Genomic DNA, 82,020 nt, shown 5'->3' on the forward strand with positions numbered 1-82,020 from the left:
CTGTCGCAGGACACGATGGCGCAACTGCGCGAGCACGTCGCGCGGCGCGTCGCGGCGGCCGAGCTGCAGGACGTCGAACGGATCGGCGCGGCGCCCGTCCAGTCGGTGCTGACCGACGACGCGACCAACGTGTCGATGCTGTTCTTCGCGCTGCCGAACCTCGTGATGCACGGCTCGATCGTGTTCGGCTGCCTGGGCTATCTCGCGTGGCTGTCATGGCCCGTGTGCCTGCTCGCGGTCGCGGCGATCCTCGTCGGCTCGCTCGGCTACCACGCGGGCGACAAGCGCGCGATCGCCTGGCTCGAGGACGCCGGTCGCTCGCAGGACAAGCTGTTCGGCTACCTCGGCGCGCTTTTTTCGGGCGCGAAGGAGCTGAAGCTGCATCAGGCGCGCTCGCGCCAGTTCGTCGACGGCCAGTTGGGCGCCGCGATCGCCGAAGTGCGCGACCATCGCCGCCGCGCGTTCAGCGCGTACGCGATCGGCGTCGGCTGGATCGTGTTCCTGTTCTACGTGTTCCTCGGCGTCGCGGCGTTCTGGCCCGCGCTCGGCGTGCGCGGCGACGGCCCCGCCGCATCCGGCTACGTGGTCGTGTTCCTGTTCATGCTGCTGCCGCTCGACGGCCTCCTGAACAACGTGCCGACGCTGAACGCGGCGCGCGTGTCGCTCGAGCGGATCGAGAAGCTGATGGCGCAGTTCGGCGCGCTGCGCACGGCGCCGCCGCCCGACGAGCGCGCATCGCACGTGCCGTTCGACACGCTCGCGCTGCGCGGCGTCACGCATTCGTACTTCCACGAGCGCGACGAGCGGATGTTTCGCGTCGGCCCGATCGACCTGACGCTGAAGCCGGGCGAGCTCGTGTTCATCGTCGGCGGCAACGGCAGCGGCAAGACGACGCTCGCGAAGGTGCTGACGGGCCTCTACGAGCCCGAGAGCGGCGCGATCGAGCTCGACGGCAAGCCGATCGGCCTCGCCGAGCGCGCCGCGTACCGCGAGCGCTTTTCGGCGGTGTTCAACGACTTCCACCTGTTCGACGCGCTGCTCGGCATCGTCGATCCGAGCGACGCGGCGCGCGCGCAGGCCGACGCGCGCGCGAACGCGCTCGTCGCGAAGCTCTCGCTCGATCACAAGGTGCAGGTCGTCGACGGCGCGTTCTCGACGCGCGCGCTGTCGACGGGGCAGCGCAAGCGGCTTGCGCTCGTCGTCGCGTATCTCGAGGATCGGCCGCTGTATCTGTTCGACGAGTGGGCGGCGGATCAGGACCCGGCGTTCAAGGCGGTGTTCTACGAGCAACTGCTGCCGGAGCTGCGCGCGCGCGGCAAGACGGCGATCGTGATCAGCCACGACGACCGGTACTTCCCGATCGCGGATCGGGTGCTCAAGCTCGATAACGGGAAGATCGTCAGCGAGACCTGCGGGGCCGAGCGGGCTGTGTTGGCGAATGGGACGGCGGGCTGATTCGGAACGGAATCGTCGTGCGCGGGGCGGTCATGGACGGCCCCGCGGTCGCGTCCGCGCGGACGTGTCGCTCGTTCGAGCGGGAGCGCGCGCACGCATTGCCGCTCGAGGGCTTTCTCTTCGCGATCTCGCGGGCATGCGTCTTCCCGACAATCAAGGCGAGACGCGGAATTGCGCCCGACCGACGTCAGCCCGCAGCGCTCTCGCAATCTGCCGCCTGGCGCCGAGATAGCGACGCATGCTGTTTGGGTCCGGCGTCGCCTGGGTAGTCGCGGAGCGGATTCAAATACCATCGTTCTGCTGACGCCGCAGCCGCTTGACCACCGAAAACGGCACGACGCCCATGACGTTAACGGGGCGTTCTGCGGACCACCCATCGGCGGTAACGCCGTGTCTGGCATGCGGCGGCGAGTTGCTGAAACACCAGGGCCTTGAGCGGCGAGACGTCCGGATCGACCGCACGTCCCTCGCTGAGCCGCTTGAGCTGAAACTTGAGGACCGCCATATTGGCCAGCGAGCCCAGCGCCTTGTTCTTCCAGGCAATCGGACGCAGCGTCGGCGCGTTGTCCTTGCCGTCCTGCCAGTCGCGCGGCAGGTTCGGATCGATCGATAGCGCCATTGCGATGCCAACCATCGCGATGCCGCTGTCGATCACCGCCTCGGCCACCGCGCGGCGGCGAATGCCGCCCGTGACCATCAAGGGCATGCGCGCAACCGCCACGATATCGCGCGCGCATTCAAGGAAGTACGCTTCGCGCGCAAGCGTGCGGCCGTCGCGGGCTTGTCCCTGCATGGCCGGAACCTCATAGCTTCCCCTGGAACGCTCCGTCGGATGACGGCACGGTCAACTGCGTGGCCCATGTCACCGCGCAAACAGTCAGGATGACTGCGCGAATCCGAGTGGCTGAAACGGGGCGGCCGCGGAGTGATCGCGTCGTGCGGATGTCGGCCGAAGTCCGGAACCCAGAACCCAGAACCCAGAACCCAGAACCCGGAACCCGGAACCCGGAACCCGGAACCCGGGGCCGGATCGTGGACATTCGAGCGTCGATCGTGCCCCGGCTGCGGACCGTCAAGCGCCGATCGTCCACGCGATCGCCCCACAACCTGACTACACCACGTCGGATCCTCAATTCGCCGCCGGGCGCGAGAACCGTTCTCGACGACCGAAGTTTGTCAGAGGGATATGCGCGACTATACTTTTATCGTCTGACGAGATTGGCCCGATCTATGGTCGCAACCTGACCACGACGCATGCGCAACTCGACGCATGAGGCGACCCGGCAAGCCGACGTCGACACCTTGAACCCCAAGTCGCCGCCAGCGCGGAGCAACCTGAAAACGTCCAACCCGTACAGAGCAATCGAATGTCTGCGGCCTGATCCGTCGCCGCGAAGTCTGCGAGCGACCTCGTGCAGCCGGTTGGTTCGGTACGGCTGCGATCACGATGGGCGAGATCGATGCGCCCCCTTCATGTGTTCGGCGCCCGTTTTTTTCCGGCGACGCGCCCAAGGGTCGGTTCGTAGCAGCGCCAACCGATAGCGGGATCAGGCTTGCGGGGAGAACCTGGCATGCGCTTTCAATCGAGGCTTCATCACGAACAGGGCGGATCCGGGCCTTCCGCCGAACCGCACTGGCCGCCGAGGGGGACACGGCCCGCCAGACGCGCGGCGACTGCCTCGGCCGGCGCGTGGCATTTGTCCAGGAACCACCACGGGGCCGCTGAAAGGCATCGCGCGAACGAACAGATCGCGACGGTCAATCGCCGCGTGCTGGTGATCGACGGCGATGATGCGACTCACCAGGATTTCCGCAAGATTCTCGTGGGCAAAGCAACCGTGCGGGCCACCACCCAGCCGCCCTTTTCCGGCGAGGCTCCAGCCGCTCGCGAAGCGTTTCAGGTCGATTCCGCGTATCAGGGCCAGGAAGCGCTCGAACGGGTCGTGCGCGCGCTGGCGAAAAACAAACCCTATGCGATGGCCTTTATCGACATGCATATGCGGCCCGGCCGGGACAGCCTTCGGACCATCGAACGACTCTGGCAAGTGGACCCGCAGTTGCAATTCGCGCTGTGCAGCTCGCAGTCCGATTACCCGCGAGGGACGTTGACGAGGCGCCTCGGCGCAGACCACCGCGTGCTCATCCTCAAGAAGCCGTTGGACAACATCGAGATCCGCCAGGCGGCGTGCGTGCTGACCACGAAGTGGCAGACGACCCAGGAAGCGGCCTTCAAGACGAGCGGCCTGGAAGAGGCTGTCGAGGAAAGAGCCAAAGCGCTTGCCGAAGCCGACATCTTCGTCCGGAACAGTCCGGTCATCCTTTACCGTCTGCGTGGCGAGCCTTCGTTTCCGCTCGTCTACATATCGCATGACATCACCCGATTCGGCCACGACCGCGCTGCGTTGCTGGCCTCGCCGGCGTGGGCCCACGAGCTCGTCGATCCGGACGATCAGGCCAAGATCGACGCGGCGCTCGCGCGCATCATGGAAAAGGACGTCGATGGCGTTTCGATCGAGATCCGCCTGCGCACCGGCGACGGCGCTTGCCGTTGTGTCGAGAATCGCTACGTGCCGGTCCGCGACGAGAGTGGACGGCTGATCGAGGTCGAAGGGATCATCATCGACATCACCGAGCGCAAGGCAGCGGAGGAAAAGATCGCGCAGCTCGCTCGCACCGACGCGCTCACGGGTTTGGCGAATCGGGCCAGCTTCGTCGCGCGGCTGTGGCAGGCTTTTGCCGCAGCCCAGCATGGCGGCACGGCGTTTGCGATCTTCCTCGTCGATCTCGACCGCTTCCAGCAGGTCAACGACAGACTGGGCTACCCGATCGGCGACCTGCTGCTCCGAGAGGCGGCAGAGCGTCTCGGGAACTGCATGCGCGCGAGCGACCTGGTTGCCCGGCTGGGCGGCGACACGTTTGCCGTGCTGCAAGGCGAGATGGACGAGCCGGCGAACGCCGGGGTGCTGGCGGCGAAACTTCAGACGGCGCTGGCATCTCCCTACCGGCTCGACGGCAACGATGTGCGTATCACGGCGAGCATTGGCGTTCGTCCATACGTCCAGGGCGACGAGGGGGCGGAGGCCATGCTGGCGCAGGCCGAATTAGCGCTCCTCCGCGCGCGGCACATGGGCGGCGGCCGGCATCGCTTTCATTCCGACGGGCTCGATCGGGCGGTGCTCGAACGTGTCGCACTCGCCGAAGACTTGAGGGGAGCGCTTGATCGCGGCGAGTTGGAGCTTCAGTACCAGCCCGAGATCGAGTTGTCCTCCGGAAATATTTTGGGAATGGAAGGCTTGGTTCGCTGGCATCATCCGGCGCGGGGCCTCGTTTCCCCCGGTGTTTTCATTCCGATCGCCGAGCGGAACGGCACCATGGCGGCGCTCGGACACTGGGTGCTGGACCAGGCGTGCCGCCAAATGAGCGCATGGCGCGACGAGGGGGTGGCCCCGCTGATGATCGCGATCAATCTGTCCCTGTTCGAGCTCAAGAGCGCTCGTGCGTTCGTGCGCGATGTCGCTGAAACCGCCGCGAAGTGGCGTCTCGCGCCCTCCGATCTGGAGTTCGACGTGACCGAGACGACGCTCGCCAGGCTCGCGTGGGCGCAGTCCGACGTGCTCGCGCGGCTACATGAACTCGGCGCGAAGATCGCCATCGACGATTTTGGCAGCGAGTTCGCGTCATTCGACTACGTCAACGCATATCGCGTGAACCATCTCAAGATCGCGCAATCCCTGGTCCGGCGGTCCACCATCGATCCCGAAAGTGCGGCGACGATCCGCGCCATCGTCACCTTGGCGCGCGATATCGGGATCGGGGTCATCGCCCAGGGTGTGGAAACCGAGCAGCAGCGCGCATTGCTGGCTGCAACGAATCGGGCGACGAACGCGCAAGGCTTCCGTTTCAGCGAGGCGGTGGGGGCCGCTCGAGCCAGCGAGCTGCTGCGCCAAGGGCACATCGCGCCATGCGCGGGGGCCTGTTCGGAGGAGTAGGCGTTCAATCTCGATCGTCGCGGCGGCCAGTTCCGCCCGGCCTATCGCGCTGCCGACTCGTTTCGGTATGCGGTGGATGTCGAACCCGATGAGCTCGGCCGGGACGAAGGGATGATTGGCCGCGACCGCCGGCGCTTCCGAGGCTATCGGCGCAAGCCCGGCTCCGGCAGCGCCAGCAACCGCTCGGTCATCTCGTCAGCCAGCCTCAGCGCGGACATCGGCCCGCCGAATCCCCAGATATTCCGCTCGACGAGCGCGACCCGCCCGGCTCGCCGCGCCGGCACGAACCGCCAGATCTTCGAATCGAGCTTCGCGTCGAGCGGCACGCCCGGCTCCGTCGCGCTGACGAACAGCACCGCCACGTCAGGCTGCTTCAGCAGATCCTCCGACGTCACATACGCCGTGCCTTCGCGCGTCGGCTCGCCCGGCCACGGTTCGAGGCCGAGCGCGCGCGCGATGCCCGCCGACGCGCTGTTGCCCGTAAACGCCCAGTAGCGATCCGGCAACCCCAGCTCCTGCAGCCACGCGACGCGCTCGCCCGAGCGCCCCGCCGCCGCGATCCGCCGCGCGTCGCGCGCGAGTCCCGCGTCGACCCGCGCTTCAACCGCACGCGCCTGTTGCTCGCGCCCCGTCAGACAGCCGATCGTGCGCAGGATCGCCCGCGCCCAGTCGAACTGCGTGACCTGCCGCCCGTCCTGCACGTAGTTCGGGCTGTACTTGAACAGCACCGTCGGCGCGATCCGCGACAGCGCATCGAAGATCGGCGCATGTCGCAGCCCGACACCCAGAATCAGATCCGGTTTCGCGGCCGCGATCGCCTCGAGGCTCGGCTCCTGCCGCGTGCCGACGTCCGGCACGCCCGCGAGCCGCGCGTCGTCATAGCCGATCCAGACCGGGTAGTACGCGGGATCGGCCATGCCGGCCGGCGTGATGCCGAGCGCGGCGAGATCTTCGGCGAACATGAATTCGAGCACGACGATCCGCACCGGTCGCGCGGGCAGCGTGCGGCTGAATTGGGACACGGTCGGATCGTCGGCGAGCGCACGGCAGGCGGCGGGCGGCTCGCTTGCGCGCGCCGGTTGCGCCGTGCACGCGATGCCGGCGACGAACGCGGCTATGGCGGCCGACGACCGTGCGCGCCACGCGAGGCCCCGCGCGTGCGCCGGCCGCGTCGCGCATGCGCCGACCGACAGCCGCAGCCATCGCGCAAAGTGCGCCGTTCGCGTCGGCAGCATCCCGACCGTCTCGATCGGCAGCCGCAGGAACCTCGCGAACCACAAGCGAGAGATTGCTCTCGCCATCGCCGCGACGCTGGCATCGACCGGCATCGACATGAATCGCGGACGGCGCGACACGCGCGCCATCAATGCGCGGCGTCCTGCTTCGCGAGCTCGTCGTCGCACATCGTCAACAACAGCGGACAGCTTCCACACAGTTGGTCTTCCCCAGGAATTTCATTGCGCAGGCAGCACACGCGGCGCGCGCGGAACGGATCAGGCAGCCGTGCCGAGCACGGCTTCACGCGGCGCACCGGCAGCCGCAGCGGATTCGCGTCGCCGTGCGCGTCGACGGGACCGAACAGCCATGCGGCGTCGGCCGCCGCGCGCGGCATGTGCGCGCATTGCTCGAACAGATAGTCGAGCAGATTGCCCGCGTTGGCCCACAGCACGCGCGGCGACAGCTTCGCGAGCGCGGCGAGCGAATCGATCGTCGCGCGCAGATGATCGACGAGCGCCGCGTAACGCGGTGCGGGCTCGGATTGCGCGGGCCGCAGCGCATCGGGCTCGAAGATCAGCGCGATCGGCATCCCGGCGCGCAGCGCGACGCGCATCCGCGACGGCGTCATGTCGAGCGGCCGGCCGAGCAGCAGCGCGGCGGCGAAGCCCGCCGACGCGGCCAGGTTGAAGTAATACTTGCTCCATTGCGACAGCAGCGCGCGCGTGTGCGCTCCGGCATCGCCGCCGTACAGCGCGACCATCGCGCCGACGAGCGCATCGCGCCGGCTCGCGAGCGCCGCGGCCGGGATCACGTCCGGCGGCTCGCCGCCATCGACGGCGAACGCAGGCTCGTCGTGCGCATCGGGCGCGCCGAGCCACACGTGCTCGAGGTAATGCGCGATCGATGCCGGCGCGAGCGTCGAAAAGCGCGTCGCGCGAACGCACGCCGTCACCGCCCGCCCCGCCGCTCGCGTCGCGCTTCGGCAATCAAGAGCGCGAGCAGGTACGGCGCGCCGATCAGCGCGGTCAGCACGCCCGCCGGAATCTCGCGCGGCGCGAGCAGCGTACGCGCGGCGACGTCGGCGGCGGCGAGCACGAGCGCGCCGCACGCGGCGGCGACCCAGAGGCGCGTCGCATGCGTGCGCGCGCCGAGCATCGCCGCGAGATGCGGCGCCATCAGCCCGATGAAGCCGACCGGACCGACCGCCGCGACCGCCGCGCACGCGGCGAGCGTCGCGATCGTCAGCACGAGCGGGCGCAGCGCCGCGATCGGCAGGCCGAGCGCGGCCGCCTGATCGTCGCCGAGCGCGAGCAGATCGAGCGGCTTCGCGAGCAGCGCGAGCGTCGGCAGCGCGAGCGCGCACCACGGAAGCAGCGCGACGAGCTCGCCCCAGCTGCGCCCATACGTGCCGCCGACGAGCCAGACGACGAAGCGCGCGGGCTGCACGCTCTCCTGTGTGATCAGCCATTGCGCGAGCGTCGTCCACAGCGTGCCGATCACAATGCCCGTCAGCGCGACGGCGAGCGGCGCGTAGCGATGCCGGCGATTGAGCAGGAGCGTCAGCGCGAGCGTCGCGCCGCCGCCCGCGAGCGATGCGGCGACGAGCGTCCCGTGCGCGGCGAGCGGCCATGCGACGAGCGTCGCAAGCGTCGCGAATCCCGCGCCTTGCGTGACGCCGAGCACTTCAGGCCCGGCGAGCGGATTGCGTACGATGCTCTGCATCAGCACGCCGGCGGCGCCGAGCAGCGCGCCCGCCAGCAGCGCGCACAGCAGCCGCGGCACGCGCAGGTCGAGCACCATCCGCGCGAGGTCGTCGCGCTGCGCGAGCGCGGCGAGCCAGCGTCCGGGGCCGAGCCACGCCGGGCCGAACGATGCGCCGATCACGAGCACCGCGCCCCCCATCAAGAACAGCAGCGACGCGACTGCCGGCCACGGCAGCACGGCGAGCGCCCGGACGACGCGAGCGCCGACGCGCGTGCTCGCCTGCGCATGCGTCGCCTGCTGCGCCGCGCCGGACCACGCGGCGCCCCGACGGATCATCGCGAGCATCAGCGGCGTGCCGACGAACGCGATCGCGACGCCCGTCGACAGCGTCGCATCGAGTCCGAGCGCGAGCACCGCGCTGTCGGTGACGAGCACGAGCGCGCCGCCCGCCAGCGCGGCGAGCGGCACGAGCGCGCCGAGCTTCGACGCTTTCGCGCCGCGCACCTGCCGCATCAGGTTCGGCGCGATCAGTCCGACGTACGACAGCGGCCCCGCGATGCTGACCGCGACGCTCGCGAAGCCCACCGCGACGAGCGTCGCGGCAAGCCGCGCCGCGTCGACGCGCACGCCGGCCGCCGCCGCCGCATCGTCGCCGAGCGCGAGCGGATCGAGCGGCCGGATCACGAGCGGCAGCGCGACGACCGGCGCGACGAGCCAAAGGAGCGCGTCGCGCAGCCCGGCCGCGCCCGGTTGATAGAGGCTGCCGCTCGCCCACAACGACGCGCCGACGACCGTCTCTTCGAAGAACGCGAGCAAGAGCGTCGTGATCGCCGAGAACAGCAGCATGCAGACGCTGCCCGCGAGAATCAGCCGCAACGGCGTCGCGCGCCAGCCGCCCGCTGCAGCCGACACGCAGCCGGCGGCGACGAGCCCGCAGACGAACAGGAGCGGCACCGACGCATGGCCGGCGAACGCCGGCACGAGCATCGCGGCGATCAGGCCGAGTTGCGCGCCGCCCGTGATGCCGAGCAGATCGGGCGCGGCGAGCGGATTGCGCGTGAGCGCCTGAAACAGCGCGCCCGCGACCGCAAGGCAGCCGCCCGCGACGAGCGCCGCGGCGACGCGCGGCGCGGCGAGATCGAACAGCATGATGTGCGCGAGCTGGGCGGCGTCGCTGCCCGCCGGCGCGGCGAGCCACGTGCGCAATTCGGGCGCGAGCCGCATCGCGGCGACGACGACGATCAGCGCGACGAGCGCACCGGCGATCGTGCCGACGCGGCTCGTCGCAACCGCGCGCGACACTCCCGATACGAGTGCGCCGCGACGCAGGCGCTTGCGGACGGCGAGCGTCGTCATGCGGCGAGATTCCGCTGCGCGCCAGCGCCCGCGCGACGCACGGCGGACTCGTCGGCTTCGCCGCTCACGTCGCCTTCGGCGCCGCCCGCCGTCGATTCGGCATCGAGCACGCCCTCATACGCGGGCACGCACATCGGCGCGCCGGTGAGCGGATGCGCGGTCTTCAGCATCGCGACGCCGAACGTCGCCAGCAGAGGGTGCGGTTCGAGCATTGCGTCGGGTGTGCCCTGCGCGACGATCCGGCCCGCGCGCATCAGTACGATTTCGTCGCTGTACGCGGCCGCCTGGTTGAGGTCGTGCAGCACCCAGACGATCGTCAGGCCGCGCTCGCGGTTGAGCCGCCGCAGTTCGCGCAGGATGTCGAGCTGGTGATGGATGTCGAGATACGTGGTCGGCTCGTCGAGCAGCACGATGGGCGCCTGCTGCGCGAGCGCCATCGCGATCCACGCGCGCTGCCGCTCGCCGCCCGACAGCGCCGCGACGTCGCGCGCCGCGTCGTCGGCGAGGCCCGTCGTCGCAAGCGCTTCGTCGATCGCGTCGCGATCGGCGCGCGACAGCCCGCGCAGCCAGCCGCCGTGCGCGTAGCGGCCGTATGCGACGAGCTCGCGCACCGTGAGCCCCGAGGGAATCTGGTTGAACTGCGCGAGCATCGTCAGCGTGCGCGCGAGCGCGCGCCGCCGGTACGAACCGAGCGGCACGCCGTCGATTTCGACGGCGCCCGACAGCGCGGGCTGCAGCCCGGCGAGCGTGCGCAACAGCGTGCTCTTGCCGCAGCCGTTCGGACCGCACAGCGCGGTCACCCGCCCCGCCGCGATCGTCAGATCGAGGCCGTCGAGCACCCGATGATCCCGGTAGCCGACGCTCAACGCGCGCGCCGCGAGCGCCGCCACCGTTTCGTTCTTCATCGTTTCTTCATCCGCTAACTGCCCTTCCTTCTTCTTTTTCACGGTGGCTCTGCGCCATCGCGACCACCACCTTGCGCGCCCCTTCGAACGGATCGCGCGCGTGCGCGGTCAGCATGTTGTCGAGCATCAGCACGTCGCCCGTTCGCCACGGGAACACGATTCGCTGCCGGTCGAGCACGCCGCGGATCTCCGCGAGCGCGTCGGCTTCGAGCGGCGCGCCGTCGCCGTAATAGACGTTGCGCGGCACGTTCTCGATGCCGACCGCGTCGACGAGCGCTTCCTGCATGTCCTCGTCGAGCGCCGACAGGTGAAAGAGATGCGCCTGGTTGAACCACACGGGTTCGCCCGTGCGCGGATGGCGTGCGACCGCCTGGCAGCGTTCGCGCGTGCGCAGCAGCGGTTCGTCGTCGCTTTCGCGCCATTCGCAGTCGATCCCGCGCGTCGCGCAGATCCGCTCGACTTCGCGCGGATCGTCGGTGCCGAACGCCTGCCGCCACGGCAAATCGAGTCCCTGCCCGAAGTTGCGCACATACAGCAGCTCGCGCTCGGCGAAGCGCGCGACGAGCGCCGGATCGAGCGCGCGATGGATCGCGCGGCTGTCGGCGATCGGCGTCGCGCCGCCCGTGCGCGCGGCGAGCGCGCAGTGGAACCAGATCCGCAGCGGCCACTCGCGCGTGTACGACTGCTCGTTGTGCAGCGGGATCGAGCGATGCGGCGGGTATTCGGTCGACGTGTAGACCGCGCCCTCGACCTGGCTGCGCGGCGTCGATGCGAACTCGTAGCCGATCAGCGGATCGCCGAAATCAGCCGCGAAGCGCTGGAACGTCTCGATCGACGCGACGTGAAAGCCGGTGAAAAGCACGCCGCCCGCGCGCTCGACGACGTCGTCGGCGATCTCGCGCAACAGCGGCGTGGCCGCGTCGAGCGCGATGTCCGCGCCCTCGCGCGGCGACACGACGGTCGGCAAACCAGGCTCGACGCGCAGGTCGTCGAGCGTCGGGCGGGCCGCAACGGCCGGCATCGAGAGCTGAGTCATCCGGGAATCCTCTTGCGATACGGACGCGATACGCGCCGGATTACGACGCGTTCGCCGCGTCCAGATGACGGCGCAGGCTCGCGGGACGCATGTCGGTCCATACGGTTTCGATGTGCGCGAGGCAGTCGGCCTTCGCGCCGCGCACGCCGGTTTCGCGCCAGCCGGCCGGCACCGCGCGGAACGTCGGCCAGATCGAGTACTGCGCTTCGTCGTTGACGACGACCGTGTAGACGACGTCGTCGGCGGCGGCGGCGGCCGGCGGGTTCGAGGGTTGCTGGGCTTGCGTCATGATCGAAGAAGCTCGCTAGAAAAGTTGGGAAGGCGGCGCACGGCGCACGCCGCGTCTACTCGATAGACGAATCGCGCGCGCATTTTTTTACCGGTTGCGCGCGCGGCCGCCGCAGAACACCGGGCACGCGAGCCCGCGCGCGGCTGCGTCGACGCACGCGACGCAGTGCCGCTCGGCGTCGCGGACCATGAAATGCACGAGCGTCTGCGACACGTTCAGCGCGCGCGCCGCGCTCTGCAGCGTCTCCTCGCGCAGCCGCACCATCTCGAACGCGGCGCGGCTGCGCGCCGGCAGCTGCGCGAGCGCGTCGTAGACGTGGCGCAGCGTGTCGCGCACGACGAGCGCCGCCTCGGGCGACAGTTCCGGCGACGGCACGTCGAGGCCGTCGTCCTCGTCCGCGTGATAGGTGTTCTCGAGCGTCTGGCGGCGGCATGCGTCGATCGACGCGTTGCGCACCATCCGCGTCACGTACGCGACGGGCTGCCGGATTGCATCCTGGTTCGGGAAATCGACGAGCTTGACGAGCACGTCGTGCACGACGTCCTCGGCCCGGCTCACGCAGCCAACGAAGCCGCGCGCGAGCTTCACGAGCATCGGCCGGTTCGCGACGAGCACCTCGACGAGCGCGCCGTGCGCGGGATCGGACGCCGCTCGCAGGTCCGGCGAGCGCGCGGCGTTCGAATCGAGGATCGGTAACGGTTTTGCCGGCGCCGGCCGAGCGAGCATTTCCGCCATGGATTCTCCAGATGTTTTCCCAATGACGGCAATCTAACGCAAACGCGAATCGTTCTCAATATTATTTATTTATAACCTGATAATCTCGCGGGGTTTGTCGTTTTTCGGAATGTCGCCGGTCAATCGTTGCAGAAAATGAAACGATGACGCTACGATGGAGCCTCCGCCCCATCCGCGGCGCTCGTCGCGCCTCTTTTCGATGCCGCTCATCGCCTGCCTGCATACCGCCGACAGCAACGTGCCGCGCTTCGAGTGCGCGGCCGCCGCGCTCGGTCTCGCGCCCGGATCGCTCACGCATCGCGTGCGGCCCGGGCTGTTCGCCGCCGCGGAGCGCGCGGCCGCGACCGGTTCCGGCCTGCCCGCTCCGATTGCCGAGCAAACCCGGGCGGCGCTCGTCGCGCTCGCGCGCGATGCCGATGCGGCGCTGCTCAATTGCTCGACGCTCGGACCGAGCGTCGACGCGCTCGCCGCGCATGCGAAGCCGATCGTGCGCGCGGACGCGGCGCTCGCCCGCGCGTGCGCGCAGGTCGGACGGCGCGTCGCCGTGCTGTGCGCGGCGCCGAGCACCGAGCGACCGACTCGCCAGTTATTCGAAGAGGAAGCGCGCGCCGTGGGCGCGCGGGTGGAGGTGCGGATCGTCCCGGGTGCGTGGGCGCGCTTTCACGCGGGCGATGCGGCCGGCTACCGCGCGTTGCTCGCGCAGGCGGCCGACGGCGCGTATGCGCTGGGCTTCGACATCGTTGCGTTCGCGCAGACGTCGATGGCGATCGCCGCGCCGGACGTGACGCTCGGACCGCCGCCTTTGACGGTGCCGGAGGCCGCGCTCGCGAGCGTCGTCGCGCGGTTGCGTTGACCGGCGCGAAGCGCATTCGGCGCGGCGGCGGCGGGCGATGCGCGAAGCACAAACGGCGATATGCGCCGATTCCGCGTCTCCGACGGCACGGGAGCCCCGCCGTTCGAATTTGGACACGCGCCGCCGTCGCGTCGAAACCGGCCTTTCCCGCGTGTGCGGACCGGTCGATACCGACGACCTGAGCATGTCTGCCGGCCGCGAAAGAACGGACACGACGGCCAGCCTGACGACGCACGCCGCCGCCCCGGCAAGTCCGCCTGCTCTCGCCAGGCTTCGCCTGCCGCGCGGTGCGCGCACCGCACGCGGCGCATGACTCACCGCTCGATACGCGCCCGCATGTTGCGCAATGCCCGCCGTACAGCACGCCGTCCGCGCGCCGCGCTAACGCGCCGTATACCCCCCGTCGACGGGCAACGCCACCCCGCTCACCATCGCCGCCGCATCGCTCAGCAGGAACAGGATCGGCGCGACGACGTCCGCGACGCTCGCGAAGCGTCCGAGCGGAATCGCCGCGAGCATCGGCCGGCTCAGCTCGGGATCGCGCCACGCGTGCTCGGCCATCGGCGTCAGCGTGACGGTCGGATTGACACTGTTCACGCGAATCCCGTGCGGTCCGAGCTCGACGCACAGCACGCGCGTCATCGCATCGAGCGCCGCCTTCGACGCGCAATAGCTCAGATGCGATGGCAGCGCGACGAGCGCCGCCTGACTCGACACGTTGACGATGCTGCCGCCGCGCCCCGCGTCGATCATCGCGCGTGCGACGTGCCGCGCGACCAGCATCGCGCCGCGCGCGTTGACGGCCATCACGCGATCGAAGTCGTCGCCCTTCGTGTCGATCGCTGCGGCGAGGCGCGTCACGCCCGCGCAGTTGACGAGCCCGTCGAACGCGTCGCGCATCCGCTCGCCGCCGAGCGCCGCGCTCACCGACGCTTCGTCGCCGACGTCGAGCGCGAGCGGCTCGCAGCCCGTCTCGTGCGAAAGCCGCTCGAGCTCGCACACGTTGCGCGCGGCGGCGACGACGCGCGCGCCGCAGCCGCGCAGCGCGACGGCCGCCGCGCGGCCGATCCCGCTCGATGCGCCCGTCACGAGAATCGATCGGCCGTTGAAATCGAATGCGACGCTCATGATGTCTGCAGTCCGTGCATGAAGGGTTGGAGCGCCGGATAAAGCCCGGCGTAGAGCGAAAAGCGCGCGTCGTGGAGCGCCGCGCGCCGCGCATCGGGACGCGCGCGCTCGGCGAGCGTGACCCAGCCTCGCCGCGCGGCGTCGCGCGACACGAGCCCCGCGCCGACCGCCGCGAGGAGCGCCGCGCCCATCGCGGCTTCGACGTCCTCGGCGATCGTCCATACGGGGTAGCCGGTGATGTCGGCGACGCTCTGCATCCACAGGTCCGAATGCGCGGCGCCGCCGACCACGACGAGCCGGTCGTCGAGCGCGAGCGCGCCCGTGCCCGCCGCGCTCGCCGCGATGTTGTGCCGCAGTGCGTAAGTGACGCCTTCGAGCACCGCGCGATACAGATGCGCGCGCGTGTGATAGAGCGACAGGCCGACGAACGCGCCGCTCGCCTTCGCGTCCCACACCGGGCTGCGCTCGCCCATCAGATACGGCAGGAACATCACGCCGTCGCTGCCCGCCGGCACTTGCGCGGCGGCCGCCTCCAGCAGGCGATGCGCGTCGCCGTTGGGCGTCGCGCGCGCGGCTTCGACCTCCGCATGGCAGAACTGCTCGCGAAACCACGACACCGACGCGCCCGCCGTGATCGCGCCGCCGAACACGTACAGATCGCGCCGGCCGTCGAACACGTGCGGCATGCTGACGAGCCCGTGCCGCGCATCGGTCGTCTCCGCGATGTAGCCCCAGCACATGCTCGTGCCGATCATCGCGACATGCTGGCCGCGCCGCGTCGCGCCCGCCGCGAACGTCGCGACCGCCGCATCGACGCCGCCCGCGATGACGGGCGTGCCGGCCGGCAGGCCAAGCGCGTCCGCCCATTGCGCGAGGAGCCCGCCCACTGCCGCGTCGGAATCGACGAGCCGCTCCGGCATCATCGTCGCCGGGATGCCGAGCATGTCGAGCGCTTCGTCGGACCAGTCGCGTCGATCCAGGTCGTACACGCCGCCGATGTTGCCCGCGGCGCTGTGGTCGACCGCGAGCTCGCCCGTCAGCAGATACGCGACGTATGCGTTCGGCGGCACGAAATAGCGGATGTTCGCCCACACGTCGGGCCGCTTGCCGCGCAGCCACAGTATCTTCGTATAGCCGTAGTAGCTGTCGACGCCATTGCCCGTGATCGCGGACAGTCGCTCGACGTCGACGTTCGCGCGCACCCAGTCGACTTCGTCGGTCGCGCGCCGGTCCATCCAGATGAGGCACGGATGGAGCGGCCGCATCTCGCGATCGACGGGAATGCCCGAGCCGCCGTACAGGCTGCTCACGCAAAGCGCCTCGATCGACGCGGCGTCGACGCCCGCCGCGCGCGCATCGGCGACGCAACGCGCGATGCACTCGCACACTGCGTTGAACCACACGGCCGGCCACTGCTCGGCCCATAACGGCTTCGGCGTATCCGGCCGGTATGCCGCCGCGTGCTGCGCGATGATCGCGCCGTTCACGCCGACGACGATCGCCTTCGTGCTCTGGGTGCCGATGTCGACACCAATCACGCATTCCATGTCGCCTCCGCGATTCGGTTAGCGGCGCGCGCGGTCAGCGGCGCGGCTTCATCAGCACCTTGATCGAGTCGAGCGAATTCGCGACCCGGATCGCGTCGTCCCATTCGTCGAGCGAGAAGCCGTGCGTGACGATTCCCTTCGACGTGACGCGCCCGCGCGCGAGCAGATCGATCGCGACAGGATAGCAATACGGGCCGAGATGCGCGCCGCGCACGTCGAGCTCCTTGCGATCGCCGATGATCGACCAGTCGACCGTCGTGTCCTTGCCGAACACCGAGAACTCGACGAAGCGGCCGAGCTTGCGGATCAGGTCCATCCCTTGCGTGACGCCCGCCGGCACGCCGGTCGTCTCGATGTAGACGTCGCAGCCGTAGCCGCTCGTCAGATCGCGGACGATCGCGAGCGCATCGTCGCGCGTCGGATCGATCGTCACGTCCGCGCCGTATTCGCGCGCGAGCGCGAGCCGCGCTTCGACGAGATCGATCACGACGAGCCGCTTCGGCGTCTTCAGCTTCGCGACCTGCGTCATCATGAGGCCGAGCGGCCCCGCGCCCGCGATCACGACGACGTCGTCGAGCTGGATGTCGCCGCGGTTGACCGTATGGATCGCGCAGGCGAGCGGCTCGATGATCGCCGCGTCCTCGAGCGAGATGCCGAGCGGGATCTTGTGGACGATCGCGGTCGGCGGAATCCGCATGTATTCGGCCATCCCGCCGTCGGCGACCTCGCGCTGGAAGCCGAAGATGTTGTGGACCTCGCACATCCAGTACTGGCCCGACTTGCAGTAGCGGCACTTGCCGCACGGCACGATCTGCTCGGCGATCACGCGGTCGCCGGGCGCGACGCCGAAGTGCTCGGCCGCGCCTTCGCCCAATTCCTCGACGTAGCCGAAGAACTCGTGGCCGGGAATCACGGGCGCCTTGACCCACGGGCTCGGGCCGCCCCAGAACATCTTTGCGCCGGAATGGCACTTGCAGTCGCTCGCGCAGATCCCGCACGCGCCGATGCGGATCACGAGCTCGCGCGCGGCCGCGCGCGGCTTCGTCACGCGCTCGACGCGATAGTCCTCGGGGGCATGGCAGACGATCGCCGTCATCTGCTGCGTATCGTTGTTTCGATTCGTCATGGTTTCGGTTTGCCTGACTGGGTTCGATGAAATGGGATGCCGGATGAAGCGGCCGGCGAACAGGCGGCGCTCGCGCGCGACGCGTGTGCGCCGCGTCCGCCGCGTCCGCCGCTTACGCTGCGTAAGCAGCAACTGCCGCCGCTCGCCGCGCCGCGACGCGGCGCATGACATGCGTGACATGCGTGACATGCGTGACGTGCATCACGTGCATCACGTGCATCACGTGCGTTGCGCGCGTCGCCGCCGCGTGCGTCACTTGCGACGCTCGCGGCCGATGTAGATCGCGAGCAGGATGATTCCGCCCTTGATCACGTTCTGCACGTATGGATTCACGCCGATCATGTTGAGGCCGTTATTCAGCACGCCGAGCAAGAGCGCGCCGATCAGCGTGCCGACGATCGCGCCGCGGCCGCCCGCGATCGACGTGCCGCCCATCACGACGGCCGCGATCGCGTCGAGCTCGAAGCCGACGCCCGCGTTCGGCTGCCCGCTCATCAGGCGCCCGGTCAGCACGACCGCGGCGAGCGCGGACGTGAGCCCGGCGAACGTGTAGACGACGAGCTTCACGCGCGCGACGCGCACGCCGGACAGCCGCGTCGCGTGCTCGTTGCCGCCGATCGCGTACACATAGCGGCCGAACGGCATGCGTTCGAGCATCAGCCACGCGAGCGCGTAGACGACGAGCATCGTCAGCACGGGCATCTGCACGCCGAGCACCTTGCCGCTGCCGAAGAAGCGGATCCAGTCGGGCAGCCCGTCGATCGGATAGCCGCCCGTGTAGATGAGCGCGACGCCGCGCGCGATGCCCATCGTCGCGAGCGTGACGATGATGGGCGGCATCCCGGCGAACGCGACGAAAAAGCCGTTCGCCGCACCGAGCGCGACCCCGACGCCGACGCCCGCGGCGAGCGCCGCCGCGCCGTTGATGCCGGCGACGAGCAGCCCCGCCGTCAGCGTGCCGGACAGCGCCATCACCGAGCCGACCGACAGGTCGATGCCGCCCGTCAGGATCACGCAGGTCATCCCGACGCCGATGATCGCGTTGATCGACACCTGCCGCAGCACGTTCTCGAGGTTCGCGGCGCTCAGGAAGCTGTCGCTCGCGAACACCATCGCGATGCACACGACGACGAGCCCGATCAGCGGATAGAACGTCGTCGAGCGCCTGAGCGCGCCGAATGCCTGCCGCACGCGCGCGCCGGCGGGCGGCGGCGCGTCCGGGCTCGCAAACTGCGCGGCGGGCGCGGGGGGAGGAGACGACGGCGTCGTCTGGTTACGCATGTTCATGGTTCGCTCCGCGTGCGTCTGAAGTCGCATAGGTCATCACCGTGTTCGGCTCGATCGCGTCGCCGTCCAGCACCGCTTCGATGCGGCCCTGGCGGAACACCGCGACGCGGTCGCACATCCCGACGATCTCCGGCAGCTCGCTCGAGATCAGCACGATCGCGTAGCCGCGCGCGGTCAGCTCGCGCATCAGCTGGTAGATCTCCGCCTTCGCGCCGATGTCGATGCCGCGCGTCGGCTCGTCGAAGATCAGGATGCGCGCGTGGTGGTTGATCCAGCGCGCGATCACGACCTTCTGCTGGTTGCCGCCCGACAGCGTGTCGACGCGCGTCTCCGGCGTCGGCGCCTTCACGCCGAGCCGCTTCATCAGATCGAACGTCGTGCGCGTCTCGGCCGCCGCGTCGACGAACCAGCGCAGGCTGCGGTGCTGGCCGAGGTTGTTGATCGCCACGTTGTAGCGAATCGAGAACTCGGTGACGAGCCCTTCCGTCTTGCGGCTCTCGGGCAGGAGGCCGATGCCCGCGCGCAGTGCGTCGGCGGGGTCCGCGAGGCGCACCGCGCGGCCGCGCACGCGCATCCGCCGCACGCGCGCGCGTTTCGCGCCGATCAGCGCGAGCGCAGTCGACGTGCGTCCCGAACCGACGAGGCCCGCGAAGCCGAGGATCTCGCCTTCGCGCAGCGTGAAGCGGTTGACGGGGCCGTTCTCGCGCACCTGCAGCGCGTCGACTTCGAGCACGGGCGCGGCATCGCGCGCCGCGGGCGGCTTCGGCGGAAAGCTGTTTTCGATCCGCCGGCCGACCATCATCTCGACGAGCGCGCCGACATCGGTGTGCGCGACGTCCGTCGTGCCGACGTACTGCCCGTCGCGCAGCACGGTGATCCGGTCGCACACCTCGAAGATCTCGTCGAGATGATGCGAGATGAAGATCATCGCGACGCCCTGCCGCTTCAGCTCGCGCATCACGCCGAACAGGTGCGCGGCTTCGGCGGGCGTGAGCGTCGCGGTCGGCTCGTCGAGGATCAGGATCCGCGCGTCGAGCGACAGCGCCTTGCCGATCTCGACGAACTGCTGCTGCGCGACCGACAGCGCGCGCACCGGCGTCGACAGATCGATCGCGATGCGAAGCCGCGCGAAGATGTCCGCCGCCGCGCCGCGCATCCGCGCTCGGTCGCGCAGCCCGAACCGGTCGCGCCACTCGCGGCCGAGGAACAGGTTGTCGACCGCGTTCAGGTCCGGAATCAGGCTGAACTCCTGGAACACGATGCCGACGCCGGCCGCGATCGCATCGTGATAGTTCGCGAAATGCCGCGCCTCGCCGTCGATCGCGATCGCGCCTTCGTCCGGCCGGTAGATGCCGCAGAGAATCTTCATCAGCGTCGACTTGCCCGCGCCGTTCTCGCCGAGCAGCGCGTGAATCTCGCCGCGCGCGACGCGCAGATCGATCCCCTGCAGCGCGACGACGCCGGGAAACCGCTTCGTGATGCCGGCCAGTTCCAATATCGTGTCCATCGCTTCCTCGCTCGCGCTCATGCGCGCCGCCCGCCGCCGCGTGCTCCCCGGCGCGGTGCGGCGCACGCGCCTCGCGCATGTCGTCCGCTCACCAGCTGAAGGTCTTCGCGTTGTCCTTGTCGATCAGCTTCACGTCGACCGGAATCGCCTTCGGCACATTGGCGCCCCACTTCTTCGCGAGCCCGATGCCGATCGCGAGGCGGATCTGGTCGCGCGGGAACTGCGCGGACGTTTCGACGAACTTCGAGTTCGGCTTCTGGATCGCGGCGATCGCCTCGGGCGCGCCGTCGACGCTCGTCAGCTTGATGTCCTTGCCCGACGCCTCGATCGCGGACAGCGCGCCCATCGAGCCGCCGTCGTTGACGCTGAAGACGCCCTTCAGCTTCGGATGCGCCTGAATCATGTTCTCGGTCACGGCGAGCGCGCTCGCGCGTTCCTGCTTGCCGTTCTGCACGTCGACGATCTTCACGTTCGGGAATTTCGCGAGCGCCGCGCGGCAGCCGCGCACGCGCTCGAGGATCGGCACGACCGGAATGCCGTCGAGGATCGCGACTTCGCCGCCGCCTCCGATCGCCTTCGCGAGGTACTCGCACGACATCGCGCCCGCATCGAAATTCTTCGAGCCGACGAACGAATCGACCGGGCCGTTCGCGTTCGCGTCGACCGCGACGACGACGGCGCCCGCCTTCTTCGCCGACACGACGGCCGACTGGATGCCCGTCGAATCGGTCGGGTTCACGAGCAGGATGTCGATCTTCTTCTGCAGCATGTCCTCGACGTCGCTCACCTGCTTGCTGACGTCGTGATGCGCGTCGGTCACGATCACCTGCGCGCCGATCGACGCGGCCGCTTCGTTGAGCGCCTTTTGCATCGTCACGAAGTACGGGTTGTTGAGCTCCTGGAACGTCATGCCGATCTTGAGCGGCGCCGCGTGCGCGACGCATGCGCCGCCGAGCGCGAGCGCGAACGCCGCGGCACGCAGCGCGCGCGCGGCCGGGTTGCCGGAAACCGGCGTCGAGGAAGCGGTAAGCATCATGGTTGTCTCCGTTTTCTAGGTATGCGCGCGCCCCGCGCGCCGCGGAAGCGGCGCGCCGGAATACGCGTGACTGCTGGGTTGCTCGGGAACGCGGTCCGGCTCAGCCGGACAGCAGGACTTCGGGGATCGGACGGGTAGCGCCGCGCGCCTGCGCGGCGGGCACGATCGCCGGCGCGCCGGCGATGCCCGCGCCGCGCTTCGCGGCCGCCTCCGACGCGTCGCGGCTCGCGTCGTTCAGCGCCTGATAGCGGCGAAAGCGCGACGGCGACATTCCTTTCACCGCGAGGAACTGGCGATTGAAGTTCGACAGGTTGTTGAAGCCGCTCTTGAAGCAGATGTCGGTGACGCTCGCGTCGCCGTCCATCAGCAACTGGCAGGCCAGATTGATGCGCATCCGGTTCACGTACTGGACGAACGGCAAGCCCGTGTGCCGCCGGAAGTAATGCGAGAACGCGCTCACGCTCTGTCCGGCGAGCCGCGCGAGATCCGTCTCGCGCAATTCGTTCGCGAGGTTCTTGCCGATGTACGCGAGCACGTGATTGATGCGGGTCGACGCGAAGCTCGACGGATCGGCCTGATACGCGGGACTCGCGAGCAGTTCGCGGTCGGTCGCGTCGACGAGGATCTGCAGCATCGACAGGAACAGCACGATGCGCCGCAGCCCGCGCGCGTGGATCAGCTCGGCGAAGAGCGGCTTGACCGCATCGCTCGTGCGCGCGCCGAACTGCACGCCGCGCCGCGCGTCGGCGAGGAGTCCTTCGACGTGCCGCCACTCGATGAAGCTGTCCGCGCAGCGCGCGACGAACGCCTGGTCGAACTGCACGACGAGATTGCGCTCGGCGATCGTCCTGCCTTCCGGCACGTCGCTGACCCAGTTGTGCGGCAGGTTCGGCCCCATCAGCACGAGATTGCCGGGCCCGAATCCGCCGACGTAGTCGCCGACGAACATCTGGCCCGTCGTCTCGACGATCAGATGCACTTCGAATTCCGGATGAAAGTGCCACCGCACGGTGCGGTACGGGTAGCCATGCGACCACGCCTTGAACGACTCGCCGCGGCGTACGTCGACGACTTCGAGATCGGGCTGCACTCGCTCCTCCTATTCTCCAGACCACGGCGCGCGCGCCGCTCGTCCGATGCGGCGGACGCATCGGTCGACGCTGTCCGCCGTTCGTCTCGTGTAGTGCGAACGATAGTCGCCGGACATGCGGCCGGCCACTAAAAATCAGACACCAGACTGGTATTTTTTTGAATTCGGATGAATGCGGAGGCCGTAGGCGTCAAATTTGGTGCGAAGCAGCAGGTCTTGCGCGCATCCTGCGGCGCGGCAACGCATCGCCGGCTCGGCCGTTCGGCGGGATGACCTGACGATGCCGGGCGCTCCGATCTCCGTCATCGCGAGAGCACGATCGCCGATAAGCAATGCGAGTTTTATTTTGTTTCCAAATTCCGGAATTAAGCCGACAAATCCGGATTTCCATTTTTCAACAAAGATAAATCGTCCATTCGAGATAAATTATCGAATTCGAAGATATAAAACTGCTTCCATGGAGAAAAGAATATTCCGATTGAATTTCTTGCGAAGTGATGCTATAAACCTAACGCCGGGCGCCTTACTATCATGAAAGGCGGTCGGCTAAATCGATATTTTTTAGGAGATTAAAATGGTTCGACTTTTGGCGAAGCTTCTCCACATCACGATCCAAGGCTCCAACGGCGTCAGCCTGGATGCGGTTTCCTCGACGCACGGCACGCCGGGCTTCCAAACCCCGGACGCCCGCGTCATTTCGCGCTTCGGATTCAATTAATTAGCGTCTCGTAAAGCCGATGGGGCATTTCGCCCCATCGGAAAACCGACCATGATGCTAGCCCGCCATTGCCATATCGCGGTATTCGACCAGGCGATCGTCGCGCTCGATATGCGGCGGTCACGATATTTTCTTTATGACGAAGCATGCGCGAGTGCTTTTGCCGACCATTATCTGGATTTCAAGTCTGTCGATACATCGCGCGCATTGAAGCCGTTGATTGACGACCGGATCATCGTCGCCGAATCGCCGGAGCCCGCCCGAAGCCGCATCGCCGATTACCGCGCGTGGCGCTTCGACGCATTCGAGTCGGGCATATGGGCAAGCCGGGTGCTCGGCGAGCGGAGCACTTCCCGTTTCGAATGGCTGCCGTTCTGGCGCATCGTGCGCAGCGCGGCGTCGCTCAAGATGCGCGGTTTTCACGCACTTTCCGCGCTCGATCGGCTCGACGCCCGTCCCGCGAACGCCGCGTCCACGGACGGCGACGGCACGTCGCAAACGGTCGAGCGCTATCTGCGCGCGTCGATCTGGTCGCCCTTTCGCATCACATGCCTGCAAATGTCGCTCGCGCTCGCCACGCATCTGAGGCGGGAGAGCGTGCCCGCTCAACTCGTGATCGGCGTGAGGCCGATGCCGTTCATCGCCCATGCTTGGGTCGAAGTCGACGGGCGCGTGTGCGGCGACGAACCGGACCTGAAAAAGAGCTATGGCGAAATCTATCGAACGCCTCGACCTGACGAACGCGCCGCCCCGGTCGGGCTGGCGGCTTGAACGGCGCGCGTGGACGGACGCGGCCGGATATCGCGGTCTGCTGTCCTGCAACGGCGGGCCCGATCGGCCGATCGGCGCAACGTTGCTCGAAGTCGGCGGCCGCGCGTACCTCCGCGACGCGCACTCGAGCCTCGATCGCGCGCTCGCGCGCGCCCGCACGCTGACCGACGCGCGCGACGTCGTCACGCGCGGCGTCTGGGGCGCCTACATCCTCGTGCTCGACGAAGCGGCGACCGGTCGCCGGCTGTTCCTGCCCGACCCGCTGCATTCGGTCCGGCTCTATTACCGGGCGGCCGGGAACGGTCGCGTCGACGTCGATCCGCAGGCGGCGAACCTGCTCGACGGCGCGCCGATCGACTGGAACTTGGACTACCTGATCGAATTCGCGTGCACGCAGTTCGGCCCGCTTGACGAAACGCCTTTCGCGTCGGTCCGCGCCGTGCCGCCCGGATGCGCGCTCATCGTCGACACCGACGGGCGATGCACGATCGAGCGCGCGTGGCTTCCGCGCACGGGCGCCGTTGGCGACGTCCGTGCGTCGTGCGCGGCGGCGCTCGACGACGTCTATTCGAGCATTGCGCGCAGCCATCCGAACGTATGCGCCGCGCTGTCGGGCGGCGTCGACTCGTCCGCGGGCGCGATCTTCCTGCGCAAGGCGCTCGGCGCAGATGCGCCGCTCGCCGCCGTCCACCTGTTCTCCACGTCGTCGCCCGACTTCTACGAGCGCGACATGGCGGCGCGCGTGGCCGATTCGATCGGCGCGGAACTCATCTGCATCGACATCGATCGTCATTTGCCGTTCTCCGAACGGATCGTGCGGACGCCGCCCGCCAGCCTGAGCCAGGACATGCTGTTTCTCGGCATCGACAAGGCGGTATCGGGCGCGATCGGCCCGTCGTCGGTGCTGCTCGAAGGCCAGGGCGGCGATCTGCTGTTCAAGGCGGTGCCGGACGCGAACGCGGTGCTCGACGCGCTTCACGGCAAAGGATGGTCGTTCGCCCTTCGCACGGCGGAGAAGCTCGCGATGCTTCACAACGACTCGATCCCGCGCATTCTGCTGATGGCGGCGAAGATCGCGCTGAGAAGACGGCTGTTCGGGCAGGACGCTTCGGTGTCGCAGCAGACGATGTCGAAGCTGTTCGCGTCGCGCGCGCCGCGCGGGGCGGCCGGGCAGGCGCGCACCCGCACGCCGCGGGATCTCCGCGCGGACACCCCGTCCGACGAGTCGATCTCGGTGCTCGACCGGTTCGTGTCGATCATGACGCCCGTCACCGACGCCGCGTATACGAGCCGGCTCAATCCCTATCTCGCGCAACCGGTCGTCGAGGCGACCTTCGGCCTTCGGAGCTACGACAGCTTCGATCACCGGAACGACCGGATCGTGCTGCGCGAGATCGCATCGGCGCACACTCCCGTCGACGTGCTGTGGCGAAGGACCAAGGGATCGTTCGGCATCGGCTTCGTGAAAGGGATCGTGTCGCATTACGACGCATTTCGCGAACTGCTCCGCGACGGCGTGCTGATGCGAAGCGGCAAGATCGACGAAACCGAACTCGAGCACGCGCTGAAGGCAGTGCGCGTCGGTCAGAACGCGGCCGCGATCAGCCTCGCGCTCGTCGGGTGCGTGGAGGTTTTTTGCGCATCCTGGCAGAATTTCGTCGCGAACCGGCGCGTTGTGGCATGCTGACGAAGCGTTTCGCCGCGCCCCGCGTGACGCTCCCGCCATTGCATCCGTTCCGGCGGCGGATCGCGCCGCCGCGCGCCGAAACGCCGTTTCTCCCGTCCCGAACGCCGGTTTTCCGGCACGATTGCGAATCGACATGAAGCTTGCCGCGCTACGCTCGTTGGCGGACGTCGTCCGCCTGATGTTCGACAAGGAAACGAATGCGAGAAAGCTGATCGCCGCCGGCGTGCTGATCGAGGCGCTGACATCGACTTTCATGCTGCTCGGCCCGGTCACGTTGAAGCTCGCGGTCGACGAGATGTCGCACGCGCATTTCGACGCCGTGAAGGCGTCCGTCGACATCGTGCTGTTCGCCGCGCTGTGGTCCGCGTCCGCGATCTCGTCGATCGTCCTGCTCGCGTATACCGGCCGGATCGTCAACGCCGTGTCGAACGCGCTGCTGCGCCGCGCGCTGCACGCGCAGCTCCCGGCGCTCGCCGGCCGCGCATCGTCCGACAGCGGCTATGTGCAGGGTCTCCTCGAACGCTTGCCGTACAGTCTTCAGGTGATCATCGAAGGCGTGCTGTGGAAGATCACGCCCGTCGTGATCCAGCTCGCCGTCGCGCTCGTGCTGATTTCGCTGCTGGTGCCGCTACGCTACGCCGCGATCCTGTTCGCGGTGCTGGCCGCCTATTTCCTGTTCTCCCACTTGTCGGCCGAGCAATACGAGAAGAGCGCGGCCGCGACGAGCGAGGCCGCGGGCGCGCTGTCGACCGCGCTCGGCGACGTGCTCGCGAATGCGCCGCGCGTCGTCTACAACGGCGCGGTGCAGCGGGAGATCGACTACGTCGCGGCGAGAGCCGGCGCGCGGCTCGATGTCGGCTGGCGGCGGTCGTGGCTGCTCACGCGCGCGGCCGTCTATCAGTACGGCATCATCGCGTTCGGCATGGCGGCGATGTTCGTGCTGTGCGTGCGCGACATCGCGGCCGGCCGGATCACGCTCGGCGATTTCATGCTGCTGCAGACCTACGTGCTGCAGTTCGCGCTGCCGCTCGGCGCGTACGGATTCGTGCTCCGCCAGGCTGGCGCGGCGCTCGCGAACGTGCGCGAAGCGCTCGAGATCGCCCCCCGGGCGGCCACAGCCGACGCTGTCCGCCCGCAGCCGGGCGGCTCGGCCGCGCACGTCGCGGTCCGCCGGCTAGCGTTTCGCCGGGCGGATCGCTTCGCGATCGAACCGATGTCGTTCGACCTGCCGGCGGGCAGCTACACGGCGATCGTCGGACACAACGGCTCGGGCAAATCCACACTCGCGAAGATCGTCGCCGGGCTGCTGCCGCCCGACGACGGCGTCGTCGCATACGACGACGTCAACCTGTACGGCATCGACGACACTGCGCGCAGCGGCTTCGCGCTCTACGTTCCGCAGGACGTCGCGCTCTTCAACCGACCGCTGCGGGAAAACGTCCGCTATTACCCGTCGACGCTCACCGACGACGACGCGACGCGACTGCTCGAACGCCTCGCGTTCCACAAGGACGGGCGGCGCATCGACCTCGACGGCGATGTCGGCGAAGGCGGCGCTCGCCTATCGGGCGGCCAGGTGCAGAAGGTCGAGCTCGTCAGGTTGATGGGCGTCGACGTCCCCGCAATCGTCCTCGACGAAACGACGTCGGGCCTCGATCCGCAAAGCGACGCGCTCGGCATCGCGATGCTTCGCGAGCGTCTTTGCAGGCGCACGACGCTCGTGCTGATCACCCATCGGATCGCGAACGTCGAGGCGGCCGACCAGGTGCTGTTCCTGTCCGCCGGGCGGCTCGTCGCGGCAGGTCCGCATCGGCGCCTCATCGATACCTGCGACGAATACAGGACCTTCTGGCGCCGCCAGCCCGAGCCTGCGGTGTCGAACGCATGACGCCCGGGCATCCGTGCGCGGCGGCCGCCGCCGAATCGCCAAGCGCAAGCCGGTCGAGCGCGATCAGTAGATGAACAGCCGAATCGTCGCCGTCCCGGTAAACGGCCCGATCTTCGGTGCGCCGAACGACTTCAGCACCGCATCGAGCACGACGTTCTGATACGACACGTTCCCCGGCATCTGCGTGAGCACGAACTGCTGGTTGAACGGAATCGCATTGCCGTTCTTGTCCTCGATGCCGATCCCGAAATTGCTGTCGCTCTGCGGCACGAGCAGGCCGTTGCGCACGATCTGCGAGGTCTCGAAGTAGCCATCGACGCGCACCGGTATGCTGCATTTCTTCGTCAGCGCGAGGCTGAACTGCTTGCGCGGCGCAGCAGGAGAAAAGCCGTTGCCGGACGCCTGGATCTGCCCGAACTTCACGATCCCCGGCTCGGGCGTCACCGTCACGTCGACCATGCACGGCGTCGGCTTCAGGTTCTGCAGGCCGCTCAGCCGGTACTGGAAGCTCGGGTTCGTGTTGTTCAGGCCTTTCTCGCCGTCGAACTGGAACACCGTGTACACGTCGCTCGGCGGCTGCACCCACGCGCCCTTCTTGCGCACGACCACCTGGTACGTGATGCTGATCGGAATCTTCGGGCACCGCTTCGCGTTGAAGTCCGCCTGCGAGCACGGCGGCACGGCGAAGCCCGTCGGCACGCCGGTGCCGGGACGGCTGCCCGCGCCGAAGTGGTCGACGCCCTGATAGCGGATGCCGATCTCGAGCCCCCACGCGGCCGGATTCTTGCCGTCCGGATTCGCGTAGAAGTAGATGTTGTCGACGATGCTCAGATTGCCCGCGCCGCCGAGATCCTTGTAGCAATAGCCGTCCGTCGTGCGCGGCGACGAAATCCAGATCACGTAGCCGTCGGGCGCGTCGGTCGGATACGACGCGACGTTGCCGATCGGCTCGGTGAGCGACGTCTGGCCGCTGTTCGTCAGGCAGCGCACCGCCCACGCGGGCTGAGCGAATGCGACGAGGAGCGCCGCGCAGGCCCACGCGAGCCAGCCGGGCATGCGTCGCGGCAAGAAGCGAGTGAACGCGCTCATCGCTTCACGCTCCGGCACGCATTGCCGTCGCACGCGTACTCGACCGTCACCTGGCCGCCGTAGTCGTCGACGTGCGTGACGTGGAGACCGCCGCCCGCCGACGCCGAGAACGGCACGCTCGCCGCGCCCTTCGGATTCACCATCACCGGATCGAGCGGCTGCGGCGTCTTGTTCGCGCCCGCCGCGAGCGCAACGACCGTGATGTGATACGGCGTCGGGTTGTCGAATACGAGCTGGTGCGCGGCCGGATCGACGCGCAACGTCATCGGCAGCGTCGGGTCCTCATCGCGCGCGGGCTGGACGCCCGCCGGCCGGTAGAACAGTTTCATCTGCGTGTGCAGCGCGATCTGCAGCGCGTTCGGCGTGCCGGTCTTCGGCGGCACCTCGCGGATGTTCAGATAGAACACCGATTCGCGATCGGCCGGCAGCGCGGCGCCCGGCATCCGCGCGATCCGCAGCACGTTGCGCTCGCTCGGCTCGACGCGCTGCAGCGGCGGCACGACCATCAGCGGCGTCGTGATCTTGTTGCCGTGCTCGTCTTCGAGCCACGACTGCACGAGATACGGATACGCATCGCTCTTGTTCGAGATCGTCACGATCGCGGCCTGCTCGCCTTCGTTGAGGATCACGCGGGTGCGGTCCGGCACGATCGCCGCGTGCGCGGCGCCCGCGAGCGCGGCGAGGAGCGCGGCGGCCATGCGCTGTGCGTTCGAAGCGGAAAGGCATCGTGTGGTCATGTTCATCATCGTGTCGAGTCGGTCAGGTCGGTCAGCGCGACGCGTGCTGCGTCGCGGATTCGCAGCCGACGGGCGCGGGCGTGCCGTCGAGCTGCAACGTGTCGGGAAGCGCGGCGGGCGTGCAGATCGTCTTCGCGCCGGCGCGCACGACGAGCTTCGCGCGCGGCTGCACCTGCGTCAGGTACGCGGCCCCTGCCTCGCCGACGATGCCGAGCTCCTTGCCGGTCTCGGCGTCCTGCACCGACGCGCCGAACGGCACCGGCGCGCCGTCGTCGCCCGTCAGCGTGACGAACACGTTGCGCCCGCGCGCCGCGTTGAACTTGATGTAGCCAATCGCGCCGTCCGTCAGCACGGTGCGCTGGATCGGGTTCGTCACTTCGGTGTCGAGGCCGAGCTTGTCGACGCTCACGGTCGCGTCGTACACGTTGTACGGCGATACGCCGTCGATCACCGCGTAGCCGCGCGAATCGGTGCGTGCATACGAGCCGGCGAGCGGCACGCCGGGCACGCCGTCGGTCGATACGAGCAGACGCGTGTCGCCCGCGTTGCCGTTCGCGTGCGCGGTCACGCCGTAGCGCGTCGCGACGAACGAGCCGTCGACTTCGAGCGACGCCGACGCGTACGCGTTCGCGACCGTCGATGCCTGCGCGGTCAACTGGTAAGACGGCGTGCGCTGGCGGAAGCTCGCGTTCGCGGACGCACGGCCGTCGGTCGCGCCGCCGTACACCTGATAGGTGCGGCCGTTCATGCCGTCGTAGATGTAGCCCGCGTTCACGCTCGTGCCGCCCTGGCCCGTCGACACGCTCGACGTGAGCGTCTGGCGCTCGCCGAGCGGCAGCGTCGCCGTTAGCGACACCTGGTTGCCGCCGCCGCCCGCGCCTTGCGTGCGGAACGCGGAGAAGCTCATGTTCACGCTCTTCAGCCCGCCGAGCGAGAACGCGCGCGTGAGCGTCACGCCGATCCGCTGATCGGACGGACGCGACCAGTAGGTCGTCTGGTCGTACGAGAAATAGGTCGACGTATCGCCGAAGCGCTTGGACAGCATCGCCGAATAACGCTGCTTGCCGTTCGCGAGGCCGGACGCGGTCGGGTCGCCCGAGAACTGCTGGAAATTCGTGTAGTCGCGCTCCGAGAAGCGATAGCCGAAGAAGCGCACGTCGGCGTCGAGCGCGTCGAAGTGCTTCGAATAGTTGATGCGATACGAGTTGCCCTGCTTCGTCTGGCCGTTCCACCAGAGCGTCGCGCGCGCGTGCGTGATGTCCGCCGACAGCGCGCCGAAGCGGCCGAAGTCGCGGCCGATGCCGAACGCGACCGACGTATAGCCGGACGCCGCGATGAGACCGCCGTACACGGTCACGTCGAACGGCAGCCCGTACGCAGCCTCGGCAAAGCCGAACCACGGCGTGATGCCCGCGCCGCCGAACGTGCGCGGCTTGCCGATCGCGGTCTTGTAGCGCAACTGGCCTTCGCGCGCGAGAAACGGCACCGATGCGGTCGCGACCTGGAAGCGCTGGACGGAGCCGTCCTCTTCCTCGACGACGACGTCGAGCGTGCCCTGCACGCTCGTATTGAGATTCGACAGCGCGAACGCGCCGGGCGACACCTTCGTCATGTACAGCACGCGGCCGGCCTGCATCACCTTGACGACCGCGTTCGTGCGCGCGACGCCCGCGACGAGCGGCGCGTAGCCGCGCATCGACGGCGGCAGCATCCGGTCGTCGCTCTTCATCGCGACGCCCGACATCGAGAACGTGCTGAAGATGTCCGAATCGACGTAGATCTCGCCGAACGACAGCGTCGACTGCAGCGACGGCAGCGCGCGGTACGCATAGAGCTGATTGAAGCGGAACGTGCGATCCGCGTAGACGGAGCCGCCCGCGTTCGTCTGCGCCTGATAGTCGCCGCGAAAGCGCCACGCGCCCCAGTTCGCGCCGATTGTGCCGTACGCCTGCACCGAGTTGTTCTGCTGCGCGCCGCCGCCGAACGCGTGATTCGCGTTCGCGAGCACGCGATAGTCGAGCATTGCGCCGTCGACGCCTTCGCTCCAGCGCTCGGGCGGCAGGTACGACGCGTCGGTGAATTCGAGCGCGGCTTGCGGAATCGTGATCTTCAGGCGCCCTTCGCCCTTCTGATAGCGGATCGTCACGCCTTCGATCGCGGCGAGATCCGCGCAGCGGCCGCCCATGAAGCGCGGCATGTCATTGACGAGCGACTTCTTCAGGCCGAACTGCGCAACGAGTTCGGGCGTGATGCATGCGCGCGCGCCGTCCCCTTCGTGCTGCGCGACGAATTCGACCTGCTGGAGGCCGTAGAACACGTCATTGACCTGCACGTCGAGCAGATACGTGCCCGGCAGCGTGAAGTCCGCCTGCGAGAACTGCGACAGGTCGACGTCGTTCGCGCCGTCGATGCTCAGGAACGACGAATTGAACTCCGTCGCCTGGGCATGGCTGCCGGCGACCAGCATGGACACGCAGAAGAAGGAAGGTCTGATTCGCACGCCGACTGACTGAAACGGGATAGGGATCGCGGAAAAAACGGGACAGCGAAAGGCATCGCGCGAAGAAAGGGCGCGCGCCCTTCCCTCGCGATGCGGCTCGGCGAGCCGCGCCGGCTTACTGGTAGCGGACCGTGAAGTTCGCGACGCCGTCGGCCGTGCCCGGCGTGACGCCTGCGGCGGTCGATTCGTACATCGCGGCGAAGCGCGCGACGCTCGTGCCGTTGCTCAGCACGACCGGGCCCTTCTGCTCCGCGCCGTTGTCGAGGTATTCGCCCGACGCCGATTGCAGGCGGATGCCGACGTTCTTCGCCGAGCCGACCGTCGCGATCAGCTTCGGCTGCGTTGCGTTCGACGTGCCCGTGAACGTGAAGTACGCGTTCTGCGCGACGCTCGTGTCGCAATCGACCAGCTTGATGTCGAAGTTCTGCGGGGTCGACTTGTCGCCGGCTGCCTTGAACGTGTTCGCAGGGACGAAGCCGAGACGCACGGTCTGATCCACCGAACCCGCGTCGATGCCGCATGCGCCCGCGACGATCTCGCCCGTGAAGTTGATGGTGCCGGTGCCGGCGGCGAACGCCGACGTGGACAGCGCGGCGCAGGCGGCGGCGGACAGGAGTGCTTTTTTCATGGCTAATTCCGTAACGTGACAATGAGGGTTTGACGATTTGTCGGACGTATTCGCAATGCGTGGAAATGCATCGCAATGCGCTGGCCTTGGCTCGTCGCGACGAATCGCATTATCAAGATGAATCAGAAAGCATTTTGTAAAACAATGTCAAACAATTGCATTACATTAAATTTTCCAACTGCTTGCTAAACGTTTGCCTGCCGAACGATTTTTCGCCCTTTTGCGGCGCTGGGCACATGTGCCGGATTGAATTCAATTCATTGTTTTTATTGATATAAATTCGTCATGTCGATCTACTTCACTTGTTGCCGCAAGCGGCCTGCGACATCGCCGCGAGGCATCGAAAAATCAACGTTTTCCCGACATTTCCATAACGGTTGTTAAATTGCAACATTGAATATCTCTTTCGGTTGATTTTGAGATATCGATTGCATCGGGAATTTATGGCGCAATCGTTTGCGTTCCCGCGTAATCGCTCATTTCATATATTTCCATTTATCGCAATCACGCGAATACACATGAATTTGAATTTATTTTGCAATTGAAATGCAAATTCATATTTATGAGATAAGTAAGTTTCCGATTTCATGCGCGCGCAATCGTTTGCCAATTGAAAACGAGCATGGGGAAACGTTTGCAAATGGACATCGGGCAATAAGGCCGGCGGATTCGGTCGGGTACCGCCCTCGCCCCCCGCTCGAACCGAGCAGCCTCGATGGTCGGCGAATGTGATTGGTCGGCGCGGCGGCGGTCGTCGAATCGATTCGATCGCCGCGCTTGTCGGCGAGATGGCGGCCTGCCGGCACGATCGCGCTCGACGGCGCCGAGCGGCAGGCTTGCGAGCATTCGAGCGCCGTCGCCGAGTTCGGCATGGCAGCGATGTGGCCGGATCGATCGCCACGAAAACGCGCCGGGCGCTTTACGTCGATGCCGGGCGGCGGAGATGGAACGGGTGAACGCGAACGTGTGCGTGTCGCGAGGTCGAGCGATTTATTGATTTGCGCAGCGGAACCCGCGGCGGCTCGCGAGCGCGGGTCCTGCGGGCAATATGGAAAGATCGAGGCCGCTGGACGACGGGTGTCGTCCCTCGGGAATCGTCATCGGCTCAACGGAAACCGACGCAACGGAACCGTGGTGCGGACGAGCGATGCGCTCCTCGTTGGGGCAACGCTTCACGGCCGGTTCGGTGAACGCGACGCGCTCGCGTCCATTGCGCATCGGCGCATCACACATCGAATCGGCGAATCGGCGAATCGCCAAATCGAATCCGCTCTTCCGGCCGATCCTGCATTGCGCGTGGACGACGACGCGCGCGCCGCCCTGCCGGCCCCGGCAAAATGCGTATCGAAGCGAGCAGGCGTGCGCGGCCCGCTCGCGCTCACGCGCAGGCGTCGCCGCCGCCGCACGCGGCGCGCGACCATCCTCCGCCGAGCGCGCGATACAGTGTGATCGCGTTCGTGAGCCGCAACTGCTTCAAGCGAATCAGTTCCTGCCCGGACTCGAACGTGCTGCGCTGCGCATCGAGCAGTTCCAGATAGCTCGCGACGCCGCTGCCGTAGCGCCGCTCCGCGAGCCTCAGCCGCTCGGCGTCCGCGCCGTACACCGCCTGCTGCGCATCGAGTTGCGCGTCGATCTGATCGCGGGCCGCGAGCGCGTCGGCGACTTCGCGGAACGCGATCTGGATCGTTTTCTCGTATTCGGCGACCGCGATGTGCCTGCGCGCGTCGGCGACGTCGAGGTTCGCGCGATTGCGCCCGCCCGCGAAGATCGGCAGCGTGAGCCGCGGCGCGAACGTCCACACGCTCGCGCCGCCCGAGAAGAGTCCCGCGAACGCGTCGCTGACCGAACCGATCTCCGTCGTGAGCGCGATGCGCGGAAAGAACGCGGCGCGCGCGGCGCCGATGTTCGCATTCGCCGCGACGAGCCGCTGCTCGGCCTGCCGGATGTCCGGCCGCTGCTCGAGCAGATCCGACGACAGCCCCGGCGACACCGCCGCGACCGCGAGCTCGTCGAGCGCGGGCGCATCGGCGCGCAGTGTCGTCCCGAAGTCGCCCGCGAGCAGTTTCAGCGCACTCGTCGCCTGCGTGTGCTCGCGCTCGAGCGCCGCCTTCGACGCGCGCGCCGACGCGACGAGCATCTCGGCCGTGCGCAGCTCGATCGCCGTGCCGGTGCCGGCCGCATAGCGGCGCTGCGTCAGCGCATACGTCGCGTCGCGTGCGGCGAGCGTGCGCCCGGCGAGCTTCAGCTGATCGACGAGCGCGCGTTCGGTCACGTACGCGGACGCGACTTCGGCAATCAGGCTGATGCGCGCCGCGCGCTGCCCTTCGGCCGTCGCGAAGTACTCGGCGAGCGCCGCGTCGGACAGGCTCTTCACGCGGCCGAACAGATCGATCTCGAACGCGCTCACGCCGACGCCTGCGCGATACAGCGTGCTCGTCGCGCTCTCGCGCAGCACCGGGTCGTACTGGCGCGTGCGCTCGTAGCCGAGATTGCCGTCGATCGACGGCAGCCGGTCCGCGCGCGCGACGCCATAGAGGCCGCGTGCTTCCTGAATGCGCAGCGTCGCGATCCGCAGATCGCGGTTGTTCACGAGCGCCGCGTCGATCAGCGCGCGCAGCGACGGATCGGTGAAGTACGCGCGCCAGTCGTCGAGGCGCATGTCGTGCGTGTCGTGCATGTCGGCCGCTTCGTGCGCGTCGCCGGCCTCGCGCGTATCACGCATATCGCGCTCGCCACGGTCGGCCGCTGCGGCATCCGATGCCGCGGCGGCCGTTGCCGTCGCGTGTACGCCCCGCGACGCGCCCGCCGCCGAGGGCGCGTAGCGCGCGGGCACGGGCGCCGCCGGCCGTTCGTAGCGCGGCGCGAGCGTGCAGCCCGCGACGAGCGCCGCCGCGAGCGCGATCGGCCACGCCCGCCGCGCATCCGGCTGTCGCAGGCGGCATCGCTCGCCCTGCAAGGGCAGACATTTCATCATCACTTGGTCTCCAGTGCCGCGTGCGCGCTGCCGCGCCGGCGCGAGCCGACGTCGAACACGCGGCCGACGCACACGAAAAAGAGCGGGACGAGGAAGATCGCGAACAGCGTCGCGCTGATCACGCCGCCGAGCACGCCCGTGCCGATCGCGACCTGCGCGCCGGACGCGGCGCCCGTCGCGAACGCGAGCGGCAGCACGCCGACGCCGAACGCGAGCGACGTCATCACGATCGGCCGCAGCCGCAGCCGTGCGGCTTCGAGCGCCGCGTCGGCAAGCGACATCCGTTGCGCAACCAGATCCTTCGCGACCTCGACGATCAGGATCGCGTTCTTCGCCGACAACCCGATCGTCGCGATCAGTCCCACCTTGAAGTAAATATCGTTGGGCATCCCGCGCAGCGTGACGCCCGCCACCGCGCCGATCACGCCGAGCGGCACGACGAGCATCACCGCGAACGGAATCGACCAGCTCTCGTACAGCGCCGCGAGCGCGAGAAACACGACGAGCACCGACAGCGCAAACAGCATCGGCGCCTGCGCGCCCGACAGCCGTTCTTCGTACGACTGCCCGGACCACGCATAGCCGACGCCCGCCGGCAGCGTCGACGCGATCCGCTCGATCGCCGCCATCGCCTCGCCGCTGCTGTGTCCCGCCGCGGCCGAGCCGTTGATCGTGAACGACGGGAAGCCGTTGTAGCGCGTCAACTGCGGCGGGCCCATCGTCCAGCGCAGCGTCGCGAACGCGGACAGCGGCACCATCTCGCCCTTCGAATTGCGCACGCGCAGCTTCGTCACGTCGTCGGGATCGAGCCGGTGCCGCCCGTCCGCCTGCACGATCACGCGGCGCACCTGCGCGCCGTGCATGAAGTCGCCGATGTATTCGGAGCCGAACATCACCGCGAGCGTCGCGTTGATCTCGTCCATCGACACGCCGAGCGCCGACGCCTTCGCGCGATCGATGTCGAGCTTGAGCTGCGGCGCGTCCTGCGTGCCGGCGAACATCAGATCGGTCAGCACGGCGTTCGCGTGCCCTTCGGCGAGCAGCCTCTCGCGCGCGGCGACGAGCGCCGCGTAGCCGAGCCCGCCGCGATCCTGCAGACGGAAATCGAAGCCGCCCGTCGAGCCGAGATCGGGCAAGGCGGGCGAATTCATCGCGAACACCGTCGTGTTCGGCGTACCCGCGAAGCGTTCGTTGATCCGTGCGACGATCGCCTGCACCTGGTCGTGCGCGCGCTTGCGCTCCTTCCAGTCCTTCAGCGTGACGAAGATCATCCCGCCGTTCGGCCCTTCGCCGTACAGGTTGAAGCCGCCGAGCGCGAACGTGTACGCGCTCGGCTCCTTGTTGCGCACGTATTCCTCGACGCGCCGCACGCTCTGCATCGTCTCCGCGAGCGGCGTGCCCTGCGGGCGGATCACCATCACCATGAAGTTGCCCTGGTCCTCGTCCGGCAGGAACGCGGTCGGCAGCTTCATGAGCAGCAGCACGGCGCCCGCCGTCAGCGCGCCGTACACGACGAGCCAGCGCAGCGGACGCTTCAGCACCTGGCCAACGCGCGCTGCGTAGCGGTTCGTCGCGCGCGCGACGAACCGGTTGAACCAGCCGAAGAAGCCGCCCTTCTCGTGATGGTCGTCGGCGACGGGTTTCAGCAGCGTCGCGCACAGCGCGGGCGTGAGCGACAGTGCGAGGAACGCCGAGAAGCCGATCGACACCGCGAGCGCGAGCGCGAACTGCCGGTAGATGTTGCCGACCGCGCCGCCGAAGAACGCCATCGGCACGAACACCGACGTCAGCACGACGGTGATCCCGACGATCGCGCCGCTGATCTGCTTCATCGCCTTCACGGTCGCCTCGTACGGCGGCAGTTTCTCCTCGACCATCAGCCGCTCGACGTTCTCGACGACGACGATCGCATCGTCGACGAGGATGCCGATCGCGAGCACCATCCCGAACATCGTCAGCACGTTGATCGAGAAGCCCGCGGCGAGCATCGCGCCGAACGTGCCGAGCAGCGCGACGGGCACGACGAGCGTCGGGATCAGCGTCGCGCGGAAGTTCTGCATGAAGAGGAACATCACCGCGAACACGAGCACGCCCGCCTCGACGAGCGTCGTCACGACCTTGCTCATCGACACGCGCACGAACGACGACGTCTCGTACGGAATCTGGTACGTGACGCCCGCCGGGAAGAACTTCGACAGCGCGTCCATCGTCGCGCGCACGCGCTTTTCGGTCGCGACCGCGTTCGATCCCGCCGCGAGCTTGATGCCCATGCCGGTCGCCGTCTTGCCGTTCACGAACGACGGATAGTTGTAGTCGTTGCCGCCGAACTCGATTTTCGCGACGTCGCGCAGATAGAGCGTCGAGCCGTCGGCGCGCGCGCGCAGCGCGATCGCGCCGAACGCGTCGGGCGTCGACAGCGGCGCGTCGGCGAGCACGGTCGCCGCGATCGGCGCGCTGTCCGGCACCGCGCTGCGGCCGATGTCGCCGATCGTCACGCGCGCGTTGTGCGCGCGCACGGCCGTCGCGATGTCGGATGCCGTCAGATTGAGCGCCGCCATCTTGACCGGGTCCGGCCAGATCCGCATCGCGTATTCGGCGCCCCAGAACTGCACCTTGCCGACGCCTTCGACGCGCCGCAGCGCCTGCACGACGTTCGCCGACGCGTATTCGCCGAGCTGCACGGCCGACATCCGTCCGTCTTCCGACGTGAGCGACACGACGAGCTGGATGTTGTCGGCCGCCTTTTCGACCGAAATGCCGTCGCGCCGCACGGGTTCGGGCAGCCTCGCCTCGACGGTCTTCAGCCGGTTCTGCACGTCGACCGCCGCGAGATCGGCGCTCACGCCCTGCTTGAACGTCAGGTACAGCGACGCCTGGCCGGCGCTGCTCGTCGCCGACGTATACAGGAGGCCGGGCACGCCGTTCATCTCGCGCTCGATCACGGCCGTGACCGATTCCTCGACGACCTGCGCGGACGCGCCCGGATACGTCGCGTAGATGCTGACGACGGGCGGCGCGATGTCCGGATACTGCGCGACGGGCAGCGCGCGAATCGCGAAGATGCCGCCCAGCATGATGAATAGCGAGATCACCCAGGCGAACACCGGGCGATCGATGAAGAAACGAGCCATGATCGAGTTGTGCTTGTCAGGTTTGGCGCTTCGCGGGCGCGGCGGCCGCGCCCGGCCCGGAGGCCGGTTGCGCGGGCGCGTCGCGCTCGACCGCCTTCACGGTCGCGCCTGCTTCGAATTGCGCGGCGTCGTCGACGACGATGCGCTCGCCGCCGTGAAGCCCGCGCGTGACGATCCAGTCGCGGCCTTTCATCTGCGAGGCCTCGACCGTCACGTCGCGAATCTTTCCGTCCTTGTCGACGACCTTGACGGTCGTGCTGTCGGCGGTGCGCAGGAGCGCGTCGCGCGGCACGAGGAACGCGTCGCGCGCGATCGCGCGCTCGAGCGTGATCCGCACGTACGCGCCCGGCAGCAGCTCGCGCTCCGGATTCGGAAAGAGCGCGCGCATCGCGACCGTGTCGGTCGACGGATCGACCGCGAGATCCGCGAACAGCAGCTTGCCCTTGCGCGCATACGTGCTGCCGTCCGGGCGCACGAGCGCCACCTCGACGTCCCGCTGCGCGATGCCCGCCGCGCGGCCGCTCTTCACCGCGCGCCGCAGCGACTCGACGTCGGCAGCCGGCTGCGAGAAGTTCACGTAGATCGGATCGAGCTGCTCGACGGTCGTGAGCGGCGTCGCCTGGTCCTGGCCGACGAGCGCGCCTTCGGTGACGAGCGCGCGGCGCGCGCGGCCGTCGATCGGCGCGGTGACGGTCGCGTAGTCGAGCTGCAGTTGCGCACGCGCGAGCTCCGCGCGCGCCGATGCGACGGCCGCCCGCGCCTGCCGCTCGTCGGCGAGCGCCTCGGTGTGATCGCGCTCGCTGACCGCCCGGTCGCGCACGAGCTCGTCGTAGCGGCGCCGCTTGTCGAGCGCCGCGAGATGCGCGGCCTGCGCCTTCTCGAGCGCGCCCGCGGCCGCATCGCGCGCCGCCTTGAACGGCGCGGGATCGATCTTGAACAGCACCGCGCCGCGCTTCACTTCCTGTCCTTCTTCGTACGTGCGCGCGGTCACGATGCCCGCGACCCGCGCGCGCACCTCGGCTTGCCGGTAGGCGTCGAGCCGGCCCGGCAATTCGACCGAGAGCGGCACCGACGCTTTCTTCGCCGTGACGACGGTCGCCTGGCGCGGCGAGGCCGCCTCGCCGCCGCCGTCGCGCTTGCCGCAGCCAACGGCGACGAACGCCGCGACGGCGAGCGCCGCCCACAAGCGGCGCATGCGCGCCCATTCGTATTTCATTGTTTTCCTCGCGATTCGTTCGGCCCGGGACGAACTTGGGGGCCGGTCAGGGCGATCGATTATAATCAGTCGCGACTGATTAAATAGTGTCGCTTGATAGAATGTCGCAAGAAAACGACAAGCAATCGAAAGGGAGAGTCGACCTACATGGCCCGCAAGACACGCGAAGAATCGTTGAACACGAAGAACCGGATCCTCGACGCCGCCGAGCTCGTGCTGCTCGAAAAAGGCGTCGGACAGACCGCGATGGCCGATATCGCGGAAGCGGCCGGCATGTCGCGCGGCGCGGTCTACGGACATTTCAAGGGCAAGCTCGAAGTGTGTGTCGCGATGTGCGACCGCGCGTTCTCGCGCGCGGTCGAGGGATTCGAGCTGTCCGACGAGCGCCCCGCGCTCGCAACGCTGCGCCTAGCCGCGTCGCACTACCTGCATCAATGCGGCGAGCCCGGCTCGATGCAGCGCGTGCTCGAGATCCTCTACATGAAATGTGAGCAGAGCGAAGAAAACGCGCCGCTGCTGCGCCGCCGCGCGCTCTACGAATTGCAGGCGCTGCGGATCACGAAGGCGCTGCTGCGCCGCGCGGTCCTCACAGGCGAACTCGACGCGTCGCTCGACGTGCATCTCGCGGGCGTCCATTTCCTGTCCCTGCTCGAAGGCATCTTCGGCTCGATGATCTGGACGACGCGGCTGCGCGGCGACCGCTGGGGCGATGCCGAGGCGATGCTCGACGCGGGCGTCGATGCGCTGCGCGCGTCGCCCGCGCTGCGGCGCGCCCAAGATTGCACGTCACGCGCGCCGGTGCGCGCAATTGCGCACTGAGTGCGCCGACTATCCGCCCCTACATAAAATCGTCAACCGTGCGGAACAATTGCGCGCGCCGCGCGGTCATTCAAGTTGACGTCGATTCATCATATGGGTTTGAACCCTCGAGAGCCGAATCGCCGTTCGGAGCGGACATCGTCCGCGTCGTTGGGCCGAACGGTGCGCAGCGGGGCGCGGTCCGGTCGTGATCGCGCCCCGCTGCGTTGAACGTCCAGGCGCTGCCGCCCGCTTCGGCGCGAGCCTTTCCGCAGCCGCCCGCCCACCCTCTTTCGTTTCGAACCGCCTTTTTCAAGGATGTGGACACCGTTGGCCAAGCCATTCGCGCATACCGTTTCCGTTTCTTCCGGCGATCCCGCGTCCGCCGCCGGATCGCCGGCCCAGGCCGCCGCCCCCCGCTCGTTCAAACGCAAGCTGCCCGCGGCGAGCACGCTCGCCGCGCTGATCGCATTCGGTCTCGCGGCGCTGCCTGCCGTGTCGAAGTCGCCTGATGCGTCGACCGCGAACGCCGCACGCACACCGCAGCGCGTGCTCGCCGACGCGCCGTTTCCGAGCGCGCAGCGCTTCGTCACAAACGAACTCGAGCGCATGATCGCCGAGCAGGCGCCGCACGCCGATCCGCTGCAGGCACACGCCGATCGAACCGATCCGGCGGGCGCCGACTCGACGCCGGGCCTAACGCGGCCCGGCCTCTTCGCGTCGCTCGCCGAGCATCGCAACGAACTGCTCGGTTACGACGGCCGCGCGTTCTCGCTCGCGGATTCGGTGCTCGCGCCGACCGACGGCGGCGTGCGCTCGGGAGCGATCGAGCAGACGCTTGCCGACACGCTCAATCAGATCGACATCCCGCCCGAAGTGCGGATCCAGATCGGCGACCTGATCTCCGACCGCGTTCATTCGCACGCGAACGCGCAGCCGGGCGATCGCTACCGGATCGCATTCGACGCCGCATCGGGCAAGCCGCGCGTGACCGCGCTCGAGCTGCGCGTCGCGGGCCGCAAGTTCGGCGCGATCTGGTTCAAGCCGCCGGGCGCGGCGGGCGGCGCGTATTACGCATTCGACGGCCAGCCGCTCGACGCGCCCGCGCTCACGATGCCCGTCGTCAGCACGCGAATCAGTTCGTATTTCGGCGAACGCATCCATCCGCTGTCGCACATCCTGCAAATGCACACGGGCGTCGACCTCGCCGCGCCGACCGGCACGCGCGTCGGCGCGGCGGCGGCAGGCGTCGTGTCGTTCGTCGGCTACGATCCCGGCGGCTACGGCAAGTACGTCGTGATCGATCATCCGGACCGCACGTCGACCTACTACGCGCACCTGTCGGCGTTCGCGCCGGGGCTCGAAGCCGGGATGACGGTCGCGCAGGGGCAGCGGATCGGCGCGGTCGGCTCGACCGGCGCGGCGACGGGCCCGCATCTGCATTTCGAGGTCCGCGTCGACGATCAGCCGGTCGATCCGCTCGTCGCGCTTGCCAACGCGCAGAACACGCTGTCGGCGATGCAGCTCGACGCGTTCCGTCGCGTCGAGAGCGAAGCGCGCTTCCGGCTCGCGTCGAGCGGCGCGCGGCCGCTCGGCTTCGCGCAAGTCGACGCGCCGCTGTGGGCCGAGTTCGCGACCGATACGTCGACGCTGCGCGCGATCTTCAACACGCACTACGCGTCGTCGTGACGATGCGGTAGCGCAGGAGCCGCGCGCGTCGGCGCGCGAGGCTTCGATTCCGCCCGAGATTCGAGCGGCCGCGTCGTCTTCGGCAAATGCTTGCGCCGTCGTGCGATCCGCCGCGCGCATCGCTCTCGATACGGCGATGCGCCGAAACGCCCGTGCAGACGCTGCCCGCGGCGCGAACACGTCCCGCGCCCGCACGCCTTCCGCCGGGCGACGCTATCGCGCTATCGCGGCCCGCTCGACGCCGGCTGCGCGGCCGCCGCGCTCGGCGTCTCGCCGCCTTGCGGCGATCCGCGCCGATCGCGCGCGAGCAGCCACGTCGCCGCGACGTCGAGCGCGGTGCAGAGAATCAGATAGATGACGCCGACGAACAGAAAGACCTGCGCGGGATACACCATCAGCCGATTGTTGACCTGCGTCGCGACGAACGACAGCTCCGGCACGCCGACGATATACGCGAGCGACGTGTCCTTCACGAGCGACACCCACTGGTTGACGAACGACGGCGTCATGATCTTCACCGCCTGCGGCAGCAGCGCGTAGCGCACCGTCTGCCAGCGCGTGAGCCCGAGCGACAGGCCCGCCTGCCACTGCCCCGCGCCCGCCGCGCGAATCCCCGCATGCACCGAATGCGCGAGATACGCGCCGCCGATGAGCGACAGCGCGCACACGACGGCCGCGAGCCCCGGCACGTCGGCGTGCAATAGCACGGGCAGCAGGAAGTACGTCCAGAAGATCAGCATCAGCACCGGAATCGCACGGAAAAAACCGATCACGACGACGAGCACGCTGCGCAGCGCGCCCGTGGCGAGCGCGAGCGCGACGCCGCCCGCGACGCCCAGCGCGGCCGACGCGAGCGCCGATGTGATCGCGAGCGCGAGCGACAGCGCGGCGCCGCCGAGCGGGCCGTCCGGGAACGCGCCGACGAGCAGGTACGGCAGGTTGTTCGCGAGTATCGACAGATCCATCGTCAACGCCCCGCGAACGTGCGATCGCGACGCCGGACCGTCCACTGCGCGAGCGCCTCGACGACCGCGACCGCCGCGATGTACAGCACGGTCGACACGCCGAACGCGGCGAAGGTCCTGAAGGTCTCGGTCTCGACCTGGCGCGACGCGTACGACAGCTCGGCGACGCCGATCGCCATCGTCAGCGACGAGTTCTTGATCAGGTTCATGTATTGGCCGAACAGCGGCGGCAACGCGATCCGCACCGCCTGCGGCAGCACGACGAAGCGGAACGTCTGCAGCGGCGCGAGGCCGAGCGCGCTCGCCGCGTGATACTGGCCGGCCGGCACGCCGCGCAGCCCTGCGTGGAACTCCTCGGCGACGAACGCGCTCGTGTAGCAGCTCAAGCCGACCCAGCCGGCAACGAATTCGAACGACGGCCAATGCAGCTCGACGCCGCCCACCGCGATCGCGTGGCGCGCGTTGAGCCAGGCCATCACGGGCTCCGGCAGCAGCGACGCGACGCCGAAATACCAGAACAGGAGCTGCACGACGAGCGGCGTGTTGCGAAACGCGACGACGTAGGCGGCGGCCGCGCGCCTCGGCCACGCGCGCTTCGCATGACGCGCGATCGCCAGCGCGAAGCCCGCGAACGTCGCCGCGACGGCCGCCGCGACCGACAGGCCGAGCGTCAGCAGGAAGCCCTGCCATAACCACATCAGATACTTGGGAGCGAGCCAGGCGTCCATCTTGTCTGCTTGGGGCCGCCCGTGCGGCGGCCGCGTTTGCGTCTCGGGATTGCGCCGGCCTGCGCGCCCGCATGCGGCGCACGTCCGGTGCGAGTGCGGGCCACACGCGGTCTGCATGCGGCCCGTGCCGACCTCTGCGCGATATCGAATGCGCGCGTCGTACGCACGCCCGACCTCGCACGCGTGGCCGCCGAGCGCGGATCGCGCCCGACGCCCGCGCATCGCCGCGCGTCTTCAGCGCTTGTTCAATGCTCGTTCAGCACTCGTTCAACGCTTGTCGCCGATCTTGAAGATCCGCGTGAGCGGCGTCTTCGTGCTCGGCCCGAACCACGCGTCGTAGATCCTGCCCGCGCGGCCGCCCGCTTCGAGGCCCTTCAGCGTGTCGTCGACGAACGCGACGAGCCGCGCCTCGCCCTTCGGCACGCCGACGCCCATGTAGTCGTTCGAGATCGTGAACGCCGGGATCTCGTAGTTCTGCTTGTCCGGCACGTTCGCGAGCAGGCCGATCAGCTTCGGGCCGTCCTGCGTGATCGCCTGCACGTTGCCCGCGCGCAGCGCGGCGAACGCGAACGGCGTGTCGTCGTATGCGACGATCGTCGCCTTCGGATACTTGTCGCGCAGCGTGACCTCGTTCGTCGTGCCCTTGTCCGCGCCGATGCGCAGGCCGTTCAACTGGTCGGCCGATTTCAGAACGCCCTTCTTCGCGAGGAACTGCTGGCCCGACGCGAAGTACGGAATGCTGAAGTCGACTTGCTTCGCACGCTCGTCGGTGATCGTGAAGTTCGCGAGCACGAGGTCGACCTTGCCCGACGTCAGGAACGGAATGCGGTTCGCGGGATTGGTCGGCTGCAGCTTCAGCTTGACGCCGAGCTTGTCGGCGAGCGCCTGCGCGTAGTCGACGTCGAGGCCGACGATGCGGTTCGTCTTCGGATCGACGAAGCCGAACGGCGGATTGCTGTCGAACGTCGCGACGCGCAGCACGCCCGCTTTCTTGATGTCGTCGAGGCGGTCAGCGTGCGCGGCCGCATGCGCGGCGATGAGCGAAAAACCGATGAGCCAGGTAGCGAGAGGCTTGAGTTTCATTGGCGATCTCTTGATCTCTTGTTTTGTCGTGAAGCCGGCGCGCGACGCGTCCGGCCGGATGAGCGACGCAGCGTGAAGCGCCGCGAGTCCGTCACCGTATCAGTGCATGCACCGCTTTCGAACCAAGAAATGCTGCTGACCTCAGCAGTTTTCTTGCTATTGCGCGCGGATGCGCGAAGCAAATGCGCGCGGCGCGCTATGTTGCGCGCCCCAGCGCTTGACGCTCACGCGTTCGAGCGCGTCGAACACGCCGTGCTCGACGATCCGTCCGATCACGATCACCGCGGCGAGCCCCGCGAACACGCGGTCCGTATCGAGCGCGTTGCGATTCTGGAAGATGTACCAGCCGAGCCCGCCGCCGCCCGCGCTCGCGCCGAACACGAGCTCGGCCGCGATCAGCGTGCGCCACGCGAACGCCCCCCGCGAGAATCGACGGCAGCGCGGCCGGAATCAGGATCGAGACGACGTGACGCGAGCCCGTCAGCCCGCAATTGCGGCCGACCATCCTGAGCGTCGCGGGCACCGCCTGAAAGCCCGCGAACGTGTTTAGCGGAAGCGGCCAGGGCACCGCGTGCACGAGCACGAACAGCAGGCTGCCCGTGTCGAGGCCGAACCACAGCAACGCGAGCGGCAGCAGCGCGATCGACGGCAGCGGATTGAACATCGCGGCCAGCATCGTCATGCAGATCGCGGCCGATGCGTGTCGTCACCGCCAGCGTGGTCAGCGCGAACGCACAAGCAACGCCGAGCGCATAGCCGCGCAGCAGCACCGACAGCGACACCGCGATCTTCGCCGGCAGCTCGCCGTTCGCGATGCCCTGCGCGAAGGCAAGCGCGGTCGCGCTGAAGGTCGGCAGCAGCAGATCGTTGTCGATCGCGCGCGCGGCGAATTCCCATCCGGCGATCAGCACGAACGCGATCAGCATCTTGCGCAGCCATCCCGCGTCGCGCAGACGAGCGAACGCCGACGGCCGCGCGAGCGGTGCGGAGCCGATGTCGCGCTCGCCGACGGCGGACGGATCGCCCGTCGGAACGGCGCCAGCCGGCGCAGTCGGCGCAAGCGCGATCTCATACTCGTCGCGCACGGGCGGCGCGATCCGCGCGCTCGTATTCGTGCTCATGCGTGCGCTCCATGCTCGTCGAACAACAGCCGATGGATTCGGTCCGCCGTCCGCTGAAAATCCGCGCGCCCGACGCTGCCTTCGGCGAAATGATGGCTGTTGAGCTCCGCGCGCACGCGTCCAGGATGAGGAGACAGCAGCAGAATCGGGTTGCCGATCACGAGCGCCTCTTCGATCGAATGCGTGACGAACAGCAGCGTGAAGCGCGCGTCGTCCCACAGCCACAGCAGCTCGTGCTGCATCCGCCGGCGCGTGAGCGCGTCGAGCGCGGCGAACGGCTCGTCCATCAGCAGCACGCGCGGCTCCATCGCGAGCGCGCGTCCGATCGCGACGCGCTGCTTCATCCCGCCCGACAGCGTGTGCGGATACGCATCGGCGAACGCGCTCAGGCCCACCTTGTCGAGCGCCGAACCTGCGCGCGCCGCAGCCTCGGCGCGCGGCAGCTTCTTCGCCGCCCGCAGCGGAAACGCGACGTTCTCGAGCACCGTCTTCCACGGCGGCAATTGATCGAACTCCTGGAACACGACGATGCGGTCGGCGCCCGGGCCGCGCACCGGTTCGCCCGCGAGCGTGATCGCGCCCTCGACGGGCGCGACGAAGCCCGCGATCGCCTTCAGCAACGTCGACTTGCCGCAGCCGGACGGCCCCAGCAGCACGAAGCGATCCGCGCCGTAGACGTCGAAGCTCACCTGCTGCATCGCGCGCACGACGCGCTCGCGGCTGCGGTATTCGAGCGTCACGCGATCGACGGCGAGCAGCTTGCCGCCCGCCGCATCGGCCGGATTCGCAAACAGGGTTGATGGTTCTGCCGCCATGCGCCGCACTCCATCGAGTCCCGCCGGGACGATCAAAAAAAATGCCCGCTGCGAAAGCGGGCGAGAATCCCAGTCAAGGAGGTGTCACACGAACTACGGGTTCAGATTAAGGCTCGTGGGCGCTGCGCACAACGAAGCATTTTCGATATCGATATCGCGACCGCCGCATTGACGTCACGTCGATGTCACGCCGATGTCGCATTGACATTGCTTCGATGCCGGATGCCGGATGCCGGCCGCATAAATCGCATCGCCGCGCGGCGCACGTCTCGTGCCGAAACGCGCCGAGTGCGACCGGCCGCGCGAAACGCGACGATACACGCATCAACTGCCCTGCGCGGTCGCGGGATCGTCGAAGAAATAATCGCGCCAGGTCTTCGGCTCGTTGCGGATCGCGCCGACGCGATGCATGAACTGCGCGAGCGCGAACGTGTTCTGCGGCGCGATCTTGAACTGCACCTGCGGATCCTTGACGATATTCAGCAGCAGCGCGCGACCCGCCTTCGAGCGGTTCACGCGCAGATACGCGTCGACCGCACCGTCCGGATTCTGCTCGATCAGGTGCTGGTCACGCGCGACGTTCAACAGCAGATAGACTGCCGAATTGCTCGGCGATCCGGATGCGCCCTTCGGCGCGGGCCGCGGGCGTGGCAAAAACCGAGGCGGCGGCGAGCGCGGCGGCCAGCAAGGCCGCGAGCGAACGTCGGCCGAAAAACGATGCGCGTGTCATGACGACCCCATGAATTCCGTCGAGACAGCGAATCTAGGGGCGCTCGCGCGCACGGGTCAACGAAGCAAATCCGCTACGCTGATCGGCTGCGGCAATAACGACGCGCACATGTAAAAACGGCGCTTCGCGATGATGCGAAACGCCGTTTGCACGCGCGCGGCACGGGCTCCCCGACGCGCCGCCGCTCGCGCTCGAATCGAATCGCGCGGCGAGCGCCGAACCGGACGGCCCCGCCGCGCGGCCGAGCCGCGATCAGGGCTCGTGGCGCAGATACCCTTCCTTGCTCGGATCGCGCATCCGCCACGACACGATGAGCGAGATCGCGCACAGCACGGTCACGTACCAGTAGAAGCTCGACTCGCTGCCGACCGACTTGAACCACAGCGCGACGTACTCGGCCGAGCCGCCGAAGATCGCGTTCGCGACCGCGTATGACAGGCCGACGCCCATCGCGCGCACTTCGGGCGGGAACATCTCGGCCTTGATGAGACCGCTGATCGACGTATAGAAGCTGACGATCGCGAGCGCGACGACGATGAGGACGAACGCCGCATACGGGCTCGTCACGCCGCCCAGCGCGTGCATCAGCGGCACCGTGCCGATCACGGCGCCCGTGCCGAACAGGATCATCGACATCCGGCGGCCGATCTTGTCCGACAGCGCGCCGAACACCGGCTGCATCAGCATGTAGACGAAGAGCGCGGCCGTCATCACGTTGCTCGCCGTCTTCGCGTGCATCCCCGCCGTGTTGACCAGGTACTTCTGCATGTACGTCGTGAACGTATAGAAGATCAGCGAGCCGCCGGCGGTAAAGCCGACCACCGTCAGGAACGCGCCCTTGTGCTGCCACACGCCGCGGATCGTACCGGCATCCTTCGCCTTGCGCGATTCGCTCGTCGACGTCTCGTCGAGCGACTTGCGCAGATACAGCGAGATCAGCGCGGCCGCCGCGCCGACGACGAACGGAATCCGCCAGCCCCACGCCTTCAGTTCGGCGGTCGACAGCGTCTGCTGCAAGATCACGAGCACGAGGAGCGCGCAGAGCTGGCCGCCGATCAGCGTCACGTACTGGAACGACGCGAAGAACCCGCGGCGGCCCTTGAGCGCGACCTCGCTCATGTAGGTCGCGCTCGTGCCGTATTCGCCGCCGACGGACAGCCCCTGAAACAGCCGCGCGACGAGCAGCAGGAACGGCGCGAGCGCGCCGATCTGCGCATAGGTCGGCAGCACCGCGATCACGAGCGAGCCGCCGCACATCATCAGCACCGAGATCATCATCGCGGCGCGGCGGCCGTGCTTGTCGGCGATCCGGCCGAACAGCCAGCCGCCGATCGGGCGCATCAGGAAGCCCGCCGCGAACACGCCAGCCGTGTTGAGCAGTTGCGTCGTCGTGTTGCCGCTCGGGAAGAACGCCGGCGCGAAGTACAGCGCGCAGAACGAGTAGATGTAGAAGTCGAACCACTCGACGAGGTTGCCCGACGATGCGCCCACGATCGCGAGTACGCGGCGCCGGACGTCTTGCCGCGTGACGGCGGCGACGGCGGTCTGATCATTCATGGATGGTCTTTTCCTTGAGGTTCTCTTGGATGGCCTGGCGGTGGTGAGCTGCCGCCTTCTTGTTCGACGCGCGCGGTGATACCGGTTCCACCTCGGCGTGGCCGCGATTCTAGCGAAATGTAATGTAACTGGCTGCCCGGGATCGCCCGGATGTCGAAAAAATAATTTCCGGTCGCCCGCGCATTCAGCGAAAACGCGAGCCGGATGGCTCGCGTTTCGTGCAAGACTGGGGGCCGCGCGCCGCGGCGACAGAAACGGCAACGGCGGGCGGATCGTGAACGGCGCCAATGGCGGTCGGTCAACGGCGGCGGCGGCGGCGTGCGCGCCGCGCCGTCAGAGCCGGATTTCCGGCGCCGCGTAGCGGCACTCGTAGCGCTTGCGGACCGTTCCCGTCTCGTCGACGCTTTCGATAAACACGTCGAACTGCCAGAGCCGCGCCATGTGCTTGAGCACCTCGTCGCTGTCGTTCGACAGATGGCGGTTGTCGGTCATGAAGTGGCGCAGCGTGAGACTGCGGTCGCCGCGCGTATTGACGGACCACACCTGGATGTTCGGCTCGCGGTGATGGATGTCGTACTGCCGCGACAACGCCTGCCGCACGTACTGGTAGCCGCTGTCGTCGTGGATCGCCGACACTTCGAGCGCGTCGCGCATGTCGTCGTCGAGCACCGAGAACAAGCGCATCTCGCGGATCAGGTGCGGCGACAGATACTGCGCGATGAAGCTCTCGTCCTTGAAGTTGCGCATCGCGTAGTGCATCGCCGGCAGCCACGGGCTGCCGGCGAGTTCCGGAAACCACTTGCTGTCTTCTTCGGTCGGCGACTCGCAGATCCGGCGGATGTCGCTCATCATCGAAAAACCGAGCGCGTATGGATTGATCCCGCTGTAGTACGGCTTCGTCACGGGCGGCTGGTAGATCACGTTGCTGTGCGAATGGAGGAACTCCATCATGAAGCCGTCCGCGAGCTTGCCCTGGTTGTACATCGTGTTGAGCAGCGTGTAATGCCAGAACGTCGCCCAGCCTTCGTTCATTACCTGCGTCTGCCGCTGCGGATAGAAGTACTGGCCGATCTTGCGGACGATCCGGATCACCTCGCGTTCCCACGGCTCGAGGAACGGCGCGTTCTTCTCCGCGAAGTACAGCAGGTTCTCCTGCGGCTCCGGCGGATAGCGCTCCTCCTGCTCCTCGGCGAGCTCGGGCTTCTTGCCGGGCAACGTGCGCCACAGTTCGTTGACCTGCGACTGCAGATATGCCTCACGCTCGCGCCGCAGCTCCGATTCCTTCGCGAGCGACGGCTTCTGCGGCCGCTTGTAGCGGTCGACGCCATAGTTCATCAGCGCATGGCACGAGTCGAGCAGTTCCTCGACGCGGTCGAGCCCGTAGCGCTCTTCGCATTCGGCGACGTAGTTCTTCGCGTAGACGAGGTAGTCGATGATCGCATGCGCGTCGGTCCACAAGCGGAACAGGTAGTTGCCCTTGAAGAACGAGTTGTGCCCGTACGCCGCGTGCGCGATGACGAGCGCCTGCATCGTCATCGTGTTCTCTTCCATCAGATACGCGATGCAGGGGTTCGAATTGATGACGATCTCGTACGCGAGCCCCATCTGCCCGCGACGGTAGCTCTTCTCGGTCGACAGGAAGTGCTTGCCGAACGACCAGTGACGGTAGTTGACGGGCATGCCGACCGACGCGTACGCGTCCATCATCTGCTCGGCGCTGATCAGCTCGAGCTGGATCGGATAGATGTCGAGCTCGTACTGCTCCGCGACCTGCGAGATATGGGTGTCGTACTCCTCGATCAGCTCGAAGGTCCAATCGGACGGACACGGCAGCGGTTTGCGGTCGGCAACGTTCATACGCGCTTCCTTGAGCCCGCTCGCGGGCGCTCCTGCTCCTGGGTGCTGCTCCGCCGCGTCGGGCGACGCGCCGCACTCGTTTGCGGCAGGTTCCGATGCGTCGTCGCTCTTGCGGCGCGGCTCATAGCCGCGCGCTTCGTTATGCGGATGGCGTGTCGTCATCAGGTTTCCACGTGCTTTTCAAAGAGTTCGCGAAACACTGGATAAATGTCAGCCGCCGACTCCACTTTTTTCATCGCGAGATGCGGTTGCGACAACGCCAGTTGCGCGTACTCGAGCCACAGGTTCTGCTCTTCGGGCGTCACCTGGATGTATGCGAAGTAACGCACCTTCGAGAGGATGTCCTCGTCGAGGATCTTGCGGCACTTCGGCGAATCGTCCGTCCAGTTGTCGCCGTCCGACGCCTGCGCGCCGTAGATGTTCCACTCGGTCGGCGAATAGCGCTCGTCCATCACCTTGCGCATCAGCTCGAGCGCGCTCGACACGACCGTGCCGCCGCTTTCGGTCGAATGGAAGAACGTGTCCTCGTCGACCTCCTCCGCGCGCGTGTGATGGCGGATGAACACGACTTCGATCCGCTCGTAGTTGCGCTTCAGGAACAGGTACAGCAGGATGAAGAAGCGTTTCGCAAGATCCTTGCGCTGCTCGTCCATCGAGCCCGACACGTCCATCAGGCAGAACATCACCGCCTGGCTCGACGGCTGGGGCATCTTCACGCGGTTCACGTAGCGCAGGTCGAACGGATCGATGAACGGAATGCGCCAGATGCGCCCCTTCAGGTGATGGATCGCATCCTCGAGCTGCGCGATCTCGACGCGATGATCGCCCGGCTCCTCCTTCAGCGCGGCAAGCTTTTCCTCGAGCTCGTGCAGTTCGTTGACGAGCGGCGAGCCGAGCGCGATGCGCCGGCCGAGCGCGCTTCGCAGCGAACGCACGACGTCGATGTTGTTCGGCGTGCCCTCGGCCGCCCAGCCCGCGCGAACGTTCTTCCAGCTCGGCACGGTCAGCAGATGGGTCTTGACGAGGCGCGGCAGTTCGAGATCGTCGAAGAAGTACTGCATGAATTCCTCGCGCGACAGCTCGAACACGAAGTCGTCCTGACCTTCGCCTTCGTTGCTCGCCTGGCTGCCGCCGCCTCCGGCGCCGCCCGGCGGACGCGGGATCTTGTCGCCGCGCACGTAGTCGGCGTTGCCCGGATGCACGATCTCGCGCCGCCCGCCCGGCCCGTGCCGGAACGTCGGCTCCGCGATGTCCTTGCGAGGAATCGTGATGCTCTGCGTGCTCTGGATGTCCTTGATGCTGCGATCGCGCACCGCGTCGGACACCGCGCGACGAATGTAGTTCTTGACGCGGCGCAGGAAGCGCTCACGGTTTGCAATGCTCTTGTTCTTGCCGGCCAGTCTGCGGTCGATGATTTGATGAAGCACGCCCTGTCTCCCGCTCGAATGTCGATACGCCGGGACGCACGCCGCGCACACGCGGGGCTGCCGCGATGCGGGCGGCGTCTCTCAAGGTGCCCGCGCGCGGCCGCGCGGGCGTCGCGTTGCGCGCGTCATGACGACTTGCGCACGCGCAGATACCAGTCGCACAGGAGCCGCACCTGCTTCGGCGTATAGCCCTTCGCGACCATCCGGTTGACAAAATCTTCGTGTTTGCGCTGTTCCTCCGCCGAGCCCTTCGCGTTGAACGAAATGACCGGCAACAATTCCTCCGTGTTCGAGAACATCTTCTTTTCGATCACGACGCGCAGCTTTTCGTAGCTGACCCACGCCGGATTCTTGCCGCCGTTCGCGGCCCGCGCGCGCAACACGAAGTTCACGATCTCGTTGCGGAAATCCTTCGGATTGCTGATGCCCGCCGGCTTCTCGATCTTCTCGAGCTCGGCATTGAGCGCGGCGCGGTCGAAGCTCTCGCCCGTGTCGTGATCGCGGAATTCCTGATCCTGGATCCAGAAGTCCGCATACGTGACGTAGCGATCGAAGATGTTCTGACCGTATTCCGAATACGACTCGAGGTACGCGGTCTGGATCTCCTTGCCGATGAACTCCGCATAGCGCGACGCGAGCAGGTCCTTCACGTACGACAGATACTTCTGCTCGGTTTCCGGCGGGAACTGCTCGCGCTCGATCTGCTGTTCGAGCACGTACATCAGGTGCACCGGGTTCGCCGCGACTTCGGTCGAATCGAAGTTGAACACGCGCGACATGATCTTGAACGCGAAGCGCGTCGACACGCCCGTCATCCCTTCGTCGACGCCCGCGTAGTCGCGATACTCCTGATACGACTTCGCCTTCGGATCGGTGTCCTTCAGATTCTCGCCGTCGTACACCTGCATCTTCGAGAAAAGGCTTGAATTCTCCGGCTCGTGCAGGCGCGTGAGCACCGAGAACTGCGCCATCATCTTCAGCGTGCCGGGCGCGCACACGGCCTCGGCGAGCGACGAGTTGCGGATCAGCTTCTCGTAGATCTTGATCTCTTCCGAAACGCGCAGGCAGTACGGCACCTTGACGACGAAGATCCGGTCGAGCAGCGCCTCGTTGTTCCGGTTGTTGCGAAACGCCTTCCATTCGGACTCGTTCGAGTGCGCGAGGATGATGCCGTCGAACGGGATCGCGCCGAATCCTTCGGTGCCCTTGAAGTTGCCTTCTTGCGTCGCGGTCAAGAGCGGGTGCAGCACCTTGATCGGCGCCTTGAACATTTCGACGAATTCCAGGAGGCCCTGGTTCGCGAGGCACAGGCCGCCGGAATAGCTGTACGCATCGGCGTCGTCCTGCGCGTATTGCTCGAGCTTGCGGATATCGACCTTGCCGACGAGCGACGAGATGTCCTGATTGTTCTCGTCGCCGGGTTCGGTCTTCGCGATGCCGATCTGCCGCAGGATCGACGGATAGCGGCGCACGATGCGAAAGCGCCGGATGTCGCCGTTGTACTCGTGCAGGCGCTTGACCGCCCACGGACTCAGGATGCTCTTCAGGTAGCGGCGCGGAATGCCGTACTGCTCTTCGAGAATCGGACCGTCTTCGTCGTAGTCGAACAAGCCGAGCGGCGATTCGTTGACGGGCGAGCCCTTGAGCGAATAGAACGGCACACGCTCCATCAGTTGCTTCAGGCGCTCGGCGATCGACGACTTGCCGCCGCCCACCGGACCGAGCAGGTAGAGAATCTGCTTCTTTTCCTCGAGCCCTTGCGCCGCATGGCGGAAGTAGGCGACGACCTGCTCGATCACCTCCTCCATGCCGTAGAACTCGCGAAACGCGGGGTATACCTTGATCACCTTATTCGCGAAAATCCGCGACAAGCGCGGATCGTTGCGCGTGTCGACCTGTTCCGGCTCCCCGATGGCCGCCAGCATGCGTTCGCCGGCAGTCGCGTACGCCGATGGATCGTTTTTGCAGAGCGCGAGATACTCCTCCAGCGAGAACTCTTCCTCTCGCGTTTTTTCGAAGCGGTTCGCGAAGCTGCTGTAAATATCCATGCTACCTCCTCGCCTGAGTCTGAAGACGATCTTGCCTTCGTATAGATCATGTCGAAGCAGGACCGTTCGATTTCATCCTAAACCCATTTACTTTTTTTTTCACGAACTACTTCAACGGCCTCGCCGCGGTTTTCGACATTGCGGAAAACGCTGCTTGGAAAGCACTTTTTGCTGCTCTAGAATGGTTCTCCCGCTTCGCGCCAACGCTGCATCGGCGCTCTCCATTCAGGCAGCGGATCGTCTCGTCCGTTGACGCTCGCGCGCTCGCCGAACCGCCATCCCGCTTCTTTTCATATACGCGCGACGCGTCGTTTGCGTCGACAGCGCAAATGCGCCGTTACAAATTTTTTGCGGCGCGCGCAACGGTGCGATGCCCCTGACATCGACGCGGACGATCGCGCGAGTCGGAACGCAGTCGAACGCGCGTCGGTCATGCGCTTGTCATCGGGATGCACGTTCGCTCCATGCCCATCTTCGACAGGCGCGTTTCGACGGCGAATACCCGCACATGCCGGCACGCCGATGCCGCCCTCGATGCACATCGCGAGCCCGCGCATCGGAAAACGCGTGCCGCCCGCGCGCGACGCATGCACGAATGCACGAATACACGAACGATCGCTTTCGATGCGAAAACGCCCGCTGGCGGCGGGCGTCGTCTTTTCGTCAAATTGGGGATAGATCGTTGTCCGATGCGATTCCTATCTCAAATTAGAAGGTTTCCCAATCGCTATCGCTCGCGGCAGGTGTAGCGGCGGCCGTTGCGCGCGGCGCGGGCTTTGGCTTCGCAGCCGTAGCCGCGTGCACAGGCGTCGCGGGCGATGCGGACGGCGCGGGCTTGAGCGCCGCTGCCGCCACGCTCGGCGCACCGGATGACGCGACGGACCGGATCGGCGCGACGACGCTCGCCGCCTTGTGCGCGACGCCTGCCGCCGGCCGCGTCGGCGCGTGCGAGGCGACGTCGCGCGCGTCGCCGTCGTCGACCCGGAACACCGAGACGGTCGTGCGCAGCCGCGCCGCCTGCTCGTCGAGCGATTGCGCGGCCGCCGCGGCCTCTTCGACGAGCGCCGCGTTCTGCTGCGTGACCTCGTCCATCTGCGACACCGCGCGCGACACCTGATCGATCCCGCTGCTCTGCTCCTCCGACGCGGCCGCGATTTCGCCCATGATGTCGGTCACGCGCCGCACCGCGCCGATCACTTCGCTCATCGTGCGGCCCGCCTCGTCGACGAGCGTCGAGCCCGTGCGCACGCGCTCGACCGACGTGTCGATCAGATCCTTGATCTCCTTCGCGGCCGCCGACGAGCGCTGCGCGAGGCTGCGCACCTCGCCTGCGACGACCGCAAAGCCGCGCCCTTCCTCGCCCGCGCGCGCCGCCTCGACGGCCGCATTCAGCGCGAGGATGTTGGTCTGGAACGCGATTCCCTCGATGATCGAGATGATGTCGGCAATCTTTGCGGAGCTCTGGTTGATGTCGCCCATCGTGCCGACCACCTGGCCGACGACGGCGTTGCCCTTGTTCGCGATCTCCGACGCGCTCGCCGCGAGCGCGCTCGCCTGCCTCGCGCTGTCTGCGTTGCGCCGCACCGTGCCCGTCAGCTCCTCCATGCTCGACGCCGTCTCTTCGAGCGCCGCCGCCTGCTCCTCCGTCCGCGAGGACAGATCGATGTTGCCTGCGGCAATCTGCTTGGCCGCCGTCGCAATCGACTCGCCGCCGACGCGCACCGAACGCACCATGTCCGCGAGACTCGTCTGCATCTTCGCGAGCCCTTCGAGCAAGAGCCCCATCTCGTCGCGCCGCTCGACGACGATCGAATGACGCAGCTCGCCCGCGGCGATCGCGTCGAAATGGCCGAGCGCGTCGGCGAGCGGCCGCGCGATCGCCGCGCGCAGGTTCAGAAAGCAATAGAACGCGATCGCGAGGCCTGCCAGGAGCGACACGATGCTCGCGATCCGGCTCGCCGCGTATACGCTTTGCGCATCGTTGAAATTGATGCTCGCCTGCTTGAGCTGGAACGTACGCAGCGTCTCGCCCGCGACTGCGAAGTCGTTGAAGACCGGCTGCATCCGTTTCGCGGCAGCGAGGATCTTGTCGTGGTCGTTCGCGTTGATGAGGTCGACGAATGCGTCGAGCTCGCGCTGCAGCACCTGCCGTTTCGCCGCAACGTCCTGCGCGAGGCGATCCTCTTCCGCGCTGCGCGGCAGGTCGAGGTATTTCTTCCACCACGAATCGGAAATCCCGCGCATCTGGCGCGCGCGCTCGATCGTCGGCGTCGCGTCGGGCGTGCCCGCGAGCATCACCGCGCGATCGAGCACGAGCCGCTCGCGCGCGGCGAACAGCTCGGCGCTCGCGACGTCGATCGCACTCGGCATCTGGTTCGAGAAGGTTTCGTAATTCGCGTCGTTGGCCTGGCTCATTCCGAACAGGCCGAGCGCGCCGACGACGCACAGCAGGACGGAAAGGAGCGCCATCGTGACGGCGAGGCGCGTCCTGATCGTGAGGTTCTTCAGCAGCATGGTTCTTCCTGTGACGCATCGTGAAGACGACGGGGCTGCCCGACGCAGCCCGCGGCAGCGAAACGTTTGCTCCGCCTGGCTTGTTTACGGCGCTAGACAGGAAGTCTTGATCCGTGCAGCGATCGATCTGAAGAAAATCGTGTTCGCCACATGCACCGGATCGATATTTTCTTTCTTTTTGCTTACGAGAACCGGCGCGGCGTGGCCTGCGTCACGCCGGGTCCGGCGCGAACGCGTCCAGCTCGGCGAGCGTCGGAATCGACGGCTGCGCGCCCGCCCGCGTAACCGACAGCGCCGCCGCGCGCTGCGCGAACAAGATCGCGTCGGGCGGCGCGGCGCCCGCGGCGAGCCGCGCGGCGAAGCCGCCGATGAACGTGTCGCCCGCCGCCGTCGTGTCGACGGGGGTGACACGCGGCGCCGGATAGTGGCGCGCCGCGCCGTCGGCCGTCAGCGCGACCGCGCCCTGCCCGCCAAGCGTGACGATCACGTTGCGCGCGCCCGCTGCCGCGAGCGCTCGCGCGGCCGCCTCGGCGCTCGCCGGATCGCGCACCGGCAGCCCGGTCAGCGCCGCAGCTTCGACTTCGTTCGGGATCAGGTAATCGATGAGCGGCAGCCAGTCGGCGGGCAGCGGACGGACGGCGGGCGCCGGATTCAGCACGACCGTCTTGCCGAGCCGCCGGCCTGCGGCCAGCGCCGCGCGGACCGCGTCCTCGGGCGTCTCCAACTGGCAGATCAGCACGTCCGCGGCCGCGAGCGCCGCCTCGTGCTCGGCGATCGAGTCGGGCGTCACTTCGCCGTTGCTGCCCGCGACGATCACGATCGCGTTCTGGCTCGCGTCGTCGACGACGATGAGCGCGACGCCCGTCGTCGCCGTCGCGCTGACCGACAGCGCGCCGCAATCGATCCCTTCGGCGGCGAGCCCCGCGCGCAGCGCGGCGCCGTGCTCGTCGGCGCCGACGCGGCCGAGCATCGCGACCTGCGCGCCGAGTCGCGCGGCCGCGACCGCCTGGTTGCCGCCCTTGCCGCCCGCCGCCTGCGCGAACGAGCGGCCGGCGAGCGTCTCGCCCGGCTGCGGCAGCCGCGGCGAGCGCACGACGAGATCCATGTTGAGACTGCCGACGACCATCACCCTGCCGCCGCGCGCGGGCGCGGCGCGTTCCGCCGCACGTTCGAGCGCCGCCGTCATCCGCGATACCCGGCGTCGGCCGGCTCCACGTAGACGGTCGTCGATTCGCGCAGCACGAGGCGCGGCGACACGACGCGCCGGCGCTGCGGCGCGCCCGACGCGCCGCCGCCGATCCGCTCGATCAGCGTCTGCGCGGCCATTTCGCCCAATGCGCGCACCGACTGGCCGACCGTCGACAGCGCCGGGTACGTGTAGCGCGACAGCTCGATGTCGTCGAAGCCGATGATCGAGCAGTCGGCCGGCACGCGGATCCCGCGCTCGGCGGCCGCGCGCAGCGCACCGAGCCCCATCAGGTCGTTGCCCGCGAAGACCGCGCTCGGGCGCACGGTGTCGAAGAGACGCACGGCCGCGTGATAGCCGCCGATGCACGAGAAATCGCTTTCGGCGATCGCGCCCGGCACGATGTCGACGCCGCGCTCGGCCATCGCGCGGATGAAGCCGTGCACGCGCATCGCGCTCACCGCGGTCGACACGGCGCCCGTGATGCAGCCGATCTTCGCGTGACCGAGCTCGAGCAGATGCCGCGTTGCGAGATACGCGCCGCGCTCGTGGTCGATCTGCACGAGATCGGCGGCGAGCCCTTCGATGTTCCGGTCGACCACGACGAGCGGCTCGCGCGTGTCGGCGAGCGTCTGCGCGAGCACCGCGTCGTCGCCCGCCGACGCGATGATGAGCCCGTCGATGCGTTTTTCCTGCAGCACGCGCAGGTAGTTGCGCTGCTTTTCCGGATCGTCGTCCGAATTGCACAGGAACACGCAGTAGCCGGACAGCGCGCATTGATCCTCGATACCACGCGCGAGCTCGGCGAAATACGGGTTCGTGCTGTTCGGCACCACGAGGCCGATGGTGGCCGTCGAGCGTGCCTTCAGCGAGCGCGCGACGGCCGAGGGCACGTAGTTGAGCTCGCGGATCGCCCGCTCGACCTTGGCCCGCACGTCGGCCGACACGGGCCGCGAATTGTTGACCACGTGCGACACCGTCGTAAACGACACGCCGGCGATGGCCGCCACATCCTTGATCGTCGCCATTCCGTTTCTCTCTGGTTCGTTGTTCTTGCTACCCTCGCGCGCGCCGGCTGCGATACGTGTCGAGCACGACGGCTACGACGATCACGGCGCCGGTGATGATGCGCTTGGTCGGTTCGTTCGCGCCGATCTGCGCGAGACCCGCCGCGAGCACCGAGATGATCAACACGCCGAAGAACGTGCTGACAACCGAGCCGCGACCGCCCATCAGGCTCGTGCCGCCGATCACGACGGCCGCGATGACCTGCAGCTCGAGGCCCGCGCCCGCGTTCGGATCGGCGGCTTCGAGCCGGGAGATCTGGAACAGCGCGGCGAGTCCCGCGAGCGCGCCCATCAGCGCGAAAACGATGATTTTATACGGGCGCGGGTTAACCCCGGCCAGTCGCACCGCTTCCTCGTTCGTGCCGACGCCGACGAGATAACGGCCGAACACCGTGCGCGCGAGCACGAATTGCGCGGCGATCATGACCGCGACCGCGATCAGGAACGCGGGCGAGATGCCGAGCGCGAACGGATTCGACAGGAAGTCGAACGCATCGCCGATGTACGCGGTGCGCGAATTCGTCAGTTGGTACGCGACGCCGCGCGCCGCCTCCAGCACGCCGAGCGACACGATGAACGACGGGATCCGCCAGCCGACCGTGACGGCGCCCGTCAACGTGCCCGTCGCGGCGGTCGCCGCGACGCCGGCGAGCGCGGCGGCAAGCGGCGGCCACTGCCAGCGCAGCGCGGCGACGCTCACGACCGACGCCGCGAGCGCGAGCACGGAGCCGACCGACAGGTCGATCCCCGCGATGATGAGGACGAAGGTCATGCCGACCGACAGCACGACGAGATCGGGAATCTGGTTCGCGATCGTGCTGAACGTGTCGTACGTGAGGAAGTGCGCGCTGAGCATCGAGAAAAGCGCGATCAGCGCAAGGAGCGCGAGCGCGAGTCCGACGTAGTTCGACAGGCCGAGCCGCATGCCGGCCGGCTTCGCCGCGACGGCGGCCGCCTGCCCGGACGGGGCGTCGGCGTTTCGGTCGATGGATCGGTCGTTCATCGTGGAAGTCCTGTGTGTTGCTGTCTCGGTGAATTGAGTGGTGAGCCGGCCGCGAACCAGGTTTGCCGCGCCCGCCCCGGTCACGCAGCAGGCCGCCTGTCGTCGAACGGATGCAATACCGCGTCGCGGCGCGCGTAGCCGGCGAATGCCGCGGCGAGGAGCACATCCTGCGTCCACTCGCCGCGCGCGAATACGGCGTCAATGCGCCCCGCCGACATCACGCCGATCCGGTCGCAGATCAGCATCAGCTCGCGCAGGTCGCTCGACACGACGACGATCGCGCGGCCTTCTCGCGCGAGCGCGTCGAGAAGCGCGTAGATGTCGAACTTCGCGCCGACGTCGATCCCGCGGGTCGGCTCGTCGAACAGCAGCACGCTCATGTCGCGCCCGAGCCAGCGGCCGATCGCGACCTTCTGCTGGTTGCCGCCCGACAGCTCCGACACCGCCTGCGCCGGGCCGCGCGCGCGAATCCGCAGTGCGTCGATCCGCCGCACCGCGAGCGCGTTTTCGCGCTGCGCGTCGACGACCCCGCCGCGCGCGACGCGCGTGAGCTGCCCGAGCGACAGGTTCGCCGCGATCGACTGCGGCAGCAGCAGCCCTTCGCCCTTGCGGTCCTCGCTGACGAGCGCGATCCCGTGACGCACCGCGTCGGCGGGCGAGCGGATCGCTGCGGGCCGCGGCGGATCGCCGATCGACACGGTCCCGCCGTCGGCCGCATCCGCGCCGTAAATGAGCCGCAAGAGCTCGGTGCGTCCGGCGCCGATCAGCCCGGAAATGCCGAAGATCTCGCCCGCGCGCACGTCGAACGACACGTCGCGCACCGCGTCGCCGCGCGACAGGCGCTCGACCTTCAGGCGCGGCGCGCCCGGCGTGCGCGCGCCGTGCACCGCCTGCTCAGCGAGCTCGCGCCCGGCCATCAGCGCGACGAGCCGCTCGGTCGGCTGTGCGTCGATCCGGTCGACGTGCACGAGCCGGCCGTCGCGCAGCACGGCGACCCGCTCCGCGACCCGCGCGAGTTCCTCGAGCCGGTGCGAGATGTAGACGAGCGCGACGCCTTCGCCCTTCAGCCGCGCGATCTGATCGAACAGCAGTTCGACTTCGCGCGCAGTCAGCATCGCGGTCGGCTCGTCGAGGATCAGCGCGCGGCAGTCGCCCGCGAGGCTGCGCGCGATCTCGACCATCTGCTGATGGCCGATCCCGAGCGCGCCGACAGGCGTGCCCGGATCGAGCGCGTCGAGCCCGACGCGCGCCATCGCCGCGCGCGCGTCGTCGGCGAGCCGCCGGCGGTCGATCACGCCGAACCGGTGCGGCAGGCGGTCGAGAAACAGGTTTTCGGCAACGGTGAGCGTCGGGACGAGGTTGAGCTCCTGCATCACCATCCGCACGCCGAGCGCCTCCGCGTGCGCGCGGCTCCGAGGCGCATACGGCGCGCCCGCGAGCCGCATCGCGCCGGCCGTCGGCGCGACGAGCCCGGCGACGATCTTCGACAGCGTGCTCTTGCCCGCGCCGTTCTCGCCCGTCAGCGCAAGCGCCTCGCCCGGATGCAGCGACAGCGACACGTCGGCGAGCACGGGCTCGGCGTAAGTCTTGCCGATGCCGGTCACGACGAGCGTCGGCGCATCGGGCGTCGAATCTGGGTCGATCGAATCCATCGCGGCCCTGAAGAAATGCGGTTCACGCGATCCGCGCAGCCGCGCGGACGAGGACGCGAGGCGGCCTGAATCACGCTCCGACGTGATAACGGCCGCCTCGCGGCGATCTTGAGCGGCGCGCCGGACGCCGCCGCACCGGGTTACGGCTTCGTCACGAGGTCGACCGGGGTCGCGACGACGCCCGTCATGTCGGCCTGCTTGCGGTGCTCGGCGAGCGCCTTCAACGCCGTATCGATGCCGAACACGGCCTGCTTCGCCGCGTACTGGTCGGCGGTCGCGAGCACGCGGCCGTCCTTCAGCATCGGCTTGATCGCGTTGATGTTGTCGTAGCCGACGACGTACACCTTGCCCTGGCGGCCCGCCGCGCGCACCGCGGACACGGCGCCGATCGCCATGTTGTCGTTGCCGCACAGGAGCGCCTTCAGGTTCGGATATTCGTTGAGCATCGCGGACGCGGCCGCATTGCCCTTGTCGATCTCCCATTCGCCCGACTGGACCGACACGACCTTCGCGCCGCCCGCCTTCATCGCATCCTGGAAGCCCGCGGTGCGCTGCTGCGCGTTGGTCGTCGTCGGCACGCCCTCGACGATGCCGACCGCGTCGCCCGCCTTCAGCCGCTTCGCCAGATAGTCGCCGACCATCCGCGCGCCCTTGCGGTTGTCCGGGCCGACGAACGGCACGTTCAGGCTCTTCGACTTGAGCACGTCCGGATCGAGCCGGTTGTCGATGTTGACGACGATGATCCCCGCGTCGACGGCCTTCTTCACGACGGGCACGAGCGCCTTCGAATCGGCGGGCGCGAGCACGATCGCGTCGACCTTCGACACGATCATCTGCTCGACGATGCGGATCTGGCTCGCGGTGTCGGTTTCGTCCTTGATGCCGTTCGTGATGAGATCGAACTGGCTCGCGTTGTGTTTCTGATACTCCTTCGCGCCGTTTTCCATCGTGAGGAAGAACTCGTTCGCAAGCGACTTCATCACGAGGGCGACCTTCGGCTTGTGCGCGGTCTCGGCCCGTGCGACCGAGAACGGCCCGGCAGCGGCGACGGCGACGCAAACGGCCGCGGCGGCTAGCACGCGGCGGCGGAGGCTGACATCCATGCGACTCTCCTGGCAGTGGTTGTTGTCCCGGACGGACCGAGTGTCGTTTTGGCGACGAGCAAACGTTTGCGCAAACCAAACCGACTGGGGCGTTTCGAACCTCTGCGCCACGAAGGGAATACGTCGGAAGAGACTGCCTGCGTACGGTTGGCCGCGCAAACTGCGCATCCCGGTCCTTTTTCTTCATATCGGGAGCGCCTATCGTCAGCTTTTTCTTCGTATTACGCAACGCCGATTCGGACGTTTAAGGGTTTGTTCGGAGAACGTGCGGACAGAAAACGACAGGCGGCGCGGCGGTGGCGGCCATGTGACGGGCGGGCCGCAGCGCGGTTGAGGTAGGAATCGGAGCATCGAATGAGCGCGTTTGCGCTGGCGGCTCGATGACGGCATCCGTCAAATGGCCGGTAGCGACGACGCGTTTCACTTGTGCTCGACTTGCGCTGGCCGGGCGCGCGGCCAGCGCGAAGGCCAAGGGCCTCGATCCGGCGGTGCGCGATCGGGACATGGCGGTCGGGAAATCGAGAAGTCGGGCGGCGGAGCGGCGCAGCGCGACGACATCGCACGGCGCGAATCGCCGCCGCAACCGCCCGCGCCCGCCCCAGGCTCAGGCCGCTTCCCGCAATTGCCCGGCGATCTCGCCTTCGGACAGATGCGGCGCGAACATCTCGATCAGCCGGTACGCGTACGCGCGCAGGAACGCGCCGCGGCGCAACCCGACGCGCGTCGTGCTCGCCTCGAACAGGTGCTGTGTGTCGAGCGCGACGAGCTCTGTGTCGCGCTGCGCATCGTACGCCATCGCGGCGACGACGCCGATCCCCATCCCGAGCTCGACGTAGGTCTTGATCACGTCCGCGTCGATCGCCGTCAACACGACGTCCGGCACCGCGCCCGCGTTCGCGAACGCCTGGTCGATGTGCGAGCGGCCGGTGAAATCCTGGTCGTACGTGATGATCGGATACTCGGCGATGTCGTCGAGCGTCACGCTCTCGCGGCCGACGAGCGGATGATCCTTCGGCACGACGACGACGTGATGCCACGAATAGCACGGGAACGTGACGATGTCCGGATAGCGGTCGAGCGCCTCGGTCGAGATGCCGATGTCCGCCTCGCCGCTCAGGATCATCTGCGCGATCTGCTGCGGGCTGCCCTGGCGCAGCGCGAGATGCACCTTCGGATAGACGTCGGTGAACTGGCGGATCACCTTCGGCAGCGCGTAGCGCGCCTGCGTGTGGGTCGTCGCGACGACGAGGTGGCCGCTATCCTGGTCCGCGTACTGGCGCGCGACGCGGCGCAGGTTCTCCGCGTCGAGCAGCATCCGCTCGATCAGCTGATGGACGGCCTTGCCGGGCTCCGTGAGGCCCGTGAGACGCTTGCCGCGGCGGATGAAGATGTCGACGCCGAGCTCATCCTCCAGATCCTTGATCTGCTTCGAAACCCCCGACTGCGACGTATACAGCACGTTCGCGACTTCCGTCAGGTTCATGTTCTGCCGCACGGCCTCGCGCACGAAGCGCAATTGTTGAAAGTTCATGGGTAGCCTCTCAGGCGGTGTCTTTGTTGGTTTGAAATCGTCCGTGATCGATCCGCGCGCGGGCGCTCAGCGCGCCGGGAACACGCGCACCGCGCGCGGAACGGCCGTCAGCGCGTCGCCGACGTCGAGCGCGAGCGCGCGCCATGCGTTGCGATCGAGCTCCGCTTCGAGCACGCCGCCCGCGCGCGCGGCGAGTTCGACGCGCACCGAGCCGCCGAGCGGCACGACGCGCCGCACGTCGGCCGTGATGCCGTCCGCGCGCGCGTTAGGCGCGACGAGCTCAAGATCGTGCGGCCGCACATATGCGCGCGCCGGGCCCGCAAAATCCGCGTCGACGGCGATCGCCCCGGCCGCACCGTGCGCGACGAAGCCCTTGCCGCTCACAGTGCCGTCGAGCCGGTTCGCCGCGCCGAGGAACTCGTAGACGAACGCGCTTTGCGGATGGTCGTAGACGTCCTGCGGGCTGCCGACCTGCTCGACGCGGCCGTGATCGAGCACGACGATCCGGTCGGCCACTTCGAGCGCCTCTTCCTGATCGTGCGTGACGAAGATCGTCGAGATATGCAAGTCGTCGTGCAGCCGGCGCAGCCAGCTACGCAGTTCCTTGCGCACCTTCGCGTCGAGCGCGCCGAACGGCTCGTCGAGCAGCAGCACCTTCGGCTCGACGGCGAGCGCGCGCGCAAGCGCGATCCGTTGCCGCTGGCCGCCCGATAGCTCGGATGGATAGCGCTGCGCAAGCCAGTCGAGCTGCACGAGCGACAGCAATTCGTGCACCTTCTCGCGGATCGCGGCCTCGCTCGGCCGCTCGCGGCGCGGCTTCACGCGCAGCCCGAACGCGACGTTCTCGAACACCGTCATGTGCCGGAACAGCGCGTAGTGCTGGAACACGAAGCCGACCTGCCGCTCGCGCGCGCCGACCGACGCGACGTCGAGCCCTTGCAGCACGACCTGCCCCGAATCCGCGTGCTCGAGGCCCGCGATCACGCGCAAGAGCGTCGTCTTGCCGCAGCCGGACGGCCCGAGGAGCGCGACGAGCTCGCCCGCGGGAAAGTCGAGCGTGACGTCGTCGAGCGCGGTGAAGTCGCCGAAACGCTTGTGCAGGTTACGAACGGTGATGCCCATCTGGTTTGCCTCTTTACGAAATCGACGAAGTGACGGCGGCGCTCGGATGCGCGGCGGGCGCGGCGTCGCGGCCGTCCGCGAGTGCGGCGGACAGCCGCCGCTCGGCGAAGAGCTTGAGCGCGAGCGTGACGAGCGCGAGGAGCGCGAGCACCGACGCCACCGCGAACGCGGCCGCGAAGTTGTACTCGTTGTAGAGAATCTCGACGTGCAGCGGCATCGTGTCGGTCTGGCCGCGGATGTGGCCGGACACCACCGACACCGCGCCGAACTCGCCCATCGCGCGCGCGTTGCAGAGGATCACGCCGTACAGCAGACCCCACTTCACGTTCGGCAGCGTCACGCGGCGGAAGATCTGCCAGCCGGACGCGCCGAGCACGCGCGCGGCCTCCTCCTCGTCGGAGCCCTGCGCCTGCATCAGCGGGATCAGCTCGCGCGCGACGAACGGGAACGTGACGAAGATCGTCGCGAGCACGATGCCCGGCACCGCGAAGATGATCTGCACGTCGTGCGCCTGCAGCCAGGGCCCGAGCCAGCCCTGCGCACCGAACAGCAGCACGTAGACGAGGCCCGAGATCACGGGCGACACCGAGAACGGCAAGTCGATGAGCGTCGTCAGGAGCGCACGGCCCTTGAATTCGAACTTCGCGATCGCCCACGACGCGCACACGCCGAACACGAGATTGAGCGGCACCGCGATCGCGGCGACGATCAGCGTCAGCTTGATCGCCGACCACGCATCCGGATCGGCGAGCGATTCGAGATAGAAATCGAAGCCCTTGCGTAGCGCCTCGAAGAACACGGCGGCGAGCGGCACAACGAGAAAGAGCGCGAGAAACACGAGCGCCGTGCCCGTGAGCAGCCAGCGCACCGCGCGCGGCTCGCTGACGGGGTCGAGGCGGCGGGCGCGCGCATTCGCGTCGGCGGCGGCGGCGCGGCGCGGATCGACGGGCGCGGCGGCGGCGCGGGTCTGAACGACGTCGTGGCTCATCGCGCGCCTCCGAGGGCCGTCGCCGCGTGCGCCGCCGGCGCCGGGCCGCTTGCGCCGCGGCTCGTGCGGCGCTGCAGATACCACTGCAGCGTGTTGATGAGGAGCAGCATCACGAACGACACGACGAGCATCACGACGGCGAGCGCCGTCGCGCCCGCATAGTCGTACTGCTCGAGCTTCGTGATGATGAGGAGCGACGTGATCTCCGACTTCATCGGCACGTTGCCTGCGATGAAGATCACCGAGCCGTATTCGCCGAGCGCGCGCGCGAATGCGAGCGCGAAGCCCGTTAGGAGCGCGGGCGTCACGGCGGGCAGCACGACGCGCCGGAACGTGAGCCAGCGCGACGCGCCGAGGCACGCGGCCGCTTCCTCCTGCTCGCGCTCGAAGTCCTCGAGCACCGGCTGCACGGTGCGCACGACGAACGGCAGGCCGATGAACGTCAGCGCGACGAGCACGCCGAACGGCGTGAACGCGATCTTGATGCCGAGCGGCGCGAGATAGCTGCCGATCCAGCCGTTCTGTGCGTAGACGGCCGCGAGCGAGATGCCCGCGACCGACGTCGGCAGCGCGAACGGCAAATCGACGATCGCGTCGACGAGCCGCTTGAGCGGAAACGCGTAGCGCACGAGCACCCATGCGACGAGAAAGCCGAACACCGCGTTGACGAGCGCGCCGCCCAACGCGGCCGAGAACGTCAGCCGGTACGACGCGAGCACGCGCGGCGACGTCGTCGCCGCGACGAACTGATCCCAGGTGAGCGTCGCCGTCTTCAGAAAAGTGGCGGCGAGCGGAATCAGCACCACGAGGCTCAGATAGGCCAGCGTGATGCCGAGCGTCACGCCGAATCCGGGCAGCGCGCTCGGCTTGCGGAAGGTGAACGTCGTCATGCGGAATGCTCTTCCAGGGTGATGCACATGGGTTCAACGGCTTGACGGACGCGCGATGCCGCCGCGTCCGTCAGCCCGATGTCGTTGTATCGCGGAACGGCGCGCCGATCGCGGCGCGCCGCCCGCCGTCGCTCATTGCGGCTTGTAGATCGAATCGAACACGCCGCCGTCGGCGAAATGCGTCTTCTGCGCATGGGTCCAGCCGCCGAACGTGTCGTCGACCGTATACAGCTTCAGCTTCGGGAACTGCTTCGTGAGCGTGGCCGGCACGTCCTTCGAGCGCGGCCGGTAGTAGTTGCGCGCGGCGATCTCCTGCCCTTCCTTGCTGTACAGGAAGTTCAGGTACGCGTCCGCGAGCCTGCGCGTGCCCTTCTTGTCGACCACCTTGTCGACGACCGCGACGGGCGGCTCCGCGAGAATGCTCGCCGACGGCACGACGATCTCGAACTTGTCGGCGCCGAATTCCTTGATCGACAGGAACGCCTCGTTCTCCCACGCGATCAGCACGTCGCCGATCCCGCGCTGCACGAAGCTCGTCGTCGCGCCGCGCGCGCCCGAATCGAGCACGCCCGCGTTCTTGTACAGCTTCGAGACGAAATCCTTCGCCGTCTGCGCATCGCCGCCCGGCTTGTGCTGCGCGTACGCCCAGGCGGCGAGGTAGTTCCAGCGCGCGCCGCCCGACGTCTTCGGGTTAGGCGTGACGATCGACACGCCCGGCTTCGTGAGGTCGTCCCAGTCCTTGATTCCCTTCGGATTGCCCTTGCGCACGAGAAACACGATCGTCGACGTGTACGGCGACGCGTTGTCCGGCAAGCGCTTCTGCCAATCCCTGTTGACGAGGCCCTTGTTCGCGAGCGCGTCGATGTCGTACGCGAGCGCGAGCGTCACGACGTCGGCCTGAAGGCCGTCGAGCACCGAGCGCGCCTGCGCGCCCGAGCCGCCGTGCGACTGCTTGAAGTTCACCGTTTCGCCCGTCTTCGCCTTCCATTCCTTGCCGAACGCCTGATTGACGTCCTGATAGAGCTCGCGCGTCGGATCGTACGAGACGTTCAGGAACGTCGTGTCCGCGAGCGCCGGCGTGAGCGCGCCGAGCGCCGCCGTCGCGCCGAGCGCGAGTGATGCGATGAGACGACGTATGCCGCCCGCCAGCCCCGTGTTGCGCTTGACCATCCGTTGTTCTCCGTAGGGGTCGTTGTTTGTGATGTTGAGCCAGTCTAACGAACAGGTTTCATCATTAAAAATAATCGTTCCTCATTTTTTAATACTCAAAAGTGGTAACGATTGCCCGATCGATGGCTATCGCGGCCGAAGCGGCGCTGTGACGCAGCCGGATCGCGGCGGAATCGCCGTGATAGCGCCGAATTTCAAGTAACGCTTGAATTTCCCCGGATACTGTATAAAAATACAGCTCACTGTCTATCCATACAGTCATGTCATGATCAAACTCACCGCCCGTCAGCAGCAAGTATTCGACTTGATTCGTCGCGCGATCGAGCGCGACGGCTTTCCGCCCACTCGCGCGGAAATCGCCGCCGAGCTCGGCTTCAGCTCGCCGAACGCAGCCGAGGAGCACTTGCGGGCGCTCGCGCGCAAGGGCGTAATCGAGCTGGCGGCGGGCGCGTCGCGCGGCATTCGCCTGATCGGCGTCGAAGATTCGCCGCACCAGTTGACGCTGCCGCACGCGGCGCTGATGCAACTGTCGCTGCCGCTCGTCGGCCGCGTCGCGGCCGGTAGCCCGATCCTCGCGCAGGAGCACATCTCGCAGCACTACGCATGCGATCCCGCGCTCTTCTCGAGCAAGCCCGACTACCTGCTGAAGGTGCGCGGCCTGTCGATGCGCGACGCCGGCATCCTCGACGGCGATCTGCTCGCCGTGCAGAAGCGGACCGAGGCGAAGAACGGCCAGATCATCGTCGCGCGGCTCGGCGACGACGTCACGGTCAAGCGCCTGATGCGCCGGCCCGGCGGCGTCGAGCTGATCGCCGAGAACCCCGATTACGAGAACATCTTCGTGAAGGCCGGCAGCGCGGAATTCGCGCTCGAAGGCGTCGCCGTCGGGCTGATCCGCCCGGGCGAATTCTGACCGCCACGCAGCCCGCCCGCGGCACCGCCCGTCTTTCCCGCCATTCGACTGGATCTGGAGAACCCTATGGAACGCCTCGCCCGCTTGCTGCCCTTCCGCCAATTCGGCCGCCTGCGCCATCTGCGCGGACGCACGCCGTGTGCGCCACTCGTCGCCGCCCAGCTGCGCAGCAAGGGCGACGCGCAGACGTCGCTGCTGCCGTCCGCACTGCCGGCATTCGCGCGCGTGTCGCTGAACGGTTCGCTCCATCACGCGGAACCCGAGCGGCGCGCGCCGGTTCGTGTCTATCACGGGCCGTCGCGCTTCATCATGGTCGGCACGGTCGATGCGATCTGCCGGATGATCGATCGCTGCATCGCCGAGGAACATTTACTGACGCAACAAGGTCTCTGATCTTCGGAGCCCGTTCGTCCGTCTCGTCGAGGAGGCCGTTTGAATTCTGCCGTGCGCCCGCAAAGGCGATTCCTGAAGCCGGTTTCGATCGTCGTCGCGCTTGTCGTCGCCGCGGTGGCGATCGTCTATGCGTATGCGTCGCCCTATCTCGCGCTCAGGCAGATGAAGCAGGCGATCGATGCGCGCGATGCGCAGGCGATCAGCACCTACGTCGATTTCCCCGCTTTGCGGATCAGCCTGAAGCAGCAGCTCACCGACGAATTGATGCGGCGCATCGACGCGCAAAAGCGCGACAATCCGCTCGCAATCATCGGCGCGCTGATCGGCTCGGCGCTTGTCGGCCCGCTCGTCGATGCTTACGCGACGCCCGACGGCATCGCCGCGCTGATGAACGGCTTGCCGCCGCGCACGCAATCCGGACAACGGCCGCCCGAGTTGAATCGACCCGCCGATCAAGCGGCGAGCCAGGCAGCGCCGGTCGCGTCTGCAGCGAGCGCGTCGGCGGGTAGCCCAGGCAATTCAGTTGCCGCGTCAAGCGACGCGACGCCTGCCGCAAGCAAAACGGCGGCGCAAGCCGCGCCGTTGCCCGTATCCGGTACGCCGTCCGCCGCCGCGAGTTCGCCATCCGGCACGTCACCGCAGACGAGCGCTGCCTACCGGCGCTTCGACGAATTCGTCGTCACGTATCGCCGCGACGACGGCAGCGCGCGCTATGCCGCGATCTTTCGCCGCAGCGGACTCTTCGGTTGGAAATTGTCGGCAGTCAATTTGCACGACGAGTGAATTTGAATCGGCCCGTCGGCCGCACGCCGCGTAAAGCAAGCGTGAATGCCGGGCCCGGCGCATGCGTGCGGAAACGGCGGCGATTCAGCGGTCATTTCAAACGATACGAAACGAACCGCCGGAACCAGTCAGCCTTGCTGCTTGGCAAATCGGCTGGAACCGGTTCGATTCGTCACCCGATTAACCGATGGCGAAATGACCCGATGGTGGACATCGGCGATCAAGCGAAGCGACAAATATCGGCCGCGCCCCCGCGCGGTCGATATACGCTCCGTAGCGCCATGCGCCGATGTGTGTCGGTGGCGTAGTCAGCGTCCGGCCGTCGCCGCCGTTGCGTCCTTCGCGCTTTCAGCCTTCTGCTCCGCCGGCGACGAGCACGCGACCAGAATGCTGCACGACACGCGATCGAGCAGTTGCGTGTTGCCCGACCCCATCCACCACCGCGACAAACCGCTGCGGCAGCGATGGCCGACCACGACGAGATCGACGTTGAGCTTCGTCGCGAGATTCGCGATCTCGTCGATCGGGTAGCCGAACGCGAAATGCCCCTGCGCCTGCACGCCATGCTCGGTCAGCCAGTCGACACCCTCTTGCAAGATCTCGCGTGCGGTTTCCTCGAAGCGGCTGCACGCGACGTCGGTCAGCAAGCCGGCGCTTTGCGCGATGCTCGAGCGCATGTCGACGACCGACAGCAAGTGTGTTTCGGCTTTCAGTTCGAGCGCCAGATCGGCGCCGCATCTCAATGCCTTGCGGCCCTCAAGCGTGCCGTCGTAGCACAGCAGAATCTTTTTATAGCTAGCCATCTTGGCCTCCCTAATGCGCGACCAGCGCACGAACCCATCATGCTGCGCCGCAATTCCAGATGCAAGCGCTGGAAAACGCTGATTCGCCCCGCACCGCGAACGCGCGATGATGCGATGCACGAAGCCGAGCAATGTGCGCTGTGACAAGGCAAGCGCGCTGAAGCGATGCGATCGATGCACTAGAATGGCCCGTTCGTATTGCACGATTCCAATCGATATTCACTTGCCCATGTCCGTCGCACCGATCGATTTTCAGGCAGTCGAGAAACACTACGACGGCAAGCTCGTCGTCAACGGCTTGTCTTTTCACGTGCAGCCCGGCGAATGCTTCGGCCTGCTCGGCCCGAATGGCGCCGGCAAGACCACGACGCTCAAGATGCTGCTCGGCATCACGTATCCGGACGCAGGCTCGATCAGCCTGTGCGGCGAACCCGTGCCGTCTCGCGCGCGGCATGCGCGGCGTCGCGTCGGCGTGGTGCCGCAGTTCGACAACCTCGATCCCGACTTCACCGTCCGCGAGAACCTGGTGGTATTCGCCCGCTACTTCGGGCTCGCCGCACGCGAGGCGCGCTCGCTCGTGCCATCGCTGCTCGAGTTCGCGAAGCTCGAGAACAAGGCCGACGCGCGGGTGAGCGAGCTGTCGGGCGGGATGAAGCGGCGGCTCACACTGGCGCGCGCGCTCGTCAACGATCCCGACGTGCTCGTGCTCGACGAGCCGACGACGGGCCTCGATCCGCAGGCCCGGCATCTGATGTGGGAACGACTGCGCTCGCTCCTCGCGCGCGGCAAGACGATTCTGCTGACCACGCACTTCATGGAAGAGGCGGAGCGCCTGTGCCACCGCCTGTGCGTGATCGAGGAAGGCTGCAAGATCGCGGAAGGCGCGCCGCGCGCGTTGATCGAAACGGAGATCGGCTGCGACGTGATCGAAATCTACGGGCCCGATCCCGTGCAATTGCGCGACGAGCTCGCGCCGCTCGCGGCGCGCACCGAGATCAGCGGTGAAACGCTCTTTTGCTACGTCGACGATCCGGAGCCGATCAACGCGCGCCTGAAAGGCCGCACGGGCCTGCGCTATCTGCACCGCCCCGCGAATCTCGAAGACGTATTCCTGCGGCTGACCGGCCGCGAGATGCAGGACTGAAACAATGGACACTCGCCACTACACGTCGCAGCCGGCCGTCGCGCTTCGCGAGCGCGAATCCGCGTTCGCGCTCGCGCTGCCCGCGAACGCGACCAACTGGATCGCCGTCTGGCGGCGCAACTACCTCGTCTGGCAAAAACTCGCGATCGCATCGATGTTCGGCAATCTCGCCGATCCGATGATCTACCTGTTCGGCCTCGGGCTCGGTCTCGGGTTAATGGTCGGGCACGTCGAAGGCGTGTCGTACATCGCGTTCCTTGCGGCCGGGACGGTCGGCTCGAGCGTGATGATGTCGGCGAGCTTCGAATCGATGTACTCGGGCTTCTCGCGGATGCACGTGCAGCGCACCTGGGAAGCGATCATGCACACGCCGCTGTCGCTCGGCGACATCGTGCTCGGCGAGATCGTCTGGGCCGCGAGCAAGGCGATGCTGTCGGGCGCGGCGATCATGCTCGTCGCCGGCATGCTCGGCTATGCGAAGTTTCCGTCGATGCTGATTGCCCTGCCGGTAATCGCGCTCGCCGGTCTCGCGTTCGCGAGCCTCGCGATGATCGTCACCGCGCTCGCGCCGTCCTACGATTTCTTCATGTTCTATCAGACGCTCGCGCTGACGCCGATGCTGCTCTTGTCCGGCGTGTTCTTCCCGCTCACGCAGTTGCCCGAGTTCGCGCGGCACGTCGCGCACGCGCTGCCGCTCGCGAATGCGGTCGATTTGATCCGCCCGGCGATGCTCGGCCGTCCGGCGCCCGACGTCGCGATCCACGTCGCGATCCTCGCCGCATACGCGGTGGGTGGATTCTTCGTTTGCGCGCGCCTGTTCAGGCGGCGGATGATGCGCTGATGAAACCGGCCTGCCCGGCCGGCTCGCGACGCCCGGGCGCGCGCGAGCCGAATGCCGAGCATGCGGCCTTTCGGCCGCGCCGCGGGCCACGCGCCGCGCGGCCGCGAGCTCGACGATCACTCGTCGTCGTCGCTCCAAGGCATCTCGACGTCGGTCAGGAACGCGACGGTCGCGAGCGGCCCGCCCTCCTGCCGGCCGAGCTTGCCGTCCGCGCGGTGCCATTCGACGCGAAACACCGTGCCCGGATCGTCGGCGAGCAGATACACGGTGCGCAATTCCTCCGGATCGGCATCCCCGACGGGGCCGTCGAACGACACGAGCATCTTCTGCGGCCAGAGTCCGTTGACCGGATCGTAGACGCGCTCGCCCTGCGGAATGTCGATGCTCGCGTCGACGCCGATCGTCGCCGACGCCTCGACGATCATCTTGCCGAGCGCGTTCAGCACGGCGGTCGCTCGTGTGGAGTTGGCCTGGCGAATCGCGAGATCGCCGCGCGTCAGCGCCTGTTCGAGGCGGGGATGTACCTTGTGTTTCGTCATGCGTTTTCCTGATCGCTTCTGCTTCTGAAAATGACGGCCGGCCTCGCTTCCGAGACCGGCCTGATTACGTGCGCGCGGACGGCCGGCGCGTCGGCAATGCGGTCGAATCCGTCGTGCTGGAATCGCCGTGCGGTTGCCGTCAGTCGCCGCCGATCGTGTCCGAATGGAGATCGCCAATCGCCGCGACTGCCGATCTCCGGCCGCCGATCGCGAGATCCAGCCCGGCCACGCCACAGGTGCACCGTGGCCGAAGCGTGTCGACCGAGCGCGCTAATCGAATTTTCCCGACCGATCATCGCCTCCGGATTCGCCGCCCTCAGAACCCGAGCGCGACCGCAGCCAACCCGCCGACCACCCCGAACGCGACAACGAGCGCAGCGACGAGCGCAAGCGTCGCCGGCTTGAACGAGCGCGCGAGCATCGCGAGCGACGGCACGCTGACGGGCGGCAGCGTCATCAGCAGCGCGCCCGCCGGCCCGACGCCCATGCCGAGAGACAGCATCGCCTGGATGATCGGCACCTCGCCCGCGGTCGGAATCACGAACAGCATGCCCGCAATCGCGAACGCGACGATCCAGCCGATCCCGTTGCCGATGTCCGGTCCGATATGCGGGAACAGCCACGCGCGCGCGGCGCCGAGCAGCAGGACGAGCACCAGATATTCGGGCACGAGGCGCACTGTCATGCGCGCGAAGATCTTCATCCAGCGCGCGAACGCGTTGCCGGCCGCCGCCTGCTCGGCGACGAGCTTCGCGCGCAGCGCATCGTCGACGACGCGCGTCTGCTCCCCCGCGAGACGGTTGAGCAGATAGCCGACGCCGAACACCATCGCGACGCCGAGCACGAGCCGCAGCGCGCTCCAGTGCCAGCCGAGCACGAAGCCCATGAACACGAGTGCGGCGGGATTGAGCACCGTGTTGCCGAGCCAGAACGCGACCGCGCCGCCCGGCGACGCGTCGCGCTCGCGCAGACCCGCGACGACGGGCGCCGCGCAGCACGTGCACATCATGCCGGGCAGCGCGAGCAGCCCCCCTGCCGCGACGCTGCCGAAGCCCGTGCCGCCAAGCGCGCGCGCGACCCAATGCGCGGGCAGGAGCGCCTGCACCGCCGAGCCGAGCAGAAGGCCGAGCACCATCGCCTGCCAGATCGCCTTGCCATACGCCCACGCATAGTCGAGCGCCGCCTGCAGCGACGGCTCGGGCGCGCGCGCCGCCGCGCCCATCAGGATCGACTGGCCGATCGAATGATGCTCGGCCGCGACGAACGCCTTGTGATAGTACGGAAACCATTTCACATAGAAGAGGCCCACGACGGCCAACAGGACGAACGTCGCGAGGCCAAGCGCCGGATGGGGGGTGTAGGAACGGGAACTGTTCATGCTGGTCGCCGTAAATGCGTGTGATTGAGCGTTGTTGCGCATCGATGCGAAACGTCGGAAACGGACGTATGCCGCATCGCGGCACGCCGCGGCGGATGGCAGCGCGTCAACGCCTCGATTTCGGATGCGGAATCAAACGCCCGGTTCGGACGAACCGGACCGATAACGGAAAGGCGGGATTATCGCACGCGGCGCGCGATTCTCCGATCAGGGCATATGCGGCAGCGGACGCCGCACGCCCAGCGGGACAAGGCCCGGCGACGCGCGACGCGTCGGCCGGACCGCTTCGCGGCAGCCGTTACGGCGCGGGATTCGGCTGCCGCTCGTGAAGCGCGTCGATTTCGGCGAGGATCTCTGGCGGCAGCTTCACGTCGACGCTCGCGATGTTCTCGCGCAGTTGCTCGAGCGACGTCGCGCCGATCAGGTTGCTCGTCACGAACGGGCGGCTGTTGACGAATGCGAGCGCAAGCTGCGCGGGCGACAGGCCATGCCGCTTCGCGAGCGCGACGTAGCGCGACGTCGCCTGCACCGCGTGGGGCCTGCTGTAGCGCTGGAAGCGCTCGAACAGCGTGATGCGCGCGCCGGCGGGACGCGCGAGCTCTTCGTACTTGCCGGACAGCCAGCCGAACGCGAGCGGCGAGTACGCGAGCAGCCCGATGCGCTCGCGATGGCTGAACTCCGACAAGCCGTTCTCGAACGTGCGATTCAGCAGGCTATACGGGTTCTGGATGCTGACGATGCGCGGCAGGCCGAGCTTCTCGGCCGCCCGCAGGAATTGCGCGATGCCCCAGGGCGTCTCGTTCGACACACCGACATGCCGCACCTTGCCCGCCTTCACGAAGTCGCCGAGAACGGCGAGCGTCTCTTCGATCGGCACCGTGTACGGATCGTCGATCCACGGATACGCAGGGCGGCCGAACGTCGTCGTGCTGCGGTCCGGCCAGTGCAACTGATACAGGTCGACGTAGTCGGTGCGCAGGCGCTTCAGGCTGCCGTCGAGCGCCGCGGTCAGGTTCTTGCGATCGAACTGGTTGCCCGCACCGCGGATGTGCGTGGGATTGTGCGGCTGGCGCGCGGGGCCGGCGATCTTCGTCGCGATCGTCAGCTTGTCGCGCAGCGTCGGGCGCTTCGCGAGCCAGGTGCCGAGATACGCTTCGGTGCGACCCTGCGTCTCAGCCTTCGGCGGCACCGGATACATCTCGGCGGTGTCGATCAGCGTAACGCCCCGATCGATCGCGTAATCGAGCTGCGCGTGCGCGTCGCTTTCGGTGTTCTGCTCGCCCCAGGTCATCGTGCCGAGACCGATCAAGCTGACTTCGACGCCTGAATTGCCGAGTGTGCGGTATTCCATGCTGGGGTTCCTGTCGCTTCGGATGCAAAGACCCGAAGCTAACACATCGAAACGATTGCTTCAGAACGCGCGTGTCAAGCGTCGCTGTAGCGTCGCTCGCGGCGTCGGCGCGCCGGCGATGCACTCGCATTCGGCACACATTCGCGGTGGCTCGCTGCTCGCCCGATGTCTGACGCCGAGCGCCGGTCACCGATACGCCGCTCACGCCGGCCGCTGGATGAAGCACGTCGCCGACGCGTGCGCGACCACTTTATCGTCCGGCGTCTTCAGGGTTCCTTCGGCGACGCCGAGGCTTTTCGACAGATGGATCACGCGCCCCTCTGCGACGAGATCAACATCACGCGGCACCGGGCGCAACATCTTCACGTGCAGATCGACGGTGCCGTAGCCGACGCCCGGATCGAGCATCGTATGCACCGCGCAGCCCGTGACGGAATCGAGCACCGTCGCGGCGAAGCCGCCGTGCACGCCGCCGAGCGGATTCAAATGGCGTCCGTCGGCGCGCGCGGTCATCTTCACGTAACCGAGCTCGACGCTCTCGGACCGCATCGGGATCGTTTCGGCAATCGACGCTGCGGGCACTTCACCCGCCGCTGCAGCGCGCAGCAGTTCGAGACCGGACATGGACCACGGATTCATCGACATACTCCTCGCAGTGGTAAGGAACGCGGCGCGTCGCGCCTATTAGTTCTAAAAAAGAACTTACGATGACGCCCATTATTGGCACGCGTTCACCGGCTGTCAACACGTGAGCGACGTGGCCGTTTCGAGCGTGCGTTCTATAATCGAACGCACTTCCCCTGTTTTCACGGAAAACGATCATGAAATGGGACGACATCGGCTCGATGCCGTGTTCGGTCGCACGCACGCTCGCCGTGCTCGGCGATCGCTGGACGATGCTGATCCTGCGCAACGCATTTCTCGGCCATCGCCGCTTCGAAGCGTTCCAGACGCAACTGGGGCTCACGCGCCACGTGCTCGCGGAGCGGCTCGCGCGGCTCGTCGACGAAGGGATCTTCACGAAATGCGCGTATCAGGACCGGCCGCCGCGCTTCGAGTACCGTCTGTCGCAGAAAGGCCGCGATCTCTATCCGGTGCTGCTCGCGCTCACCGCGTGGGGCGATCGGTGGAAGGACGACGGCAACGGCCCGCCCGTCGTGCTGCGACACCGAACGTGCGGGCACGTGATGCATTCGGTGATGGTGTGCTCCGAATGCGGGGAATCGATCGATCCGCTGGACGTCGAGCCGCTGCCGGGGCCCGGCTGGATCGAGCAGCAAGTGGACGAGATCGGATGACGACGGGCAACGCACGCTCGATGAAGCACGGCGATGGAACTGCTGCGCTGGGCCGAGCGCGTGCGAACACGCGCGGCGCAATCGATGCGCATTGCGTCGCGGAATGCCTGCCGCATCGGGATCGCGCTCGCGGAACCCGGCATACGGCCGGTTCGTCACGCTGCTTCTTGGCTCGCGTCAATCCGAGTTTGACCGCCGTCGTTCCGGCCTCGACAGCGGGCGTCTTGGACAACAGACCGCCTTCTCGCTTCCGAAGTGCGGACGATCCCGACCGCGCACGCCCACTGCACCGGCCTCCGCCGATCGAGATCCGCAACGTCCGCGATGATCGACGCGCATCACGCAGAACGCGTTGGTTCGACCGCAGATCATGACAGGGCATGCGAAGGATGTCCGCGCAATCGAACCCCATTTCGCTCGGCAACCCGATGGATTCGACGGCCGGTCACCATGATCGCGTACACGCGCGGCAACTGCCGCTCGAACATCAAGCGACATATTCGACCGCTGAAGACACTGCCCTGCAGTACCGCCGCACCTGTCGACGGCGTCCCACAAAGTCCACCCAGAAGGAATATCGAATGACACGAAAAACGAGCGCCGCGATCGAAACGGCGCGATTGCTCCTCGACACGCTCGATCAACGCGATGCCGAAGGTCTGTTCGACTATCACGGCAATCCCGAAGTCTGGAGATATCAGGGCTGGCGTCCTGCCAGCGTCGTGGATTCCCGCGATTTCATCGCACGTCAGTCGGACATCGCATTCGGCGAGGCCGGCGCGTGGTGCCAACTCGCGATTCGCAGCAAGCCGACGCGCGAATTGATCGGCGACCTCGGCATACGTTTTCCCGCAACCGACACGGAGCCGGTCGAATTCGGCATCTCGCTGAGTCCCGCGCACCAGCGCAAAGGGTACGCACGCGAAGTCATGACGGCTTGCATCGATCTCGCTTTTCGACAATGGGGGCATCGCAGACTCGTCGCGTCCGTCGATCCTCGCAACATCGCAAGCATGGCGCTATTTCAGGCGCTTGGCTTCCGACAAGAGGCGCATCACGTCGAAAGCTACTATCTGCGCGGCGAGTGGGTCGACGACGTGATCTTCGCGATGCTCGCGCGCGAGTGGTCCGCGCATTGCGACAGCGATTCGGATCGGTAGACGTGCGGCTGTCGCAGACAGGCAATGCGCATTCGATCTCGCATCGCGACCGCCGCCGATGCGCGGATTTCCGGCCGCTGCGGTCGAGGCGATTCGAACTCGGCGCGGCTTCTGGCGTCGCCAACGCGCATCGTCGCATCGTCGCATCGTCGCATCGTCGCATCGTCGCATCGTCGCATCGTCGCATCGTCGCATCGTCGCATCGTCGCAGGCGCACGTGCCTCGATCGCGTTTGAGTCCGGATTCAGGCAGCGCGAGCTTCCCCCTTCTCCCGACGTCGAAAGCAAGAAAGTCCGTTGGCCACCCGGCGTCACGACGCGCATTCGCAAGATGTCCGGCATCACGCCGCCGATCAAAAGGCGCTACGCGCAATCTGCACGAGTGCGGCGCAATCCCGAAATACGGCGATCGATTCCAAGGATTGGGACGCCGCGGCGGCCGCTCCGGTAGGCCCAAGTCCGGCACGCAAGCGCCGATCGCTCGCCCGCGGGAGCAAAGAAAAGTTGGGTGGCTCGCCTGGGCTGCTGCGGAAGCTGCGCCGCCCGCTCCGAGATAACCGAATGCCATGCGCAGAGATGATCTGGCGATAGGCAGGCGCGCTACCGCACATGCCGCCGATTCTGCCGGAACGCATTCGGCTTGCGCCGTAAACTGCCGAAACGAAGGCCTCGGCGCTGCCGTCGCCCATCCACGCGACGTAACCCGTCGGACGAGCGCGGCGTCCGCTTCTCGCGGGCGACGATGTCTCAACTCTTTCAATTTCGAAAGCAATCCGGCCAATTGGAGTAACATATCGCCTCTTGTATCGAGCGATCGCGCCCTGTCAAGCGCATCCAGCAAGAATTGCCTGGTGCGCGCCGTACCGGAAGGCGCGCGAACAGCCCAGGTACCAGGTCCACTGCTTGCGCGCCGGCGACCGCGCCGTCATTTGCAACACCCGCCGTGCAATTTGGACTCCTCATGAAGAAAAGACGCAACATCACCTCGTACATCGTGATCGCGATGATCCTCGGCATCGCCGTCGGTTATGGCTGCCATAGCGCATTCCCGGATCCGCACGTCGCGAAGGAAATCGCCGGCTACGTATCGCTGCTGTCCGACGTGTTCCTGCGTCTCATCAAGATGATCATCGCGCCGCTGGTGTTCGCGACGCTGACGGTCGGCATCGCGCACATGGGCGATACCGGTGCGGTCGGCCGGGTCGGCGTGAAGGCGCTCGGCTGGTTCTTCATCGCGTCGTTCACGTCGCTGCTGCTCGGCCTGCTGGCCGCGACGGTATTGCAGCCCGGCAGCCATCTGAGCCTGCCGCTGCCCGCCACCGATGCCGCCCTCAACCTGAAGACCGGCTCGTTCACGCTGAAAGACTTCGTGATCCACCTGGTGCCGAAGTCGATCGCCGAGGCGATGGCGAACAACGAGATCCTGCAGATCGTCGTGTTCTCGATCTTCTTCGGCACCGCGCTGTCCGCGCTCGGCGACGCAGGCAAGCGCCTGACCGGCGTGATCGAGGATCTCGCGCAAGTGATGTTGAAGGTCACCGGCGCGGTCATGTGGTTCGCGCCCGTCGCGGTGTTCGCGGCGCTCGCATCGACGATCACGACGGAAGGACTCAGCATCCTGCTCACGTTCGCGAAGTTCATGGGCAGCTTCTATCTCGCACTCGCGCTGCTGTGGGGCGTGCTGACGCTCGCGGGCCTCGTGTTCCTCGGAAAGCGTACGTTCTCGCTGATCCGCCTGATCCGCGAACCGTTCCTGTTGTCGTTCGCGACCGCGAGTTCGGAAGCCGCGTATCCGAAGCTGCTCGACGCGCTCGACCGTTTCGGCGTGAACCGCAAGATTTCGAGCTTCGTGTTGCCGATCGGCTATTCGTTCAACCTCGACGGCTCGATGATGTACTGCACGTTCGCCGTACTGTTCATCGCGCAGGTATACGGCATCGATCTGCCGCTCGGCACGCAAATCACGATGCTGCTTCTGCTGATGCTGACGTCGAAGGGCATGGCCGGCGTGCCGCGGGCGTCGCTCGTCGTGATTGCGGCGACGCTCAACCAGTTCAACCTGCCGGAGGCAGGCCTGCTGCTGATCATGGGGGTCGACATGTTCCTCGACATGGGCCGCTCGGCGACCAATGCGGTCGGCAACTCGATTGCCGCCGCCGTGGTCGCGAAGTGGGAAGGCCAGCTCGACGACCCGCGCGACGATGCAGGCTCCGACGGCGGCGGCGCGGCGTCGCTCGAGCCGCAGCGGATAGCGGAGCGGGTATAGGAATGACGGCCATGTGAAACCGGCTGGCTCGGTATCGTCATGGCCCGCTTCCGAGGGAAATCACGCCCGTCGGCGGCAGCCGGGCGCGCTCCGTTGCACCGCGCGTAGGTGCGCCCCTTTTTTCATCGCGCGCTTGCTCACGCGGAAGGTCGACGACTCGGTGCGCGGCTCGTGGTCCGGGTAGAAGACGTCCTCGGACAGCGTGCGGCGCGTCTCGTGAGTTTTCGTGGTTGTCATAGGTCACGCTCGCAGATTGCGCGCTCTTCGGCGCGCCATTTCACCAGGCCGGGCAGTACACGGCCGCCGGCCGTCACCCATTGCGGCCGGCCGCTATCCGACTCGTTCAACGCGCGGCACGCGCCGCGCCAGTCGCCCGCGCTGAAGCGCTTCGCGGTCGTGCTGCCGCAGTACGCAGCTGGCCCGACGTTGTAAGAGACGGTTTCAAAAAGGCCCGGTGGGGCTGTTAACTTTCGCGGCGAGCTGTTAACCTCAGGCATCGGAACAACCT

The 82,020-nt window shown here is 67.4% G+C and carries 66 protein-coding genes and 3 pseudogenes (1 of these 69 cut by a window edge); 18 read left to right on the forward strand and 51 right to left on the reverse strand.

Annotated elements, in window-relative coordinates:
* Positions 1 to 1,455, forward strand: the 3' portion of a protein-coding gene (locus WS69_RS07135) for a cyclic peptide export ABC transporter (protein ID WP_059470094.1). It extends 291 nt beyond the left edge of the window; 1,455 of the gene's 1,746 nt are visible here — the last part of the coding sequence; its start codon lies off the left edge, out of view; its stop codon occupies positions 1,453 to 1,455.
* 349 nt (positions 1,456 to 1,804) lie between these two features.
* On the opposite strand, the pseudogene WS69_RS07140 reads toward WS69_RS07135, so the two are convergent.
* Positions 1,805 to 2,281, reverse strand: a pseudogene (locus WS69_RS07140) (2,4-dienoyl-CoA reductase); the annotation flags it as partial.
* Between the two features lie 871 nt (positions 2,282 to 3,152).
* On the opposite strand from WS69_RS07140, the gene WS69_RS07145 reads away from it, so the two are divergent.
* Positions 3,153 to 5,444, forward strand: coding sequence for a putative bifunctional diguanylate cyclase/phosphodiesterase (locus WS69_RS07145; RefSeq protein ID WP_226382823.1), 2,292 nt, complete (start codon positions 3,153 to 3,155; stop codon positions 5,442 to 5,444).
* 143 nt (positions 5,445 to 5,587) lie between these two features.
* Here WS69_RS07145 and WS69_RS07150 read toward each other — a convergent pair whose 3' ends face one another.
* From WS69_RS07150 to WS69_RS07180, 7 genes are all read right to left on the reverse strand, one after another.
* Complete coding sequence (locus tag WS69_RS07150; RefSeq protein WP_442854892.1) at positions 5,588 to 6,679, reverse strand: ABC transporter substrate-binding protein; 1,092 nt, start codon at positions 6,677 to 6,679, stop codon at positions 5,588 to 5,590.
* A gap of 128 nt (positions 6,680 to 6,807) precedes the next feature.
* A complete protein-coding gene (gene fhuF / locus WS69_RS07155) occupies positions 6,808 to 7,614 on the reverse strand; it encodes a siderophore-iron reductase FhuF (RefSeq protein ID WP_059470096.1) in 807 nt (268 codons plus the stop codon).
* Positions 7,611 to 9,722, reverse strand: a complete 2,112-nt coding sequence (fhuB, locus tag WS69_RS07160; protein ID WP_059470097.1) for a Fe(3+)-hydroxamate ABC transporter permease FhuB — start codon at positions 9,720 to 9,722, stop codon at positions 7,611 to 7,613. Before fhuB ends, fhuF begins: the two co-directional genes overlap by 4 nt.
* Positions 9,719 to 10,627, reverse strand: coding sequence for an ABC transporter ATP-binding protein (locus WS69_RS07165; RefSeq protein WP_059470098.1), 909 nt, complete (start codon positions 10,625 to 10,627; stop codon positions 9,719 to 9,721). The genes fhuB and WS69_RS07165 overlap by 4 nt, the downstream gene beginning before the upstream one ends.
* 7 nt (positions 10,628 to 10,634) lie before the next feature.
* On the reverse strand, positions 10,635 to 11,663 hold the full coding sequence (locus WS69_RS07170) for a TauD/TfdA family dioxygenase (RefSeq protein WP_059470099.1): 1,029 nt from the start codon (positions 11,661 to 11,663) through the stop codon (positions 10,635 to 10,637).
* A 40-nt stretch (positions 11,664 to 11,703) separates the two neighbouring features.
* Positions 11,704 to 11,952 carry an MbtH family protein gene (locus WS69_RS07175; protein ID WP_059470100.1) on the reverse strand — a complete coding sequence of 83 codons (249 nt, stop codon included), beginning with the start codon at positions 11,950 to 11,952 and terminating at the stop codon, positions 11,704 to 11,706.
* An 87-nt stretch (positions 11,953 to 12,039) separates the two neighbouring features.
* On the reverse strand, positions 12,040 to 12,687 hold the full coding sequence (locus tag WS69_RS07180; RefSeq protein ID WP_059470101.1) for an RNA polymerase factor sigma-70: 648 nt from the start codon (positions 12,685 to 12,687) through the stop codon (positions 12,040 to 12,042).
* Positions 12,688 to 12,841: 154 nt separating this feature from the next.
* Here WS69_RS07180 and WS69_RS07185 point away from each other — a divergent pair, with 154 nt between their 5' ends.
* Positions 12,842 to 13,540, forward strand: coding sequence for an Asp/Glu racemase (locus WS69_RS07185; RefSeq protein ID WP_231747087.1), 699 nt, complete (start codon positions 12,842 to 12,844; stop codon positions 13,538 to 13,540).
* Positions 13,541 to 13,921: 381 nt separating this feature from the next.
* Here WS69_RS07185 and WS69_RS07190 read toward each other — a convergent pair whose 3' ends face one another.
* The 7 genes from WS69_RS07190 to WS69_RS07220 form a co-directional block, all read right to left on the reverse strand.
* On the reverse strand, positions 13,922 to 14,668 hold the full coding sequence (locus tag WS69_RS07190; RefSeq protein ID WP_059470102.1) for an SDR family oxidoreductase: 747 nt from the start codon (positions 14,666 to 14,668) through the stop codon (positions 13,922 to 13,924).
* Complete coding sequence (locus tag WS69_RS07195) at positions 14,665 to 16,215, reverse strand: FGGY-family carbohydrate kinase (protein ID WP_059470103.1); 1,551 nt, start codon at positions 16,213 to 16,215, stop codon at positions 14,665 to 14,667. Before WS69_RS07195 ends, WS69_RS07190 begins: the two co-directional genes overlap by 4 nt.
* Before the next feature lie 34 nt (positions 16,216 to 16,249).
* Entirely contained in the window at positions 16,250 to 17,341 is a 1,092-nt protein-coding gene (locus WS69_RS07200) for an alcohol dehydrogenase catalytic domain-containing protein (RefSeq protein ID WP_059470104.1), read from the reverse strand.
* A 252-nt stretch (positions 17,342 to 17,593) separates the two neighbouring features.
* A complete protein-coding gene (locus WS69_RS07205) occupies positions 17,594 to 18,628 on the reverse strand; it encodes an ABC transporter permease (protein WP_442854889.1) in 1,035 nt (344 codons plus the stop codon).
* The gene (locus WS69_RS07210; RefSeq protein WP_082716021.1) at positions 18,615 to 20,135 is read right to left on the reverse strand and encodes a sugar ABC transporter ATP-binding protein; all 1,521 of its coding nucleotides are present in this window, start codon (positions 20,133 to 20,135) and stop codon (positions 18,615 to 18,617) included. The genes WS69_RS07205 and WS69_RS07210 overlap by 14 nt, the downstream gene beginning before the upstream one ends.
* A gap of 88 nt (positions 20,136 to 20,223) precedes the next feature.
* The gene (locus tag WS69_RS07215; protein WP_059470106.1) at positions 20,224 to 21,171 is read right to left on the reverse strand and encodes a substrate-binding domain-containing protein; all 948 of its coding nucleotides are present in this window, start codon (positions 21,169 to 21,171) and stop codon (positions 20,224 to 20,226) included.
* 100 nt (positions 21,172 to 21,271) lie between these two features.
* Entirely contained in the window at positions 21,272 to 22,261 is a 990-nt protein-coding gene (locus WS69_RS07220) for an AraC family transcriptional regulator (RefSeq protein WP_059470107.1), read from the reverse strand.
* Positions 22,262 to 22,835: 574 nt separating this feature from the next.
* On the opposite strand from WS69_RS07220, the gene capA reads away from it, so the two are divergent.
* The 4 genes from capA (at position 22,836) to WS69_RS07235 (ending at position 27,325) form a co-directional block, all read left to right on the forward strand.
* Positions 22,836 to 22,979 (forward strand): capistruin family lasso peptide, encoded by a 144-nt coding sequence (gene capA / locus WS69_RS33060; RefSeq protein WP_108033920.1) that lies wholly within the window; start codon positions 22,836 to 22,838, stop codon positions 22,977 to 22,979.
* A gap of 51 nt (positions 22,980 to 23,030) precedes the next feature.
* Positions 23,031 to 23,750, forward strand: coding sequence for a lasso peptide biosynthesis B2 protein (locus WS69_RS07225; protein WP_059470167.1), 720 nt, complete (start codon positions 23,031 to 23,033; stop codon positions 23,748 to 23,750).
* The gene (locus WS69_RS07230; RefSeq protein WP_059470108.1) at positions 23,686 to 25,437 is read left to right on the forward strand and encodes a lasso peptide isopeptide bond-forming cyclase; all 1,752 of its coding nucleotides are present in this window, start codon (positions 23,686 to 23,688) and stop codon (positions 25,435 to 25,437) included. Before WS69_RS07225 ends, WS69_RS07230 begins: the two co-directional genes overlap by 65 nt.
* A gap of 133 nt (positions 25,438 to 25,570) precedes the next feature.
* Positions 25,571 to 27,325, forward strand: coding sequence for an ATP-binding cassette domain-containing protein (locus WS69_RS07235; protein WP_059470109.1), 1,755 nt, complete (start codon positions 25,571 to 25,573; stop codon positions 27,323 to 27,325).
* Positions 27,326 to 27,388: 63 nt separating this feature from the next.
* On the opposite strand, the gene WS69_RS07240 is transcribed toward WS69_RS07235, so the two are convergent.
* From WS69_RS07240 to WS69_RS07255, 4 genes are all read right to left on the reverse strand, one after another.
* Positions 27,389 to 28,414 carry a fimbrial protein gene (locus WS69_RS07240; protein ID WP_059470110.1) on the reverse strand — a complete coding sequence of 342 codons (1,026 nt, stop codon included), beginning with the start codon at positions 28,412 to 28,414 and terminating at the stop codon, positions 27,389 to 27,391.
* Positions 28,411 to 29,160: a fimbrial biogenesis chaperone gene (locus WS69_RS07245; RefSeq protein WP_059470111.1), complete on the reverse strand. Its 750-nt coding sequence runs from the start codon at positions 29,158 to 29,160 to the stop codon at positions 28,411 to 28,413. Before WS69_RS07245 ends, WS69_RS07240 begins: the two co-directional genes overlap by 4 nt.
* A 22-nt stretch (positions 29,161 to 29,182) precedes the next feature.
* Positions 29,183 to 31,624 (reverse strand): fimbria/pilus outer membrane usher protein, encoded by a 2,442-nt coding sequence (locus WS69_RS07250; RefSeq protein WP_197419221.1) that lies wholly within the window; start codon positions 31,622 to 31,624, stop codon positions 29,183 to 29,185.
* 142 nt (positions 31,625 to 31,766) lie between these two features.
* Positions 31,767 to 32,279 (reverse strand): fimbrial protein, encoded by a 513-nt coding sequence (locus tag WS69_RS07255; RefSeq protein WP_059470113.1) that lies wholly within the window; start codon positions 32,277 to 32,279, stop codon positions 31,767 to 31,769.
* A gap of 732 nt (positions 32,280 to 33,011) precedes the next feature.
* On the opposite strand from WS69_RS07255, the gene WS69_RS33065 reads away from it, so the two are divergent.
* Positions 33,012 to 33,728, forward strand: a complete 717-nt coding sequence (locus WS69_RS33065; protein WP_156437978.1) for a hypothetical protein — start codon at positions 33,012 to 33,014, stop codon at positions 33,726 to 33,728.
* Here the strand turns inward: WS69_RS33065 and WS69_RS07265 are convergent.
* The 3 genes from WS69_RS07265 to WS69_RS07275 are packed head-to-tail and all read right to left on the reverse strand — an operon-like array spanning position 33,658 to position 39,600.
* Entirely contained in the window at positions 33,658 to 35,253 is a 1,596-nt protein-coding gene (locus tag WS69_RS07265) for an efflux transporter outer membrane subunit (RefSeq protein ID WP_059470115.1), read from the reverse strand. The genes WS69_RS33065 and WS69_RS07265 overlap by 71 nt on opposite strands.
* Positions 35,253 to 38,384, reverse strand: a complete 3,132-nt coding sequence (locus WS69_RS07270; RefSeq protein WP_059470116.1) for a multidrug efflux RND transporter permease subunit — start codon at positions 38,382 to 38,384, stop codon at positions 35,253 to 35,255. Before WS69_RS07270 ends, WS69_RS07265 begins: the two co-directional genes overlap by 1 nt.
* Positions 38,385 to 38,400: 16 nt before the next feature.
* Positions 38,401 to 39,600 carry a MexX/AxyX family multidrug efflux RND transporter periplasmic adaptor subunit gene (locus WS69_RS07275; RefSeq protein WP_059470117.1) on the reverse strand — a complete coding sequence of 400 codons (1,200 nt, stop codon included), beginning with the start codon at positions 39,598 to 39,600 and terminating at the stop codon, positions 38,401 to 38,403.
* Between the two features lie 147 nt (positions 39,601 to 39,747).
* On the opposite strand from WS69_RS07275, the gene WS69_RS07280 reads away from it, so the two are divergent.
* Together WS69_RS07280 and WS69_RS07285 are read left to right on the forward strand one after the other, a co-directional pair.
* A complete protein-coding gene (locus tag WS69_RS07280; protein WP_059470118.1) occupies positions 39,748 to 40,419 on the forward strand; it encodes a TetR family transcriptional regulator in 672 nt (223 codons plus the stop codon).
* Positions 40,420 to 40,728: 309 nt separating this feature from the next.
* Positions 40,729 to 42,087: a M23 family metallopeptidase gene (locus WS69_RS07285; RefSeq protein WP_059470119.1), complete on the forward strand. Its 1,359-nt coding sequence runs from the start codon at positions 40,729 to 40,731 to the stop codon at positions 42,085 to 42,087.
* A gap of 221 nt (positions 42,088 to 42,308) precedes the next feature.
* Here the strand turns inward: WS69_RS07285 and WS69_RS07290 are convergent, their stop codons facing one another.
* From WS69_RS07290 to WS69_RS34040, 23 genes and pseudogenes are all read right to left on the reverse strand, one after another.
* Positions 42,309 to 43,052, reverse strand: a complete 744-nt coding sequence (locus WS69_RS07290) for an amino acid ABC transporter permease (protein WP_059470120.1) — start codon at positions 43,050 to 43,052, stop codon at positions 42,309 to 42,311.
* A 2-nt stretch (positions 43,053 to 43,054) separates the two neighbouring features.
* Entirely contained in the window at positions 43,055 to 43,780 is a 726-nt protein-coding gene (locus WS69_RS07295; RefSeq protein ID WP_059470168.1) for an amino acid ABC transporter permease, read from the reverse strand.
* Positions 43,781 to 44,047: 267 nt separating this feature from the next.
* Positions 44,048 to 44,863: an ABC transporter substrate-binding protein gene (locus WS69_RS07300; RefSeq protein ID WP_059470121.1), complete on the reverse strand. Its 816-nt coding sequence runs from the start codon at positions 44,861 to 44,863 to the stop codon at positions 44,048 to 44,050.
* Between the two features lie 156 nt (positions 44,864 to 45,019).
* Positions 45,020 to 45,984 (reverse strand): annotated as a pseudogene (locus WS69_RS07305) (ABC transporter permease).
* Positions 45,981 to 46,799 carry an ABC transporter ATP-binding protein gene (locus tag WS69_RS07310; protein ID WP_059470122.1) on the reverse strand — a complete coding sequence of 273 codons (819 nt, stop codon included), beginning with the start codon at positions 46,797 to 46,799 and terminating at the stop codon, positions 45,981 to 45,983. Before WS69_RS07310 ends, WS69_RS07305 begins: the two are co-directional and overlap by 4 nt.
* Positions 46,800 to 47,123: 324 nt before the next feature.
* A pseudogene (locus tag WS69_RS34570) lies at positions 47,124 to 47,357 on the reverse strand (ABC transporter substrate-binding protein); the annotation flags it as partial.
* A gap of 10 nt (positions 47,358 to 47,367) precedes the next feature.
* A complete protein-coding gene (locus WS69_RS34575; protein WP_231747088.1) occupies positions 47,368 to 47,529 on the reverse strand; it encodes a hypothetical protein in 162 nt (53 codons plus the stop codon).
* A gap of 252 nt (positions 47,530 to 47,781) precedes the next feature.
* Positions 47,782 to 49,086 (reverse strand): MFS family transporter, encoded by a 1,305-nt coding sequence (locus tag WS69_RS07325; RefSeq protein ID WP_059470124.1) that lies wholly within the window; start codon positions 49,084 to 49,086, stop codon positions 47,782 to 47,784.
* Between the two features lie 333 nt (positions 49,087 to 49,419).
* Positions 49,420 to 51,105 (reverse strand): SpoVR family protein, encoded by a 1,686-nt coding sequence (locus tag WS69_RS07330; RefSeq protein WP_059470125.1) that lies wholly within the window; start codon positions 51,103 to 51,105, stop codon positions 49,420 to 49,422.
* Positions 51,105 to 52,370 carry a YeaH/YhbH family protein gene (locus tag WS69_RS07335; protein ID WP_059470126.1) on the reverse strand — a complete coding sequence of 422 codons (1,266 nt, stop codon included), beginning with the start codon at positions 52,368 to 52,370 and terminating at the stop codon, positions 51,105 to 51,107. The genes WS69_RS07330 and WS69_RS07335 overlap by 1 nt, the downstream gene beginning before the upstream one ends.
* Positions 52,371 to 52,495: 125 nt before the next feature.
* A complete protein-coding gene (locus WS69_RS07340) occupies positions 52,496 to 54,418 on the reverse strand; it encodes a PrkA family serine protein kinase (protein ID WP_059470127.1) in 1,923 nt (640 codons plus the stop codon).
* A gap of 708 nt (positions 54,419 to 55,126) precedes the next feature.
* Positions 55,127 to 56,932 carry a methyl-accepting chemotaxis protein gene (locus WS69_RS07350; protein ID WP_059470129.1) on the reverse strand — a complete coding sequence of 602 codons (1,806 nt, stop codon included), beginning with the start codon at positions 56,930 to 56,932 and terminating at the stop codon, positions 55,127 to 55,129.
* Positions 56,933 to 57,143: 211 nt separating this feature from the next.
* Positions 57,144 to 58,118 (reverse strand): ribokinase, encoded by a 975-nt coding sequence (rbsK, locus tag WS69_RS07355; RefSeq protein ID WP_059470130.1) that lies wholly within the window; start codon positions 58,116 to 58,118, stop codon positions 57,144 to 57,146.
* Positions 58,115 to 59,146: a LacI family DNA-binding transcriptional regulator gene (locus WS69_RS07360; protein WP_059470131.1), complete on the reverse strand. Its 1,032-nt coding sequence runs from the start codon at positions 59,144 to 59,146 to the stop codon at positions 58,115 to 58,117. The genes rbsK and WS69_RS07360 overlap by 4 nt, the downstream gene beginning before the upstream one ends.
* Before the next feature lie 28 nt (positions 59,147 to 59,174).
* The gene (locus WS69_RS07365; RefSeq protein ID WP_059470132.1) at positions 59,175 to 60,188 is read right to left on the reverse strand and encodes an ABC transporter permease; all 1,014 of its coding nucleotides are present in this window, start codon (positions 60,186 to 60,188) and stop codon (positions 59,175 to 59,177) included.
* Positions 60,189 to 60,268: 80 nt separating this feature from the next.
* Positions 60,269 to 61,840 carry a sugar ABC transporter ATP-binding protein gene (locus tag WS69_RS07370; RefSeq protein ID WP_059470133.1) on the reverse strand — a complete coding sequence of 524 codons (1,572 nt, stop codon included), beginning with the start codon at positions 61,838 to 61,840 and terminating at the stop codon, positions 60,269 to 60,271.
* 140 nt (positions 61,841 to 61,980) lie between these two features.
* Positions 61,981 to 62,943 (reverse strand): sugar ABC transporter substrate-binding protein, encoded by a 963-nt coding sequence (locus WS69_RS07375; protein ID WP_059470134.1) that lies wholly within the window; start codon positions 62,941 to 62,943, stop codon positions 61,981 to 61,983.
* A gap of 604 nt (positions 62,944 to 63,547) precedes the next feature.
* On the reverse strand, positions 63,548 to 64,474 hold the full coding sequence (locus WS69_RS07380) for a CysB family HTH-type transcriptional regulator (RefSeq protein WP_059470135.1): 927 nt from the start codon (positions 64,472 to 64,474) through the stop codon (positions 63,548 to 63,550).
* Positions 64,475 to 64,540: 66 nt separating this feature from the next.
* On the reverse strand, positions 64,541 to 65,596 hold the full coding sequence (locus WS69_RS07385) for a sulfate/molybdate ABC transporter ATP-binding protein (protein WP_059470136.1): 1,056 nt from the start codon (positions 65,594 to 65,596) through the stop codon (positions 64,541 to 64,543).
* 13 nt (positions 65,597 to 65,609) lie between these two features.
* The gene (gene cysW, locus WS69_RS07390) at positions 65,610 to 66,584 is read right to left on the reverse strand and encodes a sulfate ABC transporter permease subunit CysW (RefSeq protein ID WP_059470169.1); all 975 of its coding nucleotides are present in this window, start codon (positions 66,582 to 66,584) and stop codon (positions 65,610 to 65,612) included.
* On the reverse strand, positions 66,581 to 67,474 hold the full coding sequence (cysT, locus tag WS69_RS07395) for a sulfate ABC transporter permease subunit CysT (RefSeq protein WP_059470137.1): 894 nt from the start codon (positions 67,472 to 67,474) through the stop codon (positions 66,581 to 66,583). Before cysT ends, cysW begins: the two co-directional genes overlap by 4 nt.
* 132 nt (positions 67,475 to 67,606) lie before the next feature.
* Positions 67,607 to 68,644, reverse strand: a complete 1,038-nt coding sequence (locus WS69_RS07400; protein ID WP_059470138.1) for a sulfate ABC transporter substrate-binding protein — start codon at positions 68,642 to 68,644, stop codon at positions 67,607 to 67,609.
* 88 nt (positions 68,645 to 68,732) lie between these two features.
* The gene (locus WS69_RS34040; RefSeq protein ID WP_059470139.1) at positions 68,733 to 68,906 is read right to left on the reverse strand and encodes a hypothetical protein; all 174 of its coding nucleotides are present in this window, start codon (positions 68,904 to 68,906) and stop codon (positions 68,733 to 68,735) included.
* Between the two features lie 3 nt (positions 68,907 to 68,909).
* Between WS69_RS34040 and lexA the strand changes: the two genes are divergently transcribed.
* From lexA to WS69_RS07420, 3 genes are all read left to right on the forward strand, one after another.
* Entirely contained in the window at positions 68,910 to 69,557 is a 648-nt protein-coding gene (gene lexA / locus WS69_RS07410) for a transcriptional repressor LexA (protein ID WP_059470140.1), read from the forward strand.
* A 66-nt stretch (positions 69,558 to 69,623) separates the two neighbouring features.
* The gene (locus WS69_RS07415; RefSeq protein WP_059470141.1) at positions 69,624 to 69,950 is read left to right on the forward strand and encodes a hypothetical protein; all 327 of its coding nucleotides are present in this window, start codon (positions 69,624 to 69,626) and stop codon (positions 69,948 to 69,950) included.
* 39 nt (positions 69,951 to 69,989) lie between these two features.
* Entirely contained in the window at positions 69,990 to 70,733 is a 744-nt protein-coding gene (locus tag WS69_RS07420; protein ID WP_059470142.1) for a DUF2939 domain-containing protein, read from the forward strand.
* Positions 70,734 to 71,041: 308 nt separating this feature from the next.
* Here the strand turns inward: WS69_RS07420 and WS69_RS07425 are convergent, their stop codons facing one another.
* Complete coding sequence (locus WS69_RS07425) at positions 71,042 to 71,536, reverse strand: universal stress protein (RefSeq protein WP_059470143.1); 495 nt, start codon at positions 71,534 to 71,536, stop codon at positions 71,042 to 71,044.
* 184 nt (positions 71,537 to 71,720) lie between these two features.
* On the opposite strand from WS69_RS07425, the gene nodI reads away from it, so the two are divergent.
* The gene (gene nodI / locus WS69_RS07430; RefSeq protein ID WP_269434736.1) at positions 71,721 to 72,680 is read left to right on the forward strand and encodes a nodulation factor ABC transporter ATP-binding protein NodI; all 960 of its coding nucleotides are present in this window, start codon (positions 71,721 to 71,723) and stop codon (positions 72,678 to 72,680) included.
* A 4-nt stretch (positions 72,681 to 72,684) separates the two neighbouring features.
* Positions 72,685 to 73,521 carry an ABC transporter permease gene (locus WS69_RS07435; RefSeq protein WP_059470145.1) on the forward strand — a complete coding sequence of 279 codons (837 nt, stop codon included), beginning with the start codon at positions 72,685 to 72,687 and terminating at the stop codon, positions 73,519 to 73,521.
* Positions 73,522 to 73,637: 116 nt separating this feature from the next.
* On the opposite strand, the gene WS69_RS07440 is transcribed toward WS69_RS07435, so the two are convergent.
* The 4 genes from WS69_RS07440 to WS69_RS07455 all read right to left on the reverse strand — a co-directional run bounded on the left by WS69_RS07440 (position 73,638) and on the right by WS69_RS07455 (position 77,428).
* The gene (locus tag WS69_RS07440) at positions 73,638 to 74,060 is read right to left on the reverse strand and encodes a hypothetical protein (protein ID WP_059470146.1); all 423 of its coding nucleotides are present in this window, start codon (positions 74,058 to 74,060) and stop codon (positions 73,638 to 73,640) included.
* Between the two features lie 316 nt (positions 74,061 to 74,376).
* On the reverse strand, positions 74,377 to 75,438 hold the full coding sequence (locus WS69_RS07445; protein WP_059470147.1) for a permease: 1,062 nt from the start codon (positions 75,436 to 75,438) through the stop codon (positions 74,377 to 74,379).
* Between the two features lie 298 nt (positions 75,439 to 75,736).
* Positions 75,737 to 76,789: an NADP(H)-dependent aldo-keto reductase gene (locus WS69_RS07450; protein WP_059470148.1), complete on the reverse strand. Its 1,053-nt coding sequence runs from the start codon at positions 76,787 to 76,789 to the stop codon at positions 75,737 to 75,739.
* Positions 76,790 to 76,990: 201 nt separating this feature from the next.
* Positions 76,991 to 77,428 (reverse strand): PaaI family thioesterase, encoded by a 438-nt coding sequence (locus tag WS69_RS07455; protein ID WP_059470170.1) that lies wholly within the window; start codon positions 77,426 to 77,428, stop codon positions 76,991 to 76,993.
* 182 nt (positions 77,429 to 77,610) lie between these two features.
* Between WS69_RS07455 and WS69_RS07460 the strand changes: the two genes are divergently transcribed.
* The 3 genes from WS69_RS07460 to WS69_RS07475 all read left to right on the forward strand — a co-directional run bounded on the left by WS69_RS07460 (position 77,611) and on the right by WS69_RS07475 (position 81,512).
* The gene (locus tag WS69_RS07460) at positions 77,611 to 78,087 is read left to right on the forward strand and encodes a winged helix-turn-helix transcriptional regulator (protein WP_059470149.1); all 477 of its coding nucleotides are present in this window, start codon (positions 77,611 to 77,613) and stop codon (positions 78,085 to 78,087) included.
* Between the two features lie 428 nt (positions 78,088 to 78,515).
* Positions 78,516 to 79,247, forward strand: coding sequence for a GNAT family N-acetyltransferase (locus tag WS69_RS07465; protein WP_231747089.1), 732 nt, complete (start codon positions 78,516 to 78,518; stop codon positions 79,245 to 79,247).
* A gap of 960 nt (positions 79,248 to 80,207) precedes the next feature.
* The gene (locus WS69_RS07475; RefSeq protein WP_059470152.1) at positions 80,208 to 81,512 is read left to right on the forward strand and encodes a dicarboxylate/amino acid:cation symporter; all 1,305 of its coding nucleotides are present in this window, start codon (positions 80,208 to 80,210) and stop codon (positions 81,510 to 81,512) included.
* 233 nt (positions 81,513 to 81,745) lie between these two features.
* On the opposite strand, the gene WS69_RS30420 is transcribed toward WS69_RS07475, so the two are convergent.
* Positions 81,746 to 82,020 (reverse strand): glycoside hydrolase family protein (locus WS69_RS30420; RefSeq protein WP_442854891.1); only part of this gene is annotated, 275 nt, incomplete at its 5' end.

Source organism: Burkholderia sp. BDU5, assembly GCF_001522845.1.
In the GTDB taxonomy this organism is placed as follows: Bacteria; Pseudomonadota; Gammaproteobacteria; order Burkholderiales; family Burkholderiaceae; genus Burkholderia; species Burkholderia mayonis.

What these genes read in the sequence shown, in the direction of transcription:
- WS69_RS07150 (WP_442854892.1), bottom strand. Translation starts at nt 6,679, where the DNA reads ATGCTGCCGACGCGAACGGCGCACTTTGCGCGATGGCTGCGGCTGTCG.
- fhuB (WP_059470097.1), bottom strand. Translation starts at nt 9,722, where the DNA reads ATGACGACGCTCGCCGTCCGCAAGCGCCTGCGTCGCGGCGCACTCGTA.
- WS69_RS07165 (WP_059470098.1), bottom strand. Translation starts at nt 10,627, where the DNA reads ATGAAGAACGAAACGGTGGCGGCGCTCGCGGCGCGCGCGTTGAGCGTC.
- WS69_RS07170 (WP_059470099.1), bottom strand. Translation starts at nt 11,663, where the DNA reads ATGACTCAGCTCTCGATGCCGGCCGTTGCGGCCCGCCCGACGCTCGAC.
- WS69_RS07175 (WP_059470100.1), bottom strand. Translation starts at nt 11,952, where the DNA reads ATGACGCAAGCCCAGCAACCCTCGAACCCGCCGGCCGCCGCCGCCGCC.
- WS69_RS07180 (WP_059470101.1), bottom strand. Translation starts at nt 12,687, where the DNA reads ATGGCGGAAATGCTCGCTCGGCCGGCGCCGGCAAAACCGTTACCGATC.
- WS69_RS07185 (WP_231747087.1), top strand. Translation starts at nt 12,842, where the DNA reads ATGGAGCCTCCGCCCCATCCGCGGCGCTCGTCGCGCCTCTTTTCGATG.
- WS69_RS07190 (WP_059470102.1), bottom strand. Translation starts at nt 14,668, where the DNA reads ATGAGCGTCGCATTCGATTTCAACGGCCGATCGATTCTCGTGACGGGC.
- WS69_RS07195 (WP_059470103.1), bottom strand. Translation starts at nt 16,215, where the DNA reads ATGGAATGCGTGATTGGTGTCGACATCGGCACCCAGAGCACGAAGGCG.
- WS69_RS07200 (WP_059470104.1), bottom strand. Translation starts at nt 17,341, where the DNA reads ATGACGAATCGAAACAACGATACGCAGCAGATGACGGCGATCGTCTGC.
- WS69_RS07205 (WP_442854889.1), bottom strand. Translation starts at nt 18,628, where the DNA reads ATGAACATGCGTAACCAGACGACGCCGTCGTCTCCTCCCCCCGCGCCC.
- WS69_RS07210 (WP_082716021.1), bottom strand. Translation starts at nt 20,135, where the DNA reads ATGGACACGATATTGGAACTGGCCGGCATCACGAAGCGGTTTCCCGGC.
- WS69_RS07215 (WP_059470106.1), bottom strand. Translation starts at nt 21,171, where the DNA reads ATGATGCTTACCGCTTCCTCGACGCCGGTTTCCGGCAACCCGGCCGCG.
- capA (WP_108033920.1), top strand. Translation starts at nt 22,836, where the DNA reads ATGGTTCGACTTTTGGCGAAGCTTCTCCACATCACGATCCAAGGCTCC.
- WS69_RS07225 (WP_059470167.1), top strand. Translation starts at nt 23,031, where the DNA reads ATGATGCTAGCCCGCCATTGCCATATCGCGGTATTCGACCAGGCGATC.
- WS69_RS07230 (WP_059470108.1), top strand. Translation starts at nt 23,686, where the DNA reads ATGGCGAAATCTATCGAACGCCTCGACCTGACGAACGCGCCGCCCCGG.
- WS69_RS07235 (WP_059470109.1), top strand. Translation starts at nt 25,571, where the DNA reads ATGAAGCTTGCCGCGCTACGCTCGTTGGCGGACGTCGTCCGCCTGATG.
- WS69_RS07240 (WP_059470110.1), bottom strand. Translation starts at nt 28,414, where the DNA reads ATGAGCGCGTTCACTCGCTTCTTGCCGCGACGCATGCCCGGCTGGCTC.
- WS69_RS07245 (WP_059470111.1), bottom strand. Translation starts at nt 29,160, where the DNA reads ATGATGAACATGACCACACGATGCCTTTCCGCTTCGAACGCACAGCGC.
- WS69_RS07255 (WP_059470113.1), bottom strand. Translation starts at nt 32,279, where the DNA reads ATGAAAAAAGCACTCCTGTCCGCCGCCGCCTGCGCCGCGCTGTCCACG.
- WS69_RS07265 (WP_059470115.1), bottom strand. Translation starts at nt 35,253, where the DNA reads ATGATGAAATGTCTGCCCTTGCAGGGCGAGCGATGCCGCCTGCGACAG.
- WS69_RS07270 (WP_059470116.1), bottom strand. Translation starts at nt 38,384, where the DNA reads ATGGCTCGTTTCTTCATCGATCGCCCGGTGTTCGCCTGGGTGATCTCG.
- WS69_RS07275 (WP_059470117.1), bottom strand. Translation starts at nt 39,600, where the DNA reads ATGAAATACGAATGGGCGCGCATGCGCCGCTTGTGGGCGGCGCTCGCC.
- WS69_RS07280 (WP_059470118.1), top strand. Translation starts at nt 39,748, where the DNA reads ATGGCCCGCAAGACACGCGAAGAATCGTTGAACACGAAGAACCGGATC.
- WS69_RS07290 (WP_059470120.1), bottom strand. Translation starts at nt 43,052, where the DNA reads ATGGATCTGTCGATACTCGCGAACAACCTGCCGTACCTGCTCGTCGGC.
- WS69_RS07295 (WP_059470168.1), bottom strand. Translation starts at nt 43,780, where the DNA reads ATGGACGCCTGGCTCGCTCCCAAGTATCTGATGTGGTTATGGCAGGGC.
- WS69_RS07300 (WP_059470121.1), bottom strand. Translation starts at nt 44,863, where the DNA reads ATGAAACTCAAGCCTCTCGCTACCTGGCTCATCGGTTTTTCGCTCATC.
- WS69_RS07310 (WP_059470122.1), bottom strand. Translation starts at nt 46,799, where the DNA reads ATGGCGGCAGAACCATCAACCCTGTTTGCGAATCCGGCCGATGCGGCG.
- WS69_RS34575 (WP_231747088.1), bottom strand. Translation starts at nt 47,529, where the DNA reads ATGACACGCGCATCGTTTTTCGGCCGACGTTCGCTCGCGGCCTTGCTG.
- WS69_RS07325 (WP_059470124.1), bottom strand. Translation starts at nt 49,086, where the DNA reads ATGAATGATCAGACCGCCGTCGCCGCCGTCACGCGGCAAGACGTCCGG.
- WS69_RS07330 (WP_059470125.1), bottom strand. Translation starts at nt 51,105, where the DNA reads ATGACGACACGCCATCCGCATAACGAAGCGCGCGGCTATGAGCCGCGC.
- WS69_RS07340 (WP_059470127.1), bottom strand. Translation starts at nt 54,418, where the DNA reads ATGGATATTTACAGCAGCTTCGCGAACCGCTTCGAAAAAACGCGAGAG.
- WS69_RS07350 (WP_059470129.1), bottom strand. Translation starts at nt 56,932, where the DNA reads ATGCTGCTGAAGAACCTCACGATCAGGACGCGCCTCGCCGTCACGATG.
- rbsK (WP_059470130.1), bottom strand. Translation starts at nt 58,118, where the DNA reads ATGACGGCGGCGCTCGAACGTGCGGCGGAACGCGCCGCGCCCGCGCGC.
- WS69_RS07360 (WP_059470131.1), bottom strand. Translation starts at nt 59,146, where the DNA reads ATGGCGACGATCAAGGATGTGGCGGCCATCGCCGGCGTGTCGTTTACG.
- WS69_RS07365 (WP_059470132.1), bottom strand. Translation starts at nt 60,188, where the DNA reads ATGAACGACCGATCCATCGACCGAAACGCCGACGCCCCGTCCGGGCAG.
- WS69_RS07370 (WP_059470133.1), bottom strand. Translation starts at nt 61,840, where the DNA reads ATGGATTCGATCGACCCAGATTCGACGCCCGATGCGCCGACGCTCGTC.
- WS69_RS07375 (WP_059470134.1), bottom strand. Translation starts at nt 62,943, where the DNA reads ATGGATGTCAGCCTCCGCCGCCGCGTGCTAGCCGCCGCGGCCGTTTGC.
- WS69_RS07380 (WP_059470135.1), bottom strand. Translation starts at nt 64,474, where the DNA reads ATGAACTTTCAACAATTGCGCTTCGTGCGCGAGGCCGTGCGGCAGAAC.
- WS69_RS07385 (WP_059470136.1), bottom strand. Translation starts at nt 65,596, where the DNA reads ATGGGCATCACCGTTCGTAACCTGCACAAGCGTTTCGGCGACTTCACC.
- cysW (WP_059470169.1), bottom strand. Translation starts at nt 66,584, where the DNA reads ATGAGCCACGACGTCGTTCAGACCCGCGCCGCCGCCGCGCCCGTCGAT.
- cysT (WP_059470137.1), bottom strand. Translation starts at nt 67,474, where the DNA reads ATGACGACGTTCACCTTCCGCAAGCCGAGCGCGCTGCCCGGATTCGGC.
- WS69_RS07400 (WP_059470138.1), bottom strand. Translation starts at nt 68,644, where the DNA reads ATGGTCAAGCGCAACACGGGGCTGGCGGGCGGCATACGTCGTCTCATC.
- WS69_RS34040 (WP_059470139.1), bottom strand. Translation starts at nt 68,906, where the DNA reads ATGACTGTATGGATAGACAGTGAGCTGTATTTTTATACAGTATCCGGG.
- lexA (WP_059470140.1), top strand. Translation starts at nt 68,910, where the DNA reads ATGATCAAACTCACCGCCCGTCAGCAGCAAGTATTCGACTTGATTCGT.
- WS69_RS07415 (WP_059470141.1), top strand. Translation starts at nt 69,624, where the DNA reads ATGGAACGCCTCGCCCGCTTGCTGCCCTTCCGCCAATTCGGCCGCCTG.
- WS69_RS07425 (WP_059470143.1), bottom strand. Translation starts at nt 71,536, where the DNA reads ATGGCTAGCTATAAAAAGATTCTGCTGTGCTACGACGGCACGCTTGAG.
- nodI (WP_269434736.1), top strand. Translation starts at nt 71,721, where the DNA reads ATGGCCCGTTCGTATTGCACGATTCCAATCGATATTCACTTGCCCATG.
- WS69_RS07435 (WP_059470145.1), top strand. Translation starts at nt 72,685, where the DNA reads ATGGACACTCGCCACTACACGTCGCAGCCGGCCGTCGCGCTTCGCGAG.
- WS69_RS07440 (WP_059470146.1), bottom strand. Translation starts at nt 74,060, where the DNA reads ATGACGAAACACAAGGTACATCCCCGCCTCGAACAGGCGCTGACGCGC.
- WS69_RS07445 (WP_059470147.1), bottom strand. Translation starts at nt 75,438, where the DNA reads ATGAACAGTTCCCGTTCCTACACCCCCCATCCGGCGCTTGGCCTCGCG.
- WS69_RS07450 (WP_059470148.1), bottom strand. Translation starts at nt 76,789, where the DNA reads ATGGAATACCGCACACTCGGCAATTCAGGCGTCGAAGTCAGCTTGATC.
- WS69_RS07455 (WP_059470170.1), bottom strand. Translation starts at nt 77,428, where the DNA reads ATGAATCCGTGGTCCATGTCCGGTCTCGAACTGCTGCGCGCTGCAGCG.
- WS69_RS07460 (WP_059470149.1), top strand. Translation starts at nt 77,611, where the DNA reads ATGAAATGGGACGACATCGGCTCGATGCCGTGTTCGGTCGCACGCACG.
- WS69_RS07465 (WP_231747089.1), top strand. Translation starts at nt 78,516, where the DNA reads ATGGATTCGACGGCCGGTCACCATGATCGCGTACACGCGCGGCAACTG.
- WS69_RS07475 (WP_059470152.1), top strand. Translation starts at nt 80,208, where the DNA reads ATGAAGAAAAGACGCAACATCACCTCGTACATCGTGATCGCGATGATC.